The organism is Kluyvera sp., from assembly GCF_965301105.1.
The window spans coordinates 55,675-151,932 of record NZ_CBDKZX010000004.1; the positions used below are offsets into that span (position 1 = coordinate 55,675).

A 96,258-nucleotide genomic window follows, 5' to 3' on the forward strand; every position below is an offset into this window, starting at 1 on the left:
TTACCTTCGGCGGCGGCAATCAGCTGCATCGCACGGACTTTCGGTGCGCCGCTGAGGGTGCCCATATTCATGCAGGCGCGATACGCGTGCAGTACATCGAGGTCCTGACGCAGCTCGCCAACTACGCGCGAGACGAGGTGCATCACGAAAGAGTAACGGTCTACTTTTGTCAGATCGGCCACGTAGCGGCTGCCCGGCGTACAGATGCGGGCCAGATCGTTACGCGCGAGGTCAACCAGCATCAGATGCTCGGACAGCTCTTTGTGGTCGGTCCGCATCTCCAGCTCAATGCGGCTGTCGAGGTCACGATCCAGCGAGCCGTCGGCGCGGCGGCCGCGCGGGCGGGTGCCGGCAATCGGGTAGATCTCAATCTGACGATTAGTGGCATCGTACTTCAGCGAACTTTCCGGCGACGCTCCGAACAGAGTGAAGTCGTTATCCTGCATAAAGAACATGTACGGGCTTGGGTTGCTCTTTTTCAGCACGTCATAGGCTGCCAGCGGGGAAGGGCACGGCAGCGAGAAGCGGCGAGACGGCACCACCTGGAAAATTTCTCCGGCGCGAATGGCTTTTTGCATTTTGCGCACCACGTCGCCGTACTCTTCGTCGCTTTGATTGGTTTCGCAGCGCATCTCTTTAATGGTGTGTACCGGCAGAGCTGTCGGCGGTTCATTGAGTTGCTGGCGTACCTGCGCGATGCGTTGCAGCAGGCGATCTTTCTCTGCTTCAGACGGGGTAAACAGGCTCGCCTGAATGCGCGTGTTTTTAGTCTGATGGTCGATTACCAGCAGCGTTTCGGCCAGATAGAAGCAGTAGTCCGGGCAGGCCGTGTCGCTTTCAAGCTGCGGTAAATCCTCAAAACCGGCGACCAGGTCGTAAGCGAACAGGCCGCCGAAGAACATCGCTTCACGCTCGTCCTGCGGAACGTCGACCAGCTCTTGCAGCAGGCGGAAGGCGTCAAACACCGACAGCGAGCACAGGCGGGCATCTTCATCCAGCAGCGTGCTGACCGACGGGAAACGCAGCACGCGGCTGTTCGGCTGGCGAATGTTCTCGACGCCTGCAGGCAGTGCGGCATCGAGCAGCGGCAGCAGGGAGGCACCGTTATCGGAAAGCGCCTGCAGCGTGACGGTATCGCCCAGTGCGGTGATGCGCAGCGCGCTATCGACCAGCAGCAGGCTTTTTAAGTCGTTTTTACTGTCAATATCGGCTGATTCAAGCAGCAGCGTCGCCGGACGCGCGCCGCACAGCTGGTGGAACAGTGCGGTGGGGTTTTCACGGTAAATCGCGTCGCTGGTCAGAAGCTCGAGCATAGGTTTTTGTGTTTGCATCGTTGTTCTCGCCTGTTCTGTCTCTTTTTTGCTTAATAAAAAGCCCGCTCATTGGCGGGCTGGGTATCTGTATGCTTAACGCAGACGTGATGACTCCGCCCTATCGGGAAGTACGCCACCAACCGCCGTGCAGAGCAATCATTTTACGTGTCATTTGCAGATACCTTACTAAGTGAACTTGCGTACTAGTTAACTAGTTCGAAGGGGCAAAGTCAACCCCTGATTTCAGAATTTCCCGTAATCCCGCTATGATAGGCCGCTAACAACGCTGAGTCGTATTAAGGAAGCCGTTTTGAGCGATACCAATTACGCAGTGATTTACGATCTGCACAGCCACACCATCGCCTCGGATGGCCGCCTGACACCGGAAGAACTGGTGCACCGCGCCGGGGAGATGCGGGTGGGGACGCTCGCTATCACCGATCACGACACCGTGGATGGCATCCCTCGCGCGCAGGCGGAAATTGCCCGCGCCGGGCTGCCGCTCACGCTGATTACCGGCGTGGAAATTTCTACGCTGTGGGAAAATCATGAAATCCATATCGTTGGGCTGAATATCGATATTGCCAACCCGACGCTTACCGCTTTTTTAAATGCACAGATCGATCGCCGCCAACTGCGCGGAAAAATGATCGCCGAGCGCCTGGAGAAAGCGCATATTTCCGGCGCCTGGGAAGCCGCGCTGAAAATGGCTGAAGGCGGCGCGGTGACCCGCGGCCACTTTGCCCGTTTCCTGGTCGAGCAGGGTAAAGCCAGCAATATCGGCGATGTCTTCAAAAAATATCTCGCGCGTGGGAAAACCGGTTACGTTCCGCCGCAGTGGTGTACAATAAAGGAAGCTATTGATGTCATTCATCATTCGGGTGGGGTAGCGGTTATTGCTCACCCGGGGCGGTACAATCTGTCCGCCAAGTGGCTGAAAAGATTGCTGGCACACTTTAGTGAACACGGCGGCGACGCGATGGAAGTTGCCCAGTGCCAGCAGGCGCCGCACGAGCGCGCTCAGCTTGCCACCTATGCCCGCGAATACGGTTTACTGGCGTCACAAGGGTCGGATTTCCATCAACCCTGCCCGTGGATTGAGCTGGGCCGAAAACTGTGGTTACCCGCAGGCGTCGAGGGAGTCTGGCAGCGCTGGGAGCAGCCGCAGAATACAACTGAGAGGGAAGCATGAGTCAGTTTTTTTATATCCATCCGGATAACCCGCAGCCGCGTCTGATTAATCAGGCGGTTGATATTGTGCGTAAGGGCGGCGTCATCGTCTACCCAACCGATTCCGGCTACGCGCTGGGCTGCAAAATTGAAGACAAAGGCGCGATGGAGCGGATTTGCCGCATCCGTCATCTGCCGGACGGCCACAACTTCACGCTGATGTGCCGCGATTTGTCCGAGTTGTCGACTTACTCCTACGTCGACAACGTGGCGTTTCGTCTGATGAAAAACAACACGCCGGGCAACTACACCTTTATCCTGAAAGGGACCAAAGAGGTGCCGCGTCGCCTGCTGCAAGAGAAACGTAAAACGATTGGCATGCGCGTGCCGTCTAACCCGATAGCCCAGGCGCTGCTCGAGACCTTAGGTGAGCCGATGCTCTCCACCTCATTGATGCTGCCGGGCAGTGAATTTACCGAGTCTGACCCGGAAGAGATTAAAGACCGTCTGGAAAAGCAGGTGGATTTGATCATCCACGGTGGTTATCTGGGCCAGCAGCCGACCACGGTGATTGACCTGACCGAAGACTCGCCGGTTGTGCTGCGCGAAGGCGTCGGTGACGTGAAGCCGTTCCTGTGATGTCCTGAACCCGGCAGTTGCCGGGTTATTCTGCTGTCATGCGCCGATTTGCCCCTTCCTCAATAAAAGGCCAGGAACAAGCTGCCCATTTCTTCTAAAATTCGTGTAGTATGTGCGGTCACCATTTTGGGTGGGTAGCCTCGTTGCCATTAAAGCGCCGCTGCCCGCCTGCTTATGCGGCCCGGTGCATACTCCCGCGTTGCTAATGAAGTCTCAAGACGCCTGTGAAGGCGACACCTGAAGGAAGCTCTATGAGCGATAAAAGCGAAAAACTGCAAAAAGTGCTGGCTCGTGCTGGCCATGGCTCCCGTCGTGAAATTGAAACGATTATTGAAGCGGGCCGCGTGAGCGTCGATGGCAAAATTGCCAAGCTGGGCGATCGCGTTGAAGTGATCCCGGGCCTCAAAATTCGTATCGACGGCCATCTGATCTCCGTGAAAGAATCTGTCGAACAGATTTGCCGTGTTCTGGCCTATTACAAACCGGAAGGCGAACTCTGTACTCGCAACGACCCGGAAGGGCGTCCGACCGTGTTTGATCGTCTGCCGAAACTGCGCGGCGCACGCTGGATTGCCGTAGGCCGTCTGGACGTGAATACCTGCGGTCTGCTGCTGTTTACCACCGACGGTGAACTGGCGAACCGCCTGATGCACCCAAGTCGTGAAGTTGAGCGTGAGTACGCGGTGCGTGTCTTTGGCGAAGTGGACGACAACAAAGTGCGTCAGCTTTCTCGTGGCGTGCAGTTGGAAGATGGCCCGGCAGCGTTCAAAACCATTAAATTCAGCGGTGGCGAAGGCATCAACCAGTGGTACAACGTAACCCTGACTGAAGGCCGTAACCGCGAAGTCCGTCGTCTGTGGGAAGCGGTGGGTGTGCAGGTCAGCCGCCTGATCCGCGTTCGCTATGGCGATATTCCGCTGCCGAAAGGGCTGCCGCGCGGCGGCTGGACCGAGCTGGACCTGGCGCAAACCAACTACCTGCGTGAGCTGGTTGAGCTGCCGCCGGAGACCTCGTCAAAAGTGGCGGTGGAAAAAGACAGACGCCGCATGAAGGCGAATCAGATTCGTCGCGCCGTGAAGCGTCACACGACCACCGGCAATAATGCGAATAACGGCAACCGCCGTTCCAGCACGCGTAATAACCCGAAAGGGTAAGCACCTGTGTTCCGGCGGGCCACCGCCGGAACTTTATTCCCGCATTTCTCTTCTCCTGTGATTCTATTCACACTTCTGTATAAAGACAAAAAACAGGAATTCCCCAGACAAAGAACGCAAAGTGATAAAATAGCGCCCGCCATATACTGATGCCACAGATTACTCAAACAGGTAGCCCGAAATGGAAACAACGAAAAAACTCTCGGCAAGCTATGTGGTTATCGGCGTTAAAGAAAAGATAGGCTATGGCTTTGGCGATTTTGCCTCTAATTTATCCTTCGGTTTCGTTTCGCTTTTTTTATTATTTTTTTATACCAATATCTTCGGCATCAGCGCGGTCCAGGCAAGCCTGATCTTTGTTATTGCACGGGTGGTGGATGCCATCTTTAATATTCTGATTGGCTTTGCTATTGATAAAACCCACAGTCGTTACGGCAAACTCCGTCCGTGGTTATTATACGGCTCGATTCCGCTTGGGCTGCTGACGGTACTGTGCTTCCTGCCGTTGGGCGGCGAAGCGAAATTCTGGTTTGCGCTGTGTTCTTATACTATTTATTGTCTGGCCTACACGGCGGTAAACACCCCATATTCGGCGATGACCAACCGCTTAACCCAGCATGAGGCTTCGCGTTCGTCGCTGTCGGTGTATCGCTTTGTGCTGGCTATCGTCGGCTATCTGATTGTTTCGACCACCGCGGATATCCTGATTTCACCGTTCGATGACAAACAGATGGGCTATGTTTTTGCCGTCTCCTGTTTTGCGTTGCTGGCGACCTTCTTGTTCCTCGCCTGTTTTGGCATGACCAAAGAACGCGTGGGAGAAGAGGAAGATTCGCCTGCGCCGACCCTAAAAGAAATGTTCCGCGCCGTGATGGGCAATGGCCCTTTGATTAACCTGTCGCTGTTTACCGTCTTCTTTTATATTGCTTATACCGTGTGGATGGCGATCGCCATTTACTTTATTAAATATATTATTGGCAATGAAGGATTTACCTCTTCGTTCTTTATGATTCAGTCGGCCGCTTATATTTTAGGGACGGTCGTTTCTGAGAAAATCATCGCCATGATGGGGAAAAAGAAAATGACCCTGCTGGCGCTATTGATTGGCGTGCTGGGCGTCCTGATGCAGTATTTCGTAGCGGGGAATAATATCTGGTTAATTATGACCGGGGTGTGCCTGTTCAGTATTACCTTAGGCATGGGATTCGTCGCCATGTGGTCAATGATTGCGGATACCGTGGAATATGCGGAATGGCATCATGGCGTACGTACCGAAGGCGCGATATACGGCTTCTTCAACTTTATTACCAAAATTGCAATGGCGATTGGCGGCGGTTGTGCCGGGTGGATGCTGGATTATTACCACTATGATGCCGCCAGCATTAGCGCCAGCGCGCTAAGCGGTATCAATATCCTGATGACGCTGTTCCCCGGCGCCATGTTCGCGATAAGCGCTATTTTTGTCGCCAGCTATTCACTCGATGAAAAAACCTACCGCGATATCGTTCAGAAAATCAGTCTGCGCAAGCAGAACGCGCTTTAACCTCAGGGAGTCGAGACATGAATCGTGATTTTAAAACCCTTATCGCCGCGATGAGCGCCGAAGAAAAAGTGGCGCTGCTTACCGGCAGCGGCCTGTGGCGCACCGCCAGCCTGCCGCGGCACGGTATTGACGATATCGTCATGACCGACGGTACCTACGGCGTGCGTTACAGCAGCGCGCAGATAGACGGTGGCGAAAAATGGAGCATGGACGATTTTATCTCTGTGATCACCCAAACCGCGGACCAGGCTAACGCTGAAGAGTCGGCGGCGAAAGGGGGCAGTGAAGCTTTGTTCAGCACCTCGCTGCCAGCCACCTGTTTCCCGAACGGCTCGAGTCTCGCCTGTAGCTGGGATATCGATCTGGTTTATCAAATGGGCCAGGCGCTGGGGCGCGAGTGCCAGCATATGGGCGTTGGGATATTGTTGGGGCCGGGTATCAACATTCGCCGCACGCCGCTGGCCGGTCGTGGTTATGAATACTACGCCGAAGATCCGGTCGTCAGCGGCGATATCGCGGCGGCGTTAATTAACGGCCTGCAGAATGAAGGCGTCGGTGCCAGCCTGAAGCACTTCGCCGCCAACAACTCGGAGTACCGTCGTACGGAAATGGACTCCATTATCGAAGAGCGCGCGCTGCGCGAAATCTATCTTGCAGGGTTCCAGCGGGCGATCGCGAAGTCGCAGCCGTGGACGGTAATGTCCTCCTACAACCGCCTGAATGGGGTGCAAACGTCGCAGGACCCGTTCCTGTTGACCCAGGTGCTGCGCGACGAGTGGGGCTACCAGGGGCTGGTGATGTCCGACTGGTACGGGGTGAAGGATCGTCCCGCATCGCTGCTGGCGGGTAACGATCTGGCGATGCCGGAAACCCGACGCGATAAACAGACGCTGCTGGCGGCGATTGAATCCGGCGAAGTGCCAATGCCGGTGGTGGATCGTGCCTGCCAGCGAATGCTGGAACTGCTGGATAAAGTGCAGCGCCACCGCCGCCCGAATGCACAGGCCGATTTCCCGGCGCATCATGCGCTTTCGCAGCAGTTGGCGGCGGAATCCATTGTATTGTTGAAAAATGACGACGAGTTACTGCCGCTGCGTCCGGAGAAAACGCCGCGTATTGCGGTGTTAGGTAAACCGGCGCAGGAGCCGGTGATTCAGGGCTCCGGCTGTGCAACCACGGTACCGTATCTGCTTGACCGTCCGTTGGACGAAATTTTCGACCTTGCGGGTGATGATTTCAGCGTGCGCTGGGCGATTGGCGCGCCTGACGACCTGCGCGATGACGAGGCGGCGCTGACGCAGGCGAAAGCGGTGGCGCAGGAGGCCGACGTGGCGGTGATCTTTGTCAGTACCGCGGTGGGCGAGGATGGCGAAAACGGTGACCGTCAGGATCTCAATATTCTGGCCGTCCATGAGCGTCTGATTCGCGAGGTGGCCTCAGTGCAGCCAAATGTCGTGGTGGTACTGGCTAACAGCGATGCGGTCGTGATGCCGTGGCTGGGCGGCTGTAAAGCGCTGCTGGAGACCTTCTTTGCCGGGCAGGGCATGGGACGCGCGGTGGCGGAAATCTTGTTCGGGCTGCGCAACCCCAGCGGCAAGCTGACGGTGACGGTACCTAATACGCTGGAAGAGACCCCGGCCTGGCTACAATATCCGGGGGAAAACCTGCGTCACCATTATGGTGAGGGATTGTTTGTCGGCTATCGTTACTACGATAAACGTCGCCTGAACCCGCTGTTCCCGTTCGGTTTTGGCTTAAGCTATACGCAATTCGCCTATGATAACCTGTCGCTTTCGACGACGCATGCCGGGGCAGATGATACGCTTACCGTCACCTTTGATTTACGCAACGTAGGGGCGTATGACGGTAAAGAGGTCGTTCAGCTGTATGTTTCCGCACCAAAAGGCGAGCTGATTCGTGAAGTGCGTGCCTTAAAGGGCTTTACTAAAGTCGCATTGGCCGCTGGGGAAACCCGCCGTGTCAGCCTGCAACTGCCGATCGCCGAGCTTGCCTGCTATCATCCGGGTCTGGCCGATTGGGTTATTACGCCGGGGGAATGGCAGCTTCATGTGGGGGCGTCATCCCGCGATCTGCCGTTGAGCGCGACGTTTGAGGTTGATTGCCCGCCACGCTACGTGCCGCTCCGCGATGATAACTCGTTGCAACAGCTGATTCAGCATCCGGAAGCTTTTGCCCGGGTCGTACAGTTGATTGCCGGAAAAAGCCAGATGCCTGCGGAACAGGTACGAGAAAAGCTGATTCGCCTGGCGCCCGATCTGTTCTGCGGTCTGCTGATTGCGCTGACCGAGTTTCTGGCGCTGGACATCGAGCGTGATGAACTGAACGCGGTGTTGGCCGGAACAGACTAACCGCTAATAACAGGAGAAGGCGCGTGTTTCCTTTTTCAGTAACGCATCCTCGCCCGGCCGCCCATACCGGGCGGCAGACGGCCAGCGGCTACGAGCTGATAGCCTTTGACGCGGAGAAACTCAACGTTTTTGCGGCGGAGGTTCGCTACTGCGAGCCGCACTGGCATCCGGCGCCGGAGCTTATCACCGTGCTTCGCGGGCGGTTTTCGCTGGCGGTGGGGCAGCAAAGCGTAGCGCTTCACGCGGGGGAGATGCTGTATATCAATGCCGAAGAGGTACACGCGCTCAGCGCGGAAGAAGACGGCAGCCAACTGGTGACCGTGCAGTTTTCACCGGGACTGTTTGATGAACTGCACCCGGCGCCGTTGCTGAACTGGCGAACGCATCGCCACGCTATGACGCCAGCCGACAGCGCCGTTTACCCCCGGCTACAGTCGTTGCTGGCGCGGATTATCGACAACGATGCGCCGTTTCAGCGCTTTGCGGCTATCTATCTGCTGCTGGACGCGCTGGTGGCAGCCGGGCAACCGACTCAGCGGGCTGAAAGTACGCTGCGGGAAGACGCGATGATTAAAGAGGGGATTGATTACATTAATCAGCACTTCGACCAGCCGCTGACCTTGAGCGATGTTGCCGAGCATAGCGGCATGAGTTACTCGTACTTTTCCCGGCTGTTTAAAAAGGTCAGTCGACACAATTTCAAAGAATATCTGACGCTGGTGCGGCTGAACAAAGCCCGCACCCTGCTACGTGACACCCGCACGCCGATCACCGACATCAGCCACAGCTGTGGTTTTCAGGAACATAAGGCGCTGATTGCCGCCTTTAATAAGTACTGTGGGCTGACGCCAACCGAGTACCGTAAACGCTTTATTTCGCGACAGAATTTAGCGGAAAGTACTCTGGCACAGGGCGAAGATTGCCTGTGCCTGCCGCTCAACGCCGCGCTGCTCGACAGGCTAACGCAGCTTAGTAATCAATCCCAATCTGCGCCTTAATCCCGGCTTCAAACGCATGCTTGACGGGCCGCAGTTCGCTGACGGTATCGGCGTAGTCGAGGATATCGCGGTGGCAACCGCGGCCAGTGATGATCACCGTTTGATGCTGCGGTCGCGCTTTCAGCGCCGTTAATACCTCTTCCAGCGGCAGATAGTCATAGGCCACCATGTAGGTCAACTCGTCGAGTACGACCATATCCAGCGTCTCGTCGGCCAGCATCCGTTTGGCGTGCTGCCATACGGCGAGGCAGGCTTCCGTGTCGCTTTCGCGGTTCTGAGTGTCCCAGGTAAACCCGGTGGCCATCACCTGAAACTCAACGCCCAGCGGTTCGAGCAGGTTACGTTCACCGTTCGGCCAGGTGCCTTTAATAAACTGAATCACCCCGACGTTATGGCCGTGGCCGACCGCACGGGTGGCGGTACCAAAGGCGGCGGTCGTTTTGCCTTTCCCGTTGCCGGTAAACACAATCACGATCCCTCGTGTGTCCTGGGCGGCAGCGACACGGGCGGCGACGCGCTCTTTCACGCGTTGCTGGCGTTCGCGGTAACGTTCATCACTCATTGGGCAATTCCTGGTTTACGCCCGGGTTGGGCATCAAAAGTCATACCGGTTTTCCGGCGGCTATCATCGCCCATCAGCCACAGATAAAGCGGCATGATATCGGCAGGGGTTTTGAGCTTCAGCGCATCTTCCGTCGGGAAGGCGCTGGCGCGCATTTTGGTTCGCGTGCCGCCGGGGTTAATACAGTTAACGCGCAACTGCCCCTGATACTCTTCGGCCAGCACCTGCATCATGCCTTCGGTGGCAAATTTCGACACCGCATAGGCCCCCCAGTTTGCACGCCCCTGACGGCCCACGCTGGAGGAGGTGAAAACCAGCGAACCGGCATCCGATTGCAGCAGCAATGGCAGCAGCGCTTGGGTCAACATAAAGGTGCCGTTGACGTTAACCTGCATCACCTGCTGCCAGACCTGCGGATCCTGCTCGCTCATGGGGACCACGTCCCCCAACAGTCCGGCGTTATGCAACACGCCATCAAGACGCGGGTAGTGCAGGCTGATTTGCTGCGCGACCTGCTGGCAGGCTTGTGGGGTACAGGTTAGCAGATCCAGCGTATACCAACGGACCGGTAATTCACTGATATTGCTGATTTCTTGCGCAACTGAACGTAATTTTTCGTCACTACGACCTAATAAAATGACACTGGCGCCATAGCGCGCGTAGGTGATAGCGGCTTCTCGCCCGATACCGTCGCTGGCGCCGGTGACCAGGATGATACGATTCTGCAACAAGTCGAGCTGGGGTTGATAGTGCACGGTAGCTCCTCTATGGCCTTTGGCGGCCATATTTTATGTACTTTTCATCGCTTTTGGGCTTTATGCCTGAATCTCTTCGCTATTTCAATCGGCGCACCGGAGAGACAACGTCTAATTAACAATTTGCAATGATTTCATTTGCAAAAAAATCATCTGGAAGCGGCCTCGGGGGCTGATACTCCAGTCGAGACGTACCGGACGCGGTGTTGTACACTGAGCGACAGATTATGTGATTTTTGTACAAGGTGGATGTGTGGAATTACTTTTTCAATATGGTCTATTTCTCGCGAAGATCGTGACGGTTGTCGTCGCTATTGCCGTCATTGCCGTGCTGATTGTCAATCTGACGTCGCGCAAGCGGCAGCGGGGCGAACTGCGGATCACCAACTTAAGCGAGCAGCACAAGGACATGCAGGAAGATTTAGCCGTGGCGCTGCTCGACGGGCCGCAGCAGAAGCTGTGGCATAAAGCGCAAAAGAAAAAACTGAAGCAAGAAGCAAAGGCGGCAAAGGCCAAAGCGAAGCAGGGCGAAAGCGCCGTCTCCGGCAAACCGCGCGCGTGGGTGCTGGATTTTAAAGGCAGCATGGATGCCCACGAAGTTGCCTCGTTGCGTGAAGAGATTACCGCCGTGCTCACGGTCGCCACACCGCAGGATCAGGTGGTGCTGCGTCTTGAGAGCCCTGGCGGCGTGGTGCACGGTTACGGGCTGGCGGCCTCCCAGCTCCAGCGTATTCGCGATAAGCAGATCCCGCTGACGGTCGCAGTCGATAAAGTCGCGGCCAGCGGCGGCTACATGATGGCCTGCGTGGCGAATAAAATCGTCGCGGCGCCGTTCGCTATTCTCGGTTCGATTGGCGTGGTCGCGCAGATCCCAAACCTCAACCGTTTCCTGAAAAATAAAGATATCGACGTTGAGCTGCACACTGCGGGTCAGTACAAGCGTACGCTGACGCTGCTGGGCGAGAACACCGACGAAGGGCGACAGAAATTCCGCGAAGAGCTGAACGAAACCCATCATCTGTTTAAAGATTTTGTGAAGACGATGCGTCCGACGCTGGATATCGAACAGGTCGCGACCGGTGAGCACTGGTATGGCTCGCAAGCGCAGGAAAAAGGGCTGGTTGATGAAGTGGGTACCAGCGATGAACTGCTGCTGGGGCTGATGGCCGATCACGAAGTGGTCAACGTTCGCTACACGCGACGTAAGAAAATGATGGACCGCTTTACCGGCAGCGCCGCGGAAAGCGCGGATCGTCTGATGATGCGCTGGTGGCAGCGCGGGCAAAAACCGATGCTTTAAGCCATCAGGCCTCAAAATAATCACGCCCGGTAAACGTCGTTTACCGGGCGTTTTCTTTTGGCTCAGGTGACAGCCTTAAGCTCAGTCAACCAGGTGATATTTTTCAGACAGCTCGTGTGCGAGATACTTGAACATATTAAACACCGCCGTGCTTTTCGGCGTAGGCAGGCCCTGTTCATCCAGGAAGTACTCGCCGCTGAAGACCAGCACGCCGTTGCGTTGCTCAACGCCGGTAGCTTCAATGCCGGCTAAAGTATCTTCATGTTCGCGAATAAGGCGGTTGGCTTCAATCAGCAGCGTCTGGCGATCGATAGGTTGGCTATTATTTGACATATTCAACTCCTCAAAATTCTCGCGCTAGTTTACGCCGGGCGCCCGTCGTGGGCAAATATTCCCGACGTTTACCAGGGGTAACGATTTTACCGCAGAGTTGGCATGATTGGTGTTTGCATGCTAATAAAGTTGCGTAACGAATTTTATCAGGTACAGTGTGACGCTTTCGGCAATCTGGCAACAGATTTGCTTGACATTCGACCGAATATTCTTCGTGCTATAGCTCCTGACGAAAAAAAGTCTGTGAACTCAGCCATCTGCGTGCTTACATCAAAAGCCGGTCAGTAAAGGGTTGATATCCATTGGCGTTGCCGCAACATACAAGGCTTGTCGCCAGTGGAACGTGGAACATGTGCGATGTATTCCTGGAAGAATCAAATTAGGTAAAGGTGAATATGGGTAAAGCTCTCGTTATCGTTGAGTCCCCGGCAAAAGCCAAAACGATCAATAAGTATCTGGGTAATGACTACGTGGTTAAGTCCAGCGTGGGTCATATCCGCGATTTGCCGACCAGTGGCTCAGCCAGCAAAAAGAGCGCAGACTCTACCTCCACCAAAAGGGCTAAAAAGCCTAAAAAGGATGAACGTAGCGCGCTTGTCAACCGCATGGGTGTTAACCCATGGCATAACTGGGATGCACAATATGAAGTGCTGCCAGGGAAAGAAAAAGTCGTTAACGAGCTGAAGCAGCTTGCTGAAAAAGCAGACCACATCTATCTCGCAACCGACCTTGACCGCGAAGGGGAGGCCATTGCATGGCACCTGCGGGAAGTGATCGGCGGTGATGAAACGCGCTATAGCCGCGTGGTGTTTAACGAAATTACCAAGAATGCGATTCGCCAGGCGTTTGAAAAGCCGGGCGAACTGAATATTGATCGTGTTAACGCTCAGCAGGCGCGTCGCTTTATGGACCGCGTCGTGGGGTACATGGTTTCGCCGCTGCTGTGGAAAAAAATCGCTCGCGGTTTGTCTGCAGGTCGCGTGCAGTCCGTTGCCGTGCGTCTGGTGGTTGAGCGTGAGCGTGAAATCAAAGCCTTCGTTCCAGAAGAATTCTGGGAAGTTGACGCGAATACCACTACGCCTGGCGGCGATGCTCTGGCGCTGGAAGTCACCCATCAGGGCGACAAGCCGTTCCGTCCGGTTAACCGCGACGAAACCATGGCGGCGGTCAGCCTGTTGGAAAAAGCCAGCTACAGCGTGCTGGAGCGTGAAGATAAGCCGACCAGCAGCAAGCCGGGCGCGCCGTTCATTACTTCAACGTTGCAGCAGGCTGCCAGCACGCGTCTGGGCTTCGGTGTGAAGAAAACCATGATGATGGCGCAGCGTCTGTATGAGGCGGGCTACATCACCTATATGCGTACCGACTCCACCAACCTGAGTCAGGACGCAGTGAACATGGTTCGCGGCTATATTAGCGATAATTTTGGCAAGAAATACCTGCCGGAAAATCCGAATCAGTACGCCAGCAAAGAGAACTCGCAGGAAGCGCACGAAGCGATTCGTCCTTCCGACGTTGCCGTGCAGGCGGAAGCGTTAAAAGATATGGAAGCGGACGCACAGAAGCTGTACCAGCTGATCTGGCGCCAGTTCGTAGCCTGTCAGATGACGCCGGCGCAGTACGACTCCACCACGTTGACCGTGAAAGCGGGCGACTTCAAGCTCAAAGCGCGCGGTCGTACCCTGCGCTTTGACGGCTGGACTAAAGTGATGCCAGCGCTGCGCAAAGGCGATGAAGACCGCACGCTGCCGATGGTCAACCAGGGCGACAAGCTCAGCCTGGTTGAACTGACGCCAGCCCAGCACTTCACCAAGCCGCCTGCGCGCTTTAGCGAAGCGTCTCTGGTGAAAGAGCTGGAAAAACGCGGTATTGGCCGTCCGTCGACCTATGCGTCGATTATTTCGACCATTCAGGATCGCGGCTACGTACGCACTGAAAACCGTCGTTTCTATGCCGAAAAAATGGGCGAAATCGTCACCGACCGTCTGGAAGAGAACTTCCGCGATTTGATGAATTACGATTTCACCGCGCAGATGGAAGACCACCTCGATCGCGTGGCGAATCACGAAGCCGAGTGGAAGCAGGTTCTGGACTTGTTCTTTGGTGATTTCACCAAGCAGCTGGAAACCGCTGAGAAAGCGCCGGAAGAGGGCGGCATGCAGCCGAACCAGATGGTGCTGACCAGCATTGATTGCCCGACCTGCGGACGCAAGATGGGTATCCGTACCGCCAGTACCGGCGTGTTCCTCGGCTGTTCCGGCTACGCGCTGTCGCCGAAAGAACGCTGCAAAACCACCATCAACCTGGTGCCGGAAAACGAAGTGCTGAACGTGCTGGAAGGCGACGATGCCGAAACCAACGCGCTGCGCGCCAAACGTCGTTGCCAGAAATGCGGCACGGCGATGGACAGCTACCTGATCGATCCGAAGCGCAAACTGCACGTCTGCGGTAACAACCCGACCTGCGACGGCTACGAGATTGAAGAGGGCGAGTTCCGCATCAAAGGCTATGACGGCCCGATCGTTGAGTGTGAGAAATGTGGCTCCGAAATGCACCTGAAAATGGGACGTTTCGGCAAGTACATGGCCTGCACCAACGACGAGTGTAAGAACACGCGTAAAATTCTGCGTAACGGTGAAGTCGCGCCGCCGAAGGAAGATCCGGTGCCGCTGCCGGAGCTGCCGTGCGAGAAGTCTGACGCTTATTTCGTGCTGCGTGACGGCGCTGCCGGGGTATTCCTGGCCGCTAACACTTTCCCGAAATCGCGTGAAACGCGTGCGCCGCTGGTGGAAGAGCTGTACCGCTTCCGCGACCGTCTGCCGGAGAAACTGCGTTATCTGGCCGATGCGCCGCAGCAGGATCCTGCCGGTAATAAAACGATGGTACGTTTCAGCCGTAAGACTAAACAGCAGTACGTCGCCTCTGAAAAAGACGGTAAAGCGACAGGCTGGTCAGCGTTCTTCGTTGACGGTAAATGGGTCGAAGCGAAAAAGTAACGTTCCACGCAAAAACTTCACAAAGGGCCGCATAGCGGCCCTTTTTTATAACCTCGTTATTATTTTTTGTTTCCATCTATACACACTTGCTATAAATGATATAGTGGTTATAGCAGATGCATTTCTTATGATTAAATCGTCTTTATGAGCGCTTTCTGAGTACAGACTGGATACAACCGCATGAAATTACAGCAGCTCCGCTATATCGTTGAGGTGGTCAATCACAACCTTAATGTCTCCTCTACCGCTGAAGGACTTTACACCTCGCAGCCGGGCATCAGTAAGCAGGTCAGAATGCTGGAGGATGAGCTGGGTATTCAGATTTTCGCCCGCAGCGGCAAGCATCTGACGCAGGTCACTCCGGCAGGTCAGGAAATTATCCGTATTGCGCGGGAAGTTCTGTCGAAAGTCGACGCCATCAAATCTGTGGCGGGCGAACATACCTGGCCGGATAAAGGCTCGCTGTACGTCGCCACGACTCACACGCAGGCGCGTTACGCCTTACCGGGCGTGATTAAAGGCTTTATTGAACGTTATCCGCGGGTGTCGCTGCATATGCATCAGGGCTCGCCAACCCAGATTGCCGAGGCGGTCTCCAAAGGCAACGCCGACTTCGCCATTGCCACTGAAGCGCTGCACCTGTATGACGATCTGGTGATGCTGCCTTGCTACCACTGGAACCGCTCGATTGTGGTGACGCCGGAGCATCCGCTGGCATCCAAAACGTCGGTAACGATTGAAGAGTTGGCGCAGTATCCGCTGGTAACCTACACCTTTGGCTTTACCGGGCGCTCCGAACTGGACACCGCGTTTAATCGCGCAGGCCTGACGCCGCGTATTGTTTTTACCGCCACCGATGCCGATGTCATTAAAACTTACGTGCGGCTGGGGCTTGGGGTAGGGGTGATTGCCAGCATGGCGGTTGATCCTATCTCCGACCCGGATCTGGTTAAGCTCGATGCTGACGGTATTTTCAGCCACAGCACGACGAAGATTGGCTTCCGCCGCAGCACCTTCTTACGTAGCTACATGTACGATTTCATTCAGCGCTTCGCCCCACATTTGACCCGCGACGTGGTCGACACCGCGGTAGCGCTACGCTCTAATGAAGACATTGAAGCCATGTTCAAAGATATTAAGCTACCGGAAAAGTAATCTTCCATGATTATCCGCCCCCGGGCATCGGGGGCGAAAAGGCTTATATTACCCCCCCCCAGCCCCTGATTTTTTTCCCCACATCGGCTCATTGCCGTGATTAAGAATTGTTTCTATTGGCAACATTGCAGCAAAAGTAGAAATAAATTTAACGTTAAGCAAACTTCTCTACTCAAATATTCCTTCACCGTCAAAAGAATAAATAAATCTCCCCTCAGCATTCGTAAAATCGCTGGATTTTTGCTTAAAATTTACTTAGGATTTATCTCAATGATGATTAGTTGTAACAATTAATTGGTGTGAAAATGATAAGTAATATCGATTGCGAGAGGCATGTAATGGCGTCAGAAAATAAAGAACCGGGCATGAAGCGCAAAGCATGGCTGAGCGTATTCCTGGGTTCCGCGCTGTTCTGGATTGCTGTCGCACTGCTGATCTGGAAGTTCTGGGGCTAAACATGCTGACGTCTGAACGTGTTAAACCGGCGAAGCCCCGCGCGCCGGCGGTAAAGAAACCCGTTGAGAATAATAATAAGGTCAATGTCCCGGACGAGTGGAAATTGACGCCTGAGCAAAAAGAGTTTATCGAACTGTTCAATCAGGATGAGAATAAGAAACAGTAACTCCAGGGTTATTGTCCATCTTTCTTCCCCTACCGATATATCCCGAAAATCCTTCTCCTGCTATTTATTTCCCTTCGTCTCTTTTTTAATAAAGCGTTGATGCATTTATCAATCTGAGCCCTTTTCCGGCGTGTTCGGGTCGTTGTGTTATCTTTAATAGAGGCTCTGAGGAGTGTCAGAGTGCTGCAATTCCCGTCATTTAAGGAGGAGCTATGTCGTCAACCCTACGAGAGGCCTGCAAGGAAACGCTACAGGTCGACAATAAAACCTACCGCTACTACAGCTTAGCGCTGGCCGCAAAGACCCTTGGCGATATTGACCGCCTGCCGAAATCACTCAAAGTTTTACTGGAAAATCTTCTGCGCTGGCAGGATGACGACTCGGTGACTGCCGACGACATCCAGGCGCTGGCCGGTTGGCTGAAAAACGCCCATGCCGACCGGGAGATAGCCTATCGTCCCGCTCGTGTGCTGATGCAGGATTTTACCGGTGTACCGGCAGTGGTGGACCTGGCTGCCATGCGCGAGGCTGTGAAGCGCCTCGGCGGCGATACCCATAAGGTGAACCCCTTGTCGCCGGTGGATTTGGTGATTGACCACTCGGTCACCGTAGATCGCTTTGGCGATGATGATGCGTTCGAGGAAAATGTGCGCCTTGAAATGTCGCGCAACCACGAACGTTACACCTTCTTACGCTGGGGGCAGCAGGCGTTCAGCCGCTTCCGCGTAGTGCCACCTGGCACCGGTATTTGCCATCAGGTCAACCTTGAGTACCTGGGGCAAGCGGTGTGGAGCGAATTGCAGGGCAATGAATGGGTGGCCTATCCAGACACCCTGGTCGGTACCGATTCCCATACCACTATGATTAACGGCCTGGGCGTGCTGGGGTGGGGCGTTGGCGGTATTGAAGCGGAAGCGGCAATGCTCGGACAGCCGGTCTCCATGCTGATTCCCGATGTCGTTGGCTTCAAGCTGACCGGCAAGCTGCGTGAAGGAATTACCGCCACCGACCTCGTGCTCACCGTCACCCAAATGTTGCGCCAGCTTGGCGTGGTGGGGAAATTTGTTGAATTCTACGGCGACGGTCTGGATTCGCTGCCGTTGGCTGACCGCGCCACTATCGCCAATATGGCTCCGGAATACGGGGCAACCTGCGGTTTCTTCCCTATTGATGACGTCACGCTCTCTTACATGCGCCTGAGCGGACGCAGCGATGCACAGGTCGCGCTGGTGGAGGCCTACGCCAAAGCGCAGGGCATGTGGCGGCACACTGGCGATGAGCCGGTATTCAGCCAAACGCTGGCGTTGGACATGGGCGATGTAGAGGCGAGCCTCGCCGGGCCGAAACGCCCGCAGGACCGCGTCGCGCTGGGCAACGTGCCGAAAGCGTTTAACGCCACCACTGAACTGGAAGTGAATGGCGCGGGTAAAGCAAAGCCGGCCGTCGCCTTTAGCCTCAACGGCGAGCAGTATGCGTTACCGGAAGGGGCGGTGGTGATTGCTGCGATTACCTCGTGTACCAACACGTCAAACCCGAGTGTGCTGATGGCCGCCGGGCTGCTGGCAAAAAATGCCGTTGCGCGCGGGTTGAAGCCGAAGCCATGGGTGAAAGCGTCGCTGGCACCGGGGTCGAAGGTGGTGTCGGAATACCTGGCCTATGCCGGGTTGACGCCATACCTTGACCAGTTGGGCTTTAACCTGGTTGGTTATGGCTGTACCACCTGTATTGGTAACTCGGGACCCTTGCCTGATCCGATTGAAAGCGCGATTAAACAAGGCGATCTGACCGTTGGCGCGGTGCTGTCCGGTAACCGTAACTTTGAAGGGCGTATTCATCCGCTGGTTAAAACGAACTGGCTGGCTTCGCCGCCGCTGGTGGTTGCCTATGCGCTGGCGGGTAATATGACGGTCGATCTGACGCTGGATCCCCTGGGAGAAGATAGTCAGGGGAGACCGGTGTACCTGAAGGATATTTGGCCGGGCAGCGATGAAATTGCGCGCGCGGTGCAGCAGGTATCGACCGATATGTTCCACAAAGAGTACGCGGCAGTGTTTGCCGGCACACCTGAGTGGCAGGCGATTAGCGTGCCAGCCTCGGACACCTACAGCTGGCAGAATGATTCCACCTACATTCGTCAGTCACCGTTTTTTGACCAGATGGGCGTCGTGCCGGAACCGGTGAAAGATATCCAGGGCGCGCGCGTGCTGGCGATGCTTGGCGATTCAGTCACCACCGACCATATTTCCCCGGCAGGGAGCATCAAGGCGGACAGCCCGGCAGGGCGCTATTTACAGGAAAATGGCGTCGCCACCCGCGACTTTAACTCCTACGGTTCCCGTCGCGGCAACCATCTGGTGATGATGCGCGGCACCTTCGCCAATATTCGTATCCGTAACGAGATGGTGCCCGGCGTGGAAGGGGGCATGACCCGCCTGCTGCCTGGAGATGAGGTGATGTCCATCTACGATGCGGCGATGCACTATCAGGCGCAGGGAACGCCGCTGGCGGTGATTGCGGGTAAAGAGTATGGCTCGGGTTCCAGCCGCGACTGGGCGGCGAAAGGCCCGCGTCTGCTCGGCGTACGGGTGGTGATTGCCGAGTCGTTTGAACGTATCCATCGTTCCAACCTCATCGGTATGGGCATTCTGCCGCTGGAATTCCCACAGGGCCAAAGCCGCAAAACGCTGCAGCTCACCGGCGAGGAACGGATCGATATCGCCGGGCTACAGCAACTGAAGCCGGGGGCAACGATCCCTGTCGTGCTAACTCGTGCAGATGGTCAGCAGCAAACCGTGCTGTGCCGCTGCCGTATCGATACGGCGACCGAGCTCACTTACTACCAGAACGACGGTATTTTGCATTACGTGATTCGTAATATGCTGAATTAAAAAAACGGGGCCGATGGCTGGCCCCAAAACAGACGATTGCAAAAGTAAACGCTAACGTGGCATGTAGAACGGAAGCAGTGCGATAGCGCCGCCTGGCGCTATCGCGAAAACGGATTATTTAAAGGTGTAGACCACCCCCATACGCAGACGGAACTGGCGTTCGGTGGACTTCGACGAGCGCCCTATATCGCCGAAAGTGACGTACGGTTTCCACTCTTTTTTATCACCCAGCAAGTAGTCGAATTGCCACTCCTGCTCATAGTCATAGTGCTGATTGCCCCATAATATTTCATCGCCGTGCTTATAGATAAATTTATAAGTGGTGGAGAATCGGTCCCAGGTGTAGCGCAAATAGATATCGCCACGGTTGACCGTACGGTGTTTGTTGGTGCTACAGGATTTATCACCATTATAGCCGCAGTCGGGATCGTTGGCGTAATCGGTCATTTCAAAACGGTACATCCCGCCGATGGCCCAGTTTTCATTAAAAGTATACCAGGGCACGAAACCAAATTTCCATTCGGTACGTTCGTTATTGAATTCTGGTTGAATTAACGGTGATATCTTGAAGTTGTCAAATATAAAAGCGCGGGAAAGAGTAAGCTCGACCGCATTGATCACCGGATCAGAAAACATCTTGTCTTTGGTGTCTTTGCCACCTGTTTTATATTTTGTTTCTATTGAGAAGTTAAAGTTATTCGGCAGGGCCGCTGACATGTTCAACTTGTCATAATGCGTCCGGTCGCGCGTTCGATATTCGTGTCGATAATCCAGACTTAGTGCTTTAATCGGTGATGAACCTTCCTCTGCCAGTGCAACCTGGCTAACTAATAAGACGCATCCTGCCATAAGGTATTTACGAGATAACATATTTTTCCTCTTATTTTTTAGACCACGAGATAAAGTCGTACATAAATTCTCCGCCCTGGAGTCGGAAGGTGACGGTATTATTGCCATTAACCATCTTGTCCGCGGGCAGTTCTATTTTTTCGTTATGGTATTTACCGCTACGGGTTGCGCCACGGTAAATAGCCTTATCGTTTTCGTATGCCAGCGTTTTAATGGCTTTATTATTTAACAACACCTGCATGACGGGTTTGGTTGGGTGGTCCATACCGAAGTTACTGACGGCGGCGAACGCGACGTTTAAATAACGGGGCTGACGATCGGCGGTATCGCTAAAGCGAATCGACCAATCGCCGGGCTGGGTCTGCGCGTAATACCAGTCCTGATGCGGGTCGCTGCGTCCGATATCGAACGTCAGACTGGCGGGGACGCGATGCTGCCACTGCCAGCCTCGCGGAGCATTGCCGAAGCGGAACTCGCTGGCTGAACGGTCGGACTGGCCGATGGACCACAGCGGCGCGACGAAGGGCGGCAGCGTAATGTCAGCCAGCACCGTGACATCATCCTGAATGTTGACCGTAGTGCTGTACAGCAGCCCGGGGCGCTGGCCTTCGCTGGCATAAACATCAAGCCGATACTGGCCTTTTACCACGTTGTTGAAGGCGATTCGGCCCTGCGCGTCGCTGGTGCTGCTCCAGGCATATCCCAGGGTCTGGACATCGGTCGGCTCGGTGAGCGAGGAACTGAGGGTGACATTGACCTTTGTCGGCGAGAGCACTCGGCCAAGCACTTCAGCGCGTTGGGTGCTATAGCGGTCGTCTTTCACCCACGTGTAGGGCCAGGCGCGCTGTTCGGCTAGCGCCTGACGCTGGACGTCCTGTTTCAGCGTTTCGGCATCGCCCTGATTGAAGTACATAAACCATGGGCCGTATAGCTTCTGCCAGCCCGGCGGCGCAATCATATCGGGAGAGCCAAGGTGCGCGCCGGTCAGGTAGTTGAGGACGATGGCATCCTGATGAACCAGCAACTCTTGCTTGTTGCTGTCGCCGGAAAAGTACTCCGGTGAGGCGGGAATCAGCCATGCGCCGAGCCCATCGCCATAGACTCCCCAGAAAGGCAGCTGTCGCTGATAGCCGGCGAAATCATACTTGCTATAGACATCACCAGAGGGTAAACGCCAGGTTTCATCCTGGATTTTGGGTAACTTTTCTAATGCGCTATACAGCAAAGGAATACCATCGCGCTGGCCGTTAAACAGATGATTCAGGCGCAGAGGGTCAAAGCGATATACCACCCTAAGCTCACTGATTAATACCGGTTTGGGTGTTTTATTTTCCGCCACGACGTAGCTATAAAAGCCACTGCTGCCTTGCGGAATAATATAGTGATATTCCAGCGCTAGCTTTTCTGGGTTTTCTCCCTGAAACATGATGTGCAGCCGCTGCGGAGTATTTTCAATGAGCGTAAATTTGTCGGCAATAAATGGCGTAACGCGCCCTGAGTGATAATCAAGGTAACCGCTGCGAATTTTATCAGGGTCGCGCTGGGTGCCAGATAAATGTGCCAGCAGATTATTACTGCCCATCTCCAGGCGGGTGATATTTCCCGATGCTGCAAGGGTGATTTTCAATTTGCCATTATCAATAAGATATTTATCTTGCTGTTGTTCAAACTTAACGGCCCATGCCGGTGATATTGCCGTGGAGAGCAATATCGCCAGAATAGATGCAGTAGACGTTAGCCTCATATTATTCACTCTTGTGGATAGCTGTGTCGGAACAGTTAATCATCTATGACGTCATTAAAACCTTTATAAAATAACCAGCCACAACCCTGTTTTTGTCGGAAATACAAAGAATGGGGTTTAATCGCTTAAGAATGTGAGCATTCCTGTGATTATTAATGATAACGCTGCAACCTTGATTAATGCGTCACTCGTCGCCGTATTTTGTCCTTATTTCAAAGGTTATTTCCTGACGCCGTTGGCATGCTGATGTCTGCGTCTGGGAGGACTGCTTCACAGACGCGCTGACATTCTGAGCTGTCAGCCCATCGTCCACGCCTGATATTGAGGAAACTATGGCCAAGGGTGATATCACTCCGCTTACTTTTACCACCGAAATCGATCCGGTGACCGGCGTTCGCGTTATGCGCTTAACGCCACTGGGGCGCATTTTTCATCGCAACTATTTCTATCAAAAGTGCTTTTTACAGGGAGGAACACAGCTGCTGATTGGCGGCGTTGAACAGGGCAACTGGAACTACTGGCTGCTCGATCTTGAGCAGAGCACGCTGCGCCAGCTCACCGATGGGGCTGGCGATAATAGCTTTGACGGGTTTATCACTGATGACGATAGCGCGCTGATCTTTATGCGCCACAACCGGCAAATCGTGCGTGTAGAGCTGGATACCTTGCAGGAACAGGTACTGTACCAACTGCCTGCCCAGTGGGTAAGCACCAGTGCCTGGGCGCCCGACAGCAGTGGCCGAAAAATGATCGGCATGTCGCTGTCGGCGGAAAGTTACCTGCCGTTGCACGACTGGAGTGATTTCCAGCGACAGTATCATATGAACCCGACCACCCGCTGTGAAGTGATCGACCTTGCTTCCGGTCGCAGCGAACAACTGTTTGAAGAGCCGCGCTGGTTAGGACACCCCGGCTTTCGCCCCGGCGATATCGATACCATCATGTACTGTCATGAAGGACCGCACGATCTGATTCGCAACCGTATCTGGTTGCATCAGCGCCAGACGGGGCTTTCCGCGCCGGTGAGCCAGGACGAAGAGGAAACCTTTACCCATGAGTTCTGGGTGCCGGACGGTTCGCGCATTATTTTCGTCTCCCTGCATAAAGAGACGCATCAGCGCCATATCTGCCAGACGTTGGCGGGCAGCACGCAGCGCGAAAAAGTCATGCCGATGCCCGCTTGTTCACATCTGATGAGCAATTTTGATGGCTCGCTGCTGGTGGGCGACGGCTGCGGAACGCCGGTGGATCTCACCGACGAGGGCGGTTATGCGGCGTTGACAGACCCCTGGCTCTATCTGTTTGCGCCGGGCGAGAAGCAAACGCGGCGGATTGTTCGCCACGATACCTCATGGCGAGTGATTGACGGCCAGTGTCAGGCAAGTCATCCACACCCGTCGTTTAGCCCGGATCTGCGCCACGTACTTTATACCTCCGATCGCGAGGGATTACCTGCCGTTTACCTGGCGGATGTCTCCGCACTGCTGACAGGACATTTATGATGAAAAAAATAGCACTCTCGTTGCTGCTGGCCTGCGGCGGCATATTTTGCATTGCGCCGGCAATGGCGGAAGATAGCGACAGCGTAACCCTGCGCGTCTCCTGGTGGGGGGCGAACTCGCGTCACCAGAATACCCTGAAAACCATTCGCGCCTTTGAGCAGGCGCATCCCAACATTAAGGTGAAGGCTGAATATACCGGCTGGGATGGTTTCGTTTCACGCCTCTCCACCCAGATAGCAGGGAAAAATGAACCGGATGTCATGCAGCTTGACTGGAGCTGGATACAGGTGTTCTCACGATCCGGTGATGGCTTTTACGATCTCAATCAGCTCAGCAAAGAGGTCGGGCTGGAAAACTACGCGGGCAAGCTGGGGACCGTGACGGTGAACGGCAAAGTGCAGGGGCTGCCCGTTTCGCTGGTGGCGCCCATTCTCTACTACAACACCGAAACCTGGAAAAAGGTCGGGCTTGCCTATCCGAAAACCTGGGATGAGCTGTACGCCGCCGGAAAGATTTTTAAAGAGAAGCTTGGCGACAATTACTATCCGGCTATAGTCACCACTTCAATGGAACTCATTAATTCGTGGATGGTGCAGAAGTACAACCAGCCGATGCTCAACGAAAAAGGGGAGTTTACCTACAACGAGGCGCAGTGGCTGGAATTTGTCAACGTCTATCAGAAACTGGTGAACGAACACGTCCTGCCAAGTCAGAAGTATATTCAGTCGTTTGGTAAAGCGCAGCCGTTTGAAATGAAGCCGTGGATCAACGGTGAATTCGGCGGCTCTAACCTGATGAGTTCGGCAGTCGCAAAGTATGAAGATACCCTGGCGCCACCGGCAAAACTGGAAGTGGGTCCCTATCCGCTGCTGCCGGGGGCGAAGGATGCCGGGTTATTTATCAAACCGTCGATGATATTCGCCATTAGCCGCAACACGAAGCATCCCAAAGAGGCGGCGATGCTGATGGATTACATGTTTAATCAGCCGGAAGGCGTCGCGCTGATGGGGCTGGAAAGAGGCTTCCCGGTGAGTAAAGCGGCGGCGGAATACGTGATGAAAAACAATATGGCGCAGCCGAACGATCCGGTGATTACCGGCCTTAAGCTGGTGGAGAGCATGCCGTCGGATAACGTCTACGTCTCGCCGTACTTTAAAAACCCGGAGATCGAACAGTACTGGCTGGATCTGACCCAGCGGATTGACTACGGCAAAATCAGCGCTGAAGACGCCGCCAAAGAGTTCGAGCGCACCGCCAAACGCGCGCTGCGCAAACATACACCGATGAAATAAGAGGTTTTCATGGACAGAGAGCAACTGCAGTTTAGCGCGGAACAGACGGTGCAGATGACGGAAAAGCTGATTGACGCGCTGGTGAATATTCGTGATGAGAACGGCGCATTTCTCATGACGCTGGCGGATGGACGGGTGGTCGATACCAAAGGGTGGGGCGGCTGGGAATGGACTCACGGCATCGGTCTGTATGGCCTGTGGCAATACTGGCTGCAGACGCGTAACCCGCGCTGGATGGCAATCATCGAACAGTGGTTTACCGACCGTTTTCGCGAAGGCATGCCGACCAAAAACGTCAATACTATGGCGCCAATGCTGACGCTCGCCGCGTTGTATGAAGAGACGGGCCACTCGCCATGGCGGCGTTACATCGACATCTGGGCCAACTGGGTGATGCATGACATGCCGCGTACCGAGCTGGGTGGCCTGCAGCATATGACCTTCAATTTCGCGCATCATCAGCAACTATGGGACGATACGCTGATGATGAGCGTGATGCCGTTGGCGAAGGCCGGGCTGGTGCTCAATCGTCCACGGTGGGTGGACGAGGCTAAGCGTCAGTTCCTACTGCATTCGCAGTACCTGTGCGATGCGCCGACCGGTCTGTGGTATCACGGCTGGAACTTTGAGGGGCGCCATCACTATGCTAACGCGCTCTGGGGGCGCGGCAACAGCTGGGTGACGGTGGCCATCCCGGACTTTATCGAGATGCTCGACCTGCCGGAAGGCGACCCGGTGCGCGAGTTCTTGCTGGGCCAGCTAACGCGGCAGGTAGCGGCTCTGGCGCAGCGGCAGGATAGAGAAAGTGGGTTATGGCACACGCTGCTGGATGACCCGAACTCTTATCTGGAATCGTCGGCTTCGGCGGGGTTTGCGTATGGCATTCTGAAAGCGGTACGTCTGCGCTATATCGATAAACGTTTTCTCGCGACGGGGATTGCCGCAGCGGAAGGCGTGATGCGGCAGATTAACCCGCAGGGTGAACTGGCAAATGTTTCTTTCGGTACAGGGATGGGTAAGGATCTTGACTACTATCGCAATATTGAACGTACCACCATGCCTTATGGACAGGCGATGGCGATGCTGGCGTTGATCGAGTATCAGAACCTGTTTATCTGAACCATGAACGGCGCTCCGGTCTATGACTGGAGCGCGCTGCGGTGGCTGATCAGCGGGAAGAGACCATATTTGCGCACCGTGCGCGGCGGTATGCCGAAGAAAAGCTTAAAGCGATGGGAAAAGTAGTTACTGTCGTTAAAACCGCACAGATAGGCGATATCGGTAATAGATTGCTCAGAGGTAACCAACAAATTCATCGCATGACACAAACGCACGTGAGTAATGTAGTCATTTGGCGTCAGGGCGGTAATCGATTGGACTTTACGTTCCAGCATGCGTTTCTGAATATTAAATTTTTGTGCCAGATAATCGATGCTTAATTTGTCATTTGCATAATTGTGATGTAAGTAATTCAATAAATATATGATTGAATCTTCTTTTACGCAATTATCAGCCGCCTGGCTAATATGGCCGCGCTGCAAAAATATCGCCAGCTGAGTAAACAATGTTTCCAGCATGAGTGGTTGATGCGCCAAATTATGGCTTAATTCTTCATTTAATAGGTTGGTGTAAAATGTACTGTGCACAATGGTCTGGTGGGTGGCCATAAACTGTTTTTCAGGCGCAAAGTCAGCAAGCAGCGTCAGTAGCGTGTCAGTGAGAAAGGCGGGGCGGATCAAAATATTGAGCAGGGAAAGTTTTTCTACTTTCTCAAAATAGTGCTCTTCATGAGGCGCCACCACGAACACCGAACCACGACTGATGGGCCAGGAGATACCGTCAATGACGTGCATGCCGCTTCCTGAGGAGACGCAGACCATTTCGTAAAAGTCATGGGCGTGCAGCGGGCAGATGTCCTGGTCAGCGATGTGCTTGATCATCAATGACGCGTTATCCGGTGAATAGGTTGCGTGCCGACGTAGTGCCATGGCAATAGCCTTCATGGAAGTTGAGATTATTTCTCGACTATAGGATTTTATTACAAAGAAATGAAATGTTTTTTCATTAATTTGCGAGAGTTCACAGCTAATTTTTATTAGCTAATATTGAATGTGATAAAGATCACTGCCTCGTCCATCGCGACGATGCGCGATACAGTACGTCTTTATTATATTAGAGGAATCTATGAACGAGAATAAGTTATTAGGTCTGGCATGGATATCACCCTACATAATCGGGTTGCTGGTGTTTACCGCCTTCCCGTTTATATCGTCATTTTTATTAAGTTTTACCCAGTATGATTTGATGAGTCCTCCGCAATTTACCGGCATCGAAAACTATCGGTATATGCTGACGGAAGACTCACTGTTCTGGAAATCGATGGCGGTGACCTTTGTCTACGTTTTTTTGACCATTCCGGTGAAACTGGCGTTTGCGCTGGGTATTGCCTTTGTGCTCAATTTTAAACTGCGGGGCATTGGTTTTTTCCGCACCGCGTACTACATCCCGTCGATTCTCGGCAGTTCGGTGGCTATCGCGGTACTGTGGCGCGCGCTGTTCGCCATCGACGGCCTGTTTAACAGCATGCTGGGCGTGATTGGCGTCGATCCGATCAACTGGCTGGGCGAACCGTCGCTGGCGCTGATTTCGGTCACGCTGCTGCGCGTGTGGCAGTTTGGCTCGGCGATGGTTATCTTCCTCGCGGCGCTGCAAAACGTACCGCAATCGCAGTACGAAGCGGCGATGATCGACGGCGCGACGAAGTGGCAAATGTTCCTCAAGGTGACCGTGCCGTTGATTACGCCCGTCATTTTCTTCAACTTTATCATGCAGACCAGCGGGACCTTCCAGGAGTTCACCGGCCCCTATGTGATCACCGGCGGCGGCCCAACCTACTACACCTACTTGTTCTCGCTCTACATCTACGATACCGCTTTCAAATACTTTGATATGGGCTACGGCGCAGCGCTGGCGTGGGTGCTGTTCCTGGTGGTAGCCGTCTTTGCGGCGATTGCCTTTAAGTCTTCGAAATACTGGGTGTTCTACTCTGCCGATAAGGGAGGCAAAAATGGCTGAGTTGCAATCCGTTTTATCTACCAAAGAGGAAGCTGCGCGCGAAGTAGCTCGTACGCTGCGCCGTGAAAAAATCAGCCGGACCGTGCGTTACGTTATTTTGCTGGTCGTGGGGCTGATGATGCTTTACCCGCTGGCGTGGATGTTCTCGGCATCGTTCAAACCGAACCACGAAATCTTCACCACGCTGAATCTTTGGCCGTCGCACGCCACCTGGGACGGCTTTATTAACGGCTGGAAAACCGGTACCGAGTACAATTTCGGTCACTACATGATCAATACCTTTAAGTATGTGATCCCGAAAGTCATTCTGACCATCATTTCCTCCACCGTCGTCGCCTATGGTTTTGCCCGCTTCGAGATCCCGTGGAAGAAGTTTTGGTTTGCTACGTTGATTGCCACCATGCTACTGCCGAGCACCGTACTGCTGATCCCGCAGTATCTGATGTTCCGCGAAATGGGCATGCTGAACAGCTATCTGCCGCTGTACCTGCCAACCGCTTTCGCCACGCAAGGGTTCTTCGTCTTCATGCTGATTCAGTTCCTGCGCGGCGTACCGCGTGACATGGAAGAAGCGGCGCAGATTGACGGCTGTAACTCCATCCAGGTGCTGTGGTATGTGGTGGTACCGATTCTGAAGCCGGCGATTATCTCCGTCGCCCTGTTCCAGTTCATGTGGTCCATGAACGACTTTATCGGCCCGCTGATCTACGTCTATAGCGTTGATAAGTACCCGATTGCACTGGCACTGAAAATGTCCATCGACGTCACCGAAGGGGCGCCGTGGAACGAAATTCTGGCAATGGCGAGCATCTCCATTCTGCCATCCATCATTGTGTTCTTCCTGGCGCAGCGCTACTTCGTACAGGGCGTTACCAGCAGCGGAATTAAAGGTTAAGAGGGATATATCATGGCTGAAGTTATTTTCAACAAACTGGAAAAAGTGTACTCCAACGGCTTCAAAGCGGTACATGGTATCGACCTGAAAATCGCAGAAGGTGAGTTTATGGTTATCGTCGGTCCGTCCGGCTGCGCCAAATCCACCACCCTGCGTATGCTGGCTGGCCTGGAAACCATCAGCGGCGGCGAAGTCCGCATCGGTGAGAAGATCGTCAACAACCTCGCGCCGAAAGAGCGCGGGATTGCGATGGTGTTCCAGAACTACGCGCTGTATCCGCACATGACCGTGCGTGAGAACCTGGCGTTTGGCCTGAAGCTGAGCAAAATGCCGAAAGATCAGATCGACGCCCAGGTAAACGAAGCGGCGAAAATCCTCGAGCTGGAAGAGCTGCTGGACCGTCTGCCGCGTCAGCTCTCCGGTGGTCAGGCACAGCGTGTGGCCGTAGGCCGCGCGATTGTGAAAAAGCCGGACGTGTTCCTGTTCGATGAACCGCTGTCTAACCTGGACGCCAAGCTGCGTGCCTCCATGCGTATCCGTATTTCCGACCTGCACAAGCAGCTGAAGAAATCCGGCAAGCCGGCCACCACCGTTTACGTTACCCACGATCAGACCGAAGCGATGACCATGGGCGACCGTATCTGCGTGATGAAGCTTGGCCACATCATGCAGGTAGATACCCCGGACAACCTATACCATTATCCGCAAAATATGTTTGTGGCTGGCTTTATCGGCGCGCCGGAAATGAACATCAAACCGGCGAAAATCGTCATAAAAGACGACGGCCTGCATATTACTGTGGGCCATGACACACTGCCTCTGAGCGCTCAGCAGCAGAGTAAAGTGGCAAACTACGTTGATAAAGACGTCTTTTTCGGCATTCGTCCGGAATATGTTACCGTCTCCACTCAGCCGTTTGCTCAGGGCTGTGGACGCGGGACGCTGATTCGCGCGGAAAATATGGGGCACGAATTCTTCCTCTATCTACAGGTCGGCGAATTTGAGATGACGGCGCGGATGCCCTCGGACGAGGCTAAAGGGATTCTCGACGCTGGCCTGCATAGCCAGGTATGGTTCCGTTTTGAGATGGAGAAGTGTCACATCTTTGATGCGCAGAGCGAGCAGAATATCTCGCTGTAAGGCAGGAAAAGGTTGCCGTTTTAAAGCAAAACGGCAACCACGGCATTACTTACTCAGCAGATGCCCCATTTTCGCCGCTTTGGTGTCGAGATAGTGGGCATTTTTCGGGTTACGCCCGACAATCAGCGGCACACGTTCCACAATATTGATGCCCGCTTCGGTCAGAATTTCGACTTTTTTCGGGTTGTTGGTCAGCAGACGCACCGCGTCGACGCCCAGCAGTTTGAACATATCGGCACACAGGGTGAAGTCGCGTTCGTCGGCGGCAAAACCGAGCTGGTGGTTGGCCTCTACGGTATCGTAGCCCTGATCCTGCAGTGCGTAGGCGCGAATTTTATTCAACAAGCCAATGTTACGGCCTTCCTGACGATGATAAAGCAGAATCCCACGGCCTTCTTCCGCAATGTGCGACAGCGCGGCCTCAAGCTGGAAACCACAATCACAGCGCAGGCTAAACAGCGCGTCGCCGGTTAAACATTCCGAGTGTACCCGCGACAGCACCGGCGTTTGCCCGGTAATATCACCAAAAACCAGTGCGACGTGATCGTGCCCGGTTGCCAGTTCTTCAAAGCCCACCATCAGGAAATCGCCCCAGGGGGTTGGCAGTTTGGCTTCTGCCACACGTTTAAGCTGCATGTGATTCTCCAGATTATGTTAGCGTCAGCGACGCCTTCTGTTTTCCTTATTTTGCCACAACGTGCTTTACTTCACCTAATCGTGCGCGGGTGACCGCCGGTAAAGCGCACAAAATTGAACATTTATGAGGTTTTCGCGCGGTAACCTCGTTGAAAAAAGGAAGAAAAATGTCGACCATCGCCCGACGAACGCTTATTGGCGCCATCCTGCTTTTACTGATGCCATTGACGGTCTGGTTCTCCGGCTGGCAGTGGCTGCCGGGGCCGAGCGGCTGGTGGCTTCAGGCGCTGTATGCGGTGACGGAAACGGTCACCCAGCCGTGGGGAATTATCACTCATCTGCTGCTGTGTACGTTGTTTCTCTGGGCGCTAAGGCCACGCCTTCGTGGGGCAATCATCCTGGCGATCATTCTCAGCGCGGCGGTGCTTCTGGGGCAGGGCGCAAAATCGCTGGTTAAAGGGGTGGTACAAGAGCCGCGACCGTTTGTTATCTGGCTGGAAAAAACACAGCAAATTCCGGTCGAGCAGTTCTACACTTTAAAGCGGGGCGAACGTTCGGCGCTGGTGAAAGAACAGCTGGCACAACAGCATGATATACCGGGTTTTTTGCGTCATCACTGGCAAAAAGAGACCGGTTTTGCCTTTCCGTCCGGGCACACCATGTTTGCCGCAACCTGGGCACTGCTGGCGGTTGGGTTGCTGTGGTCGCGTCGTCGGGCGTTGGCGGTGGCATTCCTGATGGCCTGGGCGGTCACGGTGATGGGCAGTCGCCTGCTGTTGGGAATGCACTGGCCGCTGGACCTGATGATGGCAACGGTCATGTCGTGGCTGCTGGCGACGCTCGCCAGCTGGCTGGCGGTGCGGTACTGTGGACCGTGGAAAAAAGAGACATAAAAACAGGGCGCGATACGATGAAAAGGGGAAAAGGGTTGATTTTCCGCACGCTAACCCACAGATCTAAGGCTTGCGGAACGCTTTTCCATTTCGTCGTCGCGGTGAAGATGTTATTTTATAAGGCTAGGTGCTGTGTCGCCACTGCAGAAGCCGCATAACGGGAAGTAATGTGAAATACCTACTCATTTTTTTATTGGTGTTAGCGATTTTCGTCATCTCAGTGACGCTGGGTGCGCAAAACGATCAGCTTGTGACCTTCAATTATCTGTTGGCACAGGGTGAATTCCGAATTTCAACGCTGCTGGCGGTGCTGTTTGCCGTGGGCTTCGCCATTGGCTGGCTGGTCTGCGGCCTGTTTTGGCTGCGCGTGCGCGTCTCGCTGCTGCGTGCCGAACGTAAAATCAAACGTCTGGAACATCAACTTGCCCCTGAGACGGCCACTACGGTAGCGCCGGAAGTTCCGGCGGCGAAGGAATAATCATCTATGCTGGAGTTGTTGTTTCTGCTTTTACCCGTCGCCGCCGCCTACGGTTGGTATATGGGCCGCAGAAGTGCGCAACAGTCCAAACAGGACGAAGCGAACCGCTTGTCACGTGATTACGTGGCAGGGGTGAACTTTCTTTTAAGCAACCAGCAGGATAAAGCGGTTGACCTGTTCCTCGATATGCTCAAAGAGGACACCGGTACCGTGGAAGCGCACCTGACCCTGGGCAATCTGTTCCGCTCGCGCGGCGAGGTTGACCGGGCTATCCGCATTCACCAGACGCTGATGGAAAGCGCTTCTCTCACTTACGACCAGCGCCTGTTGGCGGTACAACAGCTTGGCCGCGACTATATGGCCGCCGGGCTGTACGATCGTGCGGAAGACATGTTCAACCAGCTGGTCGACGAAACCGATTTTCGTATCAGCGCGCTTCAGCAGCTTCTGCAAATCTACCAGGCGACTAGCGACTGGCAGAAGGCGATTGATACCGCCGAACGCCTGGTGAAGCTGGGTAAAGATAAGCATCGTGGCGAAATCGCGCATTTCTGGTGCGAACTGGCGCTTCAGCAGATGGGTAACGACGAGCTGGATAAAGCCATGTCGCTGCTCAAACGCGGTGCGGCGGCGGACCCTTCCAGCGCTCGCGTCTCTATTGGGATGGGGCGAGCGTGGATGGCGAAAGGTGATTACGCCAAAGCGATGGACAGCCTGCTACGGGTGATTGACCAGGATAAAGAGCTGGTCAGCGAAACGCTGGAAATGCTGCAAACCTGCTATCAACAGTTGGGTAAAGAGAAGGAGTGGGAACATTTCCTTCAGCGCTGTGTGGAAGAAAACACCGGTGCGACGGCAGAACTGATGCTGGCGCAGGTGGTTGAGCAGAGCAAAGGCGGCGACGCGGCGCAAACCTACGTCACCCGCCAGCTCCAGCGTCATCCCACGATGCGCGTGTTCCACAAACTGATGGACTACCATCTCAACGAAGCGGAAGAAGGGCGCGCGAAAGAGAGCCTGATGGTGCTACGCGATATGGTTGGTGAACAGGTGCGCAGCAAACCGCGCTACCGCTGTCAGAAATGTGGTTTTACGGCCTATACGCTGTACTGGCACTGCCCGTCGTGCCGCGCGTGGTCGACCATTAAACCGATTCGCGGACTTGATGGTCAGTAATTTATAAAAAACTATCCACTTAGTTACAACATCCTTTAATTTCCCCAACCGTTGCCGCCTCTGCCATTGTGCCTGCGGGGTCACGCAGGTAGAATGCTGCCCGTTTACCTTTTCTGCACCGCGCGTGCCCATCAACAAGAAGGTCCAGTCATGTCCGTTGCTTCATCTTCTTCTCGTGTTACCACATCTTCTCCCGTTGTTGTCGCCCTCGACTATGATAATCGTGACAAGGCGCTGGCCTTCGTTGACCGTATCGACCCGCGCGATTGCCGTCTGAAAGTCGGCAAAGAGATGTTTACGCTGTTTGGCCCGCAGCTGGTGCGTGATTTACAGCAGCGCGGTTTTGATATCTTCCTGGACCTGAAATTCCACGATATTCCAAACACAACGGCGCACGCGGTTGCGGCAGCGGCCGATCTCGGCGTGTGGATGGTAAACGTGCATGCCTCCGGCGGTGCGCGGATGATGACCGCCGCGCGTGAAGCGCTGGTGCCCTTTGGTAACGATGCGCCGCTGCTGATTGCGGTCACCGTGCTGACCAGCATGGAATCCAGCGATCTGCAGGATCTGGGCATTACCCTGGCGCCGGCGGATTACGCGGCGAAGCTGGCGGCATTGACCAAAAACTGCGGCCTGGATGGCGTCGTTTGCTCGGCGCAGGAAGCGGTTCGCTTCAAGCAGGAGCTGGGGCAGGCGTTCAAACTGGTGACGCCGGGGATTCGTCCGGCGGGCAGCGCGGCGGGCGATCAGCGCCGTATCATGACGCCGGAGCAGGCGCTGGCGGCGGGCGTTGACTATATGGTTATTGGCCGTCCGGTGACTCAGTCTGCCGATCCGGCGCAGACGCTGCGCGACATTAACGCATCATTAAATCTGGGGGCGTAATGAGCGATTCTAACAGCCGTCTGGTTTATTCCACGGAAACCGGGCGTATTGACGAACCTAAAGCCGTTGCGGAGCGCCCCAGGGGGGATGGCATCGTACGCATTCAACGTCAGACCAGCGGGCGTAAAGGAAAGGGCGTATGCCTGATTACCGGGATTGACCTGGATGACGACGCGCTGGCGAAACTGGCGGCTGAGCTGAAGAAAAAATGCGGCTGTGGCGGCGCGCTGAAAGATGGCGTGATTGAAATTCAGGGCGACAAACGCGACCTGCTGAAAACGCTGCTGGAAGCAAAAGGTATGAAGGTGAAGCTGGCAGGCGGTTAAGGCGTCCTCCTGGTCAGATTGCCAAACGACCAATGAAAAGGGCCCCGAACATTGTCGGGGCCCTGATAATCGTTCTGAATTAGCTTATTTACCAACCTGGTGGCCGATGATCCCACCGACCGCCGCACCGCCCAGAGTACCCAGCGCGCTACCGTCGGTTAACACAGCGCCACCGATGGCACCTGCACCGGCGCCCAGTGCGGTATTACGATCGCGTTTGGACCAGTTAGAACATGCGCTCAGCGACATGACCAGCGTTACTGCTACCATCGCGGCAGCCATTTTCTTGCTCATTGAAGTCATTTTATTTCTCCTGAATATTCTATTCACGGAAGAGCACCTTAAGTATAGCCATTGCCAGAGGTTTCTCCTGTGAAGCTTGTTGCGCAGGTTGTAAATTTTATTGCTAAAAGTCACGTAAGTGATAGTTACTTCCTGTTATATCGCTAACATTAATTTTACGATTTCGTGATGTCGCTGACAGGTAAAAAGTCTTAATTCCGGGGTCGGAAAACTCTCATAGCGAGGCGGGAAGGGGAAACAAGAAACCCGATGCGGCGACACACCGGGTTGGGTCAATCAGGGACGTGGCACAATATTCACAGTCAAACCGGACTGCTCAAGCTGTAGCTGCTTTTCCGTTGCCAGATTATCGTCAGTAATCACCCGGCTGAACTGGTTCATCGGCCCCAGTGCATACGGATGAATGGCGCCGAATTTCGAACTGTCGCTCAGGACAATCGCTTCGCTACCTTTCTCCAGTACCGCGTTGACGATATCTGCGCGCATCATGTCGCGGCCGGTAAACCCGGTTTCCGGTTGCCAGCCGTCGATACCGATAAATGCTTTGCTGAAGTGTACCTGCTGAATGTACTGACGCGTCAGCGGGCCAACCATGCTTTCACTTTTCTTCTGATAAATGCCGCCCAGCAGAATCACTTCTCCCGGCGTCTCTTTCAGCAGATGGGCGATATAGCTGCTGACGGTGATAATGGTGATGTCTGGTTGCGTCGCCAGCGCACGCGCCAGCAGGGCATTGCTGCTGCCGTTTTCGATAAACACCGTTTCGCCGGGCTGCACCAGAGACGCGGCAAACTCGGCCAGTTCGCGCTTGAGAGCGAAGTTGTTCATCATGCGCGTTTCTACGTCTTCGCTATCCAGCGGGACCGCGTAACCGTGGGTACGGCGCAGATAACTCTGCTTTTCCAGCAGATTCAGATCCTGACGAATCGTCACTTCCGAAACGCCGGTCATTTTTGCCAGGTCGGCAACGCTCATGCGGCCTTTATCGATGACCAGTTGTAAAATTGTTTGCTGTCGGGCATTCATAATAAATCGATCAATTTCTCTACGCGAAGGCGGCTGTCAGGCTGAGCACCGCTGTTCGCTGGGCAAAGGACGTCAGATTTCCCACGGGGATTTAGGCTGACCTGTTCTGTTGTCGCGTTCGTCCGCGGCGTGAGCCAGCAGTTCTGCTTTTAATATTTCCAGATTGTTGATGGCGGAGTGGGTGTCACCGCCGACCAGAATATCCAATACGGTATCAATACGTTTGGCTACCTGACGCGCATCGAGCTCGGACATGGTGGGATCCTGTTGATAAATTCGATTGAAATCAATGATGCAAAATTTACAGACAAAAGAGAAGTGAAAAAAAGGCTTACCTTATAACCCCTGACGCGCCTCCAGCCAGCGTTCCAGTTCGGCAGCGGGCATAGGGCGGGCAAAATAGTAGCCTTGCCGCTCGTCAACGCCATTTTGCACCAGGAATGCGTCGTCGTCAGCATCCTCCACCCCTTCGGCAATAATGCGCAAATTAAGCGCACGGGCGACGGCAATAATCGCCAGCGCCAGCGACTGGGAAACCGACTGTTTATGCACATGATGCACAAAACTATGGTCCAGCTTGATAGTATCGATGGGGAAACGCGCCAACTGCGACAGCGACGAATAGCCGGTACCGAAATCGTCGAGGTGAATCTGCGCGCCGAGTGAGCGAAACTGTTGAATGACCTCCAGAGCCTGGTCAGCATTATCAATCAGGCAGCTTTCGGTCAGCTCAATATCTATCGGGCATTCAGAAAAGTGTTGAGCCTTAAGCGCCTGTTTAAGGTCGCTAAAAATGGATTGATCGACCAACTGGCGCGCCGAAACGTTGACGGCCACGCGCAGATGAATACCGCGGTCTCGCCAGTAAGCCAACTGACGAATGGCTTCAAGCATGACCCAGCTCCCCAGCGGCACAATCAGCCCGGATTCTTCGGCGTAAGAGATAAAGTCGAGCGGCGGAATTAACCCGCGCTCTGGCGAATTCCACCGTACCAGCGCTTCCAGACTCTGAATTTCGCCGTTTAGCGCCACTTTGGGCTGATAATGGATGACCAGTTGATCGCTTTGCAGCGCTTTGCGCAGGTTAGTATCCAGCCACAGATATTCGAACACCCGCTGATTCATTTCGGGGGAAAAGACGCTGAAGCGTCCGCGGCCTTTTTCTTTCGCGGTGTACATCGCAGTGTCGGCATTGCGAATCAGGCTCTCACGGTCTTCCCCGTGCTGCGGTGCGAGCGAAATGCCGAGTGAACAGCCGCTGTAGACCTCAATCAGGCCGATACGAAACGGATCGCGTAGGCGGGTCAGCACCCGTGACGCCATCGCCTCCAGCGCGCATTGCGAGGTATTCACCGCCAGGACGATAAACTCGTCGCCACCGAGCCGCGCCAGCGTCTGGCCGTCTTCCAGACAGCTTAAAATCGACAGCGCGACAGACTGCAACAGCTGGTCGCCAAAGACGTGGCCGTAGGCATCATTCACCTTCTTGAAGTTGTCGAGGTCGAAATAGACAAGACCCACCTGATGGTCGCCCTGACGGTTATCCATCGCGCGGCCAATCAGTTCATTGATCGCGTGCCGATTGGGCAGGCCAGTAATGGTGTCAGTATTGGCCAGCACCCGCAGACGCTCCTGGGCTTTGCGTTCCTCGGTAATATCGGTTCCGGAACAGATGAGAAAGATCTCGTTTTTGCCGCTGCCACTGTGTACAAAGCGGTTGCGAAATAAAAACAGGCGTGAGCCTTTACGCGTTTTGATCCAGCGCTCAACTTCATACGGCCCGCCGTTGGTAAAAAAACGGCTGACGTTTTCCCGCGCCGCTGCGGCTTCCGGGGCCGACATAAACAATTCGAACGCCGTTTTACCGATGACGTCCTGTTCTTTGAGGCCGGTATACTCTTCGCATAAGCGGTTGAAGCGCTGAATTTTGCCTTCTCTGTCGAGAATGACGATCACGGCGTTGGCTTCCGATACCACCTGTTCGGCAAACAGCAGGCCTTGTAACAGATCGCGGGCGACGGAAGAGGTATCAAACCAGGAAGAGGCGGTACCGGCCCATTCGGTACCACTGACCTTGCGGCCAATTAAATGCAGAGGGACGTCATAGCCGTTAAGCTGAATATTCAGGGCGATGCTGGACGTGGTAACGCTCATGGCGCGAATACGGCTGGCGTTTTCGTCACTTAACGGAACGGCAAAGTCGGCATTCGCATCGGGATCCGTCCCTAAAAGCAGCGTCGGTTCGGCACGCGACAAACGCCAGTAGAGGCTGGTTTCGCTGGAGTTTGGGTCGAGCAGATTTTGTGCCAGAGACTTGACCATACCTTCCTCTCGTCCATCTGCGTGCGGATGCCATGGTATTCAGTGTGAACGTTTTTCGGCTTTTTCGCTGAGAAAAAAGAGAGTCGGTGAGCAGTAGATAAAAAAACGGCCCCGAAAGGGGCCGCTTGGGGAATATTATGCGGCTGGGCGGGCAATCACGCTGCGCGTCTCCATGCGGACTTCCGCGATGGTGACATCAATGACGTCGGTGACCTTATAGACCACTTCGCCTTTGATCTGCACGGTGCCGCTCTCCTGGCTGCAGACCAGCTCGTCGCGCACGGCATGCAGGAACGGCGCTGGAATAAAGGCGACCGCGCCGTTATCGACCAGGCGCACGCGCATACCGCCGCGGCTGATATCGATAATCTCAGCGGCAAAGCGCGTCTCTGTACCTGCCATTGGGCTCAGGTAGCGCGCATACAGCCAGTCAGCGACGTCGCGTTCTGCCATGCGGTTCAGGCGACGGCGCTCGGCCATCTGCACGGTTATGTCATCCTGCGGACGTGAGGCGCTTTCACCTTTAATCACCGCCTTCAGCAGACGATGGTTAATCATATCGCCATACTTACGAATCGGTGAGGTCCAGGTGGCGTAGGCTTCAAGACCTAAACCAAAGTGCGGACCCGGCTCGGTGCTGATTTCAGCGAATGACTGGAAGCGACGGATACGGCTGTCGAGGAAGCCAGATGGCTGTGCGTCCAGCTCGCGGCGTAGCTTGCAGAAACCGGCCAGCGTCAGCACCTCTTGCGGATCGACGTGCACATCATGCGTTTTCAGCAGGGCCGCCAACGCTTCAGTGTTATCCGGCGCGAACCCGGTGTGGACGTTATAAACGCCGAAACCGAGTTTATCGCGCAGTACGCGAGCAGCGCAGATGTTCGCCGCAATCATTGACTCTTCAACGATGCGGTTAGCAATGCGGCGCGGCTCGGCGACGATATCCAGTACTTCGCCTTTCTCACCCAGCACAAAACGGTAGTCCGGACGGTCTTTAAACACCAGCGCGTGGGTTTGACGCCATTCGCTACGAGCCTGGCATACGCGCTGCAGCAGGGTAATCTGGCGTGCGATTGCTTCGCTCTGTGGCTGCCAGCTACCGGTGTTCTCCAGCCAGTTGGAGACGTCGTCGTACACCAGTTTGGCTTTTGACTCGATACTGGCGGCAAAGAACTCAATGTTGTCTTCGATGGTGCCATCGGCGGCCAGCGTCATGCGGCAGGCAAGCACCGGGCGCACCACGTTAGCGCGCAGCGAACAGAGGTCGTCAGACAGCTCGCGCGGCAGCATCGGAATGTTGAAGCCCGGCAAATAGTTGGTAAACGCGCGAATTTTCGCGGCGTTGTCCAGCTTGCTGCCTTCCACGATCCAGGCGGTAGGATCGGCGATGGCGACGGTCAGCAGCAGCTTGCCATCGGCGGCTTCTTCCACGTACAGCGCATCGTCCATATCTTCGGTGCTGGCGCTGTCGATGGTGACAAAATCCAGCGCGGTGAGATCGCGGCGCTCAAGGCCTTCGTCCTGCATCTCGGTGGCGACGCCGTTCGGCGCTTCTTTTTCCAGGTTGTGACGGGCGAGGGTAACCCACCATGGCACAAAGTGGTCGTCACCAAAGGTGATGAATTGGGTCAGCTCGGCGTAGAAGCTGCGATCGCCTTTCAGCGGATGACGGCGCATTTCAGCAACGGCCCAGTCACCCTCTTTAAAATCATGCGTTACGCCGCGTTCGGCGCGGCAAGGAATGGCGTCTTTCAACAGCGGATGGTCAGGCACGATAGACAGACGATCGTCCTTACGATGCACCTTGCCCACAAAGCGGGTCAGGAACGGCTCGACCAGTTCTTCCGGCTCTGCACTCTCTTTTTCGCGTTCAGAGTGGATCACCGCAATAATACGGTCGCCGTGCATCACTTTTTTCATCTGCGGCGGCGGAATAAAGTAGCTTTTCTGTGCGTCGACTTCGAGGAAACCGAAACCTTTTTCCGTGGCTTTGACGACCCCTTCCGCGCGGGGCGTTTGGGAATGGAGTTGCTGTTTTAGCTGCGCAAGCAGCGGGTTGTCCTGAAGCATATTGATCTATTTTCGTGGCCAAAAGAGCGGCTGTCATTTTTACGCGAATCCATAGGACGCAGCAAGCGCTGTTTCACCTTTTACGTAACTTGTTGTGCGGCTCCGAGCGCGATGTGCAGGCGATTTAACCAACCGCTCAATGCGCTCCAGGTGAGCAGGGTGATAGCGTCAGGCGTCGATAGCCCGTGCTCGATAAGCGGGTTCAGCTGCGCGGCGCTAAAGCGGTCCGGCGCGCGGGTCAGTAACTGTGTGGCCTGAGCGAGCGCGCGTTCGCAGGGGAAATGGTGGCTCCACGCCAGAATCGCCCGTTCACCGTTGCGTACCGCCTCGGGTAGGCCGCTGGCGCCCTGCCATAATCCGCTGTTGTAGTTGAAACAGCTCACGCTGCCGTTGATGCGCGCGGGAATGAGCGCCGACAGCGGCAGCAGCGGATGCGTAAACGTCAGGGCATCCAGGAGTTCGCCGAACCCGGCCAACAGCGTCTCCTCGTGCGCCAGCACCGGCGCCAGCGCGTGCAGTTCTGGCAGATTTTGCCAGCGGGAGAGCGCTTCACCTTGCGGGGTGTTGGCCTGGTGGGCTTCGATAACCTCCAGATCGGTGTGCCACTGCGCGCTTTCATTATTAAAGCGATCGGCGTCTGAATCCTCCTGCACCGGCATGCCGGGGATCCAGCGCACCGGAAAGCCCAGATGCGCCTGGAAGAGGGCGACGACGCGGGCCTGGAAGCCGACAAAGCCCACAATCTGATTAATCAGAATGATGTCGTGCAGCGTGAGCCCTACGCCGTCCAGTTGCTGGCGCGCACGCGGGGTGATGATGGACGGCGAGCTGGCAAGCTGACGTGCGTATTCCGTCATTTGCGCCAGCCGACGGTTACTTTCTCGCGATGAGTCAGGCCCCTGTAGAGGGGCGAGACGCGCGGCATAGTGGTTACACAGCCGCTGAACGCCGGAAACCTGCGCCACGGTCAGGGCGGTACTCAGGCGGTCGTAATCGCTGAACGTGCGCAGACGGTTCACCGGAACGGTATCCGGAAACAGTAAATTAGCCAGCTTACGGCCAGCGTTCAGCCAGCGCTGATTGGCATTAAGCAGCGCATCAGGCAGGACGAGGTCGAGTAAAAAACGGTCGTCAACGTGCGCAGCTTCAGGAACCAGCGGCATCACGTCGCTGTGTTGGGTTCTCGACTGGGTCTCGTGATACCAGTGGTTTTTGCCGGAAACGCGGCGTGGCTCCATGGGAGTTCCTTGATCTGAAGGTGGCGAGCCAGCAGCGTCGAAGGAGATGTTGCCGGATCGTTATGGATAAATATCCTGGCGCATGCGTGACGAGGGAGAAAATATTGTTCGGCGATAATTAATAACTGACTGGAATAACAAAGGCGGGAGGGGGCTCCAGGCCGGATAAGGCGTTTACGCCGCCATCCGGCAATATGCGCCAATTTGCCTGATGGCTCTGCGCTTATCTGGCCTGGAATCGGGGCTACAGATCCAGCTCGTTCATGGCCGCAATGCTGAAGCCGCCGTCAACGTGCAGTACTTCACCGGAAACACCGGCGGCCAGGTTTGAGCACAGGAAGGCGGCGGAATTACCAACATCTTCAATGGTCACGGTACGACGGATCGGCGTAACCGCTTCGCAATGGGCGAGCATTTTTCGGAAATCCTTTATACCGGAGGCGGCCAGCGTACGAATCGGGCCTGCGGAGATAGCATTGACGCGAACCCCCTCCGGCCCCATGGCGTTAGCCATATAGCGGACGTTAGCTTCCAGCGACGCTTTCGCCAGGCCCATCACGTTGTAGTTGGGGATGGCGCGCTCTGCGCCGAGGTAGGAAAGCGTCAGCAGGGCTGAACCGGGGTTCAGCATCCCACGGCAGGCTTTCGCCATCGCCACGAAGCTGTATGAGCTGATGTCGTGGGCGATTTTAAAGCCTTCACGGGTGACCGCGTTGACGTAGTCGCCGTCGAGCTGGTCGGCGGGAGCAAAGCCAATCGAGTGAACGAAACCGTCAAACTGTGGCCATGTTTTTACCAGCTCGCTGAACAGCGCTTCAATGCTCGCGTCTTCCGCCACGTCGCACGGCAGCACAATGTGCGAGTCCAGCGAGGCGGCGAAATCTTCCACGCGGCCTTTCAGTTTGTCGTTCTGATACGTGAACGCCAGTTCGGCCCCTTCGCGGTGCATCGCCTGGGCAATGCCGTAGGCGATGGACAGTTTGCTGGCGACGCCGGTAATCAGGATACGTTTGCCGGAAAGAAAACCCATAGCGTAATCATCCTTCTCTTGATGGTGATTGCGGCGATCAGCGGTCTTTACGCCAGGCATCGGCGGTCAGCGCCTCGCCAAAGTGACCGGCAATCAACCGTTTGGTTAAGTCGTGCAGCGGGGAGGCCAGCACGTCGGCGGTGCTGCCGCGCTCGACCACTTCCCCCTGGTGCATCACCAGCACCTGGTCGCTGATGTGCTTCATCATGCCCAAATGCTGAGTCACGTAAATATACGAGATGCCCTGTTTTTCCTGCAGTTCGAGCATCAGGTTTACCAGCTGCGAACGCATCGACATATCGAGCGAGGCCAACGCTTCATCGCAGATAATGACCTTCGGGCGCAAAATCAGCGCACGCGCCAGGCCCAGACGCTGTTTCTGCCCCGGCGCCAGCATGTGCGGATAATAGCTGACGTGGTCGGGCAACAGGCCGACCAGGCGCAGGGTATCGATAATCTGCTGACGTCGCGCCTCGGGTTCAAGGTCGGTGTTCAGACGCAGCGGGAAATCAAGGATCTGCGAAATGCGCTGACGTGGGTTCAGCGAGGTGCTCGGATCCTGGAAAATCATGCGAATGCGCTGGCTACGGAATGAGTAGTCGCCAAACTCCAGCGGATGATCGTCAATCAGCAGTTCGCCGGTGGTCGGCTCCACCATCCCGGCCAGCATTTTGGCCAGCGTCGACTTGCCCGAACCGTTCTCGCCGATAATCGCCAGCGTTTGCTTTTCACGCAGGGTAAAGCTCAGCGGCTTCACCGCCTGTAGCGTCTGGCGATGGAACCAGCCGGTGCGGTAGCGGAAGGTTTTGCTTAGGTTGCGCACTTCAAGCAGCGTTTCGACCATGTCACTCTTTCTCCATATTCAGCGGGAAATGACAGGCGAACAGGTGGTTCTTCGCTCCCGTCAGACGCGGGGTTTCAATACATTTGCGCTGCGCGTACGGGCAACGCGGCCCCAGACGGCAGCCCATCGGCAGCTGTTCCAGCAGGGGAATGGCGCCGGAAAGAGTATTCAGGCGACTTTTATGCGGCATTGAGCGGCCAAAGTCCGGAATCGCGCGGATCAGCGCCTGGGTATACGGGTGATGAGGGATGGTCACCAGCTCTTCGCTCGGCGCGGTCTCTACCGTTTGCCCGCAGTACATCACGTTGATCTTATCCGCCCAGTGGGTCAGCATCTGCAAATCATGAGAAATCAGCAGGATGGTGGTGTTGTTATTCTGATTGAGGCCGGTTAACAAACGGAAGATCTGCGCCTGGGTGGTCGGTTCCATGGCGTTGGTTGGCTCATCGGCAATCAGCAGGCGCGGCTGGTTAGCCAACGCGATGGCAATCATAACCTTCTGGCATTCGCCTTCCGTCAGCTCATACGGGAAGCTGCGCATCGCGTCTTTGTGATCCTTGATGCCGACGCGGTGCAGCAGCTCGATCGCGCGACGTTTGCGCCAGCCGAAACGCTGCCACCAGTGGCCTTTGAAGGTCCAGCCGGGAATGTTCTGCATCAGCTGCAGGCCCACGCGTTCAGAAGGATCCAGACAAGACTGCGGTTCCTGGAAAATCATGGAGACGTTGTGGCCGACCAATTTTCGCCGCTCGCGGTTGGACAGGCGCAGTAGGTCGATATCGTCAAAACGCATACGGTCGGCGGTGACGCGCCAGTTATCTTTGGTGACGCCGCAAATCGCTTTGGCGATCAGGCTCTTGCCTGAACCAGATTCTCCCACCAGGCCGCGAATTTCGCCTTCGGCCAGCGTCATGCTGACGCGGTCAACGGCCTTCACCCAGCCTTCGTTGGTTTTAAATTCGATGGTTAAATTGCGTATATCAAGTAACGGCATTACTCCACCCCCGCGTTAATGGCGCGGCGAATACCGTCGCCCAGCAGGTTGACCAGCAGCACGCTAATCATGATTGCCGCGCCCGGCAGCATCACCGTCCACGGCGCCACGTAGATAAGCTCCAGCGCATCGCCGAGCATCGCGCCCCATTCCGGTGACGGCAGCTGCGCGCCAAGATCGAGGAAGCCCAGCGCGGCGATATCAAGGATCGCCATCGATAGCGCGCGGGTAATTTCGGTGACCAGCCCGGCAGCAATGTTCGGCAGAATGGCAAACCACAGAATATTGAGCGTGGTGGCGCCGTCGAGGCGGGCGGCGATGACGTAATCGCGTTCCAGCTCGTCGTGTACCATGCTGTAGATTGAACGCACCATGCGCGGCAACAGGGCCAGCCAGACGGCAAACATCGCGTGGCTGAGATGCGGCCCGGCAAAGGCGACGACGATAATCGCCAGCAGCAGCGACGGAATTGACAGCAGCGTGTCGAGAATATGGTTCAGCACCGCCGAACGCAGGCCACGGGTTGATCCCGCAAATGCGCCCAGTACCAGCCCGAAGGCGGTGGCGGCGAGGGTGACAACAAACGCGCCGCCGACGGTGGGCGCGGCACCGCTAAGCAGGCGGCTCAGCACATCACGCCCCAGATCGTCGGTACCGAGAAAGAAAGAGACTTCGCCGTAGCGCGACCATGACGGCGGCAGAAGCTGATAGCCGAGGAACTGCTGATCGATACCGTACGGCGCAAACCAGCCGCCCAGAATGCACACGACCGCCAGCCCGGCGCAGCCGTACAGGCCGATCATCGCCGTGGTGTCGCCATAGAACTTGCGCCACACGGTGCGCAGCGCACCCGGCGGGCGTTTCTCGAGGTAGACGCTATCGTAAGGCATACCATTCCTTATGTTTCAACGGGTTAGCCATAGCACCCAAAATATCGGATATCACGTTCACAATGATCACCAGCGCGCCAATCACCATCACTCCGGCGGAGATCGCCGCATAGTCCTGCTGGCGAATGGCATTAATCATCCAGCGCCCCAGTCCTGGCCAGCTAAAGACCATTTCGGTGATCATCGCCAGAGTTAGCATGGTGGAGAACTGTAGGCCCAGACGTGGGATCACCGGCGGCAGCGCGTTGTGCAGCACATGGCGACGCAGAATGGTCAGACGCGAAACGCCGCGCGTTGCCGCTGCTTTCACGTAGTTGGTGTCATAGACCGCAATGGTGCTGATACGCATCAGACGCACCACCTCAGTGGTGGGCGCGACGGCCAGCGTCAGCACCGGCAGCACCATATGGCGCACAGCGCTCATAATCATTTCATGCCGCCACGGCGAGTCGGAGAGCCAGGCATCAATCAGCGCGAAGCCGGTGACGCTTTTCACTTCATACAGCAGATCGAAGCGCCCGGAAACCGGCAGCCAGCCCAGCGTCAGCGAGAAGAAGAGGGTCAGTAACAGCGCCAGCCAGAAAATCGGAATCGAGAAGCCGAGCAGGGCGAAGAAGCTGATCACTTTATCCTGCCATTTATTGCGGGTGATGCCCGCCAGCATGCCAACGGGAATGCCTATCAGCAGCGCAAAGCCAAACGCCAGAATGCACAGCTCCATGGTCGCCGGAAACACTTCGCGCAGCTGTTCGGAAATCGGCTGGCCGTTAATGCTCGATACGCCAAAATCCCAGTGCATGACGCCGTCAAACCAGAAGGCCCAGGCGTTCCACAGCGACGCGCCCTGTAACGGCGCGTGCGGCGTAAAATAGCTCAGGCTGAAGCCGACAAAAGTCAGGAAAAAGAGGGTAACCAGCAGCAATAACAGGCGACGAAGGGTGAAAATAATCATGGTTTTTGCACCTTCTCTTCTTTTTCCCGCGACACGCCGGCGAATGAGGTGTTGCCAAACGGACTCAGCACCAGCCCTTTAATATCGTAACGATAGGCCTGCAGGCGTAGCGAAGACGCCAGCGGCAGCACCGGCAGCTCGCGCGCCAGAATTTGCTGGGCTTCATCGTAGGCGTCAATGCGTGAGGCCAGTTGCTGCGAGTCCAGCGCTTTGCGCAGCACATTGTCAAACTCACGGTTACACCAGTGGGCGAAGTTGGTCTGCGAGGTAATGGCCGCGCAGCTCAGCAGCGGACGGAAGAAACTGTCCGGATCGTTACTGTCCGTGGCCCAGCCGGAGAGTGTCAGGTCATGGTTCATGTCCATCAGCCGTGCTTCCTGGAAGCGGCCCTCTACCGGTACGATAATGACCTTCACCCCAATCTGCGCCATGTCCGCCTGAATGAGCTCGGCGGTTTTCAGCGGGCTCGGGTTCCACGCCTGAGAGCTGGTTGGCACCCACAGGCGCAGCGTCAATTTATCCAGCCCCAATGCCTGTAAACGTCGACGCGCTTCTTTCGGGTTGTATTCGGTAATTTTAGCCTCGTTATCGTAAGCCCAGGAGGCGCGAGGCAAAATAGAGGCCGCGGTTTCTGCGGTGCCGTAATAAATGGACTGCATTAAACGCTGATTATTAATCGCCAGCGACAGCGCGTGGCGCACTTCCGGATTATTTAGCGGCGGCTTGTCGGTGTTGAAGGCCAGATAGGCGATGTTCATCCCCGGGCGCAGCGTCAGGCGCAGGCGCGGGTCGTCGCGCAGAATGGTGAGCTGGCTGGCGGCAGGCCAGGCCAGCACGTCACACTCGCCGGTCAGCAGCTTGGACAGCCTGCCGGTGCCACCGGAACCCAAATCGACCACCACCTGCGGCATCAGCGGCGTGCCGCGCCAGAAGGCGGAATGGCGCTGCAGGCGAATATACTGCCCCGCGCGGTACTCGTCGAGCTGGAACGGCCCGGTTCCCACCGGCTGGCGGTCGAGCTGTTCCTGACGATCCTGTTTAGTGAGCTGATTAGCGTATTCCGCCGACATCACCGATGCGTAGTGGGTCGCCAGATGCCAGAGGAACGAGGCGTCCGGACGATTGAGGCGAAACTCTACCGTGTGGCTATCAAGTTTGCGCACGCTCTTCACGCTGTCGGCGAACTGCAGGCTGTCAAAATAGGGGAACGCGCCGCCGTTGACGTTATGCCACGGATGCTGGCGATCGAAAATGCGCTCGAAGGTAAATACCACGTCGTCGGCGTTCAGCGCGCGCGACGGCTTAAACCAGCGGGTGGTTTGATACTGTACGTTAGGGCGCAGGTGGAAGCGGTAGGTTGCGCCGTTATCCAGAACTTCCCAGCTTTCCGCCAGCTCGGGCACCAGACGATAGGTGTACGGGTCGACGTCCAGCAGGCGGTCGTAGAGCTGGGCGGCGAGAGTATCGACAATCAGCCCGCTACCGGCTTTTTGCGGGTTAAACGTGTTGACCTGCCCGCTGACGCAGTAGACAAAGCCGCTGTCGCGAATGTCGGCATGGGGTGGGGCGAGCGGCTGCGGCGCGGCCATCGCCTGGCTGCAGATTAACCCCAACGCTGCCAGGAAAGGTGACAAATTCAGGCGCATAGTTTCATTGTTTTTTCGATTGATCTGCAAAGTGTATCGCACTTACGGCTACCAGGTACAAATGTCTGCGTGCAACTGCTTTAAAAGTCATCAACTCAGTGGGGTTAACTCGTATAACACCAGCGCATTGCTCTCCAGCGCCTCAACCACCTGCCAGCTTTCCTCCAGCGTTTCTTCGCGCACGCTGAGCGCGGGCCGGGTTGTGTGCGCCAGCCATGTCCAGCTCTCCTCGTCCGGGCCGCTGCTGCTTTCTATCGCCTCCAGCCGCGGGAAAAGCGCGCCATTGTGCTGGTCGAACAGGTGGCGTTTGATTTTCCACTTACCGCTCAGCCCCTGAAGCTGTACCGGGTACTGCTGACGAAACCGCTGAATAAAAGCCTCTTCGCTGGACAGCCACGGATTAAACACCACCGGGTTGCGCAACAGCAGCTGGTAGCGGCCGCGTTGATGCAGCAGTAGCACGTTTTTATCGTTGACCAACACCTCGCCCTGTAAACGTCGCCATAGCCACAGCACCCAATAGATGGGGCGCGTCAGCCCGTGATGGTAGAAGAGCGCCAGGCTGGAGGTATCGAAGGTGCCGTTGCTACGCGCCTCACCCTGCTGGCTGGAGTTAAGCCAGAAGCCGGTGAGCTGTACCTGATCGGCCAGCCCCAGCAGGTTATTCATCAGCAGCGCGCCGCGGAAGAACTCGCCGTTGGTACGCCGGGTTGAGCCGGTAAGCGTGTTCCACGACAGCAGCCAGAGGGGTAACGCGAGCTGGCGCTGGCGTAGAGCGCGCTGGATCTGACGCACCTTCTGTACCGGGTCGTTTTCGGCGGCGGCCAGTCGGGTGCGGTCGAATGGCTGCTGGTGGAAACGCTCGTTGGCATTGGCCGAGCAGGCGAGAAAATCGGCCTCTCTCAGCAGCGGGGAGGTGAGGATTGCGTCGTCTACGGTATCGTCATCGGTAACGGTAAAGCGGTGGCAGATGCCCAGCTGCGAGTCCGGCGACCATTGCCGGATCGCCGCTTTTTGCTGTGCCCAGACCTCGGCGCTCGCCTGTGGCGACCAGTGCCAGACGAACTGCCAGCTTGCCAGCGTTGACGGAGGGAAGTGCTGCGCGGCAAGGCGTAAAAACTGGCGCAGTAGATCGGGACGCGTGGTCAGGCTGGTGTGGAGCAGTACCTGCCATCCCATACGGGCAAGGAAAGTAAAAACCTGCTGTAAATGGTACCAGCAGGCGTAGCCGACCATTTGCGGATCGTCCCAGCCGTCGCTAAACAAACGGCTGCTCAGAAAAGGTTCATGGATATCGATCCCGTGGATAGGTATCTGCGCATGGAGCGTCATCAGCGACTGGCGGACATCTTCACGCAACAAATCATCAAGTTCGCGCAGCGTAATAATGAGCTGGCTATGACGCAGCGGCACGCGACGCGACGGCAGCGTGTCGAGGACAATCCGCCGCGCCTGGAGCGGCTGCTGGAGCGGTGGCGGGCTTTCCCAGTCCTGTTTGCCCGTGTGATTGAGCAGGGCATAGAGCGTCTCGGCGGCCACCGGCAGCGTGCGGTCGGGCGGGTTCTCGCGCGTGCGGTTACGGGCCACCGTGGTCGACTGCTGACGATACTGGCGCGGCGTCATGCCGTGGCGGCGCTTAAACAGATCGCTCATTACGCGAGCGCTGGCAAACCCCTGCTGCTGGGCAATTCGCTGTACCGGTAAAGTGCTTGTCAACAACTGTTCGGCGGCTTTCTCCAGACGCAGCGCGGTGATGTACTGCATAAAACTGACGCCGACTTCTTTGTGAAACAAACGTGAAAGCCAGGCTTCAGACACCCGCTCGCCGCGGGCGATTTCAGCAAGCGACAGGCGCTGGCTGTATTGTGACTCAATCCGTGTCACTACCTGGCGGATACGGTGGCTCCATGTGGACTCATTATTATGTGATGCGCCCGTTTTGCGTGGCTGCTGAAAATGGGTTGCCAACAGCAGGGCAATTTCGCTGAGCCAGCGGTTTGCCTCCAGCCGGGAGGTGTTTTCAGGGTTGATCACATGGCTAACCAGTAGCTGGCGCATCAGGCTGCGCAGCCGTCCTTCGTGCTCCATCGTGGGGTGTGGAACTTGATAATCAAAGGCAAAAAAATGCGCGTCCAGCCGGGTTAGCCAACTGCTGGCTATCATCAGCGTCATCACCGCATTGGCCTGCTCGCCGCGCAAACGCCAGCGCTGGTTGGGGTTGATGATGGCCAGCGCGTTGGTTTGCAGCGTACGCGTGTCGTCGGCACTTTCCAGCACGACCTCGCCATGCAGTAGCCACATCAGCGTTAACGTCTGCTGTTCGTTGTATGCCTGCTGACGAATGTCCTGCACCACCACAGAAAAATCACTGATTTGCTGCGCCACCTTTCCGCCCTCCAGCGAAGACAAAAAATAACGGTCTGTTTTTTGTCATAACTAAACCGTATGAAAAATAGTCATTACATTTTCCGTCAATATAAAACAAAAAAGCGCCTTTTGTGACCGCTCCGACGTCATAAACTCGACGTTATCACTGTGGAGCAATAAAGGGATAACAAAAATGACACATCCTATCGTTGAAGCATTGCAGAGTCAGGAAGCCGAATTTATCGCGCTACGCCACCGCTTCCATCAGCAGCCGGAGATTGGTTTTCAGGAGCATAAAACCAGCGCCGAAGTGGCGAAGCTGCTAAGCAGTTGGGGCTATGAAGTGGACTATGGGCTGGCGGGGACCGGCGTGGTGGGGACGCTTAAAGTGGGTAACGGCGGCAAAACGTTGGGGCTGCGCGCTGACATGGATGCGTTGCCGATGCAGGAACGCAGCGGCAAAGCGTGGGCCAGCGAAACGGATGGCTGTTTCCACGGCTGCGGACACGACGGTCACACCACTACGCTGCTGTATGCCGCAGAGTACCTGGCGCGCACCCGTCAGTTTAACGGCACATTGCACCTGATTTTCCAGCCGGCGGAAGAGTTGTTGTACGGTGGCCGGGTGATGCTGGAAGACGGTCTGTTTAACAAATTCCCCTGCGACCACATTTTTGGTTTACACAATATGCCGGGGCAGAAGCTGGGCAAAATTGGCCTGCGCGACGGTGCGATGATGGCCTCCTCCGACACGTTGCACATCGAAGTGCAGGGCGTGGGCGGCCACGGCGCGGTGCCGGAGCATACCGTCGATGCCACCGTTGTTGCCTGCCATATCACTCTGGCGCTGCAAACCATCGTCTCACGCAATATCAGCCCGTTTGACCCGGTGGTAGTGACCGTTGGCAGCATTCAGGCGGGGCATGCGCCAAATATCATCAACGATAAAGTCCTGATGAAGCTGACGGTGCGTACGCTCAACGAACAGGTCCGCGAAACCGTACTGCAACGTATTCACGACATCGCCGTGGCGCAGGCGGAAAGCTTCAACGCCACCGCCACGCTCACCCACGTCAACGGCAGTCCGGTCCTCAAAAACGATCCCCAGGCAAACCAGATGGTGCGCGATGTGGCGACGTCGCTGTTCGGCGCGGAGTCTATCGGCACGGTGAATCCGTTTATGGGCAGCGAAGACTTCGCGTTTATGCTCGAGCAGAACCCTAACGGCGCCTATTTCACCATCGGCGCGGGCGATGAACCAGACCGCTGCATGGTTCACAACCCGGGCTACGACTTTAACGACAACATCCTGCTGACGGGGGCGGCGCTGTGGTGCGGCCTGACGGAACACTACCTGCGTGGATAAATGACGCGCGCAACATGAGGGCGAGCCATGAGTACCGTGACGTTGAGTGAAACGCAGTATGTCGGCACCGACCGGCTGCTGACGGGGATTGTGTTAAGCGTATTGACCTTCTGGCTGTTTGCTCAGTCGGTGATTAACGTAGTCCCGGTAGTGAAAAACAGTATCGATATTTCGCTGGAGACGCTCACCCTCGCGGTGAGCCTCAGCGCACTCTTCAGCGGCTGCTTTGTGGTGGCCAGCGGTGGGCTGGCCGACAAATTTGGCCGGGTACGTTTGACGCTGATTGGCCTGGCGTTAAGCATGGTCGGTAGCGCGCTGCTGGTGGTATCTCAGGGGCCGCTGTTGTTCCTGACCGGGCGGGTAATTCAGGGACTGTCTGCTGCCTGCATCATGCCGGCGACATTGGCGCTGATTAAAACGTGGTATGAAGGGCGCGCGCGACAGCGGGCGATCAGCTTCTGGGTGATCGGTTCGTGGGGCGGCAGCGGCCTGTGCTCGTTTGTGGGTGGCGCGATCGCTACTGGCCTGGGTTGGCGCTGGATCTTTGTCTTTTCCATCGCGGCGGCGTTTGCAGCATTTTGGCTGATTCGCGGCACCCCGGAGAGTCGCAGCGCCACCGCGGTGCAGCATAAAATGGATCTCAGCGGCCTGTTGAGCCTCGTGGCGGCGCTGGTGTTGTTCAATCTGTTTATCTCCAAAGGTCACCACTGGGGATGGACCAGCGGCCTGTCGCTGACGATGCTGACAGGCGCTATTGTGGCGATGACCTTTTTTGTGCGCAGCGGAATGCGTAAAAAAGAGGCGGCGCTGATCGATTTCGCGCTGTTTAAAAATCGCGCTTATAGTGCGGCGGTGCTGTCGAACCTGATGTTGAACGGCGCGATTGGCACGATGATGATCACCAGCATCTGGCTCCAGCAGGGGCGGCACCTGAGCCCGTTCCAGACGGGCATGATGACGCTTGGCTATCTGGTGACCGTGCTGCTGATGATTCGGGTGGGGGAGAAACTGCTGCAACGCTATGGCGCAAGGCTGCCAATGATGGGCGGCCCGGCGATTGCGATGGCGGGGATTTTCCTGATCTCCTGTACTTTCCTCGACACCTGGACCTATATCGTGACCGTCTTTTTCAGTAACGTCCTGTTTGGCCTGGGGCTGGGCTGCTATGCCACGCCCTCCACCGACACCGCCGTCACCAGCGCGCCGGAAAATAAGGTGGGCGTCGCCTCCGGGATTTACAAAATGGGCAGCTCGCTGGGCGGCGCGTTTGGCCTGGCGATGACGGCGTCACTCTACGCGCTGTTTTTACCCTACGGCATGGCAAAAGCGGCACAATACGCGCTGTGGTTTAACTGCATGTTGTGCCTGGGGGCCATTGTGGTTAGCGCGCTGATGCTGCCGCGTCGCCGTCAGAGTTGATGTTTTTTCAATAGTGCCCGCAGTTGGTGATAGGTTAATCCCAGCAGTTCGGCGGCGTTTTTCTGGTTAAACCGGGCCTGTTGCAGACTCTGCTGCAACAGGTCTTTTTCTTGTTCAAGCTGGAACTGACGCAGGTTCAACGGCAGCGTCGGGCCGGTGATTTCCGTTGCGGGTTCGTCGGCGATGGCGGGCTTGCGGCGGAACGGGTCGATAATAATGTCATCCAACGGTTCGTCGATGGATCCGTGGCGATAAACCGAACGCTCGACCACGTTTTTCAGCTCGCGAATATTACCCGGCCAGCGGTAGTGCAGCAGCGTGTCGCGGGCGCGGTCGGTAAAACCGGGGAACAGCGGTAGCTTCAGCTCGCGGCACATCTGAATGGCGAAATGTTCGGCCATCAACATGATGTCGCTCTGGCGTTCGCGCAGCGGCGGTAGTAGCACCACATCAAAGGCCAGCCGGTCGAGCAGGTCGGCGCGGAAAGCGCCTTCTTCCACTAATTGAGGCAGATCGGCATTGGTGGCGCACACCAGGCGGACGTTAACCTGCAGCGGCTGGCTGCCGCCGACGCGCTCCAGCTCGCCGTATTCAATCACCCGCAGCAGCTTTTCCTGCACCAGCATCGGCGCGGTGGCCAGCTCATCAAGAAATAGCGTACCGCCGTCTGCACGTTCAAAGCGACCCGGATGACGTTTTTGCGCGCCGGTAAAGGCCCCGGCTTCGTGGCCGAACAGTTCAGAGTCGAGCAGATTTTCGTTCAATGCCGCGCAGTTCAGCGAGATAAACGGCCCCTGCCAGCAGGAGGAGAGGTAGTGAAGACGGTTGGCGATAAGCTCCTTACCCGTGCCGCGCTCGCCGATAATCAACACCGGCTTATTGAGCGGCGCGAGTCGGGAAACCTGTTCCAGCACTTCAATAAAACGGTTGGCCTCGCCGAGAAGGGTATCTTTGTAATCTGCCATGATGAAATTCGCCACTTGTTGGTGTAATTCGCCATTTCACTGTAGGCGTTTGCGGCACAAAATTCAATCACATCGTTTATAATCAATAAGATAAAAAGTTGGCACGGAAGTTGTAATAGTCTTTGCGCAGGGCTAAGCCCGAAACACAGAACTATGAGGATTGAACAATGGGTATTTTTTCTCGTTTTGCCGACATCGTGAACGCCAACATCAACTCGCTGCTGGAAAAAGCGGAAGACCCGCAGAAGCTGGTCCGTTTGATGATCCAGGAAATGGAAGACACGCTGGTGGAAGTGCGCTCCACCTCCGCCCGTGCGCTGGCGGAAAAGAAAGATCTGACTCGCCGCGTCGAACGCGCGCTGGCGCAGCAGGAAGAGTGGCAGGAGAAAGCCGAGCTGGCACTGCGTAAAGATAAAGAAGATCTGGCACGCGCGGCGCTGATTGAAAAACAGAAGCTGACCGATGTTATCGATACGCTGGAACATGAAGTCACGCTGGTGGATGAAACCCTGGCGCGGATGAAAAAAGAGATTGGCGAGCTGGAGAATAAGCTCAGCGAAACTCGCGCCCGTCAGCAGTCTCTCGCGCTGCGTCATCAGGCGGCGAATTCGTCCCGCGATGTGCGCCGTCAGCTGGACAGCGGTAAACTGGATGAAGCGATGGCTCGCTTTGAATCCTTTGAACGCCGCATCGACCATATGGAAGCTGAAGCGGAAAGCCATCGTTTTGGCAAACAACCGTCGCTGGACCAGCAGTTCGCCGAACTGAAGGCCGATGACGAAATCAGCGAGCAGCTGGCCGCGCTGAAAGCCAAAATGAAGCAGGACAACCAATAATGATTCCGGCGGCACCAACCGTGCCGCTGCTCATAATATATAAGGAGTTTCTATGAGCGCGCTTTTCCTCGGCATTCCCCTGACGTTATTTGTCCTGTTTGTATTGCCGATTTGGCTGTGGCTGCACTACAGCAATCGCTCCCGCTCTGGCGAGTTGTCACAGGGCGAGCAGCAGCGGTTGATGCAGTTAACCGATGACGCAAAGCGGATGCGCGAGCGTATTCAGGCGCTGGAAGCCATTCTGGATGCCGAACATCCGAACTGGAGGGACAAATAATGGCGCTGGATTTTAACAAAAAGCTGTGGCGAATCCCGCAGCGGGGCATGGTGAAAGGGGTCTGCGCGGGTATTGCCGAGTACCTCGACGTGCCGGTGAAGCTGATTCGTATTATTACCGTGCTGGCGATGCTGTTTGGACTCTTTTTCTTTGTCGTTGTCGCCTATGTGATTTTAACCTTCGCCCTTGACCCGATGCCGGAAGGGGTGATGAACAACCCGCATCAGCCCTCCAGCCGCGATTTGCTGGATGCGGTGGATGCGGAACTGACCGCCGGTGAACAGCGGTTACGCGAGATGGAACGCTATGTGACGTCCGATACCTTTACGTTGCGCAGCCGTTTCCGTCAGCTCTGATACAGAGGTGAATAATGAGCAATAAATGGCAGCGGGCAGGGCAGAAGGTGAAACCCGGTTTGAAAATCGTCGGCAAGCTTGCCCTGCTGACCGCACTGCGCTATGGCCCGGCAGGCGTTGCCGGGTGGGCGGTGAAGTCCGTCGCCCGTCGACCACTGAAGATGTTTCTGGCGGTGGCGCTGGAACCGCTGCTGTCGCGCCTCGCCAAACGCTATTTCCCCATGGCAAAATAGCGCTATCGGCGTTGACAGGAGTGTCTGATAAGCAATGAAGCGACTCAAAAATGAATTCAATGCGCTGGTCAACCGTGGCGTTGACCGGCATCTTCGTCTTGCCGTTACCGGCCTGAGCCGTAGCGGCAAGACCGCATTTATCACCGGCCTGGTGAATCAACTGCTGAACGTGCATACCGGCGCGCGGCTGCCGCTGTTGAGCGCGGTGCGCGAAGAACGCCTGCTGGGGGTGAAACGTATTCCCCAGCGTGACCTCGGCATTCCCCGCTTTACCTACGATGAAGGGCTGGCTCAGCTGTACGGCCAGCCGCCGTCATGGCCAACGCCGACGCGCGGTGTGAGCGAAATTCGCCTGGCGTTGCGCTATAAATCTCATGACTCGCTGCTGCGCCACTTTAAAGAGACGTCCACGCTGTACCTGGAGATTGTCGATTATCCCGGCGAGTGGCTGCTGGACCTGCCGATGCTCAATCAGGATTACCTGACCTGGTCGCGGCAGATGACGGGGCTGCTGAATGGCCAGCGTGGCGAATGGTCGGCCAAATGGCGCGAGCTGTGCGCCGGGCTGGATCCGCTGGCACCGGCCGATGAAAATCGGCTGGCGGAAATCGCCCAAGCCTGGACCGACTATCTGCACCGTTGCAAACAGGAAGGGCTGCATTTTATTCAGCCGGGGCGCTTTGTGCTGCCCGGCGATATGGCCGGCGCGCCGGCGCTGCAATTTTTCCCGTGGCCGGACGTTGACGGCGTGGGAGAGGCGAAACTGGCGCAGGCCGATAAACACAGCAACGCCGGGATGCTGCGCGAACGCTTTAACTACTATTGCGAAAAGGTCGTGAAAGGCTTCTATAAAGATCACTTCCTGCGTTTTGACCGCCAGATTGTGCTGGTGGACTGCCTGCAGCCGCTGAACAGCGGGCCGCAGGCATTTAACGACATGCGCCTGGCGCTAACGCAACTGATGCACAGTTTCCACTACGGTCAGCGCACGCTGTTCCGCCGCCTGTTCTCGCCGGTGATTGATAAGCTGCTGTTTGCCGCCACCAAAGCGGATCACGTTACCGTCGATCAGCACGGCAACATGGTGTCGCTGCTGCAACAGCTGATTCAGGACGCCTGGCAGAACGCTGCCTTTGAAGGCATCACCATGGACTGCCTGGGGCTGGCGTCGGTACAGGCGACGCAAAGCGGGTTGATTGAGGTGAACGGCGAGAAGATCCCCGCGCTGCGCGGACACCGGCTGAGCGACGGTCAGCCGCTGACCGTCTATCCAGGCGAAGTGCCAGCGCGTCTGCCGGGGCAGGCGTTCTGGGATAAACAGGGCTTCCAGTTTGAGGCTTTCCGCCCGCAGACGATGGACGTTGACCAGCCGCTGCCGCATATCCGTCTGGATGCCGCGCTGGAGTTTTTAATTGGAGATAAGCTGCGATGACCGACTCATTTAAACCGCGAATCGATTTTGACGGGCCGCTCGACGACGTCAAGCCGGAACAGTTTAAAACCGCACAGGCGTTTGAGGGGGATGCGGCAGAAAAATTTGCTCCCGTCGCGCTCGATGCCGACGGTGAGCAGGAAGGTCAGGCCGAAGCCACCGTGGAAGCGGCGCTGCGGCCAAAACGTAGCCTGTGGCGCAAAATGGTGACCGCTGGGTTGACGCTGTTTGGCGCCAGCGTCGTGGCGCAGGGCGTGCAGTGGACGGTCAACGCCTGGCAAACCCAGGACTGGGCCGCGCTGGGCGGCTGCGTTGCTGGCGCGCTTATCGTGGGTGCGGGTGTTGGTTCGGTCGCCACCGAATGGCGCAGGCTATGGCGGTTACGCCAGCGCGCGCAGGAACGCGATGAAGCGCGGACCTTGATGCAAAGCCACGGTGTGGGTAAGGCGCGTGCGTTCTGCGAAGGGTTGGCGCGTCAGGCCGGATTGGATCAGTCGCATCCGGCGCTTCAACGCTGGTACGCGGCGATCCACGAAACCCAGAGCGATCGCGAGGTGGTGAGCCTCTACGCGCATCTGGTGCAGCCGGTGCTGGATGCTCAGGCGCGTCGTGAAATCAGCCGTTCGGCGGCGGAATCGACGCTGATGATTGCCGTCAGCCCGCTGGCGCTGGTGGACATGGGCTTTATCGCCTGGCGCAACCTGCGCCTGATCAACCGCATCGCCAACCTGTACGGCATTGAGCTGGGCTACTACAGCCGCCTGCGCCTGTTCCGTCTGGTGCTGATTAATATCGCTTTTGCCGGGGCCAGCGAACTGGTGCGTGAGATTGGCATGGACTGGATGTCGCAGGATCTGGCGGCGCGTCTGTCCACGCGTGCGGCGCAGGGCATCGGGGCCGGGCTGTTGACCGCGCGTTTAGGCATCAAGGCGATGGAGCTTTGCCGTCCGCTGCCGTGGATCGATAACGACAAACCGCGTCTTGGCGATTTCCGTCGTGAGCTGGTGGGGCAGTTGAAGACCACGTTGCAGAAAGGCAAGACAGCGGCGACGCCGGATCAATAAGCGAAGATAAATAACCTTATGCCAAAATAGCATAAGGTATATCTATACTTAACTTTACTGAAAGTGACATGCGGGGCTAACTTAGCGGATACCGTCAACTGCATGATCACTCTCAGGAAGTCCGATGACCAGAAAACTGCTGCCGTTATTTGTGCTGACCGCGCTGTCAGCCTCCGCGTATGCCGCCACCCCACCGAACACGTTGGTAGTGGCTCAGGGGCTGGACGATATTGTCAGCCTCGACCCGGCGGAGGCCAACGAGCTCTCCAGCATCCAGACGGTGCCGAGCCTTTATCAGCGTCTGGTGCAGCCAGACCGCAACGATCCGGCAAAAATTACGCCGATTCTGGCGGAAAGCTGGCAGGCCGATGCGGCAGCGAAAACGCTGACCATCAAGCTGAAAAGCGACGCGAAATTTGCTTCCGGCAACCCGCTGCGTCCGGAAGATGTCATCTTCTCTTACACCCGTGCCGTGACGCTGAACAAATCACCGGCATTCATTCTCAACGTCCTCGGCTGGCAGCCGGACAACATCGCCAGCCAGCTGAAGAAAGTGGATGACCATACCCTGCAGCTCCGCTGGACCGCCGACGTCAGCCCGGCGGTGGCGCTGAATATTCTGTCCACGCCGATTGCCTCGATTGTGGATGAGAAGCTGGTGGCTGCCAACGTCAAAGGCAGCGACTTCGGCAACGAGTGGCTGAAAATGCACTCGGCGGGCAGCGGTGCATTCAAAATGCGCGTCTATCAACCGCATCAGGCGATCGTCCTGGAAGCGAACGAAACCTCGCCGACCGGCGCGCCGAAGCTGAAAAGCGTGATCATCAAAAACGTGCCCGATCCGGCCTCCCGTCGTCTGCTGATTCAGCAGGGCGACGCCGACGTGGCGCGCGATCTGGGTGCTGACCAGATTGACGCTCTGCAGGGCAAACCGGGCCTGCAGGTGCTGAGTATTCCTTCCGCCGAGCAAAACTACCTGGTGTTCAACACCGGCAACAGCACCAACCCGCTGCTGGCCAACCCGGCGTTCTGGGAAGCGGCCCGCTGGCTGGTGGACTATAACGGCATCACTAAAGATTTACTGAAAGGCCAGTACTTCGTTCATCAGAGCTTCCTGCCGGTCGGTTTCCCGGGCGCGCTGGATAACACGCCGTTCAAATTTGACCCGGCGAAAGCGAAAGAGATTCTGGCTAAAGCGGGCATCAAAGACGCGCACTTTACCCTCGATGTGGAAAATAAACCGCCGTTTATCACCATCGCGCAGTCGATGCAGGCGAGCTTTGCGCAGGGCGGGGTGAAGGTCGATCTGTTGCCTGCCGCCGGCAGCCAGGTTTACGCTCGGGTGCGGGCGAAACAGCATCAGGCGGCGATTCGCCTGTGGATCCCGGATTACTTCGATGCCCACTCTAACGCCAGCGCCTTCGCCTATAACGATGGTAAGTCCAGCACCGTGGCCGGGTTGAACAGCTGGAAAATCCCTGAACTGAACAAAGCGACGCTGGCGGCGGTGGCTGAGCCGGATGCCGCGAAACGCCTCGACCTGTACAAAAAAATGCAGGAAGAGCTCCAGCGTCATTCGCCGTACGTCTTTATCGATCAGGGAAAAACTCAGATTGTGGTTCGCGATAACGTGAAAGGCTATCAGCAGGGGCTTAACGCCGATATGGTCTGGTACGACCGCGTCACTAAGTAACGCCATCGCTTCAGCGGCCCGACGGCCTAACTCGTCGGGCCGCTGCCGTTCGTTTTATCGTTGATATACGGAATACTCATGCCCGCCGCTTTACCGAATCCCACCGCGCAACGCACCCGGCGTTTACTGTCGGCGCTATTGCAAAGCCTGCTCACGCTGGCGCTCACCCTGCTGGGGCTGCTGCTGGTCACTTTCGCGCTCTCTGCGCTCTCTCCGGTCGACCGGGTGCTGCAAATTGTTGGCGATCACGCCAGTCAATCGACCTACGATCAGGTGCGTCACCAGCTTGGTCTTGACCGCTCACTGCCCGTACAGTTCTGGCACTATCTTGTCAATCTGGCCCAAGGCGATCTCGGCACCGCCAGCGCGACCGGGCAGCCGGTGCTGCACGATCTGCTGGCTGCCTTTCCGGCAACATTGGAGCTGGCGACGCTGGCGCTGATTATCGGCGCGGTTTTCGGCGTGGTAGCCGGGGTACTCTGCGCCCGCTATGCCGGTTCACCGTGGGATTTCGCCGTGCGCACGCTGACGCTGCTGGGCAACTCGGTGCCGATTTTCTGGCTTGGGCTGCTGATGCTGGCGCTGTTTTACGCGAAGCTACAGTGGAGCCCTGGCCCCGGTAGGCTGGACGATATTTATCAGTTCACTATCGAGCCGAAAACCGGTTTCGCGCTGATTGATACCTGGCTTTCCGGCGACAAAGAGGCGTTCCGCAACGCCTTCAGCCATCTGGTGCTGCCGGTGCTGCTGCTGGCCTACTATTCGCTCGCGAGCATCACGCGCCTCACGCGTTCCGCCTGCCTGAGCGAGATGAACAAAGAATACATTCTGCTGGCGCGCGCGAAGGGCGCCGGGGAGATGAGCATTCTGCTTCGCCACGTGCTGCCGAACATCCGCGGTACGCTGCTGACGGTGATTGCGCTGGCCTATACCTCGATGCTGGAAGGCGCCGTGCTGACCGAGACGGTGTTCTCCTGGCCGGGCATTGGCCGCTATCTGACGACGGCGCTGTTTGCTGGCGATACGGCGGCGATTATGGGAGGAACGCTGCTGATCGGCGTTTGTTTTGTGTTGATTAATAACCTCACCGATGTTCTGGTGCGGCTAACCGACCCGAGGGTTCGCTGATGCCAGCTTCGCTATTTTTACGCCGTCTGTTGCGTTCCCCTGCGGCCTTCTGCGGGCTGATGGTTATCGCTTTACTGCTGCTGATTGCGCTTTTCGCGCCGTGGCTCGCGCCAATGGATCCGAACTGGCAGGACGCCGCGATGCGCCTGCAAATGCCTTCGGCCCAGCATTGGCTGGGCACCGACAGCTACGGGCGCGACCTGCTCTCAAGGCTGATTTACGGCACCCGTCCGGCGCTGGGGCTGGTTGCGCTGGTGACGGTAATTACGCTGCCGGTAGGGCTGCTGATAGGGATTCTTTCCGGCTATTACGGCGGCTGGCTGGAGCGCATTCTGATGCGCTTTACCGATGTCGTCATGTCGATGCCGCGATTGATTCTGGCCTTTGCCTTTGTGGCGATGCTTGGCCCCGGGCTGGTCAACGGCGCATTGGCGCTGGCGCTAACCACCTGGCCCGCCTACGCGCGTCAGGCGCGCAGCGAGATTCAGCGCCTGCGGCACAGCGATTATCTGGCCGCCGCTGAGATGATGGGCATTCGTGGTCTGAGGTTGCTGGTGGGCCATATTCTGCCGCTGTGTCTGCCATCGGCGATCGTGCGGCTGGCGCTGGATCTGGCGGGGATCATTCTGGCCGCCGCTGGGCTCGGTTTCCTCGGCCTGGGCGCGCGTCCGCCGATGGCGGAGTGGGGCGCGATGATAGCCGACGGCATGCAGGTGATATTTGACCAGTGGTGGATTGCCGCTGCGCCAGGGGCCGCGATTCTGATCGCCAGCCTGGCGTTTAACCTGCTGGGTGATGGTTTACGTGACGTACTGGAGCCGCAACATGACTGAGCCACGACTCTCCGTAGAAGGGTTGAATATTGATTATCCCGGCGCACGGGTCGTCAACCAGATGCGCTTTACCCTCGGCAACGAGCGGCTGGCGCTGGTGGGAGAATCCGGCTCCGGCAAATCCATGACCGCACGTGCGCTGATGGGGCTGGTGCGCAAACCCGGCATCGTTAGCGCTAAGCGTCTCAACGTGTTGGGGCGCGATGTGCTGTCGCTGGACGCTAAAGGCTGGCGCGCACTGCGCGGTAACGATATTGCGATGGTGTTGCAGGATCCTCGCTACGCGCTGAATCCGGTGAAAACGGTTTATGCACAGCTGGAAGAAGCGTTAACGCTGCATCAGAGACTGAGCCGCCGTGAACGACAGGAGAAAATCGAAGCCGCGGTGCTGGCGATGGGGCTGGACGCACGCGTGCTGAGCCGCTATCCGGGCGAACTGTCCGGCGGCATGGGGCAGCGGGTGATGATCGCCATTGCGTTGATCAACGACCCGCAGGTACTGATTGCCGATGAACCGACCTCGGCGCTGGACGCGCGGTTGCGTAACCAGATCCTTGAGCTGCTGGTGACCCAGTGCGAGCAGCGGCATATGGCGATGTTGCTGATTAGCCACGATCTTCCGCTGGTGGCCCAGCACTGCGATCGGGTGCTGGTGATGTATCAGGGCAACGGCGTTGATGAGATGGCGGCCCGCGAGCTGCCACAGGCGACGCATCCTTATACCCGCACGCTATGGACCTGTCGCCCGAACGCGCAAACTTACGGGCAGATGCTACCGACGCTGGACCGCACGCAGAATTTTACGGAGGCAGCACATGGCGATCGTTAATCTTGAGGCGCTACAGGTGACCTTTGGTGAAAAAACGGCGGTGTCTGCCGCCAGTTTTCACGTCGATGAGGGAGAGACCTTTAGCCTGATTGGTGAATCAGGCTGCGGCAAATCGACGATTTTACGCGTCATTGCCGGGCTTCAGCGCGAGTGGCGCGGCAACGTCGCGCTGTTTGGTCAGCGCATTACGCCGGGATCACGTTTCCAGGGAGAACGACGCCGTAACGTGCAGATGGTTTTCCAGGATCCGTACGCGTCGTTGCACCCGAACCATACGCTGTGGCGCACGCTGGCCGAACCGCTGAAAATTCACGGCGAAACGGATATTGCAGCGCGGGTGCAGACGGCGCTGGAGCAGGTGGGTTTGCCCGCAGATGCCGCCAGCCGCTATCCACATCAGCTTTCCGGCGGCCAGCGCCAGCGCGTGGCCATTGCCCGAGCGCTGCTGCTGCTGCCCAAAATTCTGCTGCTCGATGAACCTACATCGGCGCTGGATATGTCGGTGCAGGCAGAGATCCTCAATTTGCTCAATCGCCTGAAGCGGGAACACAGCATGACCTATCTGCTGGTGAGCCACGATGCAGATGTGATTGCACACATGTCCGACCGTGCGGCGTTTATGGCCAGCGGGGTGATTCAGCGCTTCTTTGATCGTACGGCGCTGGAGCGCGGCGAACACCGGATGGGGTAACTCTTTCCCCCTGGCGCAATTGGGCCCTTCTCCCCGAAGGGGCGAGGGGACCGTTGGGTACGGTTTATTAATTGAACGCATAACTTTACGGCGCAACGGCTATTTTTCCGCCATACTGTCAATAATTGTTGACAGTCATCTTCACGCCAGCGAATAAGTGTCTTATGATTCATACGTCTTTGGCTTATAAGGGTGAACCCCCACATGCGTCTTGAAGTCTTTTGTGAAGACCGTCTCGGTCTGACACGTGAACTGCTCGATTTATTGGTCCTGCGCGGCATTGACCTGCGCGGCATCGATATCGACCCTGTTGGCCGAATCTACCTGAATTTCGCGGAGCTGGATTTCGCCAGCTTCAGCAGCCTGATGGCGGAGATCCGCCGTATTGCTGGCGTCACCGACGTCCGCACCGTGCCGTGGATGCCCTCAGAGCGTGAACATCTGGCGTTGAGCGCGCTGCTGGAAGCGATGCCGGAGCCGGTGCTCTCATTGGACACGCGCAGCAAAATTGAACGCGCTAACCCGGCAAGCTGCCAGCTGTTTGGTCTTAGCCAGGAGCGCATGCGCAACCATAACGTGGCGCAACTGATTAGCGGCTTCAACTTCCAGCGCTGGCTGGAGAGCGATACGGTGGAGTCACATGCTGAACATGTGGTGATCCACGGGCAAAACTTCCTGCTGGAGGCCACGCCGGTCTATCTCAACGGTGAGAATGACGCGCGTATTCTGGCCGGTGCGGTAGTGATGTTACGCTCCACGCTACGCATGGGCCGTCAGCTGCAAACCATGACCACGCAGGACGTTAGCGCGTTCAGTCAGATTGTCGCCGTGAGCCCGCGGATGCGTCAGGTGGTGGATCAGGCGCGCAAGCTGGCGCTGCTCACCGCACCGCTGCTGATCGTCGGCGAAACCGGCACCGGCAAAGACCTGCTGGCGCATGCCTGTCATCTGGCCAGCCCGCGTGCGGCGAAGCCGTATCTGGCGCTGAACTGCGGCTCCATTCCGGAGGATGCGGTGGAGAGCGAGCTGTTTGGCGACGCTGCCGACGGCAAAAAAGGGTTCTTTGAGCAGGCCAACGGCGGGTCGGTGCTGCTGGATGAAATTGGTGAAATGTCGCCGCGTATGCAGACCAAACTGCTGCGCTTCCTTAACGACGGTACTTTCCGCCGCGTTGGTGAAGATCACGAAGTGCACGTCGACGTGCGCGTTATCTGCGCGACGCAGAAAAATCTGGTGGAGCTGGTGCAAAAAGGGCTGTTCCGTGAAGATCTCTACTACCGCCTTAACGTGCTGACCCTCAACTTGCCGCCGCTGCGCGATCGTCCGCAGGACATCATGCCGCTGACCGAACTGTTTGTCGCGCGCTTTGCCGATGAACAAGGGATTGCGCGGCCAAAGCTGTCTACCGACCTTAACACCGTGCTGACCCGCTACGGCTGGCCGGGTAACGTTCGCCAACTGAAGAATGCGGTCTACCGTGCGCTGACCCAACTGGAAGGCTACGAGCTGCGTCCGCAGGACGTGCTGCTGCCGGATCATGACGTTTCAAGCGCCGCGGTCGGCGAAGAGGCGATGGAAGGTTCGCTGGACGATATTACCCGCCGCTTTGAACGCTCGGTGCTGACTCAGCTTTACCGCAGCTATCCAAGTACCCGTAAACTCGCCAAGCGTCTGGGCGTATCGCACACGGCGATTGCGAACAAATTGCGGGAATATGGCCTGAGCAATAAGAAGGGCGAAGAGTAACACTTTTCCCACACTGACCCGGCAGCGCCGTGCTGCCGGTCAAAGAACTGGGGGAGCAATCGGGATTTACGGAGTATGCCTGGTTTATCACCAGTTTTCGAAAATATATGGCAAAAACCCCCCTCCAGTACCGCAAATCATATAGTCTAAGAGGCTGAGGGATAAGAAATTGTCCTGACCACGCTGTGGTCAGGACAACGGTATTACGCTTTCAGTGCCGCCAGTGCAGCATCGTAATCCGGCTCGTTGGTGATTTCGTTCACCAGCTCGCTGTATACGACGTTGTCGTTTTCATCAATCACCACCACGGCACGTGCCGCCAGGCCTTTCAGCGCGCCATCGGCAATGCCGACGCCATAGGTCTGCAGGAATTCCGGCGCACGCAGGGTGGACAGGGTGACGACGTTGCTCAGGCCTTCCGCGCCGCAGAAGCGTGACTGGGCGAACGGCAGGTCAGCGGATACGCACAGCACCACGGTGTTAGACAGTTCACCCGCTAACTGGTTGAATTTACGCACAGATGCCGCGCAAACGCCGGTATCGATGCTCGGGAAAATGTTAAGAACTTTACGTTTGCCAGCGAACTGGCCGAGGGTGACGTCCGACAGATCTTTTGCCACCAGCGTAAACGGTTGAGCTTTATCGCCCGCCTGTGGGATAGAACCTTGAACAGCAACGGGATTGCCCTGGAAATGTACGGTTTGCGACATGATTATCTTCCTGTTTACATATAGTTAACGTCGACCCTAGTGTATGACAACAGGCGTTAACACGGCAAACCCTATTTGTGCCTGAATGAAAGGAGCCAAGATGAGAAAGCTGCGAGTGTTCGAAGAGGCCTGGCCGCTGCATACGCCGTTTGTCATTGCGCGCGGTAGCCGCAGCGAAGCAAAGGTCGTGGTGGTCGAGCTTGAGCAAGATGGCGTAAAAGGCGTTGGCGAGTGCACGCCGTATCCGCGCTACGGCGAGAGCATCGCTTCGGTGATGGCGCAGATTATGGCAATCGGCGAGCAGCTCGAGCACGGCATCACGCGCGAGCAGCTCAATCATTTGCTGCCGGCAGGGGCCGCACGTAATGCGGTGGACTGCGCGTTATGGAGTCTGGAAACTGCGCTTAATAGAAGTGACGTTGTCACACAATTGGGCGTTATCTTGCCAGCGACGGTCACGACGGCGCAAACGGTCGTCATCGGCACGCCGGAACAGATGGCAGCCAGTGCGCGGGCGCTGTTTGCAAGCGGTGCCCGGTTGCTAAAGGTGAAACTCGATAACCACTTTATTTGCGAGCGGATGGTGGCGATTCGCGAAGCGGCGCCGGAGGCCACGCTGATTGTTGACGCCAACGAATCCTGGCATAGCGACGGACTGGCCGCGCGCTGCCAACTGTTGGCCGATCTTAACGTGGCGATGCTGGAGCAGCCGCTCCCGGTTGGTGAGGATGAGGCGCTGGATAACTTTATCCACCCGTTGCCGATCTGTGCTGATGAGAGCTGCCATACCCGCGAAGACCTGCCGGTGCTGCGCGGGCGCTATGACATGGTCAATATCAAGCTGGATAAAACCGGCGGCCTTACCGAGGCGCTGGCGCTGGCCGCGGAGGCTAAAGAGCAGGGCTTCGCGCTGATGCTCGGCTGCATGCTGTGCACCTCGCGCGCTATCGCCGCCGCGCTGCCGTTGGCTCCTCAGGTCCGTTTTGCCGACCTCGACGGTCCGACGTGGCTGGCCGCCGACGCGCAGCCGGCCTTACGTTTTACCTGCGGTGAGCTTCATTTGTGATGCGCCGACTGCCAGTGCAGCAATCCTGTCATCGCCGACAGGTAGCGCTCGCTGGCCTCGTCCGATGAGATTGCCGGAAACTCGGCGGTGATGCAGTGTAGCCCGATATCGTTGCACCAACTGCCGAACGAGCCGGGCGTTTCGTAGCCTACGCTGCTGACCAGCGGCAGCGCGAATGCGTCCGCCAACCATTGTCCCAGCTCGCTATTGCGGGCGTCTTCAATACAGGCCAGCGGGTCATGGAACGACACCACCCATGCCGGGTTTATCTGATGAATCAACTGACACAACGCGCGGCTTTCCGGTTCAGAGCCGGGGCGGCTGCCGGTGAGCAATACCACATCACGCTGCTCGGCCGCGCTGTTCCAGCGATAGACCGTTTCACCGGTTTTCCAGTTGGCTGACGGAAAGTTGCGATTGAGATCCACGCCGTTGGCATTGGCGCGTAGCCCCAGTTGGCAGCCGTCCGGGTTAACGGCCAGTACCACGTGATGACGCCGTAGCTCCGGTGCCAGCGTGCGCAGCGCGCAGGAGAGGGTGACCACCGAGGCGTTTTCATCGCCGTGCGTACCGGCAATGATTAAACCGCTTTGCGGACCGGCCAGCGGCGCGGGAAACCAGATAAGCGGTGCGCCTAACAGTGAACGACCATAGTGTTGTGTCCCTGGTGGGAACGCGCCGCGCTGAGCGCGAGGGCGAGTGGCTGACATACGCTGCATCCTGATACGCAATGGGGATATTGAGCAGTGTTGTGCAAAATCATCCGCGAATCAAATAGTTTCCCTTATGGATATTGCTGGGGATATATCAAGTTTATGTGACATGCTGTTTGCAATTCGCGTAAGTGAAACAAATAATATTTTCATCAAGTTGTGTGGGTTTACCTATTTAAAGGGGATGACATGAAGTTACCGTTCACCTTGACCTGTTGCGCCGTCTTGCTTTCAGGTCTGAGTTCTATCGCCGTCGCGGCCGACGTTCCCGCCGGAACGGTGCTGGCGAAGCAGCAAGAGCTGGTTCGTCACATTAAAGATGAACCCGCTTCATTAGATCCCGCGAAGGCGGTGGGGCTACCGGAGATTCAGGTCATTCGCGATCTGTATGAAGGTCTGGTGAATCAGGATGCTCACGGCAATATCATTCCTGGCGTTGCTACCCGCTGGCAAACCAACGATCAGAAAATCTGGACGTTTACCCTTCGCAACGACGCTAAATGGTCGGACGGCACGCCGGTGACGGCGCAGGATTTCGTCTACAGCTGGCAGCGTCTGGTTGACCCGAAAACCACCTCGCCGTTTGCCTGGTTTGCGGCGTTAGCGGGCATCACGAATGCGCAGGATATTATTGATGGCAAAGCCAAGCCCGAAACTCTGGGCGTAACCGCGGTGGACGCGCATACGCTGCGGGTCCAGCTCGATAAGCCGCTGCCGTGGTTTGTGAATCTGACGGCTAACTTCTCGCTCTATCCGGTGAATAAAACCGTTGTCGAAAGCGATAAAAACTGGACGCGTCCGGGCAAGCTGGTGGGGAACGGCGCCTATGTTCTGGCCGACCGCGTGGTGAATGAAAAGCTGGTGGCGGTGCCGAACAAATACTACTGGGATAACGCCAAAACGGTGATTCAGAAAGTCACCTTTATGCCGATTAACCAGGAATCTGCGGCCACCAAACGCTATCAGGCCGGGGATATCGATATCACGGAGTCGTTCGCGAAAAACCAGTATCAGAAGCTCAAAAAAGAGCTACCGGGTCAGGTCTTTACGCCTGCGCAACTGGGCACCTATTACTACGCCTTTAACACCCAAAAGGGGCCTACCGCTGATGCGCGTGTACGTCTGGCGCTCAGCATGAGCATCGATCGTCGTATCATCGCGGAGAAGGTGTTGGGGACCGGCGAAAAACCCGCGTGGCGCTTTACGCCAGACGTGACGGCAGGTTTTAAACCTCAAACGTCGGCGCTGGAAGAGAGCAGCCAGGCAGAGCTGAACGCGCAGGCGAAAATGTTGCTGCAAGCGGCAGGCTATGGCCCGAATCGTCCGCTGAAGCTGACCCTGCTGTACAACACCCAGGAAGTACATCAGAAGATTGCTATCGCCGTGGCGTCAATGTGGAAGAAAAATCTGGGCGTCGACGTTAAGCTGCAAAACCAGGAGTGGAAAACCTACATCGATAGCCGCAATACCGGCAACTTCGATGTGATTCGCGCTTCGTGGGTGGGCGATTACAACGAACCGTCTACTTTCCTGTCGCTGCTGACTTCGACGAACAGCGGCAATATTGCGCGCTTTAACGATCCTGCCTATGACAAAGTGATCCGTCAGGCGAGCCTGGAAAACACCGCCGAGGCGCGTAACGCCGACTACAACGCCGCGGAAAAAATCCTCGCCGAAAAAGCACCGATTGCGCCCATCTACCAGTATACCAACGGCCGCTTAATCAAGCCGTGGGTGAAAGGATACCCGATCACCAATCCGGAAGACGTGGCGTATACGCATACGATGTATATCATTAAGCACTGATAAAACCATCGCTGCAAAACTCAGAACGGGCGCCGCTTACCGCGCCCGTTTTTTATGCCTTATTTCCCCCTGAAGGGGACCGATCTTATTAAAACACCTGATTCATGAATCCATTGCATAGGTCAAATCAGTTTTAACAGTCTAATTGTGGCGAGCGTTGTATCTTAAAATCATGTTTTAACCTGATAGAGGCATTACCGTGGAATATTCAGTATTAAGTAACAGCCTAAAAATGCCGATGGTGGGGTTTGGCGTTTTTAAGGTTACCGATAAAGAAGAATGTAAGCAGTCGGTGTTAAGCGCTATTCGCACGGGCTATCGCCTCATTGATACCGCCGCCGTCTACGGTAACGAGGATGCTGTCGGCGATGCCGTTCGTGAAGCCATCGCTGAAGGGCTGTGTACCCGCGAGGAACTATTCATTACCTCCAAGCTGTGGGTTCAGGACATGGTCAGCGCCGAAGCGGCGAAAGCCGGTATTGAGGCGTCGCTGAAAAAGTCAGGGCTAGCCTATTTTGATCTCTATTTGCTGCATCAGGCGATGGGGGATTATTTCAGCGCGTGGCGTGCGCTGGAAGAGGCTTATGATGCCGGTAAACTGAAAGCCATCGGCGTGTCGAATTTCTATGCGCATGTGTTAACCAACTTCTGTGAAACCGTCAGAATTAAGCCGATGGTCAATCAGGTGGAATTGCATCCTTACTTCGCGCAGCCTGACGCGCTGGAAACCATGAAGCGCTATAACGTTCAGCCCGAAGCCTGGGCGCCGTTAGGCGGTGGCAGACATAAGCCTTATGAAGATGAAATGCTGCAAGGCATCGCCGATGCCCATCAAAAAACCATTGCGCAGATTGTCTTGCGCTGGAACGTGCAGCGTGGCGTCACGGTGATCCCGAAATCTACCCAACAAAAACGTATTGCAGAGAACTTTGCGATCTGGGATTTTTCCCTGACCGATGCTGAAATGGCAAAAATCAGCGCGCTGGATGCGGGCTATGTGGGGGAGGCGGTGAAACATTTTAACCCGGAATTTGTTCGCGGCTGTCTTGGCGTTAAAATCCATGACTGAACCGGGTTTATCCAATAAAAACAGGCGCTAAAAAGCGCCTGTTTTGGAACCCTATCGCAACAGTTCGGCAAACTTCGCCAGCCATTGTGGATGTGCAGGCCATGCCGGCGCGGTCACGAGGTTGCCGTCCACATACGCTTCATCGATACCGATATCGGCATATTCGCCGCCGCTCAGCCGCACTTCCGGTGCACAGGCCGGGTAGGCGCTGCAGGTCCGGCCTTGCAAAACACCCGCGGCGGCCAGCAACTGCGGGCCATGGCAAACCGCGGCAATGGGTTTGTTCGCCACATCGAAGTCCTGAACCAGCTTAATGACCGCTTCGTATAAACGCAGGTATTCTGGCGCGCGTCCGCCGGGGATCAGCAGCGCGTCGTAATCCGCTTCATTGACGCTGGCAAAATCGGCGTTGAGCACGAAGCGGTGGCCGGGTTTCTCGCTATAGGTCTGGGCGCCGTCAAAGTCATGAATTGCCGTCATGATATAGTCACCCTTTGGCTTGTCAGGACAAACGGCATCGACCTGATGACCAATCATCTGTAGCGCCTGAAAGGGCACCATAGTTTCGTAATCTTCCGCGTAATCGCCAACCAGCATCAATATCTTTTTGCCTGCCATAGCCCATCCTCTTTGAGTAAAGATGTCTAAGATATAGCCTGGCCACAAAGGGATAGCGAACCGCAAACCGCGCGCTGCATCACGGATATCAGCAATGGTTAACGTGGCAGAGGCACTGCCAGCATGGAGTATCGTTCTGCTGAGACACTTGCAGAGATTACGGGAGTGCTATAATTGGCGGACGATATCACGCGTGCGATATCCTCTGCGGATAAGCCGCTTTTCACCTTCTTATGCCCGGGCAAACAGCGATGATTTATATGTCTGATGTCATGATATTTGGCAAAGTGCTGCTCGGCATCTTTCTGCTTTTGCTGCTGGCAAGTTACCTGTTTTCAAAGCTCAACGTGCCGATTGCCGTGCTGTTTACAACATGGCTTTCCGCTGCGGCGGCGTTTGCGCTACTGGTGGTGTTGGTGTTAATGCCGGGGATCAAGAACGATGAGGTTGCCCTGGGAAAACGCTGGCTTGAAGAGTGCACGCTCGTCGAAAAGTTTGAGCGTCATACGCTACGCGAACCGACCAACCGCTTGCAATGCCATGGCGTAGAAGAGCAGGTGGACGCCAGCGACTATCAGACCTTCACGGTCGCCTATCTCGAACGCGGGGAGGGCGATCCCCGCTGATGCTCCGGCTTGGGGATCACCGATTTTCACGCCTGTCGCTTTTTCCCCGTGGCTGATGAAATGTCGCGGCGCAGCGCGGCTGGCGCGTTAGGATCGCCGCTGAGCGGCAGATTACTCAGCATCACTTCAATATCTTCCGCCGGTACCGGGTCGGAGAACCAGAACCCCTGTAGTGCGTCGCAGCCCAGCCCGGTGAGGATACGCTGCTGCTCCTGGGTTTCTACGCCCTCTGCCACCACATCCATATTCATGGAATGGGCGATGGTGATAATCGTCGAGACGATTTTGATGTGTTTGCTGTTCTCCCGCATATCTTTCATAAAGCTTTTATCAATCTTCAATTCACCGGCTGGGAGATCCTGCAGCGCCAGCATATTGGAGTAACCGACGCCAAAGTTATCAATGGAAATAGTGATACCAATGCGGCAGAAATCATTAAAGATTTGCACGCTGCGATCGAAACCATGTAACGCCGTGGTTTCGGCAAGCTCGATGGTTAAACGCGTCGGCGAAATACGATGGCGTACCAGCGCGTCGCAAACCTGCTCGTAGAAGTTTTGCTGCTCAAACTGGACCGGTGAAATATTCAGCGAAAGCGTCCAGTCATCGTGCCCGGAAAGGCTCCACTTATGCATCTGAATGCAAGCCTGTTCCAGCACCCAGTTACCCACTGAGACAATCAGCCCCGTATTCTGTAGCGTAGAGAGGAAGACTTCCGGCAGCAAAATGCCTTTTTTCGGATGCCGCCAGCGCAGTAATGCTTCAAAGCCGTATATCCGTTTTTCTTTGACGTGGTATTTCGGCTGGTACCACAGTTCAAACTGATTGCGCTCCAGCGCCTGAGTCAGGTCCTGTAAGAAATGCGCGCCCTGCCAGGTGCTATCGAGCATCGACTCGTTGTAGAACACCCATCCATTTCGCCCGCTATGTTTCACGTGATACATCGCGGTATCGGCGGCGAGCTTCAGATCCTGCGGCGTTTCGCCGTGACCGGGGTAGAGGCTGATGCCCACGCTCAGCGAGATTTGCAGAATTTGCCCGGAATGGTAAAACGGCCGCCGGATGCTTTCGACCATCCGCGTGCAGATATCGGCGATTTCCGCCTCGGTGCAGTCGGGCGCCAGCAGAATAAACTCGTCGCCGCCGATGCGGGCGAGGGTCATTTTCGGCATCAGGCAGGCGCTCATACGGTTAGCGACGGAGACCAGCAGATTATCGCCGACGTGATGGCCCCAGGCATCGTTGACCAGCTTAAAGCGGTCGAGATCCATCAGCACCAGCGCGAAAGTGCTGCCCGCCAGTCGAGCCTGATGCAGGCAAGCCAGCAGGCGCATGTCAATTTGGCTACGGTTGGCGAGGCCGGTAAGCCCGTCGTAGCGCGCCTGCTGCTCAAGCTGCTGGTTCAGGCGCTGGAGGTTTTCGGTGAGTCGCGTCGTGCGTACCTGGGAGTCCACCATTGAGATCATGAGCATCAGCCCCAGCAGCAGTAGCGTGGTGGCGGAAACCCATATCGAAAGGCCTTCTTCGCTCACCATGGCCGCATGATTGGCCATGATATGCCCGCTGCCGGTGAAGGTGGCGGCGCTCATGCCGGTATAGTGCATCGCGGCAATCGCAATTCCCATCGCAAACGCCGCGCCAACGCGCGTCAGCAATACCCCTTTACTGTTCAGGCGCAGGCTGAAGGCTAACCACAAGCCGACGCAGGAGGCAACGATAGCGATCACCACGGAGGCGATAATCAGCGGCACGCTCCAGATGATATCGTCATGCGACATCAGCGCAGCCATGCCGACATAGTGCATGATGACGACACCGCTGCTGAGTAGGGCGGTGGCAATGCACAAGCGTTTAAGCGACAGCGTATTTCCCGCGACGGCGATATTAATCGCCAGTGAAGACGCGATAATCGCCGCCAGCAGTGAAATGACCGTCAGCGCCAGGTGATAACTCATTGGCATAGGCATCTTCATGGCCAGCATGCCGATAAAATGCATCGACCAGATACCAATACCCAGCGTAGCGCCGCCGGTAATACGCCAGAAGATAGCCGCCTTCTTATTTGAAGCGGCAATTTTTGCAGCACTATCAAGCGCAACGAAAGATGCGATGAATGCCACCAGGAATGAAATACCGACCAGTATCGGGTCCCACGAAGCGTGTAGCGTCATGCAAACCATACCTTTTCATAGAGTGGGTTCTATTTAATCTATCAGTAAATTCCGAATTTAAACCAGTGAAATAGCGAAAGAGTTATCTTTTTTTTATCTGATTAGATGCTGCACTCGGTTTATTTAGCATGGCTTAATTATCGTGAAACGCCAGTTAATAAATAAGTGGGATGCATTATATTATGCTTTATTTCTATAGAGTTAAGCCATGCTTAAGTAGGCTGGTGTGGAAAATTTGTCTTTAGTTGTTGTTATATTCTGCATTAAGGCAAACTGACACCGCGAACGGTTAAAGTGATGAAAATAGTTAAAATGGTCTGGAAAATACATCTTCTGGTGATATAACAAAATTATACAACCAGCGTTGAGGGTAGGTTATGTTTAAAAACATTAGCGTCCGAACGTTTATCCTGGTCTTTATTTTGGCGGTTTTTGTTATTGCCGATGTGATCTGTCTAATACTATCAAAAAATATATTCTTGCTATTAACAATTAATATTGTATGGGTAGCGGCGTTGGGACTTCTGTGGCTCTACATGACCAAATACCTGGTGACGCCGATTAATGCGGTTAAGCGCAGCATCGATGAAGTTAATGATGGCAATCTGTCGGTGCGAATTCCTGTTTTCGGCAATAACTGTGCCGGGCGCTTAATTCCGGGGATCAATAACTTATCGAATAATATCTCGACGCTGGTAGCGGAAATTCGCGCCTCTTCGGACACCGCAATGTCGCTATCCGATCAGTTGGCAACCCGCAGCGGCGAGCTGTCGGTGAAAACCGAGCAACAGTCGGCCACCCTGATGGAGACCGCGGCGAGCATGGAGCAGATCGCCGCCAGCACCAAAAATAACGCGGAACATACGCGTCTGGCGAGCGAACGCGCCGGTGAGGCGACGCAGTGTGCCCGTAAAGGCGGCGCGCTGATGGGGGAAGTGGCGACCAATATGCAGTCGATTACCGACTGTGCCCGGCAGATGACGGAAATTATCGCCATGATTGACGGGATTGCCTTCCAGACGAATATTCTGGCGCTGAATGCGGCGGTGGAAGCGGCGAGGGCAGGCGATCACGGCAAAGGGTTCTCGGTGGTCGCCGGTGAAGTGCGTAATCTGGCTCACCGTAGCGCGGAAGCGGCCAAGAATATTAAGACCTTAATTAGCGTCACCAGTGAAAACGTCACGCAGGGCGCGAGTATCGTCGCCGAAGCGGAGAAAAACATGCAGGAGATCGTCGCCGGTTCGGGCGAGTTAAACGGTCTGATGGAGCAGATTGCTGTTTCGACCTCTGAGCAGGAAAAGGGGATCGATCAGATTACGCTGGCGTTGAATGAGCTGGAGACGGTAACGCAAAGCAATATCACGGTTGTCGAGGAGCTGGCGAGATCGTCCGATATTCTTAAGCGTCAGGTGATTGAACTGCAGTCCCGCACGCAGAATTTCCGCGTGGGGGACGAGCAAAATACCGCATCGCCACGGCAGGCTGCCGGTGGCCTGCCGCTACAGCCTGTCGTCGCGACCGGCAGCAACGAGCAGAATTTCTGGCAATCGTTTTAACCCTGTCGCTTTTCCCTCAACCCGGTAGCGATACCGGGTTTTTTTATGCCTGAAATTTACGTGTAGCTGTTTTTGTGAACAATTTCAGCGTCATGGCACCAGCGTATGTTGCTTAACAAAAGGAGATGGCTAGACTATCAGGATAAAGAGCGCTAAGCGGAGGCGATGTGGAAGCCATAAAAGGATCGGACCTAAACGTACCAGACGCGGTATTTGCGTGGCTACTGGATGGCCAGGGCGGCGTGAAGCCATTAACCGACGCGGACAGCGTCAGTAAAGAGAATCCGTGCTGGCTACACCTGAACTATACCCACCCCGACAGCGCCCAGTGGCTGGCGACGACGCCGCTGTTGCCCAATCTGGTGCGCGATGCGCTTGCCGGTGAAAGCCTGCGTCCGCGGGTCAGTCGCCTGGGCGAGGGGACGCTGATCACCCTGCGTTGCATTAACGGTAGCACCGATGAACGCCCGGACCAGCTGGTGGCGATGCGCCTCTATATTGATGAACGCATGATCGTTTCGACCCGGCAGCGGAAAGTGCTGGCGCTGGATGATGTGGTGAGCGACCTTCAGGAGGGCAGCGGCCCGACGGATTGTGGCTCGTGGCTGGTGGATATTTGTGATGCGCTAACCGATCACGCCAGCGAGTTTATCGAGCAGTTGCACGACAAAATTATTGACCTCGAAGATAATCTGCTGGAGCAGGAGGTGCCGCCGCGTGGTTTTCTGGCGCTGTTGCGTAAGCAGCTTATCGTCATGCGCCGCTATATGGCGCCGCAGCGCGATGTCTACGCCCGTCTGGCCAGCGAGCGTCTGTCGTGGATGACCGACGACCAGCGTCGTCGTATGCAGGACATTGCCGACCGTCTGGGACGTGGGCTGGATGAAATTGACGGCTGTATCGCGCGCACGGCGGTGATGACGGATGAAATTGCGCAGATGATGCAGGAGTCGCTTTCCCGGCGAACCTATACCATGTCGTTGATGGCGATGGTCTTTTTACCCAGCACCTTCCTGACAGGGCTATTTGGCGTCAACCTTGGCGGTATCCCCGGCGGCGGCTCGCATCTGGGTTTTTCCCTTTTCTGTATTATGCTGGTACTGCTTATCGGTGGTGTTACGTGGTGGTTACACCGTAGTAACTGGTTGTAAAAAATCACCTTTTTTACCTCTTTTGGAGAGGGTAACGCCACTTAATTTGAGCAAGGTCAATAAAACGGCATGCCAATCGAGGCAATATCGATCCCGCAGGTGAATGCAACGTCAAGCGATGGGCGTTGCGCTCCATATTGTCTTACTTCCTTTTTTTGAATTACTGCATAGCACAATTGATTCGTACGACGCCGGCTTAGAATAGTCGGCTTTTTTTTGTCTTTTTTCCGCTACCCTGATGGTACCCGCCGATTAATTTGTCGCATCCCGCGTCGAGATCTGCGAGGATACGCGCCTGCTGAACCTTAGCCCCTTATTCGCGAGAAAATACTGTGACCGCTTTTGCCACCCTGAATGCCCTTCCTGCCGCCCAGCTCGATAATCTGAACGATCTGGGCTATCTCTCTATGACGCCGGTTCAGGCCGCGTCGCTGCCGGCGATTCTGGCCGGAAAGGACGTGCGCGTGCAGGCGAAAACCGGCAGCGGCAAAACGGCAGCGTTTGGTCTTGGCCTGCTCCAGCATGTCGATGCCAGCCTGTTCCAGACCCAGTCGCTGGTGCTGTGTCCGACGCGCGAACTGGCCGATCAGGTCGCCGGTGAGATTCGCCGCCTGGCGCGCTATCTGCCGAATATTAAGGTGCTGACCCTCTGCGGCGGCCAGCCGTTCGGCGCGCAGCGCGACTCGTTGCAGCATGCGCCGCATATTATCGTCGCGACGCCGGGCCGCCTGCTGGATCACCTGCAAAAGGGCACCGTATCGCTGGATGCACTGCAAACGCTGGTGATGGATGAAGCGGACCGCATGCTGGATATGGGCTTTAGCGATGCTATCGACGAAGTGATTCGCTTTGCGCCAGCGTCTCGCCAGACGCTGCTGTTCTCCGCGACCTGGCCGGAAGCGATTGCCGCCATCAGCGGCCGTGTGCAACGTTCGCCGGAAACGATCGAAATTGATAGCGTTGACGCGCTCCCCTCGGTTGAGCAGCAGTTTTTTGACGTACCACGTCACGGCAAAATCGCGCTGTTACAGCAGCTGCTGAGCCAGCATCAGCCATCTTCTTGCGTCGTGTTCTGTAATACCAAAAAAGATTGTCAGGCGGTGTTTGAAGAGCTGAACGCGGCGGGGCAGAGCACCATTGCGCTGCACGGCGACCTCGAACAGCGCGACCGCGATCAGACCCTGATACGTTTTGCCAACGGCAGCGCGCGTATTCTGGTGGCGACCGACGTGGCGGCGCGCGGGCTGGATATTAAATCGCTGGCGATGGTGGTGAACTACGAGCTGGCGTGGGATCCGGAGGTGCACGTACACCGTATTGGCCGTACCGCGCGTGCGGGCAACAGTGGGCTGGCGGTGAGCTTCTGCGCGCCGGAAGAGGCGCAGCGCGCCAATATTCTGGCCGAAATGCTGCAACTGAAGCTGAACTGGATGCCAGAGCCGGCTAAAACGCGTATTACGCCGCTGGCGCCGGAAATGATGACCCTGTGTATCGACGGGGGTAAAAAGGCCAAAATGCGTGCGGGCGATGTGCTGGGCGCGTTAACCGGCGATATGGGACTGGTTGGCGCGGATATCGGTAAAATCGATGTCCACCCGGCGCATGTCTACGTAGCCGTACGTGAAGGCGTGGCGCATCAGGCCTGGAAATTGCTGCAGAAAGGGAAGATCAAAGGCAAGGCGTGCCGTGTACGTCTGCTGAAATAGCATCCTGAAAAGCGTCTCAGGCCGCAGCCTGAGACGCCAAATGACTTACTTCACTTCAACCACATTCAGACGCAGCTCATCCAGCTGACCGTCTTCTTCTTCCGGCTGCCAGCCCACTGGCTGTAGCGGCAGCTCTTCCCGGTCAAATGCCAGGTCGCCACCTTCAATCACTTCGCTGTCGTGGTTCAACCCTTTGAAATCAAACAGGTTGGTATCACACAGGTGTGAAGGCACCACGTTCTGCATGGCGCTAAACATGGTCTCGATACGGCCCGGATAGCGTTTATCCCAGTCGCGCAGCATATCGCCAATGACCTGACGCTGCAGGTTCGGCTGAGAACCGCACAGATTACACGGAATGATCGGGAACGCTTTGGCTTCGGAGAAACGCTCGATGTCTTTTTCGCGGCAGTAGGCCAGCGGACGGATAACGATGTGCTTGCCGTCGTCGCTCATCAGCTTCGGCGGCATACCTTTCATTTTACCGCCGTAGAACATGTTCAGGAACAGCGTTTGCAGAATGTCATCACGGTGGTGGCCGAGGGCGATTTTTGTCGCGCCCAATTCGGTGGCCGTGCGGTAGAGGATCCCGCGACGCAGACGAGAGCAGAGTGAGCAGGTGGTTTTCCCTTCCGGGATCTTCTCTTTGACGATACCGTAGGTGTTCTCTTCGACGATTTTGTACTCAACGCCCAGCTTTTCCAGATATTCCGGCAGAATATGCTCGGGGAAGCCCGGTTGTTTCTGGTCGAGGTTGACCGCCACCAGGCTGAAGCTGATTGGCGCGCTCTGTTGCAGATTGCGCAGAATTTCCAGCATGGTGTAGCTATCTTTACCGCCGGAGAGGCAGACCATAATGCGGTCGCCGTCTTCAATCATGTTGAAGTCAGCGATGGCTTCGCCCACGTTACGACGCAGACGCTTCTGTAATTTGTTCAGATTGTATTGTTCTTTTTTGCTAATTTCTTGATTTTGTTGCATTTAATAGTTACTCAAAAATCTAAATGGATACCCAGGCCACTACAGCGTCTTCCAGTCCATTTGATTTACGATAAAAGAGCTGTCCCGCGCTGACGGCGAATCAGCGAATGTGTGGCGTGTATGGTACGGATTACGGCGACGAATACCAGCATGTTTTGCAGGACTGGCCCGACTTACCCGCTGACATGAATAACCCTGTATTAAATCTATCGCGTCTTCAACGGGTTGACCGCGAGGGACGACAAGCCGCTTGATCTCTACGCTTGTTGCATAATACTGTATATATAAACAGTGTTTATGGTGTATAAAGATGTTCGCCACTTATCTATATAAAGCAGAACAGTCCCTCGAACTGCCATTGTTCCTGGAGCGGATTCCCTGCGGTTTTCCCAGCCCGGCTCAGGACTATGTCGAAGAGAGCCTGGACCTGAATCGGCTGGTGGTCAAGCACCCCAGCGCCACCTATTTTGTGCGTGTTAGCGGTGACTCGATGATTGGCGCGGGTATCGGTGATGGCGATCTGCTGGTTGTTGATCGCTCGTTAAAAGCCGATCACGGCGATATCGTCGTTGCGGCAGTAGCGGGGGAGTTTACGGTTAAAGAGTTGCGAACCCGGCCCTCGCTCCTGCTGGTGCCGCATAACCCGCAGTACAAACCGATTGCTTTTCATGCTGAGGAAGAGTTGCAAATCTTCGGCGTGGTGACGTTCAGTTTAAAAGCGCATAAATATGTTCGCATTGGTTGATGTTAACAATTTCTATGCCTCCTGTGAGACGGTATTTCGCCCCGATTTGGTGGGTAAACCGGTGGTGGTGGTATCCAATAACGATGGCTGCATTATCTCTCGTTCCGCGGAGGCTAAAGCGCTCGGCATTAGCATGGGGGCACCGTATTTTAAAATTAAAAATGAATTGTCTCGCCAGCGGGTAACCGTTTTTAGTTCTAACTACGCACTGTATGCCGATCTCAGCCATCGGGTGATGCAGACATTGATGGATCTTGCTCCCCGTGTGGAGATCTATTCGATTGATGAAGCCTTTATTGAATTGCCCGATGAGGGCTCGTTTGAGGTGTTGGGTCATCAGATACGTGATGCGGTACGAAGAAATACCGGGCTGACGGTTGGGGTGGGTATTGGGCCAACCAAAACGCTGGCGAAGCTGGCGAATCTGGCGGCCAAAACCTGGCGAAAAACCAACGGTGTCGTCGATCTCTGTGCAACGGAGCGCCAGCGTAAATTGCTCTCCTTAATTCCAGCGCATGAAGTCTGGGGCGTTGGAAGACGTACCCGTAAGAAGCTGGAGCAGATGGGAATAGAGAGCGCGTTACAGCTTGCGGATAGTTCAACCTGGGTTATTCGCCAGCATTTTAACGTGGTGCTGGAGCGTACGGTCCGCGAGCTGCGCGGGGAGTCCTGCCTGGCGTTAGAGGAGTTTGCCCCCACCAAACAGCAGATCATCTTTAGCCGCTCGTTTAGCCATCGCATCACGACATATGACGAGATGCACCAGGTCGTTTGCGCCTATGCCGAACGCGCGGCAGAAAAACTGCGTGCGGAAAGGCAGTACTGCTGTGTGGTCAGCCTGTTTATGCGCACCAGCCCGCATGCGGAGAATGAGACATTTTATGCCCCGCAGGCTAGCGGCAGGTTCATCGTTCCAACCTGTGATACCCGGGATATTATCCGCCTTGCCGTCAGTTCGCTGCAGAGTATCTGGCGCGACGGCTTTCGCTATATGAAAGCCGAGATAATGCTGAGTGATTTTTTCAGCCAGGGCGTTGCGCAGCTCAACCTGTTTGACGCTTTGCCTCCGCGAGCCAATAGCCAGGCGCTGATGCAGGTCATTGACAGTATTAATCACTCCGGTCTGGGCAGTATCGGTTTTGCCGGAAAAGGAATAGAACAGACATGGAGGATGAAGCGAGAAATGCTGTCCCCCAGTTATACGACACGCTACGCGGATCTGCCGGTTGCCCGATGACCAACGCTGCGCTCGGGCAGCGTTGGTAGGCACTCAGCCGAAGGTAGGGTAGACCGGGCGTTCATCCAGCTTGAGACAATGTCTTACCCGTTCTTCACCGTAATAAACATAACCGAATGCATCGGTTGAGATACGGTGCAGCAGCGTATCGCCGTTGGCGAAGGGGATTATCTCAATGTCACCCACGCGCTTATGGCCTGCACCGGTTTCAAAATGGCCTTTCCAGGACTGCTGGGTATGCTCATAGACGTGCAGAATGACTTCTACCAGCCCGCGTTCCGGGCAGTTTAATTTCAATATTGTCGATGAGAAATTGAGCGCATAGCTTTGACAGGGAATAAGAACGAGGATAAAAAATAACTTCAGGAAATTCATTGGATTAAATACTTTTATTACAACAAAGCGTGATTATTGCCTGATTTGGCTGCGCGGGTTTTGTGATTGATCAATATAAGTTTTTTGTTTTTCACTCGGGCGGCGTAAAACAAATAAGGCCACCGGGGTGGCCTCAAACGGTTGCCGTATCAGTTAAGACCCAGGCGGATCAAATCAACCGGGCAGAACGTCCCGTCACAGCCGTCAATCTCTACACAGCTCTCACGACGCAGCTGCTCAGCGGTTTTACCTTCACCATGGATAGCGGTAATCACGCCGGTTGCGCCTTTATTGGCAATCATCACACGGGTGCCGAGCGTGATAGCGTTACGGTTACGATCGTAGGTTTTCATCGTCTCCTCCTTTCACATGTCAAGACGGTATAGATTGGCGGTGTGAATTAATAGCGCGATCGAAAACGCGATGTTTTGCGCTTCGTCAAAGTAGCGTTTTTTTTCATGATGTTTATGGATAAAACGACTATCTCGTTGTTAGTTTATTGACAGTTCTCATTGTGAATAGAGCCTGTACAGAGCCCGGAATGGCTTCTTGCTCGCTATGGGATATGTCAAATATGCGCGCATCATGCGTAGTAAGAACGTCATGTCTGGTAAGGAGACCATATGGCCAGATTCTCGCAACCTGTGGATTTCCCTCTTATAGTTTTTGTGTCGCCTTCAACGGAGAACAGGTATGCGCAACCCCACCTTATTACAATGCTTTCACTGGTATTATCCCGCTGGCGGTGAATTGTGGCCAGAGGTCGCGGCCCTTGCCCCGAACTTACATGAGATTGGCATTAATATGATCTGGTTGCCGCCCGCCAGCAAAGGGGCCTCCGGTGGTTATTCCGTTGGCTATGACAGCTATGATCTTTTTGACCTGGGGGAGTTTGAGCAGAAAGGTTCGGTTGCCACAAAATATGGGGATAAAGCCCAGTTACTCCAGGCGATTGATGCACTGCAACAGCATAATATTGCGGTGCTGATGGACGTAGTGTTGAACCATAAGATGGGGGCGGATGAGAAGGAGCATATTCGCGTACAGCGTGTTAACGCCGACGATCGAACCCAAATTGATGAAGAGATCATCGAGTGCGAGGCATGGACCCGCTATTCATTCCCCGCGCGCGAAGGAAAGTACTCACAGTTTGTCTGGGATTTCAAATGCTTTAGCGGCATCGACCATATCGAGAATCCTGATGAGGACGGCATTTTCAAAATCGTTAACGACTATACCGGTGAAGGCTGGAATGACCAGGTCGATGACGAAATGGGCAACTTTGATTATCTGATGGGCGAGAACGTTGATTTCCGTAATCAGGCCGTTACCGAAGAGCTCAAATACTGGGCGCGATGGATGCTCGAACAAACGCATTGCGACGGTTTTCGTCTTGATGCGGTTAAACATATTCCCGCCTGGTTCTATAAGCAATGGATTGAGCATATACAGGAAGTGGCGCCTGAACCTTTGTTCATTGTGGCGGAATACTGGTCTCACGATGTGGATAAATTGCAGCAGTATATCGCTCAGGTTGAGGGAAAAACGATGCTGTTTGACGCCCCGTTGCAGATGAACTTCCACGAGGCTTCCCGCATGGGTCGCGACTATGACATGAGCCAGATTTTCACCGCGACGCTGGTTGAGGCCGATCCGTTCCATGCGGTGACGCTGGTCGCCAACCATGACACCCAGCCGCTTCAGGCGCTGGAGGCCCCGGTGGAGGCGTGGTTTAAACCGCTTGCCTATGCGCTCATCCTGTTACGTGAAAACGGTGTGCCTTCGGTTTTTTATCCGGATCTGTTTGGCGCGCACTATGAGGACACCGGCGGTGATGGCGAAACTTACACTATCGATATGCCGGTTATTGAACAGCTGCATGAGCTGATCCTCGCGCGTCAGCGGTTTGCGCATGGCGTTCAAACGCTGTGGTTCGATCACCCTAACTGCATCGCATTTAGCCGCAGCGGCACCGATGAAATGCCCGGCTGCGTGGTGGTGCTCTCCAACGGCGATGAGGGGGAAAAAACGCTGACGCTGGGAGACAACTATGCGCATAAACGCTGGAAGGATTTTCTGAACAACCGTGAGGAAGTGGTGGAGACCGACGCAGAAGGCAGTGCGACTTTTACCTGCAACGGCGGCAGCGTCAGCGTATGGGTGATAGAAGAGGTACTCTGATACGCGGTTAGCGGGGTGAATGAGGCATTGTCGCTGGCTGGTTTATTTTCTGCGCCAGATGGAAACCATGTCGCAGGAAGATTGAGGGGATGGAACTTCTTGCTGGCGCAGGAAAACTCAGGTCTGGTGGGGAGATTATGCTCGGCAGCTCGAGCATAATCTTCCTATGAGTCGCTACTCGTGAAAGTAGGGGCTAATCAGATGCGCTTGCTGTATTCATCGCCGTACTTATTCATGCGATTCAAGGTTTTTTATCATTCGTTGTAAAGATGACTGGAGTAAGCCGCACTCCTCTTCAGTCATGCCACTGGAAGCCTGCTCGACCACTTCATAAAGTTTTTCTTTTATTTTGGGCAGCGCTAGCTGTGCTTGTCGTGTGAGCGAGATGTAGCTTGACCTTTTGTCGACAGGATTAGGTCTACGGGTAATCAATCCATCGCGCTCCATTCGTACCAGCAATGCCGCCATTGTAGGTTGTTCTACCCCTGCATATTCAGCGAGTTGTTTCTGCTGCATCTCTCCGTTTTCTTCCAACGCGATAGCGACAGGGAGATAAGCCATACCAAAGTTATACGGCCTGAGATGATGTTCAAACGTGCGTGTAAGCAGGCGTGAAGCCTGGTTTATCCAGAACGTTATCTGGGTTTCTGGTGCCCATTGAAGGTTGCTTTTCGCTTTCATAGCATGCTATATAATATACATAGCATGCTATATACAAGATAATCATGAATACCACTGACCAAAAATAGGGATAGCAGATGAGTGCACCAGAAAAAAATACTGACTTTGATGAAGCATATCGTTCCGATGTTGGGCACAAGATGTGGACAGATTCAAATGTACCGACAGAACTAAAAAACTTTATCAGGCAAAATTCTCCGCTGAATGCGCTGGAATTAGGATGTGGTCTGGGGTTGTTTGCAGACTATTTTTCGAAAGAAGGAATAAAAATAACGGCCGTTGACTTTTCGGCGGTAGCCATCGAAAAGGCTCGTAACCGTGTCAGGGAAGGGTATGAATCTCCCCGTTTCCACACCGGAGATGTGACCAATCTGAAAGATATATCAGGTCCATTCGATGTTTCTTATGATATTGGTTGTTTTCATTGCCTTGATGAGCCCGGGCAGATGAAATACGCCCGTGAAGTGAACCGCTTACTAAAACCAGGTGGCATGCATCTGATATGGGCGATGGATATTTCGCCACGAGGAATGCCGCTCTCCCCGCAGGTCATCGAGAAAGTATTTGGCCAATATTTTGAGCTGGTGAGCGCAGACCGTCATTATCGTCGGGAGGCTGATTCTCATTGGTACAGGCTTTTTAAAAAAACTGATAAGCCATAAATGAGAATACATGGTTGACGCGGTGTATGTACTGGGCGCGCAGCCATGAATTAACGAAAAAGAACGTATGCCTGTCTATTGTTTATAGCGGCGTAGGCTGGATGCGGGATGTCGTAAGAGGGCTGCCGCTGGACGTATTGGGCGTCGTACCAGCTCGCCACCACAGTTGGGGCAATGACCGTCAAGCCGCTGAGTAACGCAATCAATGCAAAAGGTGCATTCGAACGAACAAATGTACGCCTCTGGCGATTCCGGCGGCAGATCCTGATCGCAGCATTCGCAATTAGGGCGGAGTTCGAGCATGGTGTTCTCCTGTTGTTAAATGAGCATGACCAGAAGGTTCCAAAATCAAAAGATGGAACAATTGGTTAGTCGCATGCGTTTCGATCTGATGATTACTGAGAATAGCTGGGCACTTTCTCGTTACGGAAAATAGAACCATGCCGTTGTAATCAGTTCGTTTTTAACTTCAAAAACCGCCACACTCTCCAGGGGTGTAGATGACAAACCGTATATCAACTCATGATCGAACACTTTATTACCTAATACTGTTCGGGAAATAAGCTCTGCTCTTAGTTCGGGATTGTTAAAACGATTATTCAGGTAAAACTCACGTAAAGACGCTTTGCCTGTTGTTGAAGGCGATTCTGCAGGCATCCGGTAACCTTTAAACTCCTCTGAAAAGCAAGAAATAAACCCTTCAATGTCATGAGCGTTATATGCGTCAAACTGGGCTTGGGCGATCGATTCTACGGACATACAGGCGCTCCCATTATTGATTTATTATGCCTTATTGTTGCATATAAAATCATATGAAGGGCGGGAGCACAAGATGGATTTTATTCTGTGATGTGTTGTGAACGCTGTTTATGTCTGGCGCAGTAGGGGGGGAGGTATAGAAGCAGAGCTTTATCTGCCGGAATCTCAATGATAAAACCCCTGTAATCTGCCCCAGATTTACCCACGAGTGAATGGAAAATCCGCTACGGTGGGACTTTTTTATATCTGTAAATGATCATTGCCGCCTGGATGTGTACAATATCCTTTTTGCTTTAGGTCATGTCATGAAAAAAATTATATTTGGGTTTGCTGCATTATTATTGATGAACACAGCACAAGCCGCTAATCAACCGACGATATTCGTTTTTAAATGTGCCCCTGAGCATTCTAAAAAAAGCACCATAGTCACCTGGCAGGATGTAGAAAAAGAAGATGGATGGCACCGCTATGCCAGTTGGAAAGATCGACTGGGTGACCATTACGGTATTGAGCTCTATTTCAACGGCTCTGTTCCAAACGATGAGGGGCAGCTTGAAGACATCTATGTGTTTGGCAATATGAACGCTGCAAAGATGATAGCGGGGCCTGCGGTGACAATGACTTTCAATAAGAAAGCTAAAAAATTAACTTACAGCATTACTAACGATACAGTAGGTTCTGATGTCAGAACGCCGATCGAAAAGGGGAACTGTATTTTAAGCGATAAAGGTTAAACCTTCTTATTTAACGTTTCTTATTTTTATCCCCTGAAGCTGCCTGAGGCAGCTTTTTTCATTCATTTTCAGGCTTCGGGAAATCCTCGATGTGTTGTTGTTACATCGGCCCGAAAGCTGAATTTCGTGCATACCGCTTTCGCATCAACGCGAGGAGATAGAGATGGTCAACATAAGCAACCTCGACTGGAGCAAGGTTACAGTGCTTCAATGTGAAGCGGAGTCTGTGGTCAATTCGAAGTATGGCCATTACGACAAGGGTCTACGTTCTGTTCCTGTATTTGCTACGCCGGGTGTTCTTTTGAAAGTGCCAACACCGTTGCTAAGGCGCGAGCGCCGGCGAATCTGCTGAGTTTTGCAAGTAGAGAATGGCGTTTAACAGATGATATAGAGCAATTATTAACAAAAAGAGCCATGCTAACCTATGTCTCCTTTCTGATGGTTCTATAAAAATGAAAATCATTTTAGCTGGGCTTGTTATGATATCTCCGATGATGGTCATGGCCGATTACGCTCCTTTTGATGTACAACATCCTATGAATTTTGAATGTCAAACGGGATTGACAGTTCATGTTGTTGATAACAAACATGTTGTGATTAATGGTGATTTTGATGCGGAAATTTCAGCGCTTAGCGCCGATCGTCTCCAGGCGCAGGGGCACCATGGGAATCCCTCGCTGACAACCACTATAGATTTGAGATTTATGGGCGGTGGTTATTATTCACTTTTGGCAACGGAGCTAGATCAAACGGGTTCTAAGGGGCCGTGGGATGATAAAGTGCTCGGCTCAACAGCTGTCATATGTACCCGAACAAAGTAAGTGATGAGATGATTAAGAATCTAACATTTGTATTTGTTTTTTTGGCGCTGTGGGGCGTTGCGATTTGGAATTTATTGTTCAGCAACCCACCTGATCCCACTAACCAATCCACTTCCCGTAGACCTCATAAACCATCCTGGCATTCTCATGCCCCATCTGACTGGAATGAACGATGGGTTTGCCCCTGTTCTCGATGATGGTAGGTGATCTCGCGCCTTGGTAATCCGCAGATAACCGTGCTTCTTATGCATTCGGTGGCGTGACGAATACAGCAGCACAGGGGAACCCCGTTCCGCTTCTTTATGGTAAGCGACGTATTGGTGGTGCAATTATCTCTGCGAGGATTTACGTTGATGATCAGCAATAACCGTGTTGTAATGAAATAAATATAATAAGTCTAATGTTAAGGTGATAGGTTAAATGAATAAATCATATGCTTTGTTACTCAGTGCCATTTTGGTTTCAGGGATGGTCCATGCTGAAACTCGTTATATTCCTATAGTATACAATCTATCAACCATATTTGATTTTAATCCTGTTAATGGGCCAGTGAAATCACTCAATACCATAGTGGAAAATGATGGTAAGGTAAGTTATGAAATTTCATTAAAACTAAATGAAAAAGGTTGCGTGGAAAGTCTTAGTCTGAACAATATTTCAAATGGCTATAAAACAGAACTTAAGAATGATGGGGTAAATCTTGTAGGTAAGAGAGGTGAAACCCCGTACTCTATTGGACTAACGAAGGATTGTAATTTACTATCTCAGAATGATAATGGTGATGAAAATACATACACCCTTACAGATGATGGGATGATTAAAGACACCTATTATTTAGGTCAGAAGATAGCAGAGCATTTTTATGATAAAGACTCTAATTTGATACGCTCTGAGTTTTATGCTTCTGGTAACATCTTGTCAAAGAATGAAATTACGTATTCAGATAAAAATAAAAAACCACTTGATTACAAAATCATAAATGAAAGCAGCTATGCACAAGGATATACCGCCACAACAACCTGCAAATACAACGCAAAACTCGTTCCTGAGTTATGTGACCTGACTATACAGAAGGCAGGGGATCCACAACCTAAACCTACAGTAATGACAGTACATACAAGCGTTGAATTTTATTAAACTACCTATACTCGACGAATAACCGCCTTAGGGCGGTTTTTTTATGGGCGGAATGTGGCTAAATCAATTCGCGGAAAGAAGGGGCAGTTCCAGCTCAAGAACGCCTACCGAGTAGCCGGATGATCTCCCGTCTGTCGCAAAGGCAAAGTTGCTGGTGGCACGGGGTGAAGGTGAGTTTGCTGGTGGTTTAAACGGGAAAGATATCTATCCCGCAGCTCTCCTGTGAACCACGCGGGCGAGTTATCTGCGTTCCTGATACCTACGCCTCTGAAAACCGTATCTATAGTGGGATATGGACCGGCACGTTTAAATGGGCCTGGACTGATAGTTAATGCTGGGGCGTAATGGGGGCAAAGGATGTTGTGGGGGGGGCATAAAAAAGTCTGTATATGTCCCCATTTGTCTAGACAGTGGTTTTTATAACTCATTGATAATCCTCTAACCCCTTGATTCACAGAACACGCCAAAACCGATTAAATAAATAGGTATTGGCTATGCATCTTTAGCACTCCTTCATTTTTTGCCCGGCATCCATCATAAATACATTATTTTTCAATTCATTATAAAAAATTCGCTATCCCACTCACGCGTGACGACAGGGTCTATGCTTATAAAAAGGCCTGAGGAAAGGGGGCCGCGTGGAATATCCCCACGCGGCGCGGGTTGAAGTGATAATCATTATCACTAACATAACGTTAACCCTTTGTGGCTCCACTGATGAGGTAGACCTATGGATTTACATTCAGGAACCTTCGATCCCAACGATGTGACCTGGCGTGGCATTACGCTGACGCCGTCGGCCGCGGCGCATATTCGTGAGCTGGTCAAACAGCAGCCAACGATTCAGGGCGTGCGTTTAGGGGTGAAGCAGACCGGCTGCGCGGGCTTTGGCTACGTGCTGGACGCGGTAAGCGAGCCGGATAAAGACGATCTGTTGTTTGAATCCGACGGCGCGAAGCTGTGGGTGCCTTTACGCGCAATGCCGTTTATTGATGGCACGGAAGTGGATTACGTGCGCGAAGGTTTGAATCAGCTGTTCAAATATCATAATCCGAAGGCGCAGAACGAATGTGGCTGCGGCGAAAGCTTCGGAGTATAGGCGGTACATGATGACGCGTAATACTGACGCAACTGACGATGTCCAGACCTGGGCCGGTGGCCCGCTGAACTATAAAGAAGGGTTCTTCACCCAGCTGCAAACCGATGAGTTGGCGAAAGGCATCAACGAAGAGGTGGTGCGGGCGATTTCTGCCAGGCGCAACGAACCGGAATGGATGCTGGAATTTCGCCTGAAGGCTTACCGCGCCTGGCTTTTGATGGAAGAACCGCACTGGCTAAAAGCGAAATACGATTCGCTGAATTACCAGGATTACAGCTATTACTCTGCGCCGTCCTGCGGGAACTGCGACGATAGCTGCGCCTCTGAACCCGGCGCGCAGCAGCAGACCGGGACCAGCAGCTTTTTAACCGATGAGGTGGAGGCCGCGTTTAACCAACTGGGCGTGCCGGTGCGTGAGGGGAAAGAGGTCGCGGTTGACGCGATTTTTGATTCTGTCTCGGTCGCGACGACCTACCGGGAAAAGCTCTCGGAGCAGGGCATTATCTTTTGCTCGTTCGGTGAAGCGATTCACGAACATCCCGAGCTGGTCAAACGTTATCTCGGCACGGTGGTGCCGGAAAATGACAACTTCTTCGCCGCGCTGAACGCCGCGGTGGCGTCGGACGGTACCTTTATTTATATCCCCAAAGGTGTGCGCTGCCCGATGGAACTGTCGACCTATTTCCGCATCAACGCGGAGAAAACCGGCCAGTTTGAACGCACCATTCTGATTGCCGATGAAGGCAGCTATGTCAGCTACATTGAAGGCTGCTCGGCCCCGGTACGTGACAGCTATCAGCTGCACGCGGCGGTGGTGGAGGTGATCATTCATAAAGACGCGGAAGTGAAATATTCCACCGTGCAGAACTGGTTCCCCGGCGATAACAATAGCGGCGGGATCCTGAACTTCGTGACCAAGCGCGCGCTGTGCGAAGGCGAAAACAGCAAGATGTCGTGGACACAGTCGGAAACGGGCTCGGCGATCACCTGGAAATACCCCAGCTGCATTCTGCGCGGCGATAATTCGGTCGGCGAGTTCTTCTCGGTGGCGCTGACCAGCGGCCATCAGCAGGCCGATACCGGCACCAAGATGATTCACATTGGCAAAAATACCAAATCGACCATTATTTCGAAGGGGATCTCCGCCGGGCACAGCCAGAACAGCTATCGCGGTCTGGTCAAAATCATGCCGACGGCGACCAACGCCCGTAACTACACCCAGTGCGATTCGATGCTGATTGGCCCTGACTGTGGCGCGCATACTTTCCCCTACGTGGAGTGCCGTAATAACAGCGCGCAGCTGGAGCACGAGGCCACCACGTCACGTATTGGCGAAGATCAGCTGTTTTACTGTTTGCAGCGCGGGATTAGCGAAGATGATGCCATCTCAATGATCGTCAATGGATTTTGTAAGGATGTTTTCTCGGAACTGCCGCTGGAGTTCGCCGTGGAAGCGCAAAAACTGCTGGCTATCAGCCTTGAACACAGCGTCGGTTAAGGATTAAGGGAAGCGATATGTTGAATATCAATGAATTACAGGTCTCCGTTGATGAAAAAGAGATCCTGCGTGGCGTGAGCCTGAACGTGCGCCCAGGCGAGGTGCACGCCATTATGGGGCCGAATGGCTCCGGGAAAAGTACGCTCTCCGCGACGCTGGCGGGCCGAGAAGACTACAGCGTGACAGGGGGATCTGTGACCTTTAAGGGGCACGATCTGCTGACGCTCTCGCCAGAAGAACGCGCTGGCGAAGGCATTTTTATGGCCTTCCAGTATCCGGTTGAGATCCCCGGCGTGAGCAACCAGTTCTTCCTGCAAACCGCACTCAACGCAGTACGTGCTCATCGTGGCCAAGAGCCGTTGGATCGCTTTGACTTTCAGGATCTGATGGAAGAGAAGATCAACTTACTGAAGATGCCAGCGGATTTACTGACCCGCTCGGTCAACGTGGGTTTCTCCGGCGGTGAGAAAAAGCGCAATGACATCCTGCAAATGGCAGTGCTGGAGCCAGAGCTGTGTATTCTGGATGAAACGGATTCCGGGTTGGATATCGACGCGCTGAAAATCGTCGCCGAAGGGGTTAACGCGCTGCGCGACGGCAAGCGCGCCTTTATTATCGTCACCCATTACCAGCGCATTCTGGACTACATCAAACCTGATGTCGTCCACGTGCTGTACCAGGGGCGTATCGTAAAATCCGGTGATTTCCGGCTCGTGAAACAACTGGAGGAGCAGGGCTATGGCTGGCTTAGCGAGCAACAATAGCGCATTGCAACAGTGGCATGCGCTGGTTCAGGCGCGCGGTGGTCAGGCATCACCTCAGGCGTTAGAGCATCTCCAGCAACTGCATCAGCTTGGCTTACCGACGCGTAAAGACGAAGACTGGAAGTACACCGCGCTGGATAAACTGCTGGCCAGCACTTTCGTCGCCCCGGCGCTGCCCGCATTGACGGATGAGCAGCGCGACAGCCACGCGGTGGCGCTGGATGCGTATCGGCTGGTGTTTGTGGACGGTCAGTTCGATCCCCGTCTTAGCGACGACGTCAGCAACAGCGGATTCGACGTCACGGTGAATAATCAACGTCAGTCGCTGCCGGAGGCGGTGCATCCTGAAGCCTTCCTGCATCTCACCGAAAGCCTGTCTACCAGCGTCACGCATATTCAAGTGCATCGCAATCAGCGCCCCGACAAGCCGCTGCTGTTGCTACACATTACGCGCGGTCTGGAAACGGACGAGATGAATACGGCGCACTATCGTCACCATCTCAAGCTGGCGGAAGGGGCACAGGCGACGGTGATTGAACAGTACGTCAGCCTGAACACGGTGCGTCATTTTACCGGCGCAAGGCTTACCATGGATATCGCCGACAACGCCCGGTTACAGCATCTGAAGCTGGGGTTCGAAAACGACCAGAGCTACCATTTTTCCCATAACGATCTGCGGCTAGGACGCGATTCCGCCGTTTTCAGCCACAGTTTTCTGCTGGGCGCGGCGGTGACGCGCCACCACAGTAGTGCGCAATTGAATGGTGAAAACAGCACGTTACGGTTGAACAGTCTGGCGATGCCGGTCAATTCGGAAGTCTGCGACAGTCGTACCTGGCTTGAACATAACCAGGGCTACTGTAATAGCCGCCAGCTGCATAAAACTATCGTCAACGATAAGGGACGCGCGGTGTTTAACGGCGTGATTACCGTGGCGCCGCACGCCATTAAAACCGACGGTCAGATGACCAACAATAATCTGCTGCTGGGGCGTCTGGCGGAGGTCGACACCAAGCCGCAGCTGGAGATTTACGCCGATGACGTAAAATGCAGCCACGGTGCCACCGTCGGGCGTATCGATGACGAGCAGCTCTTTTATCTACGCTCGCGCGGGATTGCGCTGGAGGAGGCGAGAAACATCATCCTCTACGCGTTTGCCGCCGGGCTGACCGATGCCATTGCCCTTGATGCGCTGAAACAGCATGTGTTGGCGCGCATTGGGCTACGTCTGGCAGGAGGTAAACAATGACCTTTTCCGTACAACAGGTTCGCGCAGATTTTCCGGTGCTCTCGCGTGAAGTCAACGGTCAGCCGTTGGCCTACCTCGATTCCGCCGCCAGCGCGCAGAAACCCGAGCAGGTTATCCATGCCGAGGCGGCGTTTTATCGCAACGGCTATGCTGCGGTGCACCGTGGCATCCACACGTTAAGCGCCGAAGCCACGCAGCGCATGGAAGAGGTGCGCCAGAAGGTGGCGCATTTTCTTCACGCCGCGAGCGCGGAGGAGATCGTTTTTGTGCGCGGCACCACCGAGGCGATTAACCTGGTTGCCAACAGTTGGGGGAGCAGCAACGTTCAGGCGGGTGACAACATTGTGATTACCACGATGGAGCACCACGCGAATATCGTGCCCTGGCAGATGCTCTGCGCGCGCACGGGCGCGCAGCTACGGGTGATTCCACTTAATGCGGACGGAACGTTACAAATGGCGGCTGCGGTAGAGCTGTTTGATGCCCGCACGCGCTTGCTGGCGGTCACGCAGGTATCCAATGTTCTGGGCACCGAGAACCCGTTGGCGGAGTTGATTACGCTGGCACACAGTCATGGCGCGAAGATCCTGGTCGATGGTGCCCAGGCGGTGATGCATCACCCGGTTGACGTCCAGGCGCTGGACTGCGACTTCTACGCTTTTTCGGGCCATAAGCTCTACGGCCCGACGGGGATTGGCGCGCTGTACGTCAAGGCCGAGATCCTGCAGGCGATGCCGCCGTGGGAGGGGGGCGGTTCGATGATCGCGACTGTTAGCCTCAGTGAAGGCACCACCTGGGCAAAAGCGCCGTGGCGATTTGAAGCCGGTACGCCGAATACAGGCGGCATTATCGGCCTGGGCGCGGCGCTGGATTACGTCACGGCACTGGGGCTGACACAAATCGGCGAATATGAACAGACGCTGATGCGCTACGCGCTGGATGCGCTGGCGAACGTGCCGGACCTGCATCTCTATGGCCCTGCGGAGCGGCTGGGGGTGATTGCGTTTAATCTTGGCAAGCATCATGCCTATGACGTGGGTAGCTTCCTTGATAATTACGGTATCGCCGTACGGACGGGTCATCACTGTGCGATGCCGTTGATGGAATTTTATCAGGTGCCCGCGATGTGCCGGGCGTCGCTGGCGATGTATAACACCGTTGAGGAGGTCGACCGCCTGGTGGCGGGCCTGCAACGCATTCGCCGTTTATTAGGATAACAGGGAGTCATCATGGCGGCTTTACCTGACAAAGACAAACTGTTGCGCAATTTCAACCGTTGCGCCAACTGGGAAGAGAAGTACCTCTATATCATCGAACTGGGCCAGCGGCTGCCCCCCCTCAGCCCCGAGCAGCATAGCCCGGAGCATATCATTCAGGGATGCCAGAGCCTGGTGTGGATCGTGATGGGGCGCGATGCGCAAGGGTACATCACGCTACAGGGAGACAGCGATGCGGCGATTGTTAAGGGGTTGATTGCCGTCGTCTTTATCCTTTACGATGGGATGACCGCCGCGGATGTACAGGCCTTTGATGTGCGCCCCTGGTTTGAACAAATGGCGCTGGCGCAGCATCTTACACCATCGCGTTCTCAGGGGCTGGAGGCGATGATTCGTGCGATCCGCACGCAGGCGGCGAGTTTTAGCTAATATCAAATAGACAGCTTTCATTCTGTTACGAAAGGTGGGCGAGCAGCTCACCACGCTGGTGGTTCAGCTTTCTGGCATGTTGTCAGTGAATATGAATAAGGAATCCAGATATGAAGCGCGCGTCCCTCTTAACACTCAGCATTTTAGGTGCCCTCAACGCGATTTCCAGCGCCTGGGCAGTCGACTACCCATTACCCCCAGCCAATAGCCGTTTAATCGGCCACAATCAAACCTACACCGTTCAGGAGGGGGATAAGAACCTACAGGCGATCGCCCGCCGCTTTGATACGGCGGCGATGCTCATTCTTGAAGCCAACAATACGATCGCGCCGGTTCCTCGTCCTGGTACCGTGGTGACCATTCCATCGCAGATGCTGCTGCCGGACGTACCGCGCGAAGGGATTGTGGTTAACCTTGCCGAACTGCGCCTGTACTACTTCCCGCCGGGTGAACAGCAGGTACAGGTCTACCCGATTGGTATTGGCCTGCAGGGGCTGGAAACCCCGGAAATGACGACTCGGGTAGGACAGAAGATCCCAAACCCAACCTGGACGCCGACGGCGGGTATCCGCAAGCGTTCTCTGGAGCGTGGCGTTACATTGCCGCCGGTCGTGCCTGCCGGGCCCAATAACCCGCTGGGGCTTTATGCGCTGCGTCTGGCCTATGGTAACGGCGAATATCTCATCCATGGCACCAACGCGCCGGATAGCGTCGGCCTGCGCGTGAGCTCGGGCTGCATTCGTATGAATGCGCCGGACATCAAGGCGCTGTTCGCGCAGGTGCGCAGCGGCACGCCGGTGCGGGTGATTAATGAGCCAGTGAAGTATGCGGTAGAGCCGAATGGCACACGTTATCTGGAAGTGCATCGCCCGTTGTCGCAGAACGAAGCGCAGGATACGCAAACCATGAAGATGACCTTGTCGTCGGGCTTCAAGCAGTTTGCTGAACAGGCGAGTGAAGGGCAGGTGAAAAGCGCGCTGTCGCGTCGTGCCGGGTATCCGGTGATTGTCTCTGAGGGGAAAGGCGCGGCATCGGTGCTGTCGGCGCAGAATAGTACAGTGGCCTCAGAAACCGTGACGCAGTAGGAAAGGGTAAATCGCAGGCAAAAAAAATGGCGCACAATGTGCGCCATTTTTATTACCAGAACTCTTACTTACGGTAAGAGTGAGCCTGGTTGTCCAGACGCTGGTTAGCGCGAGCTGCGTCGTCTTTAGCAGCCTGAACGTCGGAACGCATTGCGTTCACGTCGTTGCTCAGCTGGT

91 protein-coding genes, 1 pseudogene and 1 other annotated feature (1 of these 93 only partly in view) are annotated in these 96,258 nt (G+C 55.3%); of the genes and pseudogenes, 59 read left to right on the plus strand and 33 right to left on the minus strand.

Annotated elements, in window-relative coordinates:
- Positions 1–1,331: the 5' portion of an anthranilate synthase component 1 gene (locus tag ACW14G_RS02775; RefSeq protein WP_249021939.1), read on the minus strand. 232 nt of this gene lie to the left of the window's left edge; only the first 1,331 of its 1,563 coding nucleotides appear in the window; the start codon lies at positions 1,329–1,331; its stop codon lies beyond the left edge, outside the window.
- Between the two features lie 34 nt (positions 1,332–1,365).
- Positions 1,366–1,458, minus strand: a sequence feature (Trp leader region).
- A gap of 165 nt (positions 1,459–1,623) precedes the next feature.
- On the opposite strand from ACW14G_RS02775, the gene rnm reads away from it, so the two are divergent.
- The 6 genes from rnm (at position 1,624) to ACW14G_RS02805 (ending at position 9,186) form a co-directional block, all read left to right on the plus strand.
- Positions 1,624–2,505 (plus strand): RNase RNM, encoded by an 882-nt coding sequence (gene rnm / locus ACW14G_RS02780; protein WP_249021938.1) that lies wholly within the window; start codon positions 1,624–1,626, stop codon positions 2,503–2,505.
- The gene (locus ACW14G_RS02785; protein WP_163448906.1) at positions 2,502–3,122 is read left to right on the plus strand and encodes an L-threonylcarbamoyladenylate synthase; all 621 of its coding nucleotides are present in this window, start codon (positions 2,502–2,504) and stop codon (positions 3,120–3,122) included. Before rnm ends, ACW14G_RS02785 begins: the two co-directional genes overlap by 4 nt.
- Before the next feature lie 251 nt (positions 3,123–3,373).
- Complete coding sequence (gene rluB / locus ACW14G_RS02790; protein WP_065357590.1) at positions 3,374–4,276, plus strand: 23S rRNA pseudouridine(2605) synthase RluB; 903 nt, start codon at positions 3,374–3,376, stop codon at positions 4,274–4,276.
- A 181-nt stretch (positions 4,277–4,457) separates the two neighbouring features.
- The gene (locus tag ACW14G_RS02795; protein ID WP_249021937.1) at positions 4,458–5,819 is read left to right on the plus strand and encodes an MFS transporter; all 1,362 of its coding nucleotides are present in this window, start codon (positions 4,458–4,460) and stop codon (positions 5,817–5,819) included.
- Positions 5,820–5,836: 17 nt separating this feature from the next.
- Positions 5,837–8,188, plus strand: coding sequence for a beta-glucosidase (locus ACW14G_RS02800; RefSeq protein ID WP_249021936.1), 2,352 nt, complete (start codon positions 5,837–5,839; stop codon positions 8,186–8,188).
- A 23-nt stretch (positions 8,189–8,211) separates the two neighbouring features.
- On the plus strand, positions 8,212–9,186 hold the full coding sequence (locus ACW14G_RS02805) for a helix-turn-helix transcriptional regulator (protein WP_249021935.1): 975 nt from the start codon (positions 8,212–8,214) through the stop codon (positions 9,184–9,186).
- Here ACW14G_RS02805 and cobO read toward each other — a convergent pair.
- Positions 9,158–9,748, minus strand: a complete 591-nt coding sequence (gene cobO, locus ACW14G_RS02810) for a cob(I)yrinic acid a,c-diamide adenosyltransferase (RefSeq protein WP_065357586.1) — start codon at positions 9,746–9,748, stop codon at positions 9,158–9,160. The genes ACW14G_RS02805 and cobO overlap by 29 nt on opposite strands.
- Positions 9,745–10,503 carry a YciK family oxidoreductase gene (locus tag ACW14G_RS02815; protein ID WP_163448910.1) on the minus strand — a complete coding sequence of 253 codons (759 nt, stop codon included), beginning with the start codon at positions 10,501–10,503 and terminating at the stop codon, positions 9,745–9,747. The genes cobO and ACW14G_RS02815 overlap by 4 nt, the downstream gene beginning before the upstream one ends.
- Positions 10,504–10,756: 253 nt before the next feature.
- Here ACW14G_RS02815 and sohB point away from each other — a divergent pair, with 253 nt between their 5' ends.
- Positions 10,757–11,803 (plus strand): protease SohB, encoded by a 1,047-nt coding sequence (gene sohB, locus ACW14G_RS02820; protein ID WP_249021934.1) that lies wholly within the window; start codon positions 10,757–10,759, stop codon positions 11,801–11,803.
- Between the two features lie 81 nt (positions 11,804–11,884).
- Here the strand turns inward: sohB and ACW14G_RS02825 are convergent, their stop codons facing one another.
- The gene (locus ACW14G_RS02825; protein WP_064546024.1) at positions 11,885–12,136 is read right to left on the minus strand and encodes a YciN family protein; all 252 of its coding nucleotides are present in this window, start codon (positions 12,134–12,136) and stop codon (positions 11,885–11,887) included.
- 395 nt (positions 12,137–12,531) lie between these two features.
- On the opposite strand from ACW14G_RS02825, the gene topA reads away from it, so the two are divergent.
- From topA to acnA, 5 genes are all read left to right on the plus strand, one after another.
- On the plus strand, positions 12,532–15,129 hold the full coding sequence (topA, locus tag ACW14G_RS02830) for a type I DNA topoisomerase (protein WP_455648469.1): 2,598 nt from the start codon (positions 12,532–12,534) through the stop codon (positions 15,127–15,129).
- A 180-nt stretch (positions 15,130–15,309) separates the two neighbouring features.
- Positions 15,310–16,284, plus strand: a complete 975-nt coding sequence (gene cysB, locus ACW14G_RS02835; protein WP_035892921.1) for an HTH-type transcriptional regulator CysB — start codon at positions 15,310–15,312, stop codon at positions 16,282–16,284.
- A 305-nt stretch (positions 16,285–16,589) separates the two neighbouring features.
- Entirely contained in the window at positions 16,590–16,739 is a 150-nt protein-coding gene (locus ACW14G_RS02840) for a YmiA family putative membrane protein (RefSeq protein ID WP_419058771.1), read from the plus strand.
- A 2-nt stretch (positions 16,740–16,741) separates the two neighbouring features.
- The gene (locus tag ACW14G_RS02845; RefSeq protein WP_163448896.1) at positions 16,742–16,906 is read left to right on the plus strand and encodes a hypothetical protein; all 165 of its coding nucleotides are present in this window, start codon (positions 16,742–16,744) and stop codon (positions 16,904–16,906) included.
- Positions 16,907–17,118: 212 nt separating this feature from the next.
- Positions 17,119–19,794 (plus strand): aconitate hydratase AcnA, encoded by a 2,676-nt coding sequence (acnA, locus tag ACW14G_RS02850; RefSeq protein ID WP_249021932.1) that lies wholly within the window; start codon positions 17,119–17,121, stop codon positions 19,792–19,794.
- Between the two features lie 114 nt (positions 19,795–19,908).
- On the opposite strand, the gene ACW14G_RS02855 is transcribed toward acnA, so the two are convergent.
- Positions 19,909–20,664 carry an oligogalacturonate-specific porin KdgM family protein gene (locus tag ACW14G_RS02855; protein ID WP_065357582.1) on the minus strand — a complete coding sequence of 252 codons (756 nt, stop codon included), beginning with the start codon at positions 20,662–20,664 and terminating at the stop codon, positions 19,909–19,911.
- A 10-nt stretch (positions 20,665–20,674) separates the two neighbouring features.
- A complete protein-coding gene (locus tag ACW14G_RS02860; RefSeq protein ID WP_419058769.1) occupies positions 20,675–22,387 on the minus strand; it encodes a polysaccharide lyase family protein in 1,713 nt (570 codons plus the stop codon).
- A gap of 332 nt (positions 22,388–22,719) precedes the next feature.
- Here ACW14G_RS02860 and ACW14G_RS02865 point away from each other — a divergent pair, with 332 nt between their 5' ends.
- From ACW14G_RS02865 to bglB, 3 genes are read left to right on the plus strand one after another with little or no spacing between them, the layout of a single operon-like run.
- Positions 22,720–23,889: an oligogalacturonate lyase family protein gene (locus tag ACW14G_RS02865; RefSeq protein WP_163448916.1), complete on the plus strand. Its 1,170-nt coding sequence runs from the start codon at positions 22,720–22,722 to the stop codon at positions 23,887–23,889.
- Entirely contained in the window at positions 23,889–25,181 is a 1,293-nt protein-coding gene (locus tag ACW14G_RS02870) for an ABC transporter substrate-binding protein (protein ID WP_249023329.1), read from the plus strand. The genes ACW14G_RS02865 and ACW14G_RS02870 overlap by 1 nt, the downstream gene beginning before the upstream one ends.
- A 9-nt stretch (positions 25,182–25,190) precedes the next feature.
- Positions 25,191–26,300 (plus strand): beta-galactosidase BglB, encoded by a 1,110-nt coding sequence (gene bglB / locus ACW14G_RS02875; protein WP_249021930.1) that lies wholly within the window; start codon positions 25,191–25,193, stop codon positions 26,298–26,300.
- A 20-nt stretch (positions 26,301–26,320) separates the two neighbouring features.
- Here the strand turns inward: bglB and ACW14G_RS02880 are convergent, their stop codons facing one another.
- On the minus strand, positions 26,321–27,169 hold the full coding sequence (locus ACW14G_RS02880) for a helix-turn-helix domain-containing protein (RefSeq protein WP_167576052.1): 849 nt from the start codon (positions 27,167–27,169) through the stop codon (positions 26,321–26,323).
- Positions 27,170–27,365: 196 nt separating this feature from the next.
- On the opposite strand from ACW14G_RS02880, the gene ACW14G_RS02885 reads away from it, so the two are divergent.
- From ACW14G_RS02885 to ACW14G_RS02895, 3 genes are read left to right on the plus strand one after another with little or no spacing between them, the layout of a single operon-like run.
- A complete protein-coding gene (locus tag ACW14G_RS02885) occupies positions 27,366–28,256 on the plus strand; it encodes a carbohydrate ABC transporter permease (RefSeq protein WP_163448919.1) in 891 nt (296 codons plus the stop codon).
- On the plus strand, positions 28,249–29,151 hold the full coding sequence (locus tag ACW14G_RS02890; RefSeq protein ID WP_455648470.1) for a carbohydrate ABC transporter permease: 903 nt from the start codon (positions 28,249–28,251) through the stop codon (positions 29,149–29,151). Before ACW14G_RS02885 ends, ACW14G_RS02890 begins: the two co-directional genes overlap by 8 nt.
- Positions 29,152–29,163: 12 nt before the next feature.
- Positions 29,164–30,291, plus strand: coding sequence for an ABC transporter ATP-binding protein (locus ACW14G_RS02895; RefSeq protein ID WP_455648471.1), 1,128 nt, complete (start codon positions 29,164–29,166; stop codon positions 30,289–30,291).
- Positions 30,292–30,336: 45 nt separating this feature from the next.
- Here ACW14G_RS02895 and ribA read toward each other — a convergent pair whose 3' ends face one another.
- Positions 30,337–30,927 (minus strand): GTP cyclohydrolase II, encoded by a 591-nt coding sequence (ribA, locus tag ACW14G_RS02900; RefSeq protein ID WP_035896308.1) that lies wholly within the window; start codon positions 30,925–30,927, stop codon positions 30,337–30,339.
- 167 nt (positions 30,928–31,094) lie between these two features.
- Here ribA and pgpB point away from each other — a divergent pair, with 167 nt between their 5' ends.
- The 5 genes from pgpB to yciH all read left to right on the plus strand — a co-directional run bounded on the left by pgpB (position 31,095) and on the right by yciH (position 34,685).
- On the plus strand, positions 31,095–31,820 hold the full coding sequence (gene pgpB, locus ACW14G_RS02905) for a phosphatidylglycerophosphatase B (protein WP_249021929.1): 726 nt from the start codon (positions 31,095–31,097) through the stop codon (positions 31,818–31,820).
- 169 nt (positions 31,821–31,989) lie between these two features.
- On the plus strand, positions 31,990–32,298 hold the full coding sequence (locus tag ACW14G_RS02910) for a LapA family protein (RefSeq protein WP_163448923.1): 309 nt from the start codon (positions 31,990–31,992) through the stop codon (positions 32,296–32,298).
- A gap of 6 nt (positions 32,299–32,304) precedes the next feature.
- Positions 32,305–33,474 carry a lipopolysaccharide assembly protein LapB gene (gene lapB / locus ACW14G_RS02915; protein WP_249021928.1) on the plus strand — a complete coding sequence of 390 codons (1,170 nt, stop codon included), beginning with the start codon at positions 32,305–32,307 and terminating at the stop codon, positions 33,472–33,474.
- A 150-nt stretch (positions 33,475–33,624) separates the two neighbouring features.
- A complete protein-coding gene (gene pyrF / locus ACW14G_RS02920; protein ID WP_191091005.1) occupies positions 33,625–34,359 on the plus strand; it encodes an orotidine-5'-phosphate decarboxylase in 735 nt (244 codons plus the stop codon).
- On the plus strand, positions 34,359–34,685 hold the full coding sequence (gene yciH / locus ACW14G_RS02925; RefSeq protein ID WP_163448926.1) for a stress response translation initiation inhibitor YciH: 327 nt from the start codon (positions 34,359–34,361) through the stop codon (positions 34,683–34,685). Before pyrF ends, yciH begins: the two co-directional genes overlap by 1 nt.
- Before the next feature lie 84 nt (positions 34,686–34,769).
- Here the strand turns inward: yciH and osmB are convergent, their stop codons facing one another.
- The 13 genes from osmB to ACW14G_RS02990 form a co-directional block, all read right to left on the minus strand.
- Positions 34,770–34,988, minus strand: a complete 219-nt coding sequence (gene osmB / locus ACW14G_RS02930) for an osmotically-inducible lipoprotein OsmB (protein WP_064545993.1) — start codon at positions 34,986–34,988, stop codon at positions 34,770–34,772.
- A gap of 276 nt (positions 34,989–35,264) precedes the next feature.
- Positions 35,265–36,014 carry a DNA-binding transcriptional regulator YciT gene (gene yciT, locus ACW14G_RS02935; RefSeq protein ID WP_163448927.1) on the minus strand — a complete coding sequence of 250 codons (750 nt, stop codon included), beginning with the start codon at positions 36,012–36,014 and terminating at the stop codon, positions 35,265–35,267.
- Positions 36,015–36,086: 72 nt separating this feature from the next.
- Positions 36,087–36,269: a YciZ family protein gene (locus ACW14G_RS02940; protein WP_249021927.1), complete on the minus strand. Its 183-nt coding sequence runs from the start codon at positions 36,267–36,269 to the stop codon at positions 36,087–36,089.
- 81 nt (positions 36,270–36,350) lie between these two features.
- The gene (gene pdeR / locus ACW14G_RS02945) at positions 36,351–38,336 is read right to left on the minus strand and encodes a cyclic di-GMP phosphodiesterase (protein ID WP_419057594.1); all 1,986 of its coding nucleotides are present in this window, start codon (positions 38,334–38,336) and stop codon (positions 36,351–36,353) included.
- Positions 38,337–38,471: 135 nt separating this feature from the next.
- Positions 38,472–40,406: an exoribonuclease II gene (locus ACW14G_RS02950; protein WP_223802476.1), complete on the minus strand. Its 1,935-nt coding sequence runs from the start codon at positions 40,404–40,406 to the stop codon at positions 38,472–38,474.
- 80 nt (positions 40,407–40,486) lie between these two features.
- On the minus strand, positions 40,487–41,644 hold the full coding sequence (locus tag ACW14G_RS02955) for a CMD domain-containing protein (RefSeq protein ID WP_249021924.1): 1,158 nt from the start codon (positions 41,642–41,644) through the stop codon (positions 40,487–40,489).
- A gap of 244 nt (positions 41,645–41,888) precedes the next feature.
- Entirely contained in the window at positions 41,889–42,674 is a 786-nt protein-coding gene (gene fabI / locus ACW14G_RS02960; protein WP_223802478.1) for an enoyl-ACP reductase FabI, read from the minus strand.
- A 37-nt stretch (positions 42,675–42,711) separates the two neighbouring features.
- Complete coding sequence (sapF, locus tag ACW14G_RS02965) at positions 42,712–43,518, minus strand: putrescine export ABC transporter ATP-binding protein SapF (protein WP_064545963.1); 807 nt, start codon at positions 43,516–43,518, stop codon at positions 42,712–42,714.
- 1 nt (position 43,519) lies between these two features.
- Entirely contained in the window at positions 43,520–44,512 is a 993-nt protein-coding gene (gene sapD, locus ACW14G_RS02970) for a putrescine export ABC transporter ATP-binding protein SapD (RefSeq protein WP_163448933.1), read from the minus strand.
- A complete protein-coding gene (gene sapC / locus ACW14G_RS02975; protein WP_064545959.1) occupies positions 44,512–45,402 on the minus strand; it encodes a putrescine export ABC transporter permease SapC in 891 nt (296 codons plus the stop codon). The genes sapD and sapC overlap by 1 nt, the downstream gene beginning before the upstream one ends.
- The gene (gene sapB, locus ACW14G_RS02980) at positions 45,389–46,354 is read right to left on the minus strand and encodes a putrescine export ABC transporter permease SapB (RefSeq protein ID WP_064545958.1); all 966 of its coding nucleotides are present in this window, start codon (positions 46,352–46,354) and stop codon (positions 45,389–45,391) included. Before sapB ends, sapC begins: the two co-directional genes overlap by 14 nt.
- Positions 46,351–48,000 (minus strand): ABC transporter substrate-binding protein SapA, encoded by a 1,650-nt coding sequence (gene sapA / locus ACW14G_RS02985; protein WP_249021923.1) that lies wholly within the window; start codon positions 47,998–48,000, stop codon positions 46,351–46,353. Before sapA ends, sapB begins: the two co-directional genes overlap by 4 nt.
- A gap of 90 nt (positions 48,001–48,090) precedes the next feature.
- Positions 48,091–50,385, minus strand: a complete 2,295-nt coding sequence (locus tag ACW14G_RS02990; protein ID WP_249021922.1) for a helix-turn-helix domain-containing protein — start codon at positions 50,383–50,385, stop codon at positions 48,091–48,093.
- A 175-nt stretch (positions 50,386–50,560) separates the two neighbouring features.
- Here ACW14G_RS02990 and ACW14G_RS02995 point away from each other — a divergent pair, with 175 nt between their 5' ends.
- Together ACW14G_RS02995 and ACW14G_RS03000 are read left to right on the plus strand one after the other, a co-directional pair.
- Positions 50,561–51,733, plus strand: coding sequence for a M20 aminoacylase family protein (locus ACW14G_RS02995; protein WP_167576032.1), 1,173 nt, complete (start codon positions 50,561–50,563; stop codon positions 51,731–51,733).
- 27 nt (positions 51,734–51,760) lie between these two features.
- On the plus strand, positions 51,761–53,152 hold the full coding sequence (locus ACW14G_RS03000) for an MFS transporter (RefSeq protein ID WP_419057599.1): 1,392 nt from the start codon (positions 51,761–51,763) through the stop codon (positions 53,150–53,152).
- Here ACW14G_RS03000 and pspF read toward each other — a convergent pair.
- Positions 53,143–54,117: a phage shock protein operon transcriptional activator gene (gene pspF / locus ACW14G_RS03005; protein ID WP_419057601.1), complete on the minus strand. Its 975-nt coding sequence runs from the start codon at positions 54,115–54,117 to the stop codon at positions 53,143–53,145. The genes ACW14G_RS03000 and pspF overlap by 10 nt on opposite strands.
- A 167-nt stretch (positions 54,118–54,284) precedes the next feature.
- On the opposite strand from pspF, the gene pspA reads away from it, so the two are divergent.
- The 12 genes from pspA to tyrR all read left to right on the plus strand — a co-directional run bounded on the left by pspA (position 54,285) and on the right by tyrR (position 65,235).
- Complete coding sequence (pspA, locus tag ACW14G_RS03010) at positions 54,285–54,953, plus strand: phage shock protein PspA (protein WP_163447367.1); 669 nt, start codon at positions 54,285–54,287, stop codon at positions 54,951–54,953.
- Between the two features lie 52 nt (positions 54,954–55,005).
- Positions 55,006–55,230: an envelope stress response membrane protein PspB gene (gene pspB / locus ACW14G_RS03015; RefSeq protein WP_035894063.1), complete on the plus strand. Its 225-nt coding sequence runs from the start codon at positions 55,006–55,008 to the stop codon at positions 55,228–55,230.
- Complete coding sequence (gene pspC / locus ACW14G_RS03020; RefSeq protein ID WP_249023328.1) at positions 55,227–55,586, plus strand: envelope stress response membrane protein PspC; 360 nt, start codon at positions 55,227–55,229, stop codon at positions 55,584–55,586. The genes pspB and pspC overlap by 4 nt, the downstream gene beginning before the upstream one ends.
- A 14-nt stretch (positions 55,587–55,600) precedes the next feature.
- A complete protein-coding gene (gene pspD / locus ACW14G_RS03025; RefSeq protein WP_064545936.1) occupies positions 55,601–55,819 on the plus strand; it encodes a phage shock protein PspD in 219 nt (72 codons plus the stop codon).
- 34 nt (positions 55,820–55,853) lie between these two features.
- Positions 55,854–57,251 carry a YcjX family GTP-binding protein gene (locus ACW14G_RS03030; RefSeq protein WP_163447369.1) on the plus strand — a complete coding sequence of 466 codons (1,398 nt, stop codon included), beginning with the start codon at positions 55,854–55,856 and terminating at the stop codon, positions 57,249–57,251.
- Positions 57,248–58,315, plus strand: coding sequence for a YcjF family protein (locus tag ACW14G_RS03035; protein ID WP_249021919.1), 1,068 nt, complete (start codon positions 57,248–57,250; stop codon positions 58,313–58,315). Before ACW14G_RS03030 ends, ACW14G_RS03035 begins: the two co-directional genes overlap by 4 nt.
- Positions 58,316–58,439: 124 nt before the next feature.
- Positions 58,440–60,008 carry an ABC transporter substrate-binding protein gene (locus ACW14G_RS03040; protein WP_249021918.1) on the plus strand — a complete coding sequence of 523 codons (1,569 nt, stop codon included), beginning with the start codon at positions 58,440–58,442 and terminating at the stop codon, positions 60,006–60,008.
- 78 nt (positions 60,009–60,086) lie between these two features.
- Positions 60,087–61,136 carry an ABC transporter permease gene (locus tag ACW14G_RS03045; RefSeq protein WP_249021917.1) on the plus strand — a complete coding sequence of 350 codons (1,050 nt, stop codon included), beginning with the start codon at positions 60,087–60,089 and terminating at the stop codon, positions 61,134–61,136.
- Positions 61,136–61,969 carry an ABC transporter permease gene (locus ACW14G_RS03050; RefSeq protein ID WP_167576024.1) on the plus strand — a complete coding sequence of 278 codons (834 nt, stop codon included), beginning with the start codon at positions 61,136–61,138 and terminating at the stop codon, positions 61,967–61,969. Before ACW14G_RS03045 ends, ACW14G_RS03050 begins: the two co-directional genes overlap by 1 nt.
- Positions 61,962–62,798 (plus strand): ABC transporter ATP-binding protein, encoded by an 837-nt coding sequence (locus tag ACW14G_RS03055; protein ID WP_223802484.1) that lies wholly within the window; start codon positions 61,962–61,964, stop codon positions 62,796–62,798. Before ACW14G_RS03050 ends, ACW14G_RS03055 begins: the two co-directional genes overlap by 8 nt.
- The gene (locus tag ACW14G_RS03060; RefSeq protein WP_249021916.1) at positions 62,785–63,489 is read left to right on the plus strand and encodes an ABC transporter ATP-binding protein; all 705 of its coding nucleotides are present in this window, start codon (positions 62,785–62,787) and stop codon (positions 63,487–63,489) included. The genes ACW14G_RS03055 and ACW14G_RS03060 overlap by 14 nt, the downstream gene beginning before the upstream one ends.
- A 204-nt stretch (positions 63,490–63,693) precedes the next feature.
- The gene (gene tyrR, locus ACW14G_RS03065) at positions 63,694–65,235 is read left to right on the plus strand and encodes a transcriptional regulator TyrR (protein WP_163447376.1); all 1,542 of its coding nucleotides are present in this window, start codon (positions 63,694–63,696) and stop codon (positions 65,233–65,235) included.
- A 203-nt stretch (positions 65,236–65,438) separates the two neighbouring features.
- Here the strand turns inward: tyrR and tpx are convergent, their stop codons facing one another.
- Positions 65,439–65,945: a thiol peroxidase gene (tpx, locus tag ACW14G_RS03070; RefSeq protein WP_167576021.1), complete on the minus strand. Its 507-nt coding sequence runs from the start codon at positions 65,943–65,945 to the stop codon at positions 65,439–65,441.
- 100 nt (positions 65,946–66,045) lie between these two features.
- Between tpx and ycjG the strand changes: the two genes are divergently transcribed.
- Positions 66,046–67,011, plus strand: coding sequence for an L-Ala-D/L-Glu epimerase (gene ycjG, locus ACW14G_RS03075; protein ID WP_249021915.1), 966 nt, complete (start codon positions 66,046–66,048; stop codon positions 67,009–67,011).
- Here ycjG and mpaA read toward each other — a convergent pair.
- The gene (mpaA, locus tag ACW14G_RS03080) at positions 67,002–67,721 is read right to left on the minus strand and encodes a murein tripeptide amidase MpaA (protein ID WP_223802492.1); all 720 of its coding nucleotides are present in this window, start codon (positions 67,719–67,721) and stop codon (positions 67,002–67,004) included. The two genes, ycjG and mpaA, sit on opposite strands and share 10 nt — an antisense overlap.
- 192 nt (positions 67,722–67,913) lie before the next feature.
- Between mpaA and ACW14G_RS03085 the strand changes: the two genes are divergently transcribed.
- Together ACW14G_RS03085 and ACW14G_RS03090 are read left to right on the plus strand one after the other, a co-directional pair.
- Positions 67,914–69,530, plus strand: a complete 1,617-nt coding sequence (locus ACW14G_RS03085) for a peptide ABC transporter substrate-binding protein (RefSeq protein WP_167576018.1) — start codon at positions 67,914–67,916, stop codon at positions 69,528–69,530.
- Positions 69,531–69,729: 199 nt separating this feature from the next.
- A complete protein-coding gene (locus tag ACW14G_RS03090; protein ID WP_249021913.1) occupies positions 69,730–70,599 on the plus strand; it encodes an aldo/keto reductase in 870 nt (289 codons plus the stop codon).
- A gap of 51 nt (positions 70,600–70,650) precedes the next feature.
- On the opposite strand, the gene ACW14G_RS03095 is transcribed toward ACW14G_RS03090, so the two are convergent.
- Positions 70,651–71,217: a DJ-1/PfpI family protein gene (locus ACW14G_RS03095; RefSeq protein WP_163447384.1), complete on the minus strand. Its 567-nt coding sequence runs from the start codon at positions 71,215–71,217 to the stop codon at positions 70,651–70,653.
- 260 nt (positions 71,218–71,477) lie between these two features.
- On the opposite strand from ACW14G_RS03095, the gene ACW14G_RS03100 reads away from it, so the two are divergent.
- Positions 71,478–71,843 (plus strand): hypothetical protein, encoded by a 366-nt coding sequence (locus ACW14G_RS03100; protein WP_167576016.1) that lies wholly within the window; start codon positions 71,478–71,480, stop codon positions 71,841–71,843.
- 26 nt (positions 71,844–71,869) lie between these two features.
- On the opposite strand, the gene ACW14G_RS03105 is transcribed toward ACW14G_RS03100, so the two are convergent.
- The gene (locus tag ACW14G_RS03105) at positions 71,870–74,014 is read right to left on the minus strand and encodes a putative bifunctional diguanylate cyclase/phosphodiesterase (RefSeq protein WP_163447386.1); all 2,145 of its coding nucleotides are present in this window, start codon (positions 74,012–74,014) and stop codon (positions 71,870–71,872) included.
- 377 nt (positions 74,015–74,391) lie between these two features.
- Between ACW14G_RS03105 and ACW14G_RS03110 the strand changes: the two genes are divergently transcribed.
- The 3 genes from ACW14G_RS03110 (at position 74,392) to dbpA (ending at position 78,427) form a co-directional block, all read left to right on the plus strand.
- Positions 74,392–75,570 (plus strand): methyl-accepting chemotaxis protein, encoded by a 1,179-nt coding sequence (locus ACW14G_RS03110; protein WP_167576015.1) that lies wholly within the window; start codon positions 74,392–74,394, stop codon positions 75,568–75,570.
- 167 nt (positions 75,571–75,737) lie between these two features.
- Positions 75,738–76,721, plus strand: coding sequence for a zinc transporter ZntB (gene zntB / locus ACW14G_RS03115; protein WP_064545875.1), 984 nt, complete (start codon positions 75,738–75,740; stop codon positions 76,719–76,721).
- Positions 76,722–77,053: 332 nt separating this feature from the next.
- Positions 77,054–78,427, plus strand: a complete 1,374-nt coding sequence (dbpA, locus tag ACW14G_RS03120) for an ATP-dependent RNA helicase DbpA (protein ID WP_249021912.1) — start codon at positions 77,054–77,056, stop codon at positions 78,425–78,427.
- A 45-nt stretch (positions 78,428–78,472) separates the two neighbouring features.
- Here dbpA and ttcA read toward each other — a convergent pair whose 3' ends face one another.
- Positions 78,473–79,408 carry a tRNA 2-thiocytidine(32) synthetase TtcA gene (gene ttcA, locus ACW14G_RS03125; RefSeq protein ID WP_163447389.1) on the minus strand — a complete coding sequence of 312 codons (936 nt, stop codon included), beginning with the start codon at positions 79,406–79,408 and terminating at the stop codon, positions 78,473–78,475.
- A gap of 310 nt (positions 79,409–79,718) precedes the next feature.
- On the opposite strand from ttcA, the gene umuD reads away from it, so the two are divergent.
- Positions 79,719–80,153 carry a translesion error-prone DNA polymerase V autoproteolytic subunit gene (gene umuD, locus ACW14G_RS03130; RefSeq protein ID WP_163447390.1) on the plus strand — a complete coding sequence of 145 codons (435 nt, stop codon included), beginning with the start codon at positions 79,719–79,721 and terminating at the stop codon, positions 80,151–80,153.
- Positions 80,137–81,390, plus strand: a complete 1,254-nt coding sequence (umuC, locus tag ACW14G_RS03135) for a translesion error-prone DNA polymerase V subunit UmuC (RefSeq protein ID WP_249021911.1) — start codon at positions 80,137–80,139, stop codon at positions 81,388–81,390. The genes umuD and umuC overlap by 17 nt, the downstream gene beginning before the upstream one ends.
- A gap of 33 nt (positions 81,391–81,423) precedes the next feature.
- Here the strand turns inward: umuC and ACW14G_RS03140 are convergent, their stop codons facing one another.
- Entirely contained in the window at positions 81,424–81,687 is a 264-nt protein-coding gene (locus tag ACW14G_RS03140; protein ID WP_223802496.1) for a hypothetical protein, read from the minus strand.
- 227 nt (positions 81,688–81,914) lie between these two features.
- Positions 81,915–82,118, minus strand: a complete 204-nt coding sequence (ydfZ, locus tag ACW14G_RS03145; protein WP_163447393.1) for a putative selenium delivery protein YdfZ — start codon at positions 82,116–82,118, stop codon at positions 81,915–81,917.
- 340 nt (positions 82,119–82,458) lie between these two features.
- Between ydfZ and amyA the strand changes: the two genes are divergently transcribed.
- Complete coding sequence (gene amyA / locus ACW14G_RS03150) at positions 82,459–83,946, plus strand: alpha-amylase (protein ID WP_249021910.1); 1,488 nt, start codon at positions 82,459–82,461, stop codon at positions 83,944–83,946.
- 228 nt (positions 83,947–84,174) lie between these two features.
- On the opposite strand, the gene ACW14G_RS03155 is transcribed toward amyA, so the two are convergent.
- On the minus strand, positions 84,175–84,627 hold the full coding sequence (locus ACW14G_RS03155; protein ID WP_249021909.1) for a MarR family winged helix-turn-helix transcriptional regulator: 453 nt from the start codon (positions 84,625–84,627) through the stop codon (positions 84,175–84,177).
- Between the two features lie 77 nt (positions 84,628–84,704).
- On the opposite strand from ACW14G_RS03155, the gene ACW14G_RS03160 reads away from it, so the two are divergent.
- A complete protein-coding gene (locus tag ACW14G_RS03160; RefSeq protein WP_249021908.1) occupies positions 84,705–85,289 on the plus strand; it encodes a class I SAM-dependent methyltransferase in 585 nt (194 codons plus the stop codon).
- Between the two features lie 75 nt (positions 85,290–85,364).
- Here ACW14G_RS03160 and ACW14G_RS03165 read toward each other — a convergent pair whose 3' ends face one another.
- Both ACW14G_RS03165 and ACW14G_RS03170 read right to left on the minus strand, forming a co-directional pair.
- Entirely contained in the window at positions 85,365–85,592 is a 228-nt protein-coding gene (locus ACW14G_RS03165) for a DUF1272 domain-containing protein (protein WP_167576011.1), read from the minus strand.
- Between the two features lie 120 nt (positions 85,593–85,712).
- Positions 85,713–86,048: a nuclear transport factor 2 family protein gene (locus ACW14G_RS03170; protein WP_163447398.1), complete on the minus strand. Its 336-nt coding sequence runs from the start codon at positions 86,046–86,048 to the stop codon at positions 85,713–85,715.
- Positions 86,049–86,260: 212 nt separating this feature from the next.
- Here ACW14G_RS03170 and ACW14G_RS03175 point away from each other — a divergent pair, with 212 nt between their 5' ends.
- From ACW14G_RS03175 to ldtE, 11 genes and pseudogenes are all read left to right on the plus strand, one after another.
- The gene (locus ACW14G_RS03175; protein ID WP_455648472.1) at positions 86,261–86,782 is read left to right on the plus strand and encodes a hypothetical protein; all 522 of its coding nucleotides are present in this window, start codon (positions 86,261–86,263) and stop codon (positions 86,780–86,782) included.
- A gap of 452 nt (positions 86,783–87,234) precedes the next feature.
- Entirely contained in the window at positions 87,235–87,603 is a 369-nt protein-coding gene (locus tag ACW14G_RS03180; protein WP_249021907.1) for a hypothetical protein, read from the plus strand.
- Between the two features lie 223 nt (positions 87,604–87,826).
- Positions 87,827–87,970: pseudogene (locus tag ACW14G_RS03185) on the plus strand (tail assembly protein); the annotation flags it as partial.
- A 53-nt stretch (positions 87,971–88,023) separates the two neighbouring features.
- On the plus strand, positions 88,024–88,740 hold the full coding sequence (locus ACW14G_RS03190) for a YnfC family lipoprotein (RefSeq protein WP_455648473.1): 717 nt from the start codon (positions 88,024–88,026) through the stop codon (positions 88,738–88,740).
- 730 nt (positions 88,741–89,470) lie between these two features.
- A complete protein-coding gene (gene sufA, locus ACW14G_RS03195) occupies positions 89,471–89,839 on the plus strand; it encodes a Fe-S cluster assembly scaffold SufA (protein WP_064545857.1) in 369 nt (122 codons plus the stop codon).
- A gap of 10 nt (positions 89,840–89,849) precedes the next feature.
- Positions 89,850–91,337 carry a Fe-S cluster assembly protein SufB gene (gene sufB / locus ACW14G_RS03200; RefSeq protein WP_167577302.1) on the plus strand — a complete coding sequence of 496 codons (1,488 nt, stop codon included), beginning with the start codon at positions 89,850–89,852 and terminating at the stop codon, positions 91,335–91,337.
- A gap of 17 nt (positions 91,338–91,354) precedes the next feature.
- Positions 91,355–92,101, plus strand: coding sequence for a Fe-S cluster assembly ATPase SufC (gene sufC / locus ACW14G_RS03205; protein WP_163447402.1), 747 nt, complete (start codon positions 91,355–91,357; stop codon positions 92,099–92,101).
- Positions 92,076–93,350, plus strand: coding sequence for a Fe-S cluster assembly protein SufD (sufD, locus tag ACW14G_RS03210; RefSeq protein WP_249021906.1), 1,275 nt, complete (start codon positions 92,076–92,078; stop codon positions 93,348–93,350). Before sufC ends, sufD begins: the two co-directional genes overlap by 26 nt.
- Positions 93,347–94,567, plus strand: coding sequence for a cysteine desulfurase SufS (gene sufS, locus ACW14G_RS03215; RefSeq protein ID WP_249021905.1), 1,221 nt, complete (start codon positions 93,347–93,349; stop codon positions 94,565–94,567). The genes sufD and sufS overlap by 4 nt, the downstream gene beginning before the upstream one ends.
- A gap of 12 nt (positions 94,568–94,579) precedes the next feature.
- Positions 94,580–94,996 (plus strand): cysteine desulfuration protein SufE, encoded by a 417-nt coding sequence (gene sufE, locus ACW14G_RS03220; RefSeq protein ID WP_455648474.1) that lies wholly within the window; start codon positions 94,580–94,582, stop codon positions 94,994–94,996.
- 110 nt (positions 94,997–95,106) lie between these two features.
- Entirely contained in the window at positions 95,107–96,081 is a 975-nt protein-coding gene (gene ldtE, locus ACW14G_RS03225) for a L,D-transpeptidase LdtE (protein ID WP_249021903.1), read from the plus strand.
- A 64-nt stretch (positions 96,082–96,145) separates the two neighbouring features.
- Here ldtE and ACW14G_RS03230 read toward each other — a convergent pair.
- Positions 96,146–96,258: LPP leucine zipper domain-containing protein (locus tag ACW14G_RS03230; protein ID WP_313682790.1), on the minus strand; the 113-nt coding region annotated here is incomplete at its 5' end.

Excerpts from the sequence above, each read along its gene's own strand:
- sapF (WP_064545963.1), bottom strand. The coding sequence starts at position 43,518 with ATGGTCGAAACGCTGCTTGAAGTGCGCAACCTAAGCAAAACCTTCCGC.
- sapA (WP_249021923.1), bottom strand. The coding sequence starts at position 48,000 with ATGCGCCTGAATTTGTCACCTTTCCTGGCAGCGTTGGGGTTAATCTGC.
- ACW14G_RS03095 (WP_163447384.1), bottom strand. The coding sequence starts at position 71,217 with ATGGCAGGCAAAAAGATATTGATGCTGGTTGGCGATTACGCGGAAGAT.
- pspD (WP_064545936.1), top strand. The coding sequence starts at position 55,601 with ATGAGCAATAAATGGCAGCGGGCAGGGCAGAAGGTGAAACCCGGTTTG.
- topA (WP_455648469.1), top strand. The coding sequence starts at position 12,532 with ATGGGTAAAGCTCTCGTTATCGTTGAGTCCCCGGCAAAAGCCAAAACG.
- ACW14G_RS03040 (WP_249021918.1), top strand. The coding sequence starts at position 58,440 with ATGACCAGAAAACTGCTGCCGTTATTTGTGCTGACCGCGCTGTCAGCC.
- ACW14G_RS03190 (WP_455648473.1), top strand. The coding sequence starts at position 88,024 with ATGAATAAATCATATGCTTTGTTACTCAGTGCCATTTTGGTTTCAGGG.
- ACW14G_RS03050 (WP_167576024.1), top strand. The coding sequence starts at position 61,136 with ATGCCAGCTTCGCTATTTTTACGCCGTCTGTTGCGTTCCCCTGCGGCC.
- lapB (WP_249021928.1), top strand. The coding sequence starts at position 32,305 with ATGCTGGAGTTGTTGTTTCTGCTTTTACCCGTCGCCGCCGCCTACGGT.
- ACW14G_RS02890 (WP_455648470.1), top strand. The coding sequence starts at position 28,249 with ATGGCTGAGTTGCAATCCGTTTTATCTACCAAAGAGGAAGCTGCGCGC.
- ldtE (WP_249021903.1), top strand. The coding sequence starts at position 95,107 with ATGAAGCGCGCGTCCCTCTTAACACTCAGCATTTTAGGTGCCCTCAAC.
- sufA (WP_064545857.1), top strand. The coding sequence starts at position 89,471 with ATGGATTTACATTCAGGAACCTTCGATCCCAACGATGTGACCTGGCGT.
- ACW14G_RS03030 (WP_163447369.1), top strand. The coding sequence starts at position 55,854 with ATGAAGCGACTCAAAAATGAATTCAATGCGCTGGTCAACCGTGGCGTT.
- ACW14G_RS02880 (WP_167576052.1), bottom strand. The coding sequence starts at position 27,169 with ATGGCACTACGTCGGCACGCAACCTATTCACCGGATAACGCGTCATTG.
- ACW14G_RS03060 (WP_249021916.1), top strand. The coding sequence starts at position 62,785 with ATGGCGATCGTTAATCTTGAGGCGCTACAGGTGACCTTTGGTGAAAAA.
- ACW14G_RS02940 (WP_249021927.1), bottom strand. The coding sequence starts at position 36,269 with ATGTCCGAGCTCGATGCGCGTCAGGTAGCCAAACGTATTGATACCGTA.
- rluB (WP_065357590.1), top strand. The coding sequence starts at position 3,374 with ATGAGCGATAAAAGCGAAAAACTGCAAAAAGTGCTGGCTCGTGCTGGC.
- osmB (WP_064545993.1), bottom strand. The coding sequence starts at position 34,988 with ATGACTTCAATGAGCAAGAAAATGGCTGCCGCGATGGTAGCAGTAACG.
- ACW14G_RS02860 (WP_419058769.1), bottom strand. The coding sequence starts at position 22,387 with ATGAGGCTAACGTCTACTGCATCTATTCTGGCGATATTGCTCTCCACG.
- cobO (WP_065357586.1), bottom strand. The coding sequence starts at position 9,748 with ATGAGTGATGAACGTTACCGCGAACGCCAGCAACGCGTGAAAGAGCGC.
- ycjG (WP_249021915.1), top strand. The coding sequence starts at position 66,046 with ATGAGAAAGCTGCGAGTGTTCGAAGAGGCCTGGCCGCTGCATACGCCG.
- pspB (WP_035894063.1), top strand. The coding sequence starts at position 55,006 with ATGAGCGCGCTTTTCCTCGGCATTCCCCTGACGTTATTTGTCCTGTTT.
- tyrR (WP_163447376.1), top strand. The coding sequence starts at position 63,694 with ATGCGTCTTGAAGTCTTTTGTGAAGACCGTCTCGGTCTGACACGTGAA.
- mpaA (WP_223802492.1), bottom strand. The coding sequence starts at position 67,721 with ATGTCAGCCACTCGCCCTCGCGCTCAGCGCGGCGCGTTCCCACCAGGG.
- ydfZ (WP_163447393.1), bottom strand. The coding sequence starts at position 82,118 with ATGAAAACCTACGATCGTAACCGTAACGCTATCACGCTCGGCACCCGT.
- ACW14G_RS02845 (WP_163448896.1), top strand. The coding sequence starts at position 16,742 with ATGCTGACGTCTGAACGTGTTAAACCGGCGAAGCCCCGCGCGCCGGCG.
- bglB (WP_249021930.1), top strand. The coding sequence starts at position 25,191 with ATGGACAGAGAGCAACTGCAGTTTAGCGCGGAACAGACGGTGCAGATG.
- ACW14G_RS03055 (WP_223802484.1), top strand. The coding sequence starts at position 61,962 with ATGACTGAGCCACGACTCTCCGTAGAAGGGTTGAATATTGATTATCCC.
- ACW14G_RS03085 (WP_167576018.1), top strand. The coding sequence starts at position 67,914 with ATGAAGTTACCGTTCACCTTGACCTGTTGCGCCGTCTTGCTTTCAGGT.
- ACW14G_RS03000 (WP_419057599.1), top strand. The coding sequence starts at position 51,761 with ATGAGTACCGTGACGTTGAGTGAAACGCAGTATGTCGGCACCGACCGG.
- ACW14G_RS03100 (WP_167576016.1), top strand. The coding sequence starts at position 71,478 with ATGTCTGATGTCATGATATTTGGCAAAGTGCTGCTCGGCATCTTTCTG.
- ACW14G_RS03155 (WP_249021909.1), bottom strand. The coding sequence starts at position 84,627 with ATGAAAGCGAAAAGCAACCTTCAATGGGCACCAGAAACCCAGATAACG.
- ACW14G_RS02895 (WP_455648471.1), top strand. The coding sequence starts at position 29,164 with ATGGCTGAAGTTATTTTCAACAAACTGGAAAAAGTGTACTCCAACGGC.
- pspF (WP_419057601.1), bottom strand. The coding sequence starts at position 54,117 with ATGGCAGATTACAAAGATACCCTTCTCGGCGAGGCCAACCGTTTTATT.
- tpx (WP_167576021.1), bottom strand. The coding sequence starts at position 65,945 with ATGTCGCAAACCGTACATTTCCAGGGCAATCCCGTTGCTGTTCAAGGT.
- amyA (WP_249021910.1), top strand. The coding sequence starts at position 82,459 with ATGCGCAACCCCACCTTATTACAATGCTTTCACTGGTATTATCCCGCT.
- sufB (WP_167577302.1), top strand. The coding sequence starts at position 89,850 with ATGACGCGTAATACTGACGCAACTGACGATGTCCAGACCTGGGCCGGT.
- sufE (WP_455648474.1), top strand. The coding sequence starts at position 94,580 with ATGGCGGCTTTACCTGACAAAGACAAACTGTTGCGCAATTTCAACCGT.
- sufD (WP_249021906.1), top strand. The coding sequence starts at position 92,076 with ATGGCTGGCTTAGCGAGCAACAATAGCGCATTGCAACAGTGGCATGCG.
- pgpB (WP_249021929.1), top strand. The coding sequence starts at position 31,095 with ATGTCGACCATCGCCCGACGAACGCTTATTGGCGCCATCCTGCTTTTA.
- ACW14G_RS02840 (WP_419058771.1), top strand. The coding sequence starts at position 16,590 with ATGATAAGTAATATCGATTGCGAGAGGCATGTAATGGCGTCAGAAAAT.
- ACW14G_RS03110 (WP_167576015.1), top strand. The coding sequence starts at position 74,392 with ATGTTTAAAAACATTAGCGTCCGAACGTTTATCCTGGTCTTTATTTTG.
- sufC (WP_163447402.1), top strand. The coding sequence starts at position 91,355 with ATGTTGAATATCAATGAATTACAGGTCTCCGTTGATGAAAAAGAGATC.
- ACW14G_RS02870 (WP_249023329.1), top strand. The coding sequence starts at position 23,889 with ATGAAAAAAATAGCACTCTCGTTGCTGCTGGCCTGCGGCGGCATATTT.
- umuC (WP_249021911.1), top strand. The coding sequence starts at position 80,137 with ATGTTCGCATTGGTTGATGTTAACAATTTCTATGCCTCCTGTGAGACG.
- pspA (WP_163447367.1), top strand. The coding sequence starts at position 54,285 with ATGGGTATTTTTTCTCGTTTTGCCGACATCGTGAACGCCAACATCAAC.
- sapB (WP_064545958.1), bottom strand. The coding sequence starts at position 46,354 with ATGATTATTTTCACCCTTCGTCGCCTGTTATTGCTGCTGGTTACCCTC.
- ACW14G_RS02865 (WP_163448916.1), top strand. The coding sequence starts at position 22,720 with ATGGCCAAGGGTGATATCACTCCGCTTACTTTTACCACCGAAATCGAT.
- cysB (WP_035892921.1), top strand. The coding sequence starts at position 15,310 with ATGAAATTACAGCAGCTCCGCTATATCGTTGAGGTGGTCAATCACAAC.
- ACW14G_RS03105 (WP_163447386.1), bottom strand. The coding sequence starts at position 74,014 with ATGACGCTACACGCTTCGTGGGACCCGATACTGGTCGGTATTTCATTC.
- ACW14G_RS02885 (WP_163448919.1), top strand. The coding sequence starts at position 27,366 with ATGAACGAGAATAAGTTATTAGGTCTGGCATGGATATCACCCTACATA.
- pyrF (WP_191091005.1), top strand. The coding sequence starts at position 33,625 with ATGTCCGTTGCTTCATCTTCTTCTCGTGTTACCACATCTTCTCCCGTT.
- umuD (WP_163447390.1), top strand. The coding sequence starts at position 79,719 with ATGTTCGCCACTTATCTATATAAAGCAGAACAGTCCCTCGAACTGCCA.
- ACW14G_RS03035 (WP_249021919.1), top strand. The coding sequence starts at position 57,248 with ATGACCGACTCATTTAAACCGCGAATCGATTTTGACGGGCCGCTCGAC.
- yciT (WP_163448927.1), bottom strand. The coding sequence starts at position 36,014 with ATGAATGCCCGACAGCAAACAATTTTACAACTGGTCATCGATAAAGGC.
- ACW14G_RS02855 (WP_065357582.1), bottom strand. The coding sequence starts at position 20,664 with ATGTTATCTCGTAAATACCTTATGGCAGGATGCGTCTTATTAGTTAGC.
- ACW14G_RS03165 (WP_167576011.1), bottom strand. The coding sequence starts at position 85,592 with ATGCTCGAACTCCGCCCTAATTGCGAATGCTGCGATCAGGATCTGCCG.
- sufS (WP_249021905.1), top strand. The coding sequence starts at position 93,347 with ATGACCTTTTCCGTACAACAGGTTCGCGCAGATTTTCCGGTGCTCTCG.
- ACW14G_RS03180 (WP_249021907.1), top strand. The coding sequence starts at position 87,235 with ATGAAAATCATTTTAGCTGGGCTTGTTATGATATCTCCGATGATGGTC.
- ribA (WP_035896308.1), bottom strand. The coding sequence starts at position 30,927 with ATGCAGCTTAAACGTGTGGCAGAAGCCAAACTGCCAACCCCCTGGGGC.
- ttcA (WP_163447389.1), bottom strand. The coding sequence starts at position 79,408 with ATGCAACAAAATCAAGAAATTAGCAAAAAAGAACAATACAATCTGAAC.
- ACW14G_RS02825 (WP_064546024.1), bottom strand. The coding sequence starts at position 12,136 with ATGTCAAATAATAGCCAACCTATCGATCGCCAGACGCTGCTGATTGAA.
- fabI (WP_223802478.1), bottom strand. The coding sequence starts at position 42,674 with ATGGGTTTTCTTTCCGGCAAACGTATCCTGATTACCGGCGTCGCCAGC.
- ACW14G_RS02800 (WP_249021936.1), top strand. The coding sequence starts at position 5,837 with ATGAATCGTGATTTTAAAACCCTTATCGCCGCGATGAGCGCCGAAGAA.
- acnA (WP_249021932.1), top strand. The coding sequence starts at position 17,119 with ATGTCGTCAACCCTACGAGAGGCCTGCAAGGAAACGCTACAGGTCGAC.
- sapC (WP_064545959.1), bottom strand. The coding sequence starts at position 45,402 with ATGCCTTACGATAGCGTCTACCTCGAGAAACGCCCGCCGGGTGCGCTG.
- ACW14G_RS02795 (WP_249021937.1), top strand. The coding sequence starts at position 4,458 with ATGGAAACAACGAAAAAACTCTCGGCAAGCTATGTGGTTATCGGCGTT.
- sapD (WP_163448933.1), bottom strand. The coding sequence starts at position 44,512 with ATGCCGTTACTTGATATACGCAATTTAACCATCGAATTTAAAACCAAC.
- ACW14G_RS03170 (WP_163447398.1), bottom strand. The coding sequence starts at position 86,048 with ATGTCCGTAGAATCGATCGCCCAAGCCCAGTTTGACGCATATAACGCT.
- ACW14G_RS02995 (WP_167576032.1), top strand. The coding sequence starts at position 50,561 with ATGACACATCCTATCGTTGAAGCATTGCAGAGTCAGGAAGCCGAATTT.
- ACW14G_RS02785 (WP_163448906.1), top strand. The coding sequence starts at position 2,502 with ATGAGTCAGTTTTTTTATATCCATCCGGATAACCCGCAGCCGCGTCTG.
- yciH (WP_163448926.1), top strand. The coding sequence starts at position 34,359 with ATGAGCGATTCTAACAGCCGTCTGGTTTATTCCACGGAAACCGGGCGT.
- ACW14G_RS03175 (WP_455648472.1), top strand. The coding sequence starts at position 86,261 with ATGGAAAATCCGCTACGGTGGGACTTTTTTATATCTGTAAATGATCAT.
- ACW14G_RS02950 (WP_223802476.1), bottom strand. The coding sequence starts at position 40,406 with ATGCTTCAGGACAACCCGCTGCTTGCGCAGCTAAAACAGCAACTCCAT.
- ACW14G_RS03160 (WP_249021908.1), top strand. The coding sequence starts at position 84,705 with ATGAGTGCACCAGAAAAAAATACTGACTTTGATGAAGCATATCGTTCC.
- ACW14G_RS03045 (WP_249021917.1), top strand. The coding sequence starts at position 60,087 with ATGCCCGCCGCTTTACCGAATCCCACCGCGCAACGCACCCGGCGTTTA.
- pdeR (WP_419057594.1), bottom strand. The coding sequence starts at position 38,336 with ATGGTCAAGTCTCTGGCACAAAATCTGCTCGACCCAAACTCCAGCGAA.
- ACW14G_RS02955 (WP_249021924.1), bottom strand. The coding sequence starts at position 41,644 with ATGGAGCCACGCCGCGTTTCCGGCAAAAACCACTGGTATCACGAGACC.